This is a genomic window from Faecalibacterium sp. Marseille-P9312 (assembly GCF_902497445.1).
GTDB classification, from domain to species: domain Bacteria; phylum Bacillota; class Clostridia; order Oscillospirales; family Ruminococcaceae; genus Faecalibacterium; species Faecalibacterium longum.
The window spans coordinates 115,343-202,799 of sequence record NZ_CABVEW010000005.1; the positions used below are offsets into that span (position 1 = coordinate 115,343).

General features: G+C 60.3%; 85 protein-coding genes, 1 tRNA gene, 1 other RNA gene, 1 pseudogene and 1 riboswitch (1 of these 89 only partly in view). Of the genes and pseudogenes, 36 read left to right on the plus strand and 52 right to left on the minus strand.

Translation table 11 applies throughout. The features are described from left to right. From F3G95_RS05285 to F3G95_RS05305, 5 genes are all read left to right on the plus strand, one after another. On the plus strand, positions 1-685 hold the final stretch of the coding sequence (locus F3G95_RS05285) for a peptidase domain-containing ABC transporter (RefSeq protein ID WP_149794120.1). 1,655 nt of this gene lie to the left of the window's left edge; the window shows 685 of its 2,340 coding nt (coding positions 1,656-2,340); its start codon lies off the left edge, out of view; its stop codon occupies positions 683-685. 114 nt (positions 686-799) lie between these two features. Next, a complete protein-coding gene (locus F3G95_RS05290; protein ID WP_149794121.1) occupies positions 800-1,228 on the plus strand; it encodes a hypothetical protein in 429 nt (142 codons plus the stop codon). 294 nt (positions 1,229-1,522) lie between these two features. After that, a complete protein-coding gene (locus F3G95_RS05295) occupies positions 1,523-1,978 on the plus strand; it encodes a hypothetical protein (RefSeq protein WP_149794122.1) in 456 nt (151 codons plus the stop codon). 1 nt (position 1,979) lies between these two features. Further along, positions 1,980-3,092 (plus strand): HlyD family efflux transporter periplasmic adaptor subunit, encoded by a 1,113-nt coding sequence (locus F3G95_RS05300; RefSeq protein WP_149794123.1) that lies wholly within the window; start codon positions 1,980-1,982, stop codon positions 3,090-3,092. Positions 3,093-3,126: 34 nt separating this feature from the next. Further along, positions 3,127-4,602 carry an Ig-like domain-containing protein gene (locus tag F3G95_RS05305; protein WP_149794124.1) on the plus strand — a complete coding sequence of 492 codons (1,476 nt, stop codon included), beginning with the start codon at positions 3,127-3,129 and terminating at the stop codon, positions 4,600-4,602. 65 nt (positions 4,603-4,667) lie between these two features. Here F3G95_RS05305 and glmS read toward each other — a convergent pair whose 3' ends face one another. From glmS to F3G95_RS05430, 25 genes are all read right to left on the minus strand, one after another. Continuing rightward, positions 4,668-6,500 carry a glutamine--fructose-6-phosphate transaminase (isomerizing) gene (gene glmS, locus F3G95_RS05310; RefSeq protein WP_188117515.1) on the minus strand — a complete coding sequence of 611 codons (1,833 nt, stop codon included), beginning with the start codon at positions 6,498-6,500 and terminating at the stop codon, positions 4,668-4,670. Positions 6,501-6,894: 394 nt separating this feature from the next. Then, positions 6,895-7,452 carry a hypothetical protein gene (locus F3G95_RS05315; RefSeq protein WP_149794125.1) on the minus strand — a complete coding sequence of 186 codons (558 nt, stop codon included), beginning with the start codon at positions 7,450-7,452 and terminating at the stop codon, positions 6,895-6,897. Next, the gene (locus F3G95_RS05320; protein ID WP_149794194.1) at positions 7,449-8,318 is read right to left on the minus strand and encodes a DUF5685 family protein; all 870 of its coding nucleotides are present in this window, start codon (positions 8,316-8,318) and stop codon (positions 7,449-7,451) included. Before F3G95_RS05320 ends, F3G95_RS05315 begins: the two co-directional genes overlap by 4 nt. Positions 8,319-8,495: 177 nt before the next feature. Then, entirely contained in the window at positions 8,496-9,713 is a 1,218-nt protein-coding gene (locus F3G95_RS05325) for a class I SAM-dependent RNA methyltransferase (protein ID WP_149794126.1), read from the minus strand. Positions 9,714-9,811: 98 nt separating this feature from the next. Beyond that, complete coding sequence (locus F3G95_RS05330; RefSeq protein WP_149794127.1) at positions 9,812-10,348, minus strand: S1 RNA-binding domain-containing protein; 537 nt, start codon at positions 10,346-10,348, stop codon at positions 9,812-9,814. 63 nt (positions 10,349-10,411) lie between these two features. After that, the gene (locus F3G95_RS05335) at positions 10,412-10,720 is read right to left on the minus strand and encodes a septum formation initiator family protein (protein ID WP_015564276.1); all 309 of its coding nucleotides are present in this window, start codon (positions 10,718-10,720) and stop codon (positions 10,412-10,414) included. Between the two features lie 49 nt (positions 10,721-10,769). After that, positions 10,770-11,228 carry a hypothetical protein gene (locus tag F3G95_RS05340; protein ID WP_149794128.1) on the minus strand — a complete coding sequence of 153 codons (459 nt, stop codon included), beginning with the start codon at positions 11,226-11,228 and terminating at the stop codon, positions 10,770-10,772. Then, positions 11,228-11,512 (minus strand): YabP/YqfC family sporulation protein, encoded by a 285-nt coding sequence (locus F3G95_RS05345; RefSeq protein WP_015564274.1) that lies wholly within the window; start codon positions 11,510-11,512, stop codon positions 11,228-11,230. Before F3G95_RS05345 ends, F3G95_RS05340 begins: the two co-directional genes overlap by 1 nt. Positions 11,513-11,570: 58 nt before the next feature. Further along, the gene (locus tag F3G95_RS05350; RefSeq protein WP_015564273.1) at positions 11,571-11,858 is read right to left on the minus strand and encodes an RNA-binding S4 domain-containing protein; all 288 of its coding nucleotides are present in this window, start codon (positions 11,856-11,858) and stop codon (positions 11,571-11,573) included. A 151-nt stretch (positions 11,859-12,009) separates the two neighbouring features. After that, positions 12,010-12,279 (minus strand): HU family DNA-binding protein, encoded by a 270-nt coding sequence (locus tag F3G95_RS05355; RefSeq protein WP_015564272.1) that lies wholly within the window; start codon positions 12,277-12,279, stop codon positions 12,010-12,012. Between the two features lie 68 nt (positions 12,280-12,347). After that, on the minus strand, positions 12,348-13,037 hold the full coding sequence (locus F3G95_RS05360) for a MazG family protein (protein WP_149794129.1): 690 nt from the start codon (positions 13,035-13,037) through the stop codon (positions 12,348-12,350). A gap of 179 nt (positions 13,038-13,216) precedes the next feature. Beyond that, positions 13,217-13,666 carry a zinc ribbon domain-containing protein gene (locus F3G95_RS05365; RefSeq protein WP_149794130.1) on the minus strand — a complete coding sequence of 150 codons (450 nt, stop codon included), beginning with the start codon at positions 13,664-13,666 and terminating at the stop codon, positions 13,217-13,219. A gap of 369 nt (positions 13,667-14,035) precedes the next feature. Next, the gene (locus F3G95_RS05370; RefSeq protein WP_149794131.1) at positions 14,036-14,971 is read right to left on the minus strand and encodes a nucleoside kinase; all 936 of its coding nucleotides are present in this window, start codon (positions 14,969-14,971) and stop codon (positions 14,036-14,038) included. Further along, complete coding sequence (hemZ, locus tag F3G95_RS05375) at positions 14,937-16,406, minus strand: coproporphyrinogen dehydrogenase HemZ (protein WP_149794132.1); 1,470 nt, start codon at positions 16,404-16,406, stop codon at positions 14,937-14,939. Before hemZ ends, F3G95_RS05370 begins: the two co-directional genes overlap by 35 nt. Positions 16,407-16,422: 16 nt before the next feature. Continuing rightward, the gene (locus F3G95_RS05380; RefSeq protein WP_149794133.1) at positions 16,423-17,028 is read right to left on the minus strand and encodes an MBL fold metallo-hydrolase; all 606 of its coding nucleotides are present in this window, start codon (positions 17,026-17,028) and stop codon (positions 16,423-16,425) included. A gap of 3 nt (positions 17,029-17,031) precedes the next feature. Beyond that, complete coding sequence (dtd, locus tag F3G95_RS05385; RefSeq protein ID WP_149794134.1) at positions 17,032-17,496, minus strand: D-aminoacyl-tRNA deacylase; 465 nt, start codon at positions 17,494-17,496, stop codon at positions 17,032-17,034. Position 17,497: 1 nt separating this feature from the next. Next, on the minus strand, positions 17,498-19,852 hold the full coding sequence (locus F3G95_RS05390) for a bifunctional (p)ppGpp synthetase/guanosine-3',5'-bis(diphosphate) 3'-pyrophosphohydrolase (RefSeq protein WP_149794135.1): 2,355 nt from the start codon (positions 19,850-19,852) through the stop codon (positions 17,498-17,500). Positions 19,853-19,854: 2 nt separating this feature from the next. Continuing rightward, a complete protein-coding gene (gene recJ / locus F3G95_RS05395) occupies positions 19,855-21,984 on the minus strand; it encodes a single-stranded-DNA-specific exonuclease RecJ (RefSeq protein WP_149794136.1) in 2,130 nt (709 codons plus the stop codon). Then, the gene (locus F3G95_RS05400; RefSeq protein WP_149794137.1) at positions 21,981-23,294 is read right to left on the minus strand and encodes a 5-bromo-4-chloroindolyl phosphate hydrolysis family protein; all 1,314 of its coding nucleotides are present in this window, start codon (positions 23,292-23,294) and stop codon (positions 21,981-21,983) included. Before F3G95_RS05400 ends, recJ begins: the two co-directional genes overlap by 4 nt. 8 nt (positions 23,295-23,302) lie before the next feature. After that, positions 23,303-24,898 (minus strand): FAD-dependent oxidoreductase, encoded by a 1,596-nt coding sequence (locus F3G95_RS05405; RefSeq protein WP_149794138.1) that lies wholly within the window; start codon positions 24,896-24,898, stop codon positions 23,303-23,305. Positions 24,899-24,902: 4 nt separating this feature from the next. Further along, the gene (locus tag F3G95_RS05410; RefSeq protein ID WP_149794139.1) at positions 24,903-26,195 is read right to left on the minus strand and encodes a CdaR family protein; all 1,293 of its coding nucleotides are present in this window, start codon (positions 26,193-26,195) and stop codon (positions 24,903-24,905) included. Beyond that, positions 26,192-27,091: a diadenylate cyclase CdaA gene (gene cdaA / locus F3G95_RS05415; protein WP_149794140.1), complete on the minus strand. Its 900-nt coding sequence runs from the start codon at positions 27,089-27,091 to the stop codon at positions 26,192-26,194. The genes F3G95_RS05410 and cdaA overlap by 4 nt, the downstream gene beginning before the upstream one ends. 17 nt (positions 27,092-27,108) lie before the next feature. Continuing rightward, positions 27,109-28,272, minus strand: coding sequence for a 2-C-methyl-D-erythritol 2,4-cyclodiphosphate synthase (ispF, locus tag F3G95_RS05420; protein ID WP_149794141.1), 1,164 nt, complete (start codon positions 28,270-28,272; stop codon positions 27,109-27,111). Positions 28,273-28,453: 181 nt separating this feature from the next. Continuing rightward, complete coding sequence (locus F3G95_RS05425; protein ID WP_149794195.1) at positions 28,454-30,136, minus strand: phospho-sugar mutase; 1,683 nt, start codon at positions 30,134-30,136, stop codon at positions 28,454-28,456. A 73-nt stretch (positions 30,137-30,209) separates the two neighbouring features. Further along, positions 30,210-30,602: a hypothetical protein gene (locus tag F3G95_RS05430; protein WP_149794142.1), complete on the minus strand. Its 393-nt coding sequence runs from the start codon at positions 30,600-30,602 to the stop codon at positions 30,210-30,212. A 258-nt stretch (positions 30,603-30,860) separates the two neighbouring features. Here F3G95_RS05430 and F3G95_RS05435 point away from each other — a divergent pair, with 258 nt between their 5' ends. Then, positions 30,861-32,405, plus strand: a complete 1,545-nt coding sequence (locus tag F3G95_RS05435; protein WP_149794196.1) for a YifB family Mg chelatase-like AAA ATPase — start codon at positions 30,861-30,863, stop codon at positions 32,403-32,405. 53 nt (positions 32,406-32,458) lie between these two features. Here F3G95_RS05435 and F3G95_RS05440 read toward each other — a convergent pair whose 3' ends face one another. From F3G95_RS05440 to F3G95_RS05490, 11 genes are all read right to left on the minus strand, one after another. Further along, positions 32,459-33,901 (minus strand): TrkH family potassium uptake protein, encoded by a 1,443-nt coding sequence (locus F3G95_RS05440; RefSeq protein ID WP_149794143.1) that lies wholly within the window; start codon positions 33,899-33,901, stop codon positions 32,459-32,461. A 15-nt stretch (positions 33,902-33,916) separates the two neighbouring features. Then, the gene (gene trkA, locus F3G95_RS05445; protein ID WP_243130275.1) at positions 33,917-35,275 is read right to left on the minus strand and encodes a Trk system potassium transporter TrkA; all 1,359 of its coding nucleotides are present in this window, start codon (positions 35,273-35,275) and stop codon (positions 33,917-33,919) included. A 184-nt stretch (positions 35,276-35,459) separates the two neighbouring features. Continuing rightward, positions 35,460-36,779 carry a thymidine phosphorylase gene (locus F3G95_RS05450; protein ID WP_149794145.1) on the minus strand — a complete coding sequence of 440 codons (1,320 nt, stop codon included), beginning with the start codon at positions 36,777-36,779 and terminating at the stop codon, positions 35,460-35,462. 199 nt (positions 36,780-36,978) lie between these two features. After that, a complete protein-coding gene (locus F3G95_RS05455; protein ID WP_149794146.1) occupies positions 36,979-37,896 on the minus strand; it encodes an ABC transporter permease in 918 nt (305 codons plus the stop codon). A 1-nt stretch (position 37,897) separates the two neighbouring features. Further along, the gene (locus tag F3G95_RS05460) at positions 37,898-39,064 is read right to left on the minus strand and encodes an ABC transporter permease (protein ID WP_149794147.1); all 1,167 of its coding nucleotides are present in this window, start codon (positions 39,062-39,064) and stop codon (positions 37,898-37,900) included. Then, positions 39,065-40,579: an ABC transporter ATP-binding protein gene (locus tag F3G95_RS05465; RefSeq protein ID WP_149794197.1), complete on the minus strand. Its 1,515-nt coding sequence runs from the start codon at positions 40,577-40,579 to the stop codon at positions 39,065-39,067. 248 nt (positions 40,580-40,827) lie between these two features. Then, a complete protein-coding gene (locus F3G95_RS05470; RefSeq protein ID WP_149794148.1) occupies positions 40,828-42,000 on the minus strand; it encodes a BMP family ABC transporter substrate-binding protein in 1,173 nt (390 codons plus the stop codon). Positions 42,001-42,212: 212 nt separating this feature from the next. Further along, complete coding sequence (locus F3G95_RS05475) at positions 42,213-42,749, minus strand: cytidine deaminase (protein WP_347562903.1); 537 nt, start codon at positions 42,747-42,749, stop codon at positions 42,213-42,215. Positions 42,750-42,839: 90 nt separating this feature from the next. After that, positions 42,840-43,559 carry a purine-nucleoside phosphorylase gene (gene deoD / locus F3G95_RS05480; protein ID WP_149794150.1) on the minus strand — a complete coding sequence of 240 codons (720 nt, stop codon included), beginning with the start codon at positions 43,557-43,559 and terminating at the stop codon, positions 42,840-42,842. 24 nt (positions 43,560-43,583) lie between these two features. Next, positions 43,584-45,476, minus strand: a complete 1,893-nt coding sequence (locus tag F3G95_RS05485; protein WP_243130276.1) for a M23 family metallopeptidase — start codon at positions 45,474-45,476, stop codon at positions 43,584-43,586. A 192-nt stretch (positions 45,477-45,668) separates the two neighbouring features. After that, positions 45,669-46,580 (minus strand): RluA family pseudouridine synthase, encoded by a 912-nt coding sequence (locus tag F3G95_RS05490; RefSeq protein ID WP_149794152.1) that lies wholly within the window; start codon positions 46,578-46,580, stop codon positions 45,669-45,671. 99 nt (positions 46,581-46,679) lie between these two features. Here F3G95_RS05490 and rnpB point away from each other — a divergent pair. From rnpB to F3G95_RS14045, 4 genes are all read left to right on the plus strand, one after another. Then, an RNA gene (rnpB, locus tag F3G95_RS05495) (RNase P RNA component class A) lies at positions 46,680-47,017 on the plus strand. A 167-nt stretch (positions 47,018-47,184) separates the two neighbouring features. Next, positions 47,185-49,110 carry an NAD(+) synthase gene (locus F3G95_RS05500; RefSeq protein WP_149794153.1) on the plus strand — a complete coding sequence of 642 codons (1,926 nt, stop codon included), beginning with the start codon at positions 47,185-47,187 and terminating at the stop codon, positions 49,108-49,110. Positions 49,111-49,116: 6 nt separating this feature from the next. After that, the gene (locus F3G95_RS05505; RefSeq protein ID WP_149794154.1) at positions 49,117-49,473 is read left to right on the plus strand and encodes a NusG domain II-containing protein; all 357 of its coding nucleotides are present in this window, start codon (positions 49,117-49,119) and stop codon (positions 49,471-49,473) included. A 30-nt stretch (positions 49,474-49,503) separates the two neighbouring features. Further along, on the plus strand, positions 49,504-51,237 hold the full coding sequence (locus tag F3G95_RS14045) for an LCP family protein (protein ID WP_149794155.1): 1,734 nt from the start codon (positions 49,504-49,506) through the stop codon (positions 51,235-51,237). Between the two features lie 54 nt (positions 51,238-51,291). Here the strand turns inward: F3G95_RS14045 and F3G95_RS05515 are convergent, their stop codons facing one another. Beyond that, positions 51,292-52,470: a phosphopentomutase gene (locus F3G95_RS05515; RefSeq protein WP_149794156.1), complete on the minus strand. Its 1,179-nt coding sequence runs from the start codon at positions 52,468-52,470 to the stop codon at positions 51,292-51,294. 317 nt (positions 52,471-52,787) lie between these two features. Here F3G95_RS05515 and pyk point away from each other — a divergent pair, with 317 nt between their 5' ends. After that, the gene (pyk, locus tag F3G95_RS05520; protein WP_149794157.1) at positions 52,788-54,542 is read left to right on the plus strand and encodes a pyruvate kinase; all 1,755 of its coding nucleotides are present in this window, start codon (positions 52,788-52,790) and stop codon (positions 54,540-54,542) included. 16 nt (positions 54,543-54,558) lie between these two features. Continuing rightward, a complete protein-coding gene (locus F3G95_RS05525; RefSeq protein ID WP_149794158.1) occupies positions 54,559-55,011 on the plus strand; it encodes an S-ribosylhomocysteine lyase in 453 nt (150 codons plus the stop codon). A 47-nt stretch (positions 55,012-55,058) separates the two neighbouring features. Here F3G95_RS05525 and F3G95_RS05530 read toward each other — a convergent pair whose 3' ends face one another. Continuing rightward, the gene (locus F3G95_RS05530; RefSeq protein ID WP_243130278.1) at positions 55,059-55,295 is read right to left on the minus strand and encodes a hypothetical protein; all 237 of its coding nucleotides are present in this window, start codon (positions 55,293-55,295) and stop codon (positions 55,059-55,061) included. 237 nt (positions 55,296-55,532) lie between these two features. Continuing rightward, positions 55,533-56,084 carry a hypothetical protein gene (locus tag F3G95_RS05535; protein ID WP_149794159.1) on the minus strand — a complete coding sequence of 184 codons (552 nt, stop codon included), beginning with the start codon at positions 56,082-56,084 and terminating at the stop codon, positions 55,533-55,535. A 471-nt stretch (positions 56,085-56,555) separates the two neighbouring features. On the opposite strand from F3G95_RS05535, the gene F3G95_RS05540 reads away from it, so the two are divergent. Genes F3G95_RS05540 through F3G95_RS05550 form a run of 3 tightly spaced genes read left to right on the plus strand, consistent with a single transcriptional unit; the run spans position 56,556 to position 58,622 of the window. Then, positions 56,556-57,143 (plus strand): 5-formyltetrahydrofolate cyclo-ligase, encoded by a 588-nt coding sequence (locus F3G95_RS05540; RefSeq protein WP_149794160.1) that lies wholly within the window; start codon positions 56,556-56,558, stop codon positions 57,141-57,143. Then, positions 57,118-57,750 carry a cyclodeaminase/cyclohydrolase family protein gene (locus F3G95_RS05545; protein ID WP_149794161.1) on the plus strand — a complete coding sequence of 211 codons (633 nt, stop codon included), beginning with the start codon at positions 57,118-57,120 and terminating at the stop codon, positions 57,748-57,750. Before F3G95_RS05540 ends, F3G95_RS05545 begins: the two co-directional genes overlap by 26 nt. 20 nt (positions 57,751-57,770) lie before the next feature. Continuing rightward, a complete protein-coding gene (locus F3G95_RS05550) occupies positions 57,771-58,622 on the plus strand; it encodes a bifunctional 5,10-methylenetetrahydrofolate dehydrogenase/5,10-methenyltetrahydrofolate cyclohydrolase (protein WP_149794162.1) in 852 nt (283 codons plus the stop codon). A gap of 303 nt (positions 58,623-58,925) precedes the next feature. On the opposite strand, the gene F3G95_RS05560 is transcribed toward F3G95_RS05550, so the two are convergent. The 5 genes from F3G95_RS05560 to F3G95_RS05580 form a co-directional block, all read right to left on the minus strand. Beyond that, on the minus strand, positions 58,926-59,699 hold the full coding sequence (locus tag F3G95_RS05560) for an amino acid ABC transporter permease (protein WP_149794164.1): 774 nt from the start codon (positions 59,697-59,699) through the stop codon (positions 58,926-58,928). Position 59,700: 1 nt separating this feature from the next. Then, positions 59,701-60,441, minus strand: a complete 741-nt coding sequence (locus F3G95_RS05565; protein ID WP_149794165.1) for an amino acid ABC transporter permease — start codon at positions 60,439-60,441, stop codon at positions 59,701-59,703. Positions 60,442-60,489: 48 nt separating this feature from the next. Continuing rightward, positions 60,490-61,392 carry a transporter substrate-binding domain-containing protein gene (locus F3G95_RS05570; protein WP_149794166.1) on the minus strand — a complete coding sequence of 301 codons (903 nt, stop codon included), beginning with the start codon at positions 61,390-61,392 and terminating at the stop codon, positions 60,490-60,492. Positions 61,393-61,525: 133 nt separating this feature from the next. Further along, the gene (locus F3G95_RS05575; RefSeq protein ID WP_149794167.1) at positions 61,526-62,251 is read right to left on the minus strand and encodes an amino acid ABC transporter ATP-binding protein; all 726 of its coding nucleotides are present in this window, start codon (positions 62,249-62,251) and stop codon (positions 61,526-61,528) included. Positions 62,252-62,520: 269 nt separating this feature from the next. Further along, positions 62,521-63,468 (minus strand): phospho-N-acetylmuramoyl-pentapeptide-transferase, encoded by a 948-nt coding sequence (locus F3G95_RS05580; RefSeq protein ID WP_149794168.1) that lies wholly within the window; start codon positions 63,466-63,468, stop codon positions 62,521-62,523. A 144-nt stretch (positions 63,469-63,612) separates the two neighbouring features. Between F3G95_RS05580 and F3G95_RS05585 the strand changes: the two genes are divergently transcribed. Beyond that, on the plus strand, positions 63,613-65,031 hold the full coding sequence (locus F3G95_RS05585) for an MATE family efflux transporter (RefSeq protein WP_149794169.1): 1,419 nt from the start codon (positions 63,613-63,615) through the stop codon (positions 65,029-65,031). 49 nt (positions 65,032-65,080) lie between these two features. Here F3G95_RS05585 and F3G95_RS05590 read toward each other — a convergent pair whose 3' ends face one another. Then, the gene (locus F3G95_RS05590) at positions 65,081-65,680 is read right to left on the minus strand and encodes an ECF transporter S component (protein ID WP_149794170.1); all 600 of its coding nucleotides are present in this window, start codon (positions 65,678-65,680) and stop codon (positions 65,081-65,083) included. A gap of 142 nt (positions 65,681-65,822) precedes the next feature. Continuing rightward, positions 65,823-65,943, minus strand: a riboswitch (FMN riboswitch). A gap of 139 nt (positions 65,944-66,082) precedes the next feature. Here F3G95_RS05590 and F3G95_RS05595 point away from each other — a divergent pair. Next, a complete protein-coding gene (locus tag F3G95_RS05595; protein WP_149794171.1) occupies positions 66,083-67,168 on the plus strand; it encodes a mechanosensitive ion channel family protein in 1,086 nt (361 codons plus the stop codon). A gap of 37 nt (positions 67,169-67,205) precedes the next feature. Here the strand turns inward: F3G95_RS05595 and F3G95_RS05600 are convergent, their stop codons facing one another. The 5 genes from F3G95_RS05600 to F3G95_RS05610 form a co-directional block, all read right to left on the minus strand. Continuing rightward, complete coding sequence (locus tag F3G95_RS05600) at positions 67,206-67,841, minus strand: ZIP family metal transporter (RefSeq protein WP_188117519.1); 636 nt, start codon at positions 67,839-67,841, stop codon at positions 67,206-67,208. Positions 67,842-68,096: 255 nt separating this feature from the next. Then, on the minus strand, positions 68,097-68,270 hold the full coding sequence (locus F3G95_RS13750) for a hypothetical protein (protein ID WP_188117516.1): 174 nt from the start codon (positions 68,268-68,270) through the stop codon (positions 68,097-68,099). Between the two features lie 19 nt (positions 68,271-68,289). Further along, complete coding sequence (locus F3G95_RS13755) at positions 68,290-68,430, minus strand: hypothetical protein (protein WP_188117517.1); 141 nt, start codon at positions 68,428-68,430, stop codon at positions 68,290-68,292. A 54-nt stretch (positions 68,431-68,484) separates the two neighbouring features. Continuing rightward, positions 68,485-68,679: a DUF3873 family protein gene (locus F3G95_RS05605; protein ID WP_149794173.1), complete on the minus strand. Its 195-nt coding sequence runs from the start codon at positions 68,677-68,679 to the stop codon at positions 68,485-68,487. A gap of 138 nt (positions 68,680-68,817) precedes the next feature. Next, positions 68,818-71,223 carry a YfhO family protein gene (locus tag F3G95_RS05610; RefSeq protein ID WP_149794174.1) on the minus strand — a complete coding sequence of 802 codons (2,406 nt, stop codon included), beginning with the start codon at positions 71,221-71,223 and terminating at the stop codon, positions 68,818-68,820. 170 nt (positions 71,224-71,393) lie between these two features. Here F3G95_RS05610 and yfbR point away from each other — a divergent pair, with 170 nt between their 5' ends. Beyond that, complete coding sequence (yfbR, locus tag F3G95_RS05615; protein WP_149794175.1) at positions 71,394-71,987, plus strand: 5'-deoxynucleotidase; 594 nt, start codon at positions 71,394-71,396, stop codon at positions 71,985-71,987. On the opposite strand, the gene dusB is transcribed toward yfbR, so the two are convergent. Next, positions 71,988-73,007, minus strand: coding sequence for a tRNA dihydrouridine synthase DusB (gene dusB, locus F3G95_RS05620; protein WP_149794176.1), 1,020 nt, complete (start codon positions 73,005-73,007; stop codon positions 71,988-71,990). Positions 73,008-73,503: 496 nt separating this feature from the next. Here dusB and F3G95_RS05625 point away from each other — a divergent pair, with 496 nt between their 5' ends. After that, positions 73,504-74,655 (plus strand): aldo/keto reductase, encoded by a 1,152-nt coding sequence (locus F3G95_RS05625; RefSeq protein ID WP_149794177.1) that lies wholly within the window; start codon positions 73,504-73,506, stop codon positions 74,653-74,655. A gap of 57 nt (positions 74,656-74,712) precedes the next feature. On the opposite strand, the gene F3G95_RS05630 is transcribed toward F3G95_RS05625, so the two are convergent. After that, on the minus strand, positions 74,713-76,098 hold the full coding sequence (locus tag F3G95_RS05630) for a potassium transporter TrkG (RefSeq protein ID WP_149794178.1): 1,386 nt from the start codon (positions 76,096-76,098) through the stop codon (positions 74,713-74,715). A gap of 414 nt (positions 76,099-76,512) precedes the next feature. Here F3G95_RS05630 and F3G95_RS05635 point away from each other — a divergent pair. The 17 genes and pseudogenes from F3G95_RS05635 to F3G95_RS05715 form a co-directional block, all read left to right on the plus strand. After that, positions 76,513-76,586: transfer RNA gene (locus tag F3G95_RS05635), tRNA-Arg, on the plus strand. Between the two features lie 397 nt (positions 76,587-76,983). After that, positions 76,984-77,244 (plus strand): hypothetical protein, encoded by a 261-nt coding sequence (locus F3G95_RS05640; protein ID WP_097770934.1) that lies wholly within the window; start codon positions 76,984-76,986, stop codon positions 77,242-77,244. Then, a complete protein-coding gene (locus F3G95_RS05645) occupies positions 77,241-77,495 on the plus strand; it encodes a hypothetical protein (RefSeq protein ID WP_005924919.1) in 255 nt (84 codons plus the stop codon). Before F3G95_RS05640 ends, F3G95_RS05645 begins: the two co-directional genes overlap by 4 nt. Beyond that, a complete protein-coding gene (locus tag F3G95_RS05650; RefSeq protein WP_149794179.1) occupies positions 77,458-78,354 on the plus strand; it encodes a DUF6017 domain-containing protein in 897 nt (298 codons plus the stop codon). Before F3G95_RS05645 ends, F3G95_RS05650 begins: the two co-directional genes overlap by 38 nt. Beyond that, a complete protein-coding gene (locus F3G95_RS05655; protein ID WP_149794180.1) occupies positions 78,354-79,187 on the plus strand; it encodes a ParA family protein in 834 nt (277 codons plus the stop codon). Before F3G95_RS05650 ends, F3G95_RS05655 begins: the two co-directional genes overlap by 1 nt. After that, on the plus strand, positions 79,144-80,076 hold the full coding sequence (locus F3G95_RS05660; RefSeq protein WP_149794181.1) for a ParB/RepB/Spo0J family partition protein: 933 nt from the start codon (positions 79,144-79,146) through the stop codon (positions 80,074-80,076). Before F3G95_RS05655 ends, F3G95_RS05660 begins: the two co-directional genes overlap by 44 nt. Positions 80,077-80,142: 66 nt before the next feature. Continuing rightward, positions 80,143-80,613 carry a hypothetical protein gene (locus F3G95_RS05665; protein WP_005924908.1) on the plus strand — a complete coding sequence of 157 codons (471 nt, stop codon included), beginning with the start codon at positions 80,143-80,145 and terminating at the stop codon, positions 80,611-80,613. A gap of 10 nt (positions 80,614-80,623) precedes the next feature. Next, positions 80,624-80,863: a hypothetical protein gene (locus F3G95_RS05670; protein ID WP_149794182.1), complete on the plus strand. Its 240-nt coding sequence runs from the start codon at positions 80,624-80,626 to the stop codon at positions 80,861-80,863. 41 nt (positions 80,864-80,904) lie between these two features. Further along, positions 80,905-81,105 (plus strand): hypothetical protein, encoded by a 201-nt coding sequence (locus F3G95_RS05675; protein WP_149794183.1) that lies wholly within the window; start codon positions 80,905-80,907, stop codon positions 81,103-81,105. Beyond that, on the plus strand, positions 81,029-81,475 hold the full coding sequence (locus F3G95_RS05680) for a DUF3846 domain-containing protein (RefSeq protein WP_149794184.1): 447 nt from the start codon (positions 81,029-81,031) through the stop codon (positions 81,473-81,475). Before F3G95_RS05675 ends, F3G95_RS05680 begins: the two co-directional genes overlap by 77 nt. 29 nt (positions 81,476-81,504) lie before the next feature. Then, positions 81,505-81,963 (plus strand): PcfB family protein, encoded by a 459-nt coding sequence (locus tag F3G95_RS05685; RefSeq protein WP_149794185.1) that lies wholly within the window; start codon positions 81,505-81,507, stop codon positions 81,961-81,963. Next, positions 81,960-83,741, plus strand: a complete 1,782-nt coding sequence (locus F3G95_RS05690; protein WP_149794186.1) for a VirD4-like conjugal transfer protein, CD1115 family — start codon at positions 81,960-81,962, stop codon at positions 83,739-83,741. The genes F3G95_RS05685 and F3G95_RS05690 overlap by 4 nt, the downstream gene beginning before the upstream one ends. A gap of 136 nt (positions 83,742-83,877) precedes the next feature. Beyond that, complete coding sequence (locus tag F3G95_RS05695; RefSeq protein WP_015565186.1) at positions 83,878-84,093, plus strand: Maff2 family mobile element protein; 216 nt, start codon at positions 83,878-83,880, stop codon at positions 84,091-84,093. A gap of 134 nt (positions 84,094-84,227) precedes the next feature. Then, positions 84,228-84,443 carry a Maff2 family mobile element protein gene (locus F3G95_RS05700; RefSeq protein WP_015565185.1) on the plus strand — a complete coding sequence of 72 codons (216 nt, stop codon included), beginning with the start codon at positions 84,228-84,230 and terminating at the stop codon, positions 84,441-84,443. Between the two features lie 228 nt (positions 84,444-84,671). Continuing rightward, positions 84,672-85,538, plus strand: coding sequence for a VirB6/TrbL-like conjugal transfer protein, CD1112 family (locus F3G95_RS05705; RefSeq protein WP_044959875.1), 867 nt, complete (start codon positions 84,672-84,674; stop codon positions 85,536-85,538). 12 nt (positions 85,539-85,550) lie between these two features. Beyond that, a complete protein-coding gene (locus F3G95_RS05710; RefSeq protein ID WP_044960449.1) occupies positions 85,551-85,913 on the plus strand; it encodes a PrgI family protein in 363 nt (120 codons plus the stop codon). After that, a pseudogene (locus F3G95_RS05715) lies at positions 85,888-87,324 on the plus strand (conjugal transfer protein TraE); the annotation flags it as partial. The gene F3G95_RS05710 and the pseudogene F3G95_RS05715, both read left to right, overlap by 26 nt. Positions 87,325-87,457: the final 133 nt, after the last annotated feature.

An 87,457-nucleotide genomic window follows, 5' to 3' on the forward strand; every position in this document is an offset into this window, starting at 1 on the left:
CACCAAGCTCCTGCTCAAGTATTATGAGCCGGAAAGCGGTACCATCAGCGTAGGCGGCGTCGAGCTGGACGAGTACAGCAATGCCTCCGTCCGCCGTGCCATCGCTTACGTCCCCCAGAACGTCGAGCTGTTCAGCAAGACCATCTACGACAACATCCGCATTTCCCGACCGGAAGCCAGCCTCGATGAGGTCAAGGCCGCTGCCAAGAAGGCAGATGCTCACGAGTTCATCCGCAAGCTGCCGCTGCAGTACAACACCTATCTGGAGGAAGCCGGCAACGGCCTCTCGGGCGGTGAGAAGCAGCGCCTTGCACTGGCCCGGGCCTTCCTGAAGGATGCGAACCTCTATATCCTGGACGAATCCACCAGCAGTCTGGACTTTGGCACAGAGAATACCATCTTTGATATGATCTACAACCAGCTTGCAGACCGCTCGATGCTGATCGTCGCCCACCGCCTCTCCACCATCCGTGATTGTGACCTCATTCTGGTCATGGACCACGGCGAGATCGTAGAGCGCGGCACCCACGAAGAGCTGCTGGAAAAGCAGGGCAAGTACTACGAGCTCTGGAGCCTGCAGCAGGGCATCTTCCGCGATAAGAAGCGCGGGGAGAAGCCCGCAGCCCCTGTCTCTGCCGCCAAGGTGGTGGAGGACGAGGACGATGGCGAGTCCATCACCTACTAATTCGTTGCAGCCGCGTGCGCACGCGGTTACATAAATGGCTTTTTTTCCGGATGCGCATCTGGGATTTGGGCCGACTAAATTTGTTTTTCATTCATTTGAAGGGAGTAATTCATTATGATGATGCCTGCAAACTTTACTGCTGTTAACTCTGAGGTCGTCTACGGCGGCGCTGACCTGTTCACCATCCTGGCTGACACCACCGCTCCTATCTGGAACGCTGCTAACGTCAAGAAGTTCAACACCAACCTGATCACCCTGATCAGCAACTCCTTCTTCCAGAAGACCGTTTCCAACACCCTGGGTGTGATGTTCGGCGGCAACTGGGGCAAGGACAACGATCATATCTTCGGCGAGGAGGGCTCTCTGAACCAGAACGTCTTCGGCCTGTGGGACGAGGATCACAAGAATCGTACCGACGACATGACCTTCGGCAACAAGGTCATGCAGGTCCTGGGCATGGCTGCTGTCGGCTACACCCTGGGCACCACCGATGCCAAGGTCGGCTTCAACGATGGCGTTTACGGCATCAACGGCAAGCTGTAATCAGTAACCCCTAGAATCTGAAGTGTATTTCGTCCGGCGGCTCTCGGGCCGCCGGATGATAATGCCTCGTAATGGTATGCCCGGAGGCAGATGCCTCCGGGCATACCTTATTTTTTTATAAAATTTACAGTTTGGCTCTTTATTCCGCACCGCCAAACCGTTATAATAAATTGATGCCTATATTCATCATGGGATGGGTAATAGGTGATAACAAAACATGAAGCTACCCTCTAACTTCACGTTTTGTTATTGCCTATTACAAGCAATGAAACCAAGAACAGGTGGTATAAAATCATGAGAGAGATCCAGACCGCAGAAAACAAGACCCTCAAGCTGACCAATGTGGTCAGCCGCCGCATCCAGCCCGAAGAGTTCAACAATATGCAGATCGTGCTGACCCAGATGCACAACTTTATCAAGAGCAACGGCGCACAGCCCCTCGGCCCCCTCGTGCAGTGCATCAAGCTGCCCTCCGGCCCCAACCCCCAGCCCGAAGTCTATATGATGCAGCAGGCCACCCAGCTCATCCCCCGCATGGAGGCCGGCTACTCCATGGACGCTGTGCTCCGCGTGCGCAACTGCCTGTACGCCCACTACGTCGGCCCCATGAGCCAGAGCGGCCTCGCCTCCCAGAAGCTGAACATCATGGCGTTTGAGCACGAGCTCGAGCTGACCGGCACCGTCTACACCATCTTCGTCAATCAGGATGATGACGAGGGCGTTGTGGATACCTTTATGGAGACGAAGTAATATGACGACGACCATCCGCGACATCAACGAGCTGCAGGACCGCCGCATCATGATGGAGAAAAAGCTGCCGCCTTTCGGCTACGCGCTCATTCTCCTGACGGCTGCCCTCATCCTCTTCCTCGTGGTGTGGAGCACCAAAAACTACCGCACCTACGTCAGCCAGTCCAGCGGCTCGGTGCAGGCCGCCAACAAGACCTACATCATGTCCAGCTACTCCGGCTCCATCACCGAGCTGAACATCGCCGAGGGTTCCTACGTCAACGAGGGCGACCTCATCGCTCACATCAAGAGCACCGACCTCGACATGCAGCAGGACAGCATCCAGAGCCAGCTGGACATCTACAAAAAGCAGAAGAGCCAGTACGAAAAGCTGGTCAAGTCCATTCAGGATGACAAGAACTACTTCAGCGAGACGGACATTGACGACCAGCCCTACTACTACCAGTACGAGACCTACAAGAGTCAGGTTGCCCAGAAGGCCTTCGACGCATCGCCCTATCAGGCCGCAGGCTACTCCGACGAGCAGATCAAGGCCCTGATGGAGCAGAACCAGAGCGAGGTGGAGGCCCTGTATTACTCCACTTTGCAGTCCATCTCCGCCAGCCTGACCAGCGTGCAGAGCAACATCGACAATCTGCAGAGCCAGATGGACGCCCTGAACACCGGCGCCAACGACTACTACATCTATGCCCCCACCTCCGGCGTCATCCACATGGACACGCCCTATAAGGTGGGCATGGTGCTCAGCGCCGGCACCCCGCTGGCCACCGTCGCCAGCGAGAACAGCGACCTCGAGGTGGTGGCTTACGTCACCCTCAACGACCGACCGCTGCTCCATGTGGGCGACCCCTGCAAGATCGCCATCACCGGCCTGTCGGAGTATTCCTACGGCACCCTGACCGGCACCGTGACCTCCATCGACAGCGATGTGACCGCCAGCTCCTCCGGCTCCTACTACAAAATGACCATCACCCCGGACAGCACCTACGTCATCAGCAACAGCGGCGACAAGGTCGATCTGTCCAACGGTATGAGCGTCACCGCCCGCGTGGAGTACGACAAGCTGACCTATTTCGAATACGCGATGGAAGCTCTGGGCGTTCTGTTCCGCTAAGCGCTCACATCAACGCCCAAAGAGGTACGAAAGAATGAAACTGAACCTGAAAATGCTGGCCGTGAGCGCCGCTCTGCTGGGCCTGCTGGCCGCCGGCGCTGCGCTTCCGGCCTCTGCAGCCAGCCCCCTGAACGCGGCCGCTGCCCTCTCTCTGCCCTGGTCCGCTGCGGCTGTGGAGAGCGTCGAGACCGGCACTTACGCCTCCACCATGACGGTGGGGACGCAGCAGCAGCTCTCGCCGGTCATTCTGCCCGCCAAGGCCGCACGCAAAGCCACGGTAACTTTTATGTCCAACGACAGCACCATCGTGAACGTGACGTCTGAGGGCGTGGCGCAGGCGGTGGGCGTCGGCACGGCGCAGGTCATCGCCAGCGCAGACGGCGTGAGCTGCGTCTACACCATCACCACCGAGCTGGATGAATCCATGATCGTCAAGGAGATGGACATCACGCTGGCCTCCGGCACCATCGCTGTCGGCGAGACCACTTCCCTGTCGCTGGGCGTACTGCCTTCCAGCGCGTCGAATTACGCCAACGTGAGCCTCAGCTCCTCCGATCCCGCTGTGGCTACCGTCAACAACTTCGGCAAAGTCACCGGTGTCGCCCCCGGCACCGCCACCATCACCGCCACCTGCGGCGATGTGAGCGCATCGGCCACTGTCAAGGTCGTCAACAGCGGCGTAGACCGTCAGTCCATCGACCTGAACACGAGCTATGTCGTCCTCAAACCGGGCGCCAGCCGCACCATCACCGGCAAAGTGACCCCGTCTTCTGCCTCCCAGTCCCTCACCTTCAAGTCCAATGACACCAAGGTGGCCACTGTGAGCGCCAAGGGCGTCATCACTGCCGTGGGTACGGGCGCGACCTCCATCGTCGTCTCCAACGGCACGGCGTCCGCCTCGGTGACGGTCATCGTCAACCGGAATGCTTCCAGCTCCGGAAACGGCGGCGGCAGCACCGACGACAGCAACGGTGAGGTCATCACCGACCCCGTCGTGGAGGCCATCGAGGCCGACGGCACCGACGAAGTGACCTTCGCACAGCGCGAGCTCCCCACCATCACCGGCGAGATGCTGAATGCCCTCCGTCTGAACGGCAAGACCCTCGTGGTCGAGGCCGATAACTACACCATCCGCATCGCGGGCCGCGATGTAAAAAACACCTCCGCGCAGGTGAGCACAGCCCTGAGCTTTGCCCCCTCTGAGTATGGTGTCACCTTCACCCTCAACGGCGGCGAGGCTCTGCCGGGCGTCGTTCAGGTCGAGATGACCGGCGACAACGCCGCCTACACCCGCGTCTATCTGCACAATGCCCTCAAGGGCAAGTGGCAGTTCCTCAACAGCTACAAGGACCATGTCCTCGAGGCGGACACGGCGGGCGAATACCTGCTGACCACCCAGAATCTCCGCTTCGTCCATGTGGACATGACCTTCTTCATCGCGGGCCTTGTGGTCATCGTGGGCATCATCATCGCCTACATCGTCATCAAGAAACGCTATTGGTTCTGGTAACTCTCTGGATCTCAGATAAAAAGGAAAGCCTCCCTGGCTGGGGAGGCTTTCCTTTTTTGTTCTATTTACTCCACCGTCACGCTCTTGGCCAGATTGCGGGGCTTATCGACGTCACAGCCGCGCAGGACGGCCATATAGTAGGCGAACAGCTGCAGCGGCACGATGAGCTGCAGGGGCATCAGCAGCTCGTCGTAGTCGTCCAAGCGCACCACATAGTCCGCCACGCCCTCCGGGACGACAACGTCCTTCGTCGTGAAGAGGATGACCCGCGCACCGCGGCTCTTGGTCTCTTTCGCGTTGGAGATGGTCTTCTCGTACACCTGCTTCTGGGTGGCCAGCGCGATGACCGGCACACCGTCGGTGATGAGGCTGATGGTGCCGTGCTTGAGCTCACCGGCAGCGTAGGCGTCCGAGTGGACGTAGCTGATCTCCTTGAGCTTCAGGCTGCCTTCCAGCGAGAGGGCGTAGTCGAAGCCGCGCCCGATGAAGAAGCAGCTCTGGGTGTTGACGAAGCGGCTGGCGAGGTACTTTATCTGCTCACAGTCGGCCAGACGGGGCTGGATGACCTCACCGGCGCGGAGCAGCTCGGCGGTCAGGCGGCGGGTCTCTGCCTCACTCAGACGGCCTCTGGCGTAGGCCAGACGGAACGCGAAGAGGTAGAGAGTGCAGAGCTGCACCATATAGGCTTTGGTGGACGCTACGGCGATCTCCGGGCCGGCGTAGGTGTAGAGGACGTAGTCCGCTGCGCGGGCGATGGAGCTGCCCACCACATTGACGACAGCCAGCACCGGCACACCCCGGCACTTGGCGAGGCGGAGGGCGGCCAGTGTGTCGCTGGTCTCGCCCGACTGGCTGATGATGATGACGAGGTCGTCGGGGTCGAGGATGGGGTCACGATAGCGGAACTCGCTGGCGATGTCCACCTCGGCAGGGACCCGGGCCAGCCGCTCGATGGCAGTCTTGCCCACCATACCGGCGTGCATGGCCGTGCCGCAGGCCACAAGGTGGATGTTCTTGATGCTGCGCAGCTTCTCATCGCTCAGCTCCGGGATGCGGAGGTCGGGCATACCGTCCTCCACGCGGGGGCTGACGGTGGCCGTGATGGCGGCAGGCTGCTCATGGATCTCTTTCAGCATGAAGTGGGGGTAGCCGCCCTTCTCAGCGGCTTCTTCGTCCCAGTCGGCGGTCAGCACTTCCCGCTCCACCGGCTTGCCGAAGGCGTCGTAGAACCGGATGCCGTCGGCCTTGACCACCGCCATGTCGCCCTCCTCGAGGACGCTGTAGCGGCGGGTGTACTTGAGCAGGGCCGGAATATCGGAGGCCACGAAGTTCTCACCCTCGCCCCAGCCCACGATGAGGGGGCTCTCCTTCTTGACGGCGTAGATGGTGTCCGGCTCATCCCGGAACAGCACACCCAGCGCATAGCTGCCCCGTACCATCGCCAGCGCCTCCCGCAGGGCTGCCAGCGGGCTCTGCTTGGGCTGGGCGCAGCAGAAGTAGTCGATGAGCTTGACCAGCACCTCGGTGTCCGTCTCGCTCTCAAAGGTGACGCCCTTGGCCAGCAGGTCGGCCTTCAAAGGGCCGTAGTTCTCGATGATGCCGTTGTGGACGATGCTCACGCGGGGGGTGGAGTGGGGATGGCTGTTGACGTCGCTGGGTTCGCCGTGGGTGGCCCAGCGGGTGTGTCCGATGCCGCAGAAGCTCTCGGGCAGGTTTTCTGCCTCCAGCTTGCGGCGGAGCACTTCCAGCCGCCCCTTGCTCTTGACGACGTGGATGCCGCCTTCCAGCGCCAGCGCGACGCCGGCGGAGTCATAGCCGCGGTATTCCAGCTTTTCCAGACCGTTCAGCAGCACTTCCTGGGCGCTGCGCTTACCCGAATAACCTACGATGCCACACATACAAAACACCTCCATGCCGACAGCCCGGCGCGAACGCACACGGCAGCTGTCAGCCTCTTATGATCAGTCTATGTTCTTGTATGGCTTTCTTTGAAAGGGTTCTGTTGCGGTATTGCTGCCGTTTTTTGCCCTTCTCTGCGGCTGGTATAAGCCCCGGGAGCTTTTGCTCCCGTTTCAACCGGAGGAACACCCGCCGAAACTTTCGATGATCCCTCTCCTCGTCACCCTCACGGCTGTCACCCGCGTGGCCCGGCGCTTTTTCGTCAACTGAAGTGGTCTATCCCCTTTTTCTGCTCTTTCCGCTGCTTTCCTGAAAACAAAAACAGCTCCTTTCGGAGCTGTCAGAAGCCGACGGAAAAGGTCAGCGGTATTGTATCACAAAGTCCCACGTCCGTCAATGGACGCCCAGCATTTTGTGGAGCCTCGGCTGCCAGACCACTTTATAGAGCATCAGCATATTGTGGAGCGCCCGGTCATAGAGCAGAAAGGCTGCATTGCCCATGGCCAGCGTCACCAGCGAGACGGCCAGCGCCGTAGTGCGCAGCTCTTCGGCGATGCTGCCCGCCGGGACCAGCAGCAGCACCAGCCCGTACATCGCCAGGATCCCGCCGTTGCAGAGCAGCAGCTTGCAGACAGCCCGCAGCAGGGCCGGGCGTATCCGCTCGAAATAAGGCTTTGCCAACGGATAGTACCCCAGCAGGAACACAAAGGTGAGGGCCACTTCCTTGTCCGGCACGAAGAGCAGACTCAACAGGCTCACCGCGCCATAGGCCGTCAGAGCCATGGTCTTCCCGCACTCCACGCAGACTGTGGCGATGAGGAAGCTGGCCACCGCCGGAGCGATGAACATCGCAATGGGAAACACAGCCCCCAGCAGCATCAGGGCCACGCTGAGCGCTGCGGCCATGCCACAGTAGGCCATGGCCCAGCTTTTACTTTTGCGTCCCTTCATGGCAGCTCCCATTGTACCGGCTGGCTCTCAGCGTCCAGCGGCTCGATGGCGTGGCGGAGGCCCAAGATCATGATGTTGTCCAGCAGGGGGCGGTTCAGCTTGACGTCCAGCATCCCGTAGGCGCGGACGAGGTCGTTGACCGCAGCGAGGGCCTGCCGCCGGGCGTTTTCCCGGGCGGCGTTCCTGTCGTTGATGCCGTTGAGGAGGAAGACGTTGTAGCGGCCCTTATCTTTGTCCCGGGAAAAGCTCTCCGCTTTGTCCAGCAGATAAGCGGCCCGGCCGATGCAGCTGCCGATGTAGTGCATACTTTTGCGCTGATTGGGGTCGTCGGTGGCCAGCACCGAGTAGAGCGCACCGTAGAGGTTGCCCTTCGGCTCTGCGGCCAGCAGATAGTTCTTGGCGTTCAGGGTCATCTGGACATTGGCCTGGTCCCGCTCCTGCACGAAGATGCGCTCCAGTGCCGGGTTCTCGGCGGCAGCCTTCCGGTAGGCTTGCCGCAGCAGGACGGTGTCCACCACCCGCCGTACCTTTTTATAGAAGGGCAGGTCGGCCCACTGGGCATCCTGGATGCGGTGCCAGCTCAGCAGGACTTCCACCTGTGCAGCCAGCCGGATGCCCTGAGTCTGACACATCATCTGCCGCCAGACCAGCGTACCCGGCTCCCGCATCCGCTTACAGGTGGCCGGACGTCCTGCCAGACTGTCGGCCAGCACTGCGAACAGGACGCCGTTGTAGCGCAGACCATAGCAGGAATACAGCCCATAGGTGGTGTAGAGCTGGCGGCGGACGCCGCGCTGATACCACTGATAGGTGTTGTAATCCCGGATGGTCAGCTCCGGCAGATAGGGCCGCATACGTCCCTTCATTCTGTTCATTCCTTTCGCGGGCCGCGCCGGGCGCAGCCTTTCTTGCAGGGGAAGACCGCTTCCCCACAGCTATAGACTAGTATAATCTATTTTTCGTCAGCGTTCAACCGTTCTTTTGTAAATTTAATTAGAAAAGACCGCACTGGAATCGATTTCAGTGCGGTCTTTGGGTGCATCTTATTTCTTTTCGAAACGGCTCGTGTGGCCGGGCTGGGTGCGCTTGCCGTCAAAGCCGCTCTTGGGCATGGGCTTTGCGGGGCGGTTCTCGAACTTGGGGGCGTTGTAGTACATATACAGCTGGCAGGGGATCATGCCGTTGTACATCTTGCGGCGCTTGTTGGCCCGCTTGCCGTAGTGGTGCTCAAAGTCCATATCGGCAGTGATGGCATAGACACCGGCGCAGGGGTGGGCCTCCATCTGCTGGCCGAGGGTGCGGGCCAGCTTGGCGGCACCCTCGATGGTGCTCATGCGCTCGCCGTACGGGGGGTTGGTCAGGACGATGGCCTCGCTCCTGGCGGCGAAATCGGCCACGTCGGCCACCTCGAAGTGGCAGCGCTTCTCCACGCCGGCCAGCTTGGCGTTGGCGTTGGCCAGAGCCACAGCGGCGGGGTCGATGTCGTAGCCGAAGGCCTCAAAGCCCACGTCCAGCTTGGAGTCGGCCAGAGCCTTTTGGCGCTGCTCGGCCCAGATGGCGGCAGGCACGAAGCTGTAGCGCTCGGCGGCAAAGCGGCGCTTGAGGCCGGGGGCGATGTTCATGGCCTTCTGAGCGGCCTCGATGAGGAGGGTGCCGCTGCCGCAGAAGGGGTCTTCCACGAGGCTGTCGCGGCGGACGCGGCCCAGATCGGCGATGGTAGCGGCCAGTGTCTCACGGATGGGGGCCTCCATGGAATTGCGTCGGTAGCCGCGCTTGTGCAGGCCGTCGCCGGTGGTGTCCAGCATGATCTCGCAGACGTTCTTGCGGAGCATGAAGCGGATCTTATACTCCGCGCCGGTCTCGGGCAGGCTGGTGGTGCGGTGGCCCTGCATCAGGCGCTTGACCACGGCCTTCTTGATGATGCTCTGGCAGGCCGGCACGCTGGACAGCTGGCTGTTCAGCGAAGAGCCGGTGACCGGGAAGGCCGCGTCGGCGGGCAGCAGCTCTTCCCAGTGGATGGAGTAGACGCCGTCGAACAGCTCGTCGAAGGTGGTGGCTGTGTAGGTGTTCAGGAGCAGCATCACGCGCTCCACGGTGCGGAGGTTGAGGTTGGCGGCGGCGATCATATCCGCGCCGCCCCTGAAGGTCAGACGGCCGTCGCTGACCCGGATGTCCTCGGCGCCGATGCGGCGCAGCTCAAAGTTGGCCGTGGACTCGCACCCGAAAAAGCAGGGGGCGATGAGTTCAAATTTTGCAGGCATTCTGGTTTCCTTTCCTGTCGGGTGCGGCGTGCCGCACCAAAAAACAGGCCCGCCCCGCTGGGGGCAGGCCCAAAGCTTCTTCGTCTTGTGCGGACGGCTCAGCGGCTGCCGCGGCGTCCCCGGGGTGCGTAGCCGCCGCCCCGGCGGTTGTTGGTCTCGTGGTCGAGGTCGGCCATCTTCTCTTCGCTCTGGCTCTTGAAGCGGCTCATCATGTCCTCAAAGCTCAGGTTGTCGCTCTTGGCCGGGGCCTTGGGCTGCCAGACGCGGGGCGCTGCGTCCCGTGCCGGGCCGCGTCCGCCCTGGGGACGTCCGCCCTGACCGTTGCGGCGGAAGCCGCCTTCCCGCGGGCCGTTGTTGTTGGGGCGGGGGCCGCGGCCTTCACGCGGAGCGCGGGGTTCCGGCGGCAGCAGCCGCTTGATGGACAGCGCGATCTTGCCGTCCGGTGCCACGTTGATGACCTGCACCTTCACGGTGTCGCCGTCATGCAGCACGGCTGCAATGTCCTGCACATACTCGTTGGACACCTCAGAAATGTGGACCATGCCCACGCGGCCCTCCGGCAGCGCAACGAATGCGCCAAACGGTTTTACGCCGGTGACACGGCCTTCAAAAATATTCCCTACCTCAATCGCCAAAACTCAATACTCCTTGTTGACTAATGTGTTTCCCGCCGGCCGCAAGCCGCTCGGGGCGCGGCATCAGTTGCCCGTCACATCCACAAAGATGCGCTCGTTGGCCGCCGCATAATTGTAAGAGTCCCGCGCGACCCACTCGGTCACGTCGTCCGAGTCGCCGCTGAGGATGCGCTGCATCTCCTCGTTTTGGGTCTTCTGCTGGTCGATCTGCTCCTGCAGGGTGTCCAGCTCCGCTTTCTTGGAGCTGAGCGCCACCTGATTTGCGATGTACGCCGCCAGCATACTCAGCAAAAGCAGAAGGAAGAGCAGTTTCAGCACAGCGCCCACGACGGACGCCTTTCTCTTCCGCTTTTTCCGGCTCGGATTTGCCATAACACAGTGCCTCCCGTTTTCGGACAGCAGGCCCGATGCGCCTGTACTCTCACTTTGATACGTTTGAATTATACAACATACGCCGTGGTGTTGGCAAGCTCTTTTTCTGTTTTTTTGCAAGTCTTTTTTCGTTCCGCCGTACTTTGGCGGCGGCGCGGGCGGCTTTCCACGGGGCGATGCACCGGGCGGCGAGCCGCACCGGCCCCAGCAGCAGTTTCCCCGCAAAGGCTTCGGCAGCGGCGAACAGAGGCCGCAGCGCTGCCTGCACCGCCCCGGCGGCGCAGAACGCCGCCAGCGCCATATAGCCCCGCAGCTGCCCGGCCTGACTCTGGGAGACGGCATAGCTCTGCAAAGCCATCAGCACGGCTCCCACAAAAAGCATATCCGGCAGGAACGCAGCCCTGCCCCGGGTGGGCAGAACGGCCCGCGCCGCGCCCAGCACACCGCCCAGCACCGCGCAGGCCGCCATCTCCTGCGCCACCGCCCCGGGCGAAAGCGCCGGGCCCATCACCGGACGAGACGGCGCAGAAAGCCGCCCGGCGTATGCTCTGCGGTGTATTCCAGCGTGTCCACCCGGCCTGTAAGCTTGACTTCGCCCTTGTCGAGGTCGAGGCTGGTGACGCTCAGCTCGGCCCCGGTGAGTTCCAGCGTCCCTTTCGAGGTGAGCATCGCCGCCCCCTCGGCGTCGCAGCGGATGACCCGCCGCACACCGGTGACGGTCAGCTTGTTCCGCCCCTCCAGGATGAGGTCATGAGGCAGAGCCTGCTCCGGCTTTGCGTCCTGTTGTTTCATGCCATTCCCCTCCCCTTTTCTGCCATCTTATGCAGGGCGGGGCGGGGTCATGCCGGATTTACTCGGCCTTCGGGGCGTCGTGGGCGGCTGCCAGCACGTTGTCCTGCTCGATGATCTCGTACATCTCGCGGGCCACGTCCTTGGTGCGGGGCTCCACGTCGGAGAGGACCTTCACCTTGATGGGCCGGTTGCCGAAGGTGACCTCGATGATGTCGCCGGCCTTGACGGCCTGGCTGGCCTTGGCGGTCTTGCCGTTGATGAGGATGCGGCCCGCGTCGGCCACCTCGTTTGCCACCGTGCGGCGCTTGATGAGCCGCGAAACTTTCAGATATTTGTCTAAACGCATTTCTAAACTCCTTGTATCAACCTCTCAGTCTCGCTGTCGCTCGACAGCTCCCCTATTAGGGGAGGTGGCACGCCGTAGGCGTGACGGAGAGGTTGTTCCTCTATTAAAAAAGCCGCCGGGCCTAAAGGTTCCGGCGGCGATGGGTTTTCTCTTACAGGGTGTCCTTCAGAGCCTTGCCCGGCTTGAACACGATGCTCTTGGAAGCAGCGATGGTGATGGGCTCGCGGGTGCGGGGGTTGATGCCCTGACGCTCAGCGCGCTCACGAACCTCGAAGGTGCCGAAGCCGGAGATGGAGATCTTCTCACCCTCGGCCATAGCCTTGCCCAGTGCCTCGAATGCAGCGTTGACAGCCATCTCGGCGCTCTTCTTGCTCATCTCAGTGTTTGCCGCAACCTGTGCGATCAGATCGGTCTTGGTCATAATAAAAGCCTCCACAATATTCTCAACATTTTCTATTCGAGCAGACGGTCTGACCGTCTGGTACCCGTTTACGTTTCGTCCGCTTCCAGCCTCTGGGTGAAGCGCTTTGCCGCGAAGGTCAGAGCCTCTTCGGCATCCACACCGGCCAGACGCATGGCATCGGCGGCGGCCAGCAGCAGCTCACCGGCGTTCTCTGCCGTCTGCTGTGCGTCCCACGCGGCCTTGGCGTTGTCCAGAGTCCTGGCCGCACCGGCGGCATCCTCCGGCCCGCAGCCGAACCGCGCGGCCCGCTTCTGGAGCTTCTGGGCGCGCATTAGGGCGGGCAGGGTGGCCGGGACGGTGTCCAGCTCATCGGCCAGGGTCGTGCGGCCCTTTTCCTTATTTTTGAGCGCATCCCAGCTGTTTATACCAGCATTTTCCGCCGCAGAGGAAGCAAAGATGTTCGGGTGGCGGAAGACCAGCTTCTCGCACACCTCGCGGCAGACCTTTTCCATGTCGAAACGGCCCCGCTCCTCCTCGATGACGGTGTGGAACACCACCTGCATCAGGACGTCGCCCAGCTCTTCCTGCATCATGACAGGGTCGTCGGCGTCGATGGCTTCCAGCGCCTCGCACGTTTCTTCCAGAAAGTTTTTCCGGATGGAAGCGTGGGTCTGGACTTTGTCCCACGGACAGCCGTTCTCCCCGTCTCTCAGGATGCGGATGATCTCCACGAGGTCTTCCGCCGTATAGTGTTCCCGCGGCGTCCAGTCCTGCATGGGGCGTCTCCTTTCCGCATTCCAAAAATATCTGCGAACAGATTCAAATTGTACCGCAGAATCCGCCGAAATGCAAGGGTACAAGCGCATTTTCCGGCTTTTTGCGTCAAAATTTTCATTTCATTCACAACAAAAGGCGGCATCCCCCGGGGGACACCGCCCTGCGTGGGCTTTTTCGCTTACAGCTGTGCGCCGCACTTGTTGCAGAACAGCGCGTCGTCCGAGACGGGCGCGCCGCACTGGGGGCAGGTCTTGGCCTCGTCGTCCTCGGGCTTTGCCTCGGCGGGCTCTGCGGCTGCGTCAGCCGTCACGTCGGCGGCGGCCTCTTCCGTATCCTCGAAAGTCGTCTCAATGACGGTATCCGGCTCGAGAGAGGCTTTCAGGTCGGAGAGCTCCTGCTCGATGTTGGCGATCATCTCGATGTATTTGTCCACAAGGGGCTGGTTCTCCTCGTTGCCCTTGGCCAGACTATACACCAGAGCGCCCAGCTGGCGCTGCGCCTTGTACAGCTTGCTCTGCGCGTTCACGATCTTTGCCTGGGTGCGGCCCTTTTCGGCCAGATCCAGCGCGGCATTCCTGCCTTTCTCGGCATACTCGAGGCCCATTTCCTTGATCTTATTGAAGTCCATAAAAGACACCTCACTTGTCTATGCCCGGGGTGGGCAGCACTCCTCTGCGTTTTCTGCTCAGGCTGTCCCTGTGCCGCCGGAGATTATTTTCATTATAGCGCACTCCCGGGGGGAATGCAACGAATCCCACCCAAGTTTTACAGAATCGTGCGGATTTGGAAACAGTTTTTTCGCAATTTGCACACGTTCCGCGTTCTGATGTCGTTTAGAAGCTGTTTTCGTAAGCAGGGTGCGCCGAACGGCGAGGATTTTTGCCCGCAGACAAGGCGATTTTCCGCAGCAATCCTGACGGATTGCAAGGGAAAGCAACGCAGTATGCGGGCAAAAAGACCGTTTCGGGCGGTGTGCAATGCTTAGGAAAACGGCTTCTCAAATTTCGCCTGCGTAGAACTCGCGCAGCATACTGTCGGCGGGCAGAAGCTCCAGCTCCACCGGAGCCACATGCTCGAAGCGGCGGGCCGTCTCGTCCCAGAGCTCCGCGTTGTGGCCTTCCAGCGTGAAGCGCTGGCTCACCGGGCGCAGGAGCTTTGCGATGAGGCCCAGCTCGTAGGTGAAGGAAGTGTCCAGCAAAAAGTCTGCCGTAGTCTTGAAGCCCTTGATATACCGGGTCTCGCCGTCGAGGACCCGGTCCCACATGGCGAGGGTCTTGGCGGGGCTGCGGCCCCGGGCGGCGGCATCCCGCAGGGTGCGGCGGCAGAGGCGGATGTCCTGGGTGTTGATGACACGGCGGCCATCAATGCAGTATTCCTCCCGCAGGCCGGCGTAGATGCGGTAGACGTCGTCGCCCTTCACGAGGCCCGTCAGCTCAGGGTTCAGGGCATGGATGCCCTCCACGATGCAGACGCCGCCCTTGAGGTCCAGCGTCTCCGTCTCGGAGGAGCGGGACTCGGTGGTGAAGTCGTAGATGGGCAGCACGGTCTTGCCGGTGGTGCTCAAATCGCTGAGGCACTGGCGGATGAGGGACATATCCAGTGTGTCAGGGTTCTCGTAGTCCAGCGTACCGTCGGGCAGGCGGGGGTAATACTGAGCGCCCTTGAAGAAGTTATCCAGACTGATGACATGGGCCGGGGTGCCGGAGGCTTCCAGAGCCTCCGCCACCTTATGAGCCGAAGTCGTCTTGCCGCTGGCCGACGGGCCGGTGAGCATGACGATCTTGGCGCGGGAGTCCCTGATCTTCTGGGCAGCATAGGCCACCCGCTGGCGGTAGCTCTTCTCGCTCATCTCCGCCAGCGCCGCCGGGCTCTGGGCGGCGACGTTGTACAGGTCTATCTCAACCAGACGTTTCGGTACCCAAATCGTGATCATAAAAAACCGCCACTCCTTTTTTCCGTTCCAGCACTTCGTCGAAACGCTGGATGTATTCTGTCGGATACTTGAAATTAAAGATGCGCTGCATCCGCTTGCCGCCGTCGGCCACCAGCTTGGTGCTGCCGCCTGCGCCGGCCGAGAGGATGGTCTGGACTTCTTCCATGATATAGATATTATAATACCCCTCGTGGCCCGGCTTGCACCAGCCCACGTTTTCCAGGTTTTGGAGGGTATTTTTCTGACGATAGAGGTAGTAGGGCCGATAGCCCGCCTCGGCCAGCAGATGGCACTTTTCCAGCATGGCGGCCACGTCGGCGTAGTCGTTCTCCTTCTGGTCCTCGATGACGATGCGGGAGGCCCGCTTGAGGGTCAGGGTGTGGACGGTGATGTTCTCAGGGTCGAGGGCGATGGCCTGACGCAGGCTCTTCTCGAACCCTTCCACCGTGTCGCCGGGCAGGCCAGCGATGAGGTCCATGTTGATGTCGTCGTGGCCTGCGGCCCGGGCCTCGGCATAGCAGTCGAGGATGTCCTGAGCCGAGTGCTTGCGGCCAATGTTCGCCAATACTTCATCCGAAAAGGTCTGCGGATTGATGGAGATGCGGGTCGCGCCGTATTCTCGGATGACGGCCAGCTTTTCGGCGTCGGTGCAGTCGGGGCGTCCGGCTTCCACCGTGTATTCCACGATGGTGGAAAGGTCGAAGCAGTCCCGCACCGTCCCCATGAGCTGGCGCAGCTGCGCTGCCGAGAGGCTGGTGGGGGTGCCGCCGCCGATGTAGATGCTGCAGAGCCTCAGCCCGGCCTTGTCGGCCTCGTCCCGGATGGCCTCGACCTCTTTGCACAGGCAGTCCACATAGGGCTGCACCAGCTTGCGGTCACGGTCGAGGTTGCAGCTGACGAAGCTGCAATAGCTGCACCGGGAGGGGCAGAACGGGATGCCGATATAGAGGCTGTAGGTCTTGGGCGCACCGCCCACTTTCAGGATAGGCTCCTGCAAGTCCGCGATGGCCTTGGCCATGCCGTATTTTTCGGGCGAGCAGTCGAAGCGCTTGAGGAAGAAATCGTCGATCTCCTCTTCCGTCCAGCCTGCGGCCCGCTTGTCGTGGACGAGGCGCACCGGGCGGACGCCGGTCATCTTGCCCCAGGGCGGGCGGATGCCCGTCCAGCTGCGCAGCAGGTCATAGGTCAGGCTGGCCAGCGCAAATTCCGGCGTCTCGCCGCCCTCTTCCACGGGAACGGGCAGAGGTGCTTCGGCGGTCTGGCTCTTGCCGCCCTGCCGCACCATGGCCCAGAGCTTGTCAGGCCGCTTCTCGGCCCAGACGCAGTCTGCGCCGTCCTCGGGCGGGGTGAGGGTGAGCGGGGCCATTGGGTAGAACAGGCGGACGAGGTGCTCCACCTCGTAGCCCGAGCCGAGGCCCGTGATATAGATATTCATGTGAAATCCCGCCTTTTTATGCGTTTCTCAGCGCATTTTTGATATAGAAGTTGGTGGCGGCCTCCTGCCCGAAGGTGGAGAAATCGCCGTGGCCGGGCAGCACCTGCGCCTCGGCCGGGACGGGCAGGGCCGCAAACTTGCGCAGGCTCTCGTCCATCTTCCGGCTGTCGCCGCCCTCGAGGTCGGTGCGGCCGATGCTGCCCTGAAAGACCGTGTCGCCCACGAAGAGATAGTTTTCGCACAGCAGCACCACGCTGCCCTCAGTGTGACCGGGGGTGTGCCAGACAGTGAAGCGCAGCTCGTCGAGGGGGATGACCTCGCCCTCTTCGTAGCCGCTGTCCGAACCCTTGAGGGGCAGCAGCTGGGTCCCCCGACAGTCGGCGGGCTCACAGTAGAGCTTTGCGCCCCACTCGCGGCTCAGGACCCCCGCACTGCCCACATGGTCGTAGTGGCCGTGGGTGCAGAGGATGAGGCTCAGCTTGCCGCCGTGCTCCTTTAAGATCTTATCGTACTCCTGCACCTCGGCGGCGGGGTCGATGACCACCGCGTTGCCTGCGTCCGAGATGAGCAGGAAGCTGTTGGTGTAAAACGGCGCAGGGCCGACCAGATGAAATGCCTTCATGGTTTATTTTTCTCCTTTATGCCACTCGTCGGTGTCGATGACGATGGTGCAGGGGCCTTCGTTGACCAGCGACACCTGCATATCCGCGCCGAACTCGCCGTGCTGGACATCCTTGAGGCCCTGCTTGTTCATCTCGGCGAGGAACAGCTCGTAGGCGTCCACAGCCAGCGGCGGTCTTGCCGCCTTGATGAAGCTGGGACGGAAGCCCTTCTTCGTGTCGCCGTAGAGGGTGAACTGACTCACCACCAGTGCAGAGTACCCGAGGTCCTTTGCGCTGAGGTTCAGCTTGTCGTTTTCGTCCTTGAAAATGCGCAGGCCCGCGCATTTTTCAGCCAGCTTCGGCACGATGTCGAGGGTATCGGTGTCCTTGACGCCCAGCAGGATGACGAGGCCGGGACCGATGGGGCGCGGCTCGCCGCCGTTGACCCGGACGCTGGCCGAGGATACGGCCTGAATGACTGCACGCATATTAGCTCCTTGTTACCTTGAGCACATCCTTGACTTTGGACAGACGGGCCACGACCCGGTTGAGGTGCTCTGTATTGTTGATGCCGATGGTCAGGCTGATGACGGCACAGTTGTTCTCCACCTGACGGGCGTTCATGGCGTAGATGGGGACGCGGATGTCAGCCAGCGCGGCCAGCACATCGGACAGCAGCTCGTTGCGGTTGAGGGCGATGATCTCCAGACCGGCCTTGTAGCTGTCCTTGACGCTGTCGGCCCAGTACGCCTTGACCCAGCGGGGGGCGTTGGAGGGGTCTTTCATGCTGGACACCGCGTTGGCGCAGCTCTGCTTGTGGATGGAGACACCGAAGCCCCGGGTGATGAAGCCCACGATGGGGTCGCCGGGCAGGGGCGAGCAGCACTTTGCAAACTTGATGGGGGTGTTGTCGAAGCCCTCCACCACCACGCCGTCGGTGGCGTGGACGCGGCTCAAATCGACCTTCGGCAGATCCTCCACCGACTTGTTCTCAGCAGCCTCGGCGGCCTTGAGCTTCTGCCACTCCTCTTTGAGCTTGGGCAGGCAGTTGGCGATGGTCATGCCGCCGTAGCCGATGGCAGCGTAAATTTCCTCCGCGTTGTTCTGGCGCAGACGACGGCTGCAGCTGCCCACGAACTCGTCCAGCTGGTCGTCGGGGATGAAGATCATCTCCCGGCGCAGCTCTTTGGCCAGCGCGTCGCGGCCCTGCTGGATGTTCTCTTCGCGGCGCATCTTCTTGAACCAGTTGCGTATCTTGCTCTTGGCCTCGCTGGTGCGCACGATCTTGAGCCAGTCGCGGCTGGGGCCTTTGTCCGCCGGGCCGAGGATGACTTCAATGATCTCGCCCGTCGCCACGACATGGTCGATGGGGACGATGCGGTTGTTGACCTTACAGCCCACCATCCGGTTGCCGACGGCAGAGTGGATGGCGTAGGCAAAGTCGATGCAGTTGGCGCCCGCAGGCAGGTTGATGACGTCGCCCTTCGGGGTGAAAGCAAAGACCTCCTCCGGCAGCAGGTCGCTCTTCAAATCGTGGAGCAGGTTGCCGGAATCCTCGCTGACGCGCTGGTTTTCCAGCAGCTGGCTGACCCAGGCCAGCCGCTCGTCCAGCTTATCGTGGCCCTCGAGGCCCTCCTTATACTTCCAGTGGGCGGCAACGCCGTACTCGGCCTGCTCGTCCATGGTGCGGGTGCGTATCTGCACCTCAAAGGGGATGCCCTCGTGGCCGATGACGGTGGTGTGGAGGCTCTGGTAGCCGTTGGGCTTGGGGGTGGAGATATAGTCCTTGAAGCGGTTGGGCAGCGGGTGGTACATATCGTGGATGAGGCCCAGGGTGCTGTAGCACTCAGCCAGGGTGTCCAGGATGATGCGCACCGCGTAGATGTCGTAAATTTCATCGAAGGACTTGTTCTGCATGATGGTCTTGCGGTAGATGCCGTAGATGCTCTTGACTCTCCGCTTGATGGTCGCGCCCTCGATGCCGCTCTCCTCGAGGCGGCTCTTGATGACGCCCGACACGCTGGCCAGGAACTCGTCGCCCGCGCGCTCGCTGAGCATCTTGTTGATCTCCTCGTAGCCCACGGGGTCGAGGTAGTGGAGGCTGCGGTCTTCCAGCTCCTCCTTGACGTTCAGGATGCCCAGACGGTTGGCGATGGGGGCGTAGACCTCCATGGTCTCCCGGGCCTTGTCGCGGCGCTTCTGCTCCGGCCATGCGTCGCCGGTGCGCATATTGTGCAGGCGGTCACAGAGCTTGATGATCATGACGCGGACGTCACGGCTCATGGCCAGCAGCATCTTGCGCAGGTTCTCGGCCTGCAGCTCTTCGATATTGGAAAATTGGATCTTGGTCAGCTTGGTGACGCCGTCCACCAGCGCAGCCACCTCTTCGCCGAAAGCGGCGGTCAGGTCGGTCAGCGTGGTGGGGGTGTCCTCCACCACGTCGTGGAGCAGGGCGGCGGCGATGCTCTCGCTGTCCATGCCGAGGTCCAGCACGAGGCGGGCCACGGCCAGCGGGTGGCAGATATAGGGCTCACCGCTGCGGCGGCAGACCCCCTTGTGGGCGTCGTTGGCCAGATCGTAAGCCTTTTCTATCATGGCCATATTGTAGGCTTTGCCGCTGGCTTTGATGGCCTCCACCAGCTTCTCCCAGGTCACGATCTCGGGCCGCACCTCCGAGGGAAGGGTCCCCTCAGGGGCGTTGGCCGGCAGGGCCGTTGCGGCCACGGTAGCCATCTCCGTCACCGGCACGGGCTGGTGGAGATGGGTCTTTGCAGAATAGCTGTCCTCTTTCGCCGCAGCCGGTGCTGCGGGCGAGGGGGCGACAGGTTTCTTTCCCTCAGGCATCTTTATCGTTCCTCCAGACATTTCAGGATGGGCGCATCGGCAAGGTTCTTCTTGCCGGTGGCAGGCACGAGTTCCCAGAACTTTGCCCCGCCCCGGTCAGCCGCTGTGATGAGGCCGACCTGTTCCAGCGCGGAGACGGCCACCAGCGTCCGGCCGGTGTTCTCCTCGCCGAGTTTTGCAAACAGGGGCTGCAGGTCTTCGGCGTGCCAGCGCCGCGCCTGCAGCTCCCGATAAACGGTGATGATATGGCTGCGCTCCGGGGCGATGCTCTCCTTCTGCTCCGGTGTCAGGGGCGTACCCCGGCGCAGCGCCTGCACCAGCGCGGCCTGCTCTGCAGCTGTGTTGCCGAGGCCCGCCGGGTGCAGCTCGATGATGCGGCCCGACAGCTGTGCGCCCCGGGGCGAATCGTAGACCGAAAGGCTGATGGCTGCGTCCACGACGTCGCCCGTCGAGTAAGGCACCTGTTCCGGGTGCATCCCGAACCAGACGGCATAGATGCTGGAACTGCCCTGCCGCAGACGCAGGCGGCAGTGCTTGCCCTCCGAGACGGCGTAGACGCCCTCCACGACGGCCCTTTCCAGCACGAAGACCGGGCTGGGGTTGTCGGCACCGTAGGGTGCCAGCTGGTCGAGGCGGCGGACGCTCTCCACCGTCAGGCGGTCGAGGTGGACGGACAGATCACACTCCAGCGGCGGGGTGCGCAGCACGGGACACTCCCGGGCCGCCCAGTCGTTGAGCCGCTGGCGGAGCGTCTGCAGATCCTCTTCCCGCACCGAGAGGCCCGCTGCCATGGCGTGGCCGCCGAAGCGGAGCAGGATGTCGGCGCAGGAGGCGATGCACTCGTGCAGGTTGAAGCCCTGCACGCTGCGGCCGCTGCCCTTGCCCTCGCCGTGCTCATCTACCGACACCACGATGACCGGGCGTCCGGTCTTTTCCACAAGGCGGGAGGCCACGATGCCGATGACGCCGGGGTGCCAGTCTCTGCCCCAGAGCAGGATGACCCGGTCTTCGAGGCGTTCCGGCTCAGCGTCCAGCAGCTCCTGCGCGGCTTTGACGATCTCCATCTCCGTCTCCTGCCGCTGGATGTTGATGTCGCTCAGCTTATGAGCCAGTTCGACCGCCCGGTCTTCGTCCTCACAGAGCACCAGCTGCAAAGCGGTGACAGCGCTGTCCATCCGGCCCGCCGCATTGATGCGGGGCGCGATGGCATAGCTGATGTTCTCTGCCGTCACCGGCTTGCCTGCAAGGCCCACTTCTTCCAAAAGGGCGCAGAAGCCGGGTCTGTCCGTATTTTGCAGCTGGCGCAGACCTGCTTTGACGATGGTGCGGTTCTCCCCTGTCAGGGGCATGACGTCGGCCACGGTGCCAACAGCGGCGAGGTCGCCGCAGTATTCCAGCATCTCTTCCGGCGGGCAGCCATCCAGCGCGGCGCAGAGCTTGAAGGCCACGCCCGCGCCGCACAGGCCCTTGAAGGGGCTGTGGTCGTCGGCACGGCGGGGGTCCACGATGGCCACTGCCTGGGGCAGGGTGTCGTGGGGCAGATGGTGGTCTGTGATGATGAGGTCGATGCCGAGGCTGGCCGCGAATGCGGCTTCCTCTACGGCAGAGATGCCGTTGTCCACCGTGACGATGAGGCGGCAGCCCTTATCGTAGATCGACTGGATGGCGTTCTTCGAGAGGCCGTAGCCGTCGCCCTCCCGGCTGGGCAGCATACACTTGACGGCGGCGCCCATCCCTTTCAGGTGCTGATAGAGCAGGGCCGTGGCGGTCACACCGTCCACGTCGTAGTCGCCGAAGACGACGATCGTCTCCCCCTCGTCGATGGCCCGCAGGATGCGCTCACAGGCTTTGTCCATGTCGGTCAGGAGCATGGGGTCGCTCAGCTCTTCTTCGCCCGCCAGAAGGGTCAGCGCCTCGGCGGGGTCGGTGATGCCCCGGGCAGCGAGGATGCCGGCCAGCAGGCCGGCTTCTTTCTGCTGGGCCGCGAGGACAGAGCGGTACTTTTCCTCGCTCCACTCTTCGTCCATGTTCTGGTATTCCAGCTCTTCGGTGTTCTGCTGGGCGATGGCCGCTGTCAGCTCTTTCAGGGCGGCGCGGTCAACGGTCTTGGTGTTCCAGGCCCGGTAGGTCATCGCAATCCCTCCCCGGCCAGACCATCGTTCGCCAGCATCCCCTGCAGCGCAGCGATCTCGCTGGAAACGTCCAGCGCCACGTCCGACAAAAGCTTATCGTAGAGGTTATCATAAGCCTGATTCAGGGTGTGCAGGATGCCCGCAATATCCCGGCGGATGGCCTCCGCGTTCTCGCCCTGCTGGCTCTGCACGTCGTTGTAGGTGTGCAGGAGCTTGAGGGTGGTGGGGATATAGTATTCCGCAAAGCGGCGGGCCTTGGGCAGGCTCTCGGGGTGGGCTTCCAGCCAGGCACAGATGGACTCGGTGGTCTTCTGCATATGCTGCAGCTCCTCCACAGCCCGCTCATCCTCCATGAGTTCCTGCTCCTTCTCGAGCACCTGCGCAAAGCGGCGGGTCGTCTCGAGGTTCAGGGGGACTTCTCCGGCCTGTTCCGGCGCTTTTTCCGGTTCGGGCTGGGGCTGATTTTCCTGTGCGGCGCGGTAGTCCTCCGCCGTCAGGTAGAGCTTGTCGTTTTTCTCGTCCAGCCAGGCACTGAGCCAGCCCTTGTGGATGAATTTCCGCAGCATCTTGAGAGCCTTGGTCTTCTTTTTATGCGTCAGGTCGGCCAGCATGGAGAGGGACAGGCCCTTGTGCCAGTCGAAGCCCTCGGCGGTATCGGCGTAGAGCTCCAGGGTCTTGGCGGCCTTCATACGGGACGCGCCCGCCGCGGTCAGCCAGCCGAACACAGCGGTCACAGCGGCAGAGCACCACCCCGTCACCGCGATCGCACCCAGTGCGAGATCGCCGATGGCACTGAGGAACGTATCCGCGGTTTCGACGATCACGCCGCCGGACGTGAACGCCCCCGCCGTGCCGAAGCAGGCGATGGCCGTGATGCCGAAGAGGACGGCGAATGTGATGCCGGTCGCCAGCATGGCGACGCCTGCGCCGTGGCGCTTTTTCGCGCTGGTGCGGATATTCTCGATGGCCGTCGGTTCCGGCTTCTTCGCAAAGAAATTGCGCGCCCAGTCGGTCATCCCGCTGGCGCTGGCGCTGCTTCTGGCCTCCTCGGCCCGCTTCTGGTACTCCTGTTTTCCGGCCTGAAAGGCCCGGCCAGCCTCCGAGATGCCATAACCGGCGGCGTTCACTGCGGCGCGGCCCACATCCCACACACGGTCGCCGATCTCCTCGCCCCGGCCCTCAAAGCCGTGGCGGAAGGAGTCGGACATGGTGTCGCCCAGCTCGCGGAGCTGGCGTTCCAGCTCCTGCTGCACCTTACGGCCTTCGCCGTCCTTCGCCGTGCGGTCAAAATCGTCTTCACGATCAGTCATTCAACTTCTCACCCTTCTGCCGGGCTGTACCGGCTGATGATGGCGCGGGCCACCCGCAGGCCATCGACGGCGGCACTCATGATGCCGCCCGCATATCCGGCACCCTCGCCGCAGGGATACAATCCTGCCAGCTGGGCGCATTCAAAATTTTCTTCCCGTTTCAGCCGCACCGGGCTGCTGGTACGGGTCTCGAGGCCGGTCAGAATGGCCTCGGGGGCGGTGTAACCCGCAATTTTCCGCTCGTAAGCCCGCAGACCGGCCCGCAGGGTGTCGGCCAGTTCGGTCGGCAGCAGTGCGCCGAGGTCCGCAGCGACGACGCCCCGGTCATAGGTGGGCTGGACGCGGCCAATGTTCAGCCGGCCCCTGCCCTCCAAAAAGCTCTGGATGTTCTCCGCCGGGGCGGCATACTCCCCGCCGGGACGGCCTGCCGCATAGGCCCGGGCTTCCAGCTCCCGCTGGAAGGCGATGGCCTTCCGGGGGTCGTTGCCGAAGTCTTCGCCGCCCACGCTGACCACCACGGCCGCGTTGGCATTCCTGCCGCTGCGGGCGTGGTAGCTCATGCCGTTGGTCACGACACGGCCCTTTTCGCTGGCCGAAGCCACCACCTGGCCGCCCGGACACATACAGAACGTATAAACGCACCGTTTTTCAACGTGCTGCGAAAGCTGATATTCGCCGCGCGGCAGGGCCGGATGGCCCGCCGCCTCGTGGTAGAGGCTCTTTTCGATTTCTGATTGGAGATGCTCTGCCCGGAAGCCGACGCTGAAGGGCTTGCACTCCAGCACGAGACCGCTGTCCATCAGCATCCCGAAGGTGTCGCGGGCCGAGTGGCCCACCGCGAACACCAGCGCCTCACAGGGGAACGCACCGTCCGTGGTCCGGATGCCGACGAGCCGGCCGTCCCGCCGCTCGAAGCCGGTGAGGGCTGTGTTGAAGTGGACCTCGCCGCCCAGCGACTCGATCTCTTTTCGGATCGAAGTGATGACGCCCCGCAGCAGGTCGGTGCCGACATGAGGCTTCTGCTGCCAGGCGATCTCCTTCGGCGCGCCGTGCTCGAGGAACACTTCGGTCACGAAGCCGCAGAGCTCGTCGCCGATGCGGGTGGTGAGCTTACCGTCCGAGAAGGTGCCGGCGCCGCCCTCGCCGAACTGGATGTTGGCGTTTTCGTCCAGCTCACCGGTGGCGGAGAAATGCTCCACGGCCTTGACGCGCTCGTCCAGCGCCGGGCCGCGTTCCAGCACGATGGGCCGATAGCCCTGACGGGCCAGCAGCAGCGCCGCAAAGAGGCCCGCCGGGCCGAGGCCGCAGACCACAGGCCGGTGCGTCAGCGGCAGAGTGCCGTTCTGCACCGAGAGATCGGTCTTGCCCCGGACGGTGACGCTGCGGGAAGCACCCGCACAGGTGGCCTCTTCCCCCTCCTCTTTCAGGGTCACGGCCACGGTGTACACCAGCTTGGGCTGGCCGTGGCGGGCGTCCACCGAGAGCCGGGCGATGCCCAGATGGCTCACCTTTCCCCGGGGGATGCGGGCGAGGCGGAGGGCTTTTTCGTAGGCCTGCGGCTCCCCGGCGGAGAGGGGCAGGCGAATATCATGGATCAGGATCATATACTCAGTTACTTTCTATCTTGCACTGCACCACATAGCTGCCCAGCGCAAAAATTTTGTCGTTGGCCGGCACATAGAGGCGGCAGGCGATGTTCTGCTGGCCGATGGCGACATAGAAGTCGTCGGCGTCGATCTCAATGACCACCTGTTCCGGATTCAGTGCTTCCAGAGAACCGGCCGGGCCGCAGAGGGTGACGTTCATCAGCCGCTCCGTCTCCACGGTCAGGGTGTAGGTGGAGGGCAGGTTGATGACCTGCACACAGCTGGCGGGCAGGTTCATGGTCTTGGTCTCCAGACGGGAGCTGTCGAAGCTCACCGTGATGCTGGAGATGTTGTCCAGCAGGCGGATGCCGCTGGGCAGTTCGATGGGCATTTCGTACACCTTATCCAGTGCAAAGGTGGAAAGGTCGATGGTACCCACCGACAGGGTGGACAGACGGTCGATCTGGAACTCCGGGCCGGCCACATTGAGGGTCTTCTTGCTCAGGGAGTAGACCAGCACCGAGGGGTCAAAGTCGCGGGGCGCGTTGATAAAGCTGACTTCCACCGGCAGGGTGGCCAGCTTATACACCTGCAGCGTGACCTCGACGCTGTCCGTTTCCAGAGTAGTATACTCAAATTTCACCTCTCCGCCGCTGCGGGTGTAAAAACGCAGGCCGGTGTCCAGAGTGACGGGGCTGGTCAGCTCGCCGTTGTAGGTCACCTCGGCGGTGCAGGTCTCCACCTTGCTCAGCTCGGTGCTGGGTCCGGAGAGAGTCACCGTCTCCTTCGAGATGTCGGTGCCGTAGAGGATATAGCCGTCTGCTATCTTCAGGTAATTCGTCGTCACCTGGATGGGCAGGGTCTTTTCTTCCACCACATCGAACACCACGTCCACGGTGTTGTCGCCGTCGATGGAGACGGACACCCCGGTGAGCAGGGTGCTCTGGCTCCGCACCTGAAGGCGCAGGCTCTTTTCGCCGCTGTCGCGGACGCTGGACCAGTCGGGGTAGACGACAAAGTCGTTGGCCGACAGGCTGCCGATGGTGTAGCCGTCGCCGGAAAGCTTCAGGTTGACCGTTTTTTCCTCCGCATTGACGATGCTCAGGCCCCGGGAAGTGTAGGCAGCCGAATCATAGGTAAAGTCCACCGGAACATTATAGATGGTGGTGGTGGTGCCGGGCTGCACGACGATGGTGACAGCCATCCACGCGATGACTGCACCCAGCAAAGAAAGCAGGAGCCGAATGCGGCGGTCGTTCAGCAGATTGCGCTTGGGGGGTACGGCAGGCTTGCCGTTGTTCTGCTCAGTGCTCATTGCTGCTCATCCTCCTCCTTGTTGTTCACCCAGTTCAGCAGGCGCTTGCCCCGGGCCTTCCAGCCCTCGGCAGCGCTCTTCTCGCTGGCGGTCTCCTTGGGTATCATCTCATCCACCAGCCGGGTGTAAAGGGTCTGACGGTCAAAGTGGCGCATGAGCACACCGTTTTTCGCCATCGAGATGATGCCCGTCTCCTCGCTGACCACGATGGCGATGGCGTCGGAGTTCTCGGCGATGCCGAGGCAGGCGCGGTGGCGGGTCCCCATGTCCTTGCCCAGGTCCAGGTTGTTGGAAAGGGGCAGCACACAGCCTGCGGCCTTGATGCGGCCATCCTCGATGATGGCTGCGCCGTCGTGGAGGGGGGTACCCTCGTAGAAGATGGTACCCAGCACCTCGAGGTTGACTGCACTGTTCACGGGCGTGCCGGTGCGAACGATCTCAGAAAGGTTGGTGTTCCGTTCCAGCACGATGAGCGCGCCGGTCTTGGTCTCCGAAAAGCGCTCTGCCGCGTCGCAGATGGCGATGATGGCGCTGCGCCACGCGCCCTTGAGGCTGGTGTCGTTGTAGCGGTTTTTATTGAAGAAGCGATAGGCCCACTGGTCGGTCTGGCCCATCCGCTCCAGCGCACGCCGTATCTCGGGCTGGAACAGCACCACCAGCGTCAGCAGACCGACTTGCAGCAGCGAGTTGAGCAGCCAGGTGACGGTGCGCATATTCAGGATGTTCGCCACCAGATAGACCGCCATCACGATGAGCGCGCCCTTGGCCAGCTGGCCGGCGCGGGTGCGGTTGACGAAGCCCAGCAGCTGGTAGATGAGGAACGCGATGATGAGGATGTCCAGCAGGTCTACCAACTTGAAGGTCTGGAAGTTTGCTACGATAGAGTTCAGAGTCATGGGTCACATTCTCCCGTTCACACTGCTTCGATGAGGGCGACGGCATGGGCCGCGATGCCCAGCCCCTCGCCGGTAAAGCCCAGATGCTCCTCGGTGGTGGCTTTGACGCTCACGGCGTCCACCGGCATCCCGAAAGCCTCGGCCAGCTTTGCCCGCATGGCCGGGATGTGGGGGGCCAGCTTCGGGCGCTGGCAGAGGATGGTGGCGTCGATGTTCTCGATGCGCCAGCCGTGCCCGGTCATGATTTCTGCCACACGGCGGGCCAGCATGAGACTGTCGGCCCCGGCGTACTCTTCCGCCGTATCGGGGAAGTGCTGGCCGATGTCGCCCAGCGCCGCTGCGCCCAGCACGGCGTCCATGACCGCGTGGGCCAGCACGTCGGCGTCCGAGTGGCCCAGCAGGCCCTTCTCATACGGCACTTCCACGCCGCCCAGGATGAGCTTGCGGCCCTCCACCAGACGGTGGACGTCGTAACCATGACCAATGCGCATTTTCTTTCCTCCGTTCCCGGCCCGGGGCAGGTCCTCCCGGGTGGTGATCTTGATGTTTGCGTAGTCGCCCTGGACCAGCTCCACCGGACGGCCCGTCAGCTCAAACAGGCTGCAGTCGTCGGTGACGAGGCGGGCGCTGGCCTCGTCCAGTTCATCCAGCGCCGCCAGATAGGCGGCCCGGTCGAAGCACTGGGGCGTCTGCACCGCATAAAGGGTGCTGCGGTCGGGGGTGTTCTCCACCATGCAGCCTTCCGGCACAGTCTTGCCGTCGCCGCCCTTCGCCTGCTTGATGGTGTCCTTCACCGGCACTGCCGGGGCGGCGGCACCGCAGCGGGCAGCGGCCGCTATCGTGTCGGCGATAACGCTCTGGCTCACGAAGGGCCGGGCCGCGTCGTGGACGGCCACCAGTCTGCCGTGGGCAGCGGCCACGCCGCTGCGGGCGCTCTCGGCGCGGGTCGAGCCGCCCTTCACCAGCCGCACCGGCTTTTTGCAGCGGGCAGCAGCCCGCTGGGCATTCTCACCAGACGCGCCGGTCACGATCACCAGCTCGTCCACCTCCGGACACTCGTCAAAGGCCCGGACGCTCCGCTCCAGGACGGTCTCACCGCCCAGATCGAAGCTCAGTTTATCAAATCCCATCCGGGTGGAAGAACCAGCCGCCACCAGGACTGCCGTCACACGATGTTCCAATTTCTTACACCTGCCCCATTTTATTCCTGCCCTGCGCCGCACTGCACAGAGCGTATTATTATTCATTGAATATTATAGCGTATCCACCCACAAACTGCAACTGCCCCCGCCCATCAAAAATGCCCCCGTGCAGCACTTTTGGCGCTGTACGGGGGCATAAATTTTTTATGAAATTTCTGCGTTATGCGAGGATGGGCTCGATGGCAGCGGCCAGAGCATCCTTCTGAGCCTGAGCCTCGGCCAGGTCTTTGCCCAGAGTGGTGAAGTAGGTCTTGATCTTCGGCTCAGTGCCGGAGGGACGGACGACCACGGTAGCGCCGTTGTCCAGAGTGTAGATGAGGACGTTTGCGGCGGGCAGGCCGGTCTCTTCGGGCTTCTTGTAGTCGGTGACCTTGACCACCTTGTGGCCGGCCAGCTCGGTGAGGGGCTCGTCACGCAGCTTCTGCATGATGGAAGCCATCTTCTCCATGCCGGTCAGGCCGGGGAACTCGAAGCTGTCCACCTTGTTCAGGTAGCGGCCATATTCCTTGTAGATCTCTTCCAGACGCTCCTTGATGGAGGAACCGATGCTGCGGTAGTAAGCGGCCATCTCGCAGATGAGCATGGAGCCGATGACAGCATCCTTGTCACGGACATAGGGGCCGGCCAGATAACCGTAGCTCTCCTCGAAGCCGAAGATGAAGCGGTCCACTTCACCGGCAGCTTCCAGATTTGCGATCTGGTCGCCGATCCACTTGAAGCCGGTCAGCACGCTGCGCATCTCCACGCCGTAGTGGGCGGCGATGGCATCGGCCAGCGGGGTGGAGACGATGGACTTGACGGCGACGGGGTCCTTGGGCATGGTACCCTTCTCGATGCGGCCAGCGCAGATGTAATCCAGCAGCAGAGCGCCCATCTCGTTGCCGGAGACCAGCTCATAGCTGCCGTCCGGACACTTCATGGCGATACCCACGCGGTCGGCGTCGGGGTCGGTGGCCAGCATCAGGTCGGCGCCGGTCTTGGTGGCGAGGTCGAGGCCCAGCTTCAGAGCCTCGAAGATCTCGGGGTTGGGGTAGGAGCAGGTGGTGAAGTAGCCGTTGGGGTACTCCTGCTCCGGCACGACGGTGATGTCGGTGACGCCCATATCGTTCAGAACGTGGGTGACCGGCACCAGACCGGAACCGTTCAGCGGGCTGTAGACCAGCTTCAGGCCGGCGGTCTTGCACAGGCCCGGGCGCACCTGACGTGCCTCGATGGCGGCGTAGAGGGCATTCTTGCAGTCGTCGCCCACAAAGCGGATGAGGCCCTGCTCGACGCCTTCGGCAAAGGAGATGTACTTTGCGCCGGTCAGGACATCGGTCTTCTGGATCTCGTCGTAGACGATGGCTGCGGCGTCATCGGTCATCTGGCAGCCGTCGGGGCCGTAGGCCTTGTAGCCGTTGTACTTGGCGGGGTTATGAGAAGCGGTGACCATGATGCCCGCATTGCACTCATAGTAACGGGTGGCAAAGCTCAGGGCCGGGACAGGCATCAGCGCATCATAAATGCGCACCTTGATGCCGTTTGCGGCCAGAACGCCGGCGGCAGTCTTGGCAAAGACGTCGCTCTTCAGGCGGCTGTCGTAGCTGATGGCCACGGTCTGATTGCCGCCCTGGGTCTTGACCCAGTTTGCCAGGCCCTGGGTGGCCTGACGCACGACGTAGATGTTCATGCGGTTGGTTCCAGCGCCCAGCACGCCGCGCAGGCCGGCGGTGCCGAATTTCAGTGCAACGGCAAAGCGGTCCTTGATCTCGTCGTCGTTTCCCTCGATCCTGGCCAGCTCCGGCTTCAGATCTGCGTCCTCCAGATCCGCTGCCAGCCAGCGCTTATACTCATCCTGATACATATTGCACACCTTACCTTTATAATTTTTGACCATAATGGACAAATTCATCCAAGTCTACTTATAATATAAGCTTTTATACGCTTTGTGTCAATTCAGGATTATGTACCAAGTTTGCCCCCTCAAAACCAGCAAATGCCACAAATCGTGCAGGCTTTCCGCTCTCCTGCCGCCCATTTGCAGCCGTGCAGGGCCAGTACACCTGCCCTGCGTCGTCCAGTACATCCAGCCAGTGGCCCAGCCCTACTCCATTTTCGCACAGATACCGCATCAGGGACATCAGCCGCCCGAAGTCGCCCACCGGGCAGATGACCTGCTCCGTGACACACTCTTCTCCCTGCTGCCGCCGCACTGCCAGTACAACCCCCTCTTCCTCTACGCTTGCGCTGTAGTACAGCGTGTGTGCAAGCTGAAAGCCTTCGATCCTGGAATAGGGCCTGGTGTAACAGCAGTACTCTTTCGCAACCATAAGATTCTTCCTCCAATCGCAGATCGCCCGCGTTTCGTTGACATCTCACATGCCCTCTAATATAATAGATTCAAACAGAAAATTGTGTCGAACTTGGGCATCTGCGCCCTGTCTTTCCCATTTCTTAGTCAGTTCTTAGTCAACCATTTCATTCCTTTCGTCTGTTATCTCGGAATAAATTTCGAAGCACCGCAAAAAATTTTGTCACCCCCTTTTATGGATGGTTTCTGCCGCCCCATCGGGCAGAAAGGAGCGCCCATGTACGCAGTCCTCAAGAGCTTCGGCCTCAAGGGCCTCAACGGCTTTCCCGTGGAAGTCGAGGCCGACATCTCGGGCGGGATGCCCGCCCTCTCCATCGTCGGCCTGCCGGACTCCGCCGTCCGGGAGAGCGGCGACCGCGTCCACGCAGCCCTGAAAAATCTGGGCTTCAAGTGGCCTGACCGCCGCATCACCATCAACCTCGCTCCCGCCGACGTCCGCAAGACCGGCCCGGTGTATGACCTGCCCCTGCTGCTGGCGGTGCTGGCCGCTTCCGGGCAGCTGGAGCCGCCGCCGAAGGACACGGCCTTTCTGGGGGAGCTGGCACTGGACGGCAGTCTCCGCCCGGTGTCCGGCGTCCTGCCCATGGCGCTGGAAGCTGCTGCCGGCGGTGTGCGGGCGCTCTATGTCCCTGCCGAGAACGCTGCCGAAGCCGCTGAGGCCTGCGGCAGCGAAATGCAGGTATATCCTGCCGCAACGGCCCGTCAGGTCGTAGATGCACTGCGGGGCATCCAGCCCATCCTGCCTACGATGCCTGTCCCCTTCAACCCTGCCGATGCGTGGAACCACGTTCCCGATTTCGCTGACGTCTGCGGCCAGCCGCTGGCCCGCCGGGCGATGGTCATCGCGGCTGCGGGCGGACACAACGTCCTGCTCGTCGGTGCGCCCGGCACCGGCAAATCCATGCTGGCCCGCCGCCTGCCCGGCATCCTGCCGCCCCTGACCCGGGAAGAAGCTGTGGAGACGACGAAAATTTACTCCATCGCCGGGCAGATGCCCGCAGGCCGGGGTCTCGTGACGGCACGGCCTTTCCGCAGCCCCCACCACTCGGCCAGTTCGGCTGCGCTGGCGGGCGGCGGGGCGCAGTTCCGCCCCGGCGAGTGCAGTCTGGCCAACTGCGGCGTCCTCTTCCTCGACGAACTGCCCGAGTTCTCCCGCGAGAGCCTCGAAGTGCTGCGCCAGCCCCTCGAGGACGGCTGCATCACGGTCAGCCGGGCCGCCGGAAGCGCCACTTATCCCAGCCGCTTCCAGCTCGTCGCCGCCATGAACCCCTGCAAATGCGGCTACTACGGCCACCCTACCCGGGCCTGCACCTGTTCGCCCAGCGCGGTGCGGCAGTACCGCAGCCGGGTGTCCGGCCCGCTGCTGGACCGCATCGACCTCTGCGTCGAGATGGACCCGGTGGCCTTCGATGAACTGCATGGCGCTGCCCCTTCCGAGAGCAGCGCCGAGCTGCGGAAACAGGTCCTTGCTGCCCGGGCCATCCAGGCCCAACGGTACGCTGCTCCCGGCTACGAGGATGTGCGCTGCAACGCCCAGCTCACCGCCGGGCAGGTGCGGCGCATCTGCCGGATGACCCCCGCCGCTGAGCAGCTCCTGCGGGCCTCCTACGAGACGCTGGGCCTTTCGGCCCGCGCCCACGACCGCATCCTCCGGGTGGCCCGCACCATTGCCGACCTCTCCGGCAAGCGCCTCCTCGACGAGGATTCACTGCTCGAGGCTCTGCAATACCGTGCGCAGGAAAAGGTCGATCTGACGTTCTGATACAGACAAAAATCCCCCGGCTGGACCGGGGGATTTTTTGCGTTATAAAACTTTTAGAATCTTCTCCACGCATCGGGCAGGAAGAGCACCAGCATCGGGAAAATTTCCAGACGACCGGCCAGCATATCGAAGATGAGTACCAGCTTTGCAAAGTTGGAGTAGGCCCCGAAGTTCATCATGGGGCCCACCTGATTGAGGCCGGGGCCGATGTTGTTCAGGGTGGCGGCGATGGAGGTGAAGTTCGTCACCATGTCAAAGCCGTCCAGACTGACAAGCATGAAACTCGCCGCAAAGATGAAGATGTAGGCCGCCAGAAAGACGTTGGTGGTGCGGATGGTCTCATGATTGACCAGCTTGCCGTCCATCCGGACGGGGGCCACCACCTGCGGGTGGAGGGCCTGCTTCAGCTCCTTGCCCAGCGTCTTGCCCAGCAGGAGGAAGCGGCTGACTTTGATGCCGCCGCCGGTGCTGCCCGCACAGGCGCCCACGAACATCAGCAGCACCAGCACCTCTTTTGCCAGCGTGGGCCAGAGGTCGAAATCACAGCTGGAAAAGCCGGTGGTGGTAATGATGGAGCCGACCTGGAAGGCCGCATGGCGCAGCGCCTCGCCGAAGGTGCCATAGAGGCTGCGGATGTTCACCGTAATGACGGCCACCGCCGCCAGAATGATGGCAAAATAGGCGCGGACTTCCTCGCTGGACGCTGCGCGGCGGAACCGGCGCAGCAGCAGCAGGAAATACGCGTTGAAGTTGACGCCGAAGAGGATCATAAAGATGGTCACGACCCACTGGATGTAGGGCGAGAAGCTGGCAAAGCTGTCGTTCTTGAAGCCGAAGCCACCAGTACCCGCCGTGCCAAAGGCCGTGAGCAGAGAGTCGAACACATTCATTCCGCCCGCCAGCAGGAAGCAGAACTCCACCACCGTGAGCGCGAAATAGATGCCGTACAGGATCTTGGCCGTAGACTGCACCTTCGGCACCAGCTTGTCCACCTGCGGGCCGGGGCTTTCCGCCTTCATCAGGTTGACGTGGGAGCCGCCGGTCAGGGGCAGCAGGGAGAGCAGGAACACCAGAACGCCCATGCCGCCGATCCAATGGGTGAAGCTGCGCCAGAACAGGATGCCGTTGGGCAGGCCCTCCACACCGGGCAGGATGCTGGCACCGGTAGTGGTAAAGCCCGAAACGGTCTCAAACATGGCGTCCACGGGATTCGGGATGCAGCCGGTGAGGACGAACGGCACTGCGCCCATGATACTGATGGTGATCCAGCTCAGGGCGGTGGCCGCAAAGCCCTCCCGCATATAGAACACCTTGCTGCGGGGCTTGATGGCCTGCAGAGCAAAACCCAGCGCCGCACTGATGGCCGCCGTCAGCAGGAACACGCCCATGACGGCCCACTCGGCGTAGATGAGGCTCGTCACCGCCGGGAGCAGCAGCAGCGCGCCCTCTATCATCAGGATGTAGCCCAGCAGACGAAAGACGATCGCATAATTCATACGTCCTGTCCCCCGTTACTCTTCCACGATGTCCCGCAGGTCATGCAGGCCGTGTTCCAGCGTGACGACGATGACGTTGTCGCCCACCTGGATCTGGTCGCCGCCGCGGGGGATGAGGATATGGTCGCCGCGGGTGATGCAGCAGAGCAGCAGATTCTTTTTCAGATGCAGCTGGCTCAGCGGCACGCCGGTGGCCCGGCTCTCCTCATGGACCGTGAATTCCAGCGCTTCCACACGGTCGTCGAGGATGCGGTAAAGGGTCTTGATGTTGTTGCCGGCCTCGTTCTGCAGGGCGCGGACGTACTGCACGATGTAGTCGCAGGTCATGTACTTGGGGTAGACGATACTGCCCAGATCGAGCCCGGCCAGAATATCGTCGAACTCGAGGCGGTTGATCTTCGTGACCAGCTTGCCCTTGGAGTGCTTTTTCGCAAACAGGGTCAGCAGCACGTTTTCTTCGTCGATGTTGGTCAGCGCCACGAAGGCTTCGGTGGATTCCAGACCTTCCGAGAGCAGGAAGTCGCGGTTGGAGCCGTCCTCGTTCAGTATCTGTGCCTCAGGCAGGGACTCGGCCAGAACATTGCAGCGGGCCGGATCCCGCTCGACGATGCGGACGCGGACGTGATTTTCCAGCAGCTCCTGGCTCAGGTAATAGGCGATGGCGCCGCCGCCCACGATAAGGGCGTTGCGCACCGGCCGCACCGGCAGATTGATACGCTGGAAGAACTCGTGGGCCTTCTCCTGCGTGGCGAGGAAGGTGACCTGATCGCCGTTCTGCAGCACAAAGTTACCGTTGGGGATGATGACCCCGCCGTCACGCTCCACCGCGCAGACCAGAATGTCGCTCTTGAGGCGGGTGGGGATCTCGTGGATAGCCACGCCGTCCAGCCCCTGCCGCTCGGTCAGCGCAAACTTGATGAGCCGCACGCGTCCGCCCGCGAAGGTATCGATCTTGCTTGCGCCCGGGAAGCGCAGCAGATGGGAGATTTCCTTGGCCGCTGCCATTTCGGGGTTGATGATGGCCGAGATGCCGATCTGCTTCTTGATAAAGTCCAGCTCATGGCTGTAAGACGGGTTGCGCACGCGGGCGATGGCGTGGCAGTGGCCCGCCTTTTTGGCGAACATGCAGCACAGCAGGTTCAGCTCGTCCGAGCCGGTGACTGCGATGAACACGTCCGCTTCCTCCACGCCCGCCTCGGACAGGGTGGTGATGGACGAGCCGTTGCCGAAAATGCTCATCACATCGTAGGACTCCCCGATATGCTCCACACGGGCCTTGTTCGTATCGATAACGGTCACGTTGTGACCCTCTTCACTGAGCTGCCGCGCCAGCGCTGTGCCGACCTTGCCGCCGCCCACCAAAACGATCTTCATAGAATAACCCTTTCTCTTCTCCTGCGCCGTCTGGGCGCTATTGAATAGATTATACCACATCTCAGGCAAAACATCTACAAAATCAGCCCTTCTGCCGGCTTTATCCATCACAAAGCGCAGTTTGGGCGGAAAAACGGCCCCGGAACACACAGATCCCGGGGCCGTTCTCAGCGATTCAGGTATTTCAGTACCGCTCTACGCCGTCCTTGGTGACGAGGGCGTAGACCAGCGGGGCTTCCTCGGGCTTTTCGGAGCCGTAGACGAGGCCGCTGCGGTACTCGGCGGCGGCAGCGTCGAACTTATCCGCCGCGCCGTAGAAGGTGGCGAGGCTCTCGCCCTTGTGGACGTAGTCGCCGCGCTTCTTGTGGAGGGTGATGCCGGCGGCGAAGTCCAGCGGGTCGCCCTTCTTCTGACGGCCTGCGCCCAGCAGAACGCTGGCAGAGCCGATCTTCTCGGCGTCGTTGGCGACGATGTAGCCGTCCTCTTCGGCCAGCAGCTCATAGCTGGCGGCGGGCTTCTCGAAGAGGCTGTAGTCATCCAGAACGCGGGTATCGCCGCCCTGAGCCGCAAACATCTCCTTGCACTTTGCATAGGCAGAGCCGTCCGCGATGACTGCTTCGGCCATGGCGCGGCACTCGGCGGGGGACCCCTGATCGGCCAGCACCAGCATATTCGCAGCCAGCTGCAGGCAGACCTCGGTCAAGTCGGCGGGGCCGCGGCCCTTGAGCACGTCCATGCTCTCCATGACCTCAAGGCTGTTGCCGATGTTGTGGCCCAGCGGGGTGTCCATGTCGGTGATCATCGCAGCGACGCGGCGGCCATGATGGGTGCCGATGGAGACCATCAGCTTGGCCAGCTCGATGCTCTGATCCACGGTCTTCATGAACGCACCGGTGCCGGTGGTGACGTCCAGCAGGATGGCGTCCGAGCCGGAGGCCAGCTTCTTGGACATGATGCTGGACGCGATGAGGGGGATGCAGCTGACAGTCGCGGTGACATCGCGGAGGGCGTACATCTTCTTATCTGCCACGGCGATGCCCTCGCTCTGGCCAATGACCGACAGGCCAATCTTATTCACCTGTGCAAAGAACTCCTCCTGCGAGAGGGCGGTCTTTGTGCCGGGGACGCTCTCCATCTTGTCGATGGTGCCGCCGGTGTGGCCGAGGCCGCGGCCGCTCATCTTGGCGATTTTGACGCCGCAGGCCGCGACGATGGGCGCGATGACCAGCGTGGTCTTGTCGCCCACGCCGCCGGTGGAGTGCTTGTCCACCTTGATGCCCGGAATGGGCGAAAGGTCCACCATGACGCCGCTGTGGGCCATGACATCGGTCAGCTCAGCAGTCTCCTCGTCGGTCATGCCGCGCAGATAAACTGCCATCATCCAGGCCGCCATCTGGTAATCGGCCACCTCGCCGCTGACGAAGCCGTTGACGATGGCTTCCAGCTCCTCGCGGCTGTGGGTGCCGCCGTCCCGCTTCTTGGCGATCAAATCGTAAATGCGCATAAGGTCACGCTCCTAAATAATATTCTCCGCCGACGGCCCGGGCCGCGCTGCCTCGCCTCCGGCAATAGTATGACATTGTAATTCAAGTATAGCAAATTTTCCCGCAAAAGCAAGCGCTGTTTTGTGGAATCTGTTGAAAAAGAAGCAAAAAGGGCGCAGCCGCCCGGATAAGCAGCTGCGCCCGGAAAATACGCTCGAATCAGCGGGAACCCTTGTCGTAGGGGATGCCCTCGGCCTTGGGGGCCATGCTGTTCTTGGAGGTAAAGGCCAGAATGACCATGGATGCCACGAAGGGCATCATGTTGTAGATGTTGCTGGACCAGTGGAGCTGTGCGAGGAAGGTGGAGTCGGCGATGTTGGCCAGACTCTTGAACACGGCAAAGAACATGGCTGCGCCGCAGATGTTGAAGGGCTTCCACTGACCGAAGATCATAACGGCCATGGCAAGGAAGCCTGCACCGGCCACGCCGACCTCGAAGTTCCAGGTCTGGACGGGAGGCACGATATAGGCCAGACCGCCGATCGCACCCAGAGCGCCCGAGATGACGACACCGGCATAGCGCATCTTGTAGACGTTGATGCCCACAGAGTCCGCAGCCTGAGGATGCTCGCCGCAGGCGCGCAGACGCAGGCCGAAGCGGGTCTTGTACAGCACGATGTAGCTGATGATGAGCAGTGCGATGCCCAGCGGGACAAAGATGCTCAGCTCCAGGCCGCCGATGCTGAACAGGAAGGGCTTGTTGGAGTAGTTCAGCTTGGCGCTGCCACTGTCGCTGAAGTTCTTGGAGATGACCACAGCCACCGCCGTTGCCAGCAGGTTCAGGGCCGTGCCGCCGATGGTCTGGTCCGCTTTCAGATTGATGGACGCGAAGGCCAGCAGCAGGCTGTAGACCATGCCGGCGATAGCAGCCACCAGCACAGCGATGATCACGGTGGCGAAAGCCGGCAGGCTCGCGGGCAGCATGGTGAGGGTGAGGACACCCGCCACACCGCCGATGACCATGATGCCTTCCAGTGCGATGTTGATGATGCCGGAGTGCTCACTGAACATACCGCCCAGAGCGACCAGCATCAGCACGATGCCATACAGCAGAGTATACTTGATGAGAAGCAGCATATCACTTGCCCTCCTTCTTGGTTTCGGTCTTAGCAGGGGCAGGCTCTGCATTCACGTTGGTCTTGTCCGCATTCTTGAACAGCATGGAGTGGATCTTGCCACGGAACAGCATGGAGAATGCGCACAGATAGATGATGATACCGCTGATCAGGTCGGAGATCTCGGTGGGGTAATACTTGGTGGACAGGAAAGAGCCGCCGACCGAGATGTGGGAGATGAAGATCGCGGAGAAGATGGTGCCGATGGGGTTGGAGCTTGCCAGCAAGGCCACAGAGATACCGTTGAAGCCCATGGCCGGCAGGCTGGTGGAGTTCAGCGGGTTCCACTGAGAGACGTTGGACAGGTAGTAGAGGCCGGCGCCGAAGCCTGCCAGAGCGCCTGCAATGGCCATGGAGAGGATGATGTTCTTCTTCTCGTTGATGCCGGCGTAGCGGGCGGCGCTCTTGTTCAGGCCGACGGCCTTCAGCTCATAGCCAAAGGTGGTCTTGTTCAGGATGACCCAGATCAGAATGGCGACTGCCGCAGCGAGGAAGATCGCAATGGTGGTGCTGTTGGTCTGGAACATCTTGTTCAGGCCGAAGTCCGGGATGATGGACTGGGCGAACTCAGCGTTCTTGCTCAGGTTCAGGGTACGGGTGTTGCGCACGTCGTACATGGGGCCGGTGCCGTTCTGGTAGATAAGCTCATTGACCAGATACAAACCGATCCAGTTGAACATGATAGAGGTGATGACCTCGTTGATGTTGAAGTAAGCCTTGAAGAAGCCGGGGATAGCGCCCCAGATGCCGCCGAGGATGGTGGCGACGATCAGGCAGACATACCAGGGCATCTTGAGCATGATGGCACAGTAGAGTGCGCCGTAAGCGCCCAGCGTGTACTGACCGGCAGCACCGATGTTGAACAGGCCGGTCTTGAAGGCGAAGGCCACGGACAGACCGGTCATGATGAGGGGTGCTGCGTTGGCCAGCTCCTTGCCGACGCCGTAGGGGGCGTCATGGAAGCCGCCCTTAATGATGCGGACAAAGCCGTCGCCCCATGCGTGGGCCGGGTTGATGGCCAGCAGCACGAGGAAGCCCACAGCCATGCCGATGACGATGCACAGCAGCGCGGCCAGCACACTGGTGATGGAGCTGTTGAGGTTGCTGTGGGAAAGTTTTTTCTTGTTCATTTATTTGCTCTCCTTTCCCTGCTTGCGTGCGCCGGCCATGTAGAGGCCCAGCTCCTGCACAGTGGTGGTCTTGGGGTCGAACTCGCCCACGATCTCGCCCTCGTACATGACGAGGATGCGGTCGGACAGGTTCATGACCTCATCCAGCTCGAGGCTGACCAGCAGGACAGCTTTGCCCTTGTCGCGCTGGGCGACGATCTGGCGGTGGATGTATTCGATTGCGCCGACATCCAGGCCGCGGGTGGGCTGAACAGCCACCAGCAGCTTGGGGTCTTTGTCGATCTCGCGGGCGATGATGGCCTTCTGCTGGTTGCCGCCGGACATGCTGCGCACGATGGTGGAGCTGCCCTGACCGCTGCGGACGTCGTACTGAGCGATGAGCTTATCGGAGTACTCGCGGACTTTATCGGACTGGATGAAGCCGCCCTTCTGGAACTCGGGCTGCCAGTAGCGCTGGAGCACCATGTTGTTCTCGAGGCTGTAATCCAGCACCAGACCGTGCTTGTGGCGGTCTTCGGGGATGTGGCTCATGCCGTCCTTCGAGCGCTGGCGGATGCTCTCGCGGGTGATATCCTTGCCGTCCAGCGTGATCTTGCCGCCCGACAGTTTTTCGAGGCCGGTGAGGCCATAGACGAGCTCGGTCTGGCCGTTGCCCTCGATGCCCGCCAGACAGACGATCTCGCCTGCGTGGACCTGGAAGGTGACGTCCTTGACGGAGTCCTTCTTGCGCTGGTCGTTGTGGATGGTGACGCCCTCCACGTCCAGCACGACATCGCCCGGGTGAGCGGGCTTTTTATCGACCTGAAGCTGGACGTCACGGCCGACCATCATGCGGGAAAGCTCTTCCTTGGTGGTGTCCTTGATGTCCACGGTACCCATATACTTGCCCTTGCGCAGGACGGTGCAGCGGTCGGCGACCGCCATGATCTCGTTGAGCTTGTGGGTAATAAAGAGGATGGACTTGCCCTCCTTCTTGAACCCGCGCATGATCTCCATCAGCTCGTCGATCTCCTGCGGGGTCAGCACAGCGGTAGGCTCGTCGAAGATGAGGATCTCATTGTCGCGGTAGAGCATCTTCAAGATCTCCACGCGCTGCTGCATACCGACCGAAATATCACTGATGAGCGCATCGGGGTCAACACGCAGGCCGTACTTCTCGCTCAGGGCCACGACCTTCTTGCGGGCCTCGGCCTTCTGCAAAAAGCCCAGCTTGTTGGGCTCCACGCCCAGAATGATGTTGTCCAGCACGCTGAAGCACTCCACCAGCTTGAAGTGCTGGTGGACCATACCGATGCCCAGTGCATTTGCATCGTTGGGGTTGCGGATGGCGACCTCCTTGCCGTTTTTGAGGATCTTACCCTCCTCCGGCTGATACAGACCGAACAGCACGCTCATCAGGGTGCTTTTGCCTGCGCCGTTCTCGCCCAACAGGGCATGGACCTCACCTTTGCGCAGCTGCAGGGTAATGTCGTCGTTTGCCTTGATGCCCGGGAACTCCTTGGTGATATGGAGCATCTCGATCACAAAATCCTCTGCCAATCTGCTCACTCTCCTTTCGTGTCCAAACGACACTTATACTATTGTAATGCCCATTATACCGTATTTTTGCTGTTTTGCACACTTCTTTTTGAAAATTTAGTGTTTTGCCATATCATAAGTATCACTTTTGTGCATTTTGACGAACATTCCTTCATCGTCTTGAAAAAAGCATACAAAAAAGGCGGGACGCCCTTTGCAAAGCGTCCCGCCCGGGAAGTTTCTGATTACTGGATGTAGTTGACGGTGGTGAACTCGCTGACGGTGGGCTTGGTGCTGTCGTCAGAGCTGTTGTCCACAGCGATCTCGCCGCTCTTGATCTTCTCCTTCAGTGCCTCGTACTCGTCGGTGGTGAAGGTCTCGAAGTTCCAGCTGTCAGCATCGGTGGGCAGGCCGACGTAGTCGCCGTCCTCCAGACCGAAGTTGCCGTTGGAAGCAGCGATGTCGCTCCAATCGCCTGCCTCGATGTCGGACAGAGCGGTGTTGACAGCCTCGGTCAGGCCCTTCATTGCAGAGGTGATGAAGGGGTTGTAAGCGAAGGAGCCGTCTGCCACGCCGTTGACACCGATGTAGTTCTGGTCAACGTCAACGCCGACGACATAGCCGTTGCTCTTCAGAGCAGCCTCAACAGCGGAGGTGTAGATGCCGCCGCCGCAGGCGAAGACGACCTGGGTGCCGTTGGAGTACCAGCCCTCCATACGGGAGGTGATGTTTGCATCGCCGTAGAACTGGCCGCCGTAGAAGTAGTTAATGTCGATGTTGGTGCCCAGCTCCTGAGCAGCAGCGTCAGCGCCCTGCACGTAGCCGTAGCCGTAACGGATGACAGCGGGGACAGCCATGCCGCCGAGGAAGCCCAGCTTGGTCTTGCCGTCCTTAACGACAGCGTAGCCAGCCAGATAACCTGCCTGCTCCTCCTTGAAGGTGATGCAGTAGCAGTTTGCGGGGATGGCGTCGGTGCCGATGTCGCCCTGGGTGACATCGATAGCGATGAACTTGACATCGGGGTACTGGTCAGCAGCCCATGCCAGAGAAGCGCCGTACAGGTAGCCGACGCAGACGATGACGTCAGCGCCATCGTTGACAGCCTGGCGGATCATGGTCTCGCGGTCCTCATCGGAAGCGTCAGCCTCGGGGATGTAGTACTGGCAGTCATCGCCCATGTAGCCGGAAACAGCGGTCCAGCAGGCCTGGTTGAAGCTCTCATCGTCGATGGTGCCGGTGTCGCAGGTCAGAGCGACCTTCACGATCTTCTCGCCGCCCTCAGCGGTGGAAGCGGCTGCGCTGGTGGAGGCAGCTGCAGAGGAAGCAGTGGAAGAGGAAGAACCGCCGCAGGCAGTCAGAGCAGCGGCAGCAGCAGCGGCGCCAGCCACTGCCAGGAAGTTACGACGAGAAATCATCATAATGAAAACTCTCCTTTTATTTTAATATAATCGCGTTTTGTTGACGAAATGTGCGCACTTGCACATTTACTGGCTCAAGTATAGCGGGAAGAAGGGACAGATGCAAGCCTTTTCCGATTACAAAACATTTACAAATATTTTATCAAAATTGTATAAAAACCATACTTATCCCGGAAAATCCGCTCCACCCGGTATTTTTCGCGCAGCTGTGTTCAATCTTCCACGGCCTTGTTGCCCGCCACGTTGGAGGGGCCGAAGCCGAAGGGCAGCAGCTCGTCCATGCTGCGCTCGATGAAATCGTCCGGGCTTTTTGCCATGATGACATTCAGCTCCGGGCCGCCGAACTCGAACAGCGCCTGACGGCAGACGCCGCAGGGCGAGGTGATCTGCTTGTTGACTTCGCCCCGGCGCGCACCCACCACGGCGATGTCGGTGAACCTGGTCACGCCCTCGGCCACAGCCTTGAACAGGGCCGTCCGCTCGGCGCAGCTGGTGGGGGTAAAGGCGGCGTTCTCCACATTGCAGCCGGTGAAGATGCGGCCATCCTCGGCGCGCAGGGCAGCGCCCACCATAAAGTCGCTGTAAGGCACGTAAGCCCTCTCCCTGGCCGCAAGGGCCATCCGGATGAGCTCCTGCTTTTCTTCCAGAGTCAGTTTTGTCATAGTCGGTTCTCCTTTTTGCAATTTGCAGATATGGCGTTCTTCGTCCTGCGGGACGAAGCTGTTTTTGTTGATCCAAGTATAAATCATTCTTTTAAGGAGTGCAAGCAAAGCCGCCGTCTCTGCGTCGAAAAAGAGGGCCGCTGCAACCACAGCGGCCCTCTTTGATCCAAAAAGCTCTTAGTACTCCGCGCCCAGTGCGACCTTCATCATATCGGTGAAGCTCTTCTGGCGCTGCTCTGCGGTGGTGATCTCCGGGGAGACGAAGCTGTCGGAGATGGTCAGCAGGCAGGCAGCGTTCTTGCCCAGCGCCTCGGCGTTGGCGAACAGAGCAAAGCTCTCCATCTCCACGCAGAGGCAGCCGCGCTCGTCGCGCAGCAGCTCCCAGTAGGTGGGCTTTGCGTCGGAAGGCTGACGGTAGAAAACGTCGGAGGAGTGGATGTTGCCCTCGATGAGCTTGATGCCCTGCTTCTTGGCGGAGGCGCGCAGCTTATCATTCAGCTCCTCGCTGGGGAAGGTGATGTCGTGGTCGTTGCCGCTCTGGACGCGGGCATAGTTGGACTCACTGACCGCACCGGTAGCCAGCACGGTGTCGAACAGCTTGGCGTCGGCAGTGTAGCTGCCGGCAGAGCCGATGCGGATGATGTTGTCCACATCGTAGAACTTGAACAGCTCATAGGAGTAGATGCCGATGGAAGGCATCCCCATGCCGCTGCCCATCACGCTGATGGGACGGCCCTCGTAGGTGCCGGTAAAGCCCAGCATCCCGCGGACGCCCGTCACCTGACGGACATCCTTCAGGAAGGTGTCAGCAATGAACTTTGCGCGCAGGGGGTCGCCCGGCATCAGGACAGTCTTTGCGAAATCGCCCTTTTCGGCGCTGATGTGAGGAGTAGCCATAAGAATTATCTCCTTTTTATAAAATTATTTCTTCCCCGGGAATACGTTCTGCGGGGGAATGTACGAACCCTTGAGACGTATCTCAAAGTGGCAGTGGTTGCCGGTGGAACGGCCCGTGCTGCCCAGATAGCCGATGAGCTGGCCCTGCTTGACGGTCTGGCCCGCACTGACGGTCAGGGACAGGCAGTGCGCATACACGGTGCTGTATCCGCCGCCGTGGTTGATGATGACCGAGTAGCCATAGCCCGTACCTGCACCGGCCTTGTTGTAGCCCGCCTTGGTGACGGTACCGCCTGCGGAGGCGTAGATGGGCGTACCGGCCGGGGCGCAGATGTCCACGCCCCTGTGGCGTCCGCCGTACCAGCGCGAGCAGTAGCGGTAGTTCGGCACAGGCCAGATGAACTGACCGCTGCCGGTGATGTACTTGGTGCTGGAAGTCACCTTCTTGGTGCCTTCGACCACCTTCTTGTTCACCGGCTCCTTGACGACCTCGGTGGAAAGCACGCTCTGGTCCACAAGGATATTGTTGGTGTCGTAGACGTTCTGGAGAGTCACACGGCGCAGACCGTTCTCGCCCTCCTGGAGCACCTTGGTGGTTCCCTTCGTATATTCGTTGGATCTTGTCGTCTCCGTGGAGAATGCGATCTCTTCCTCACGGGTCTCGATGCGGGTGATGCGCACCTCAAGGCCAGCCTCTTCTTTGGTGATGACGAGGTGGTCGCCCTCAAGGATGCTGGACGTCTCGCTCAGCGGCTCACCCTTGAACGCCGGGTTGAGGGCGCACAGCTCACGGAAGGTCAGGTCATTGTTATGTGCAATGGACCAGAGGGTGTCGCCCGCCTTGACGGTGTAGACCTTCTGAGCCTGTTTCACGCCCACCAGCTCCTGCCGGACGGTCTCAAAATCCTGCAAGCCTTCCTTGAAGTAGAGGCCGTCTTCCAGCGTGACCTGCTTGTTGAAGCCCACGCTCACATTGGGGTCGTCCCCTTCTTCCTCGTAGGGGTCGAGCATGGCGGCGAGGTAATCCCGCAGCGCTTTGCCGTCGCTGCACACCGCCGTCAACTCGCCGTCCAGATAAAGAGCCGTGCCTTCGCTGATCTGGTCGCCGGCGCTCTGGATGATGGCGTTTGCCATCTCGTTTTCGTCCATCATGTGGTGGGCAATGGCGAGGGTGTAGCTCGGCTCGATGGTCCACTCGGTCTTGTCGGTGCCGGCGTAGCTGATACGCTCCATCACGTCCTCACGGGCCGTGTTGAAGACGTCCTCATTCGCCACATAGCCCACGGTTTCGCCGTTGACCCGGACGGCCAGTGCATAAGGCTGGTGGATGACATATTGGAACACTGCTGCGCCCAGCGCCAGTGCGCAGATGGGCAGGGCATACATCGCCATGCGGGGCAGCAGACTGAGGTTGCGGCGGACGCCGTTTTTGAAGTAGTGGACGCTGGCCTCAAATGCTGCACCGAAGCCCTGCTCCCTGCGGATGCGGTGGGCATGGATGAGAAGGGACACGATGCCCTTTGCAAACAGCACGATGGGGCCAAACAGGTCTTTGGCCACCTGTGCCGCGCCGGGGAACGCCGTCTCCGCCAGAGCCTTTGCAAAGCGGCGGATGCCTCCAGCAGCCCAGAGAGCGGCGTACTTGACGGCACGTCCCACCCGCACGGCAGCATACTCCGCGCCAAAGCCCAGTGCGTAGAGCACTGCGCCAACGCGCAATACCAGCTTCGACGAGCGCAGCTTCCGGGAGGCATTGTCCAGCCGGTGTCTGCGGCGGCGATACCGCCGGTGGCGGCGCAGCAGATGGACGCACTGGAGCTGCGCCCAAAGCGAGCGCAGCTTTGCGCGGAAGCCGGTGTGCCGCGGCGCACCGGCTGGCTCGTCCTGCCGCGTTTCAGTTGTTTTATCTTCCAGCAAAAAGGATGCTCCTTCCTGTATCTTCAGGAGATTCTGATTTGTCTCTTTTCTCTGTTATCGACACGCTGCCGCATCAGGACAGCTTTTTTGACAAGAATAACTCTATTTATTATACACCCTGCCGGCGCCGAAACAAGCATTGACACAAAATTTGGGCTTAGCTTTCACTTACTTTTCACGAAATACACAAATTTAGACAAAAAGCTTTGTCATATCCTCCGGCAGCGGGCTTTCCACCGTCACCGGCCTCAGGGTCGTCTCGTCCACCGGCACTTCGATGCGGATGCCGTCCGGCATCCGCTCGCAGCGCGGCACCCAGAACGTCTGTTTTGCGCAGTGGAGCGCCTGCCGCCCGATGCGCGCCCGGCTCCCGCCGTAGAGGTCATCTCCGGCCAGCGGGTGGCCGATGGATGCAAAATGTACCCGTATCTGGTGGGTCCGGCCCGTCACCGGGACGCAGGCCGCAAGGCTCAGGCCGTTTTCGGCTTTCAATATGGTATATTCCGTCCGGCTGGGTTTGCCGTCGGGGGTGACGCACCGCCCGATGATGCTCTCCCCCTGCCGCCCGATGGGGGCGTCGATGACGCCCGGCCCGAGGGGAAGTTCTCCTTCTGCAACGGCGTAGTAGAGCTTCTCCACCCGCTGAGCCAGCAGCGGGGCGGCGTAGCCATTCTGAGCCGCCAGCACGAGGCCGCTGGTGTCCTTGTCGATGCGGTTCACCGGGCGGAAAACGGGGCTTCTGCCCTGACGCAGCGCCCAGGCGGCATAGCCGTTCGCCAGCGTATCCAGCGGGTAATTCAGGGTAGGATGCACCGCGAGATGGGGCGGCTTTTCCACCACGAGGGCAAAAGCATCCTCGTAGACCACATCCACCGGGATGTCGTCCTGCGGCGCAACGCTCTCCCCCTCCGGCGGCAGTTCAAAGGAGATGACCTGCCCGGCCTCCACCCGGCGGTTGGCCAGGATGGGGGCGCCGTCGGCAAAAAAGCCGCTGCCCCGGAATTTCACGGCCCGGGACAGGTCGGTGGAGACACTGCACCTGCGCAGAAAACCGCGCAGCAGCATCCCGTCCGCCTCGGGCGGGACTTTGAAATAAAGCTTCATCTTCCCACCTCCAGCGCGGGCAACATATAAGATAAGTATAGCAAAATTCTCTTTCTCTTGCAAATCTTGTTTTTTTATGGTATCATGAGGAGCGGAAAACGAGTGGAACATACGGCGGCGGGGCGGCTTTGACCGCTCTGAGGAAAGTCCGGGCCTCACAGAGCACGGTAACTGCTAACGGCAGCCGAGGGTGACCTCAGGGAAAGTGCAACAGAAAGGAAACCGCCGCAGCAATGCGGTAAGGATGAAAGGGCGAGGTAAGAGCTCACCAGCGCATGGGTGACTATGCGGCTTTGTAAACCCTACCGGAAGCAACGCCTATATGGGACGTACAGCGCTGCTCGCGTGTCCCGAAGGCGGCACGAACCTGTCAGCAATGGCAGGTCTAGACAGATCGTCGTTTAATACAGAACCCGGCTTACGGTCTATCTCGTTTTCCATCTTTTGTTTCAGCGCTGTCTGCGGTGTGCAGGCAGCGTTTTTTCGTTTCTTTAACCACACTGTCACTTTTCGTTTGGGCCGGTTTGTGGTATACTGAACAAAACCCCACAGAGCATGCCTCCGCCGGGGCCTTAATTCAACAGACAGGATGTGAAATCCTCCGATGAAAGATGGTTTTTTGAAAGCAGCTGCCCTCTCGCCCTCGCTGCGGGTGGCCGACTGCAATTATAACGCTTCCCAAATCGTATCTCAGTTACAAGACGCTGCGGCCCGCGGTGTCAGGCTGGCGGTGTTCCCCGAGTTCTGTCTCACCGGCTACACCTGCGGCGATCTGTTCTTGCAGCGCACGTTGCAGCAGGGCGCGCTGGACGCTCTGCAGACCGTGCTGGACGCCAGCCGGGAGCTGGACGTCGTGGCCCTCGTGGGCCTGCCGCTGCTGGTGCGGGGCAAGCTGTACAACTGCGCCGCCGTCCTCTGCGGCGGGCGTCTGCTGGGCCTTGTCCCCAAGACCTACCTGCCCAACTACGGCGAGTTCTACGAAAAGCGCCAGTTCACCCCGGGCAGCACTGAGGTGGAGACGGTAACAGTCTGCGGGCAGGAGGTACCTTTCGGTACATCCCTGCTCTTCCGCTGCCGCCAGATGCCCAGCTTCGTTCTGGGCGTGGAGATCTGCGAAGACCTGTGGAGCGCTCTGCCCCCCTCCACCTTCCACGCGCTGGCCGGTGCCACTGTCATTGCGAACCTTTCGGCCAGCGATGAGACGGTCGGCAAGGCCGAGTACCGCCGGGCGCTGGTGTCGAACCAGTCCGCCCGCCTGCTCTGCGGCTACCTGTACGCTTCTGCCGGCCACGGCGAGAGCACCCAGGACATGGTCTTCGCCGGCCACGACCTCATCGCCGAGAACGGCACCCTCCTCGCCGAGACGTCTCCCTTCGAGGGCGGCTGGGCTGAGACGGAGCTGGACTGCCAGCGGATGGAGTCGGAGCGGGCGCGCAACACCAGCTTCGAGCCCAGCGCTGAGGGGTATCTGACCGTCGATTTCGACCTTGCCCTCACCGAGACCAAGCTCTCCCGCTGGGTAGACCCCACGCCCTTCATCCCCCACGACGAGCGCCGCCGGGCCGAGCGCTGTGAGCTGATCTTGAAAATGCAGGCCGACGGCCTCGCCAAGCGCCTCGAGCACGCCCACGCCAAGACGGCGGTCATCGGCATCTCGGGCGGTCTGGACAGCTGCCTCGCTCTGCTGGTGGCCGTCCGTGCCATGAAGCAGCTGGGCCGCCCCACCAGCGATGTGCTGGCCGTGACCATGCCCTGCTTCGGCACCACCCACCGCACCCGCAGCAATGCGGAGATCTTATGCGACGAGCTGGCCGTCAGCTTTACCGAGATCGACATCGCCAACACCGTCCACAGCCACTTCAGGGACATCGGTCAGGACGAGAGCGTGCTGGACGTCACCTTCGAGAACGGACAGGCTCGTGTGCGCACCCTCGAGCTGATGGACACCGCCAATCGCACCGGCGGCCTCGTCGTCGGCACCGGCGACCTCTCCGAGCTGGCGCTGGGCTGGGCCACCTACAACGGCGACCACATGAGCATGTACGGCGTCAACGCCGGTGTCCCCAAGACGCTGGTGCGCCACCTCGTCCAGTATGAGGCCGACATTGCCGCCTCCGCCGAGCTGCGCCGGGTGCTGCTGGACATCCTCGACACCCCCGTCTCCCCGGAGCTGCTGCCTGCCAAGGACGGCGAGATCTCTCAGAAGACGGAAGACCTCGTGGGTCCCTATGAGCTGCACGACTTCTACCTTTACTATGTTCTCCGCTTCGGCTTCGGCCCGTCGAAGATATTCCGGCTGGCGAAAGCGGCCTTCGCAGGCCGGGCCGAGTACCCGGACGAAGTGCTTTACAAGTGGCTGCGCAACTTCTACTGGCGGTTCTTCTCCCCGCAGTTCAAACGCAGCTGCCTGCCCGACGGCCCCAAGGTGGGCAGCGTCACCCTCTCGCCCCGGGGCGACTGGCGGATGCCCAGCGACGCAGCCGCTGCGCTCTGGCTGGCCGAGCTGGAGCAGATCCCGCTCAAAGGATAATTTTCTATGAAACAACACAAAAAACTGCTGATGGATCTGGTCTTTGCTGCCGTCATTCTGGCCGCAGCCGCCGTGCTGCTGCTGGTGCGGAAAGCAAACCAGACCGGTGCGCCGCTCTGCGCAGAGCTCATCTATGGCGACAGCAACACCAAGCTCACCTTTCCTCTCGAAAAAGACGCCGATTACGATGTGGACACCGGCTATCTCACCGTCCACATCAAGATCCAGGACGGCGCGGCCCGCTTTGTGGACTCGCCCTGCCCTGACCACATCTGCGAGTCCTTCGGCTGGCTCAGCGAGGAAGACCAGACGGCCACCTGCCTGCCCGCCCGGGCTGTGCTGAGCATCATCCCCACCACATGACGGCATACACATCCAAAGGAGTGAACGCCTATGTTTGACGAAAACGAGCATATCCATCCCCAGAATAACGACGAAGGCCCCCGGCACATCCACCGGGGCATCAAGCGCAGCGAACCCGACGAAGTGGAGGTAGACAGCGCCGATTTCTTCTCGCCGGAGCCTCCCCGCCCCAAAGCGCCGCCGAAACCGGCACCGACGCCTCCGTCTGAGCCGCCCCGCAGACAGTGGGAGCCGCTGCACCCCAGCGAGCCCGCTCCCGCTGACGACAAACTTCCGAAAGGAGGAATGGTCTTGCTGGTACTGCAGGCCATCCTGAGCCTTGCCGCGCTGGTGCAGCTCTGGCGCACCCAGATGCTGCCGGTGCTCTACCTCGTTATCATCACCGCGCTTCTGGTGCTGCTCTGGCTGCTGGTGCGCAAGTGCCTCGCCTCCCGCAGCGGTGCCGTCGTGGCCCGGGTGCTGTCCGTCCTGCTCTGCGCCGCGCTGGCCGTGGGCTGTGTCTGGGCGCAGCAGGGTCTGACCGCACTGGACAGCATGACTTCCGGCCTGCTCACCGGCGCAGAGGCGAATAAGATCACGAAAGAGCCCTTCGTCGTCTACCTCAGCGGTGTGGACAACCGCGGCGAGCTGACCGAAAAGGCCCGCAGCGACGTGAACATCCTCGCCGTGGTCAACCCCACCACCAAGCAGGCGGCCCTCATCAACACCCCCCGCGACTACTATGTTGACCTCGCAGGCACCGACAGCAAGGACAAGCTGACCCACGCCGGCCTCTACGGCGTCGAGACCAGCATGGCCACGCTGGGCAACCTCTACGGCGTGGATGTGGAGCACTACCTCCGCATCAACTTTGCGGGCTTCATCAACATCATCGACGCCATCGGCGGCGTGGACGTCTACTCCGACCAGGCCTTCACCTCGGTGGGCAGCCCCGGCTACTACGACCCCACCACCTTCGCCGAGGGCTGGAACCATCTGGACGGCAAGTCCGCTCTGGCTTTTGCCCGTGAGCGCCACGCCTTCAAGACCGGCGACATCCAGCGCGGCATCAACCAGATGAAAGTCATCGACGCGGTGGCCAACAAGCTCAAGTCCCCCGCCCTGCTCATGGGCTTCTCCAAGCTGATGGACGCCGCCGCCGACTGCTTCGTCACCAGCCTCTCGCAGGAACAGATCTCTGCGCTGGTCCGGATGCAGCTGGGCGACCTTGCCAACTGGGACATCCAGAGCTACACCGTCACCGGCTCGGGCGCGAAGAGCAGCAAGTGCTACTCCGCCAAGGGCCAGAGCCTCTACGTCATGAAGCCGGATGAGAACTCGGTCAACGAAGCCAAGGCCCTTGTCGCCGCGGTTCTGGGCGGCGAGGACAAGCTCACCAGCACCAGCCAGACCCCCGAGAAGACTGATGTCTTCACGCCGACCGCCGACCCCAACGCCGGTGCATCCATCCCGGAGGAATCTCCCGACAGCGTGATCGCAGAAGAGCCCGCCGAGAGCGAAGCCCCGGCGGAAGAGGCCCCCGCTGACAGCCAGCCCGCCGAGGGCGACGCCTCCGGTGAGCCCAGCGCTTCCACCGAGGCCCCCGCCGACAGCAGCGAAGAAGCCCCGGCAGGCTCCACCGAGTCGCCGTCCTTCTCCATGCCGACCCAGGAGCAGGTGGAGCAGGCGGCTTCCTCCCTGCATCAGGCCGCTTCCACCGTGCTGGACGCCCTGTTCGGCTCCGGCAGCGGCGACGCTTCCAGCGCTGAAAATGATGCAGCGTAAATAGAATTGCAAAAGAAAAAGGACTGCGTGAGCAGTCCTTTTTCTTTTGCCTGTTTAAGCTAAAATGTCGCCCAGCACGCTCTGGCCGTCCAGCGTGGAGGCATCCACGCCCAGATAGTCGCAGATGGTGTGTGCGATGGTGCCGAAGCAGAGCTTCGTGCCGAGGTCAACGCCCGGTTTGACGCCCTTGCCGCAGATGAGATACGGCACATACTCGCGGGTGTGGTCGGTGGTCTTGGTGTAGGAGGGGTCGCAGCCGTGGTCGGCCGTGACCATCAGGATGTCGCCCTCCCGCATCCCGGGGATGAAGTCGGCCACGAACTTGTCGAACTCGGTGGCGGCGGCGGCGTAGCCTGCCACGTCGCGACGGTGGCCGTAGAGCATATCGAAATCGACGAGGTTCACGAAGGCCAGACCCTCAAAGTCGCGGGTCTGCAAAGCCTTGGTGAAGGCGATGCCGTTGGTGTTGCCGGTGGTCTTGATCTTTTCCGTCACGCCCTCGCCGTCGAAGATGTCGAAAATTTTGCCCACGGCGATGACGTCCCTGCCCGCGTCCTTGAGCAGATCAAGCATGGTCTTGCGGGGCGGCTTGAGGCTCAGGTCGTGGCGGTTGGTGGTGCGGTAGAAGGTATCAGCGGTATGGCCGAGGAAGGGGCGGGCGATGACGCGGCCCACGCCGTACTCGCCCTTCAGCATCTCGCGGGCGATCTCGCAATAGCGGTACAGCTCATGCACCGGCACAAGCTCCTCGTTGGCGGCGACCTGAAACACGCTGTCGGCGCTGGTGTAGACGATGAGGGCATCCTCCTTCATGGCCTGCTCGCCGTAGTCCTTCAGCACCTGCGTGCCGGAGTAGGGCTTGTTGCAGAGGACTTTGTGGCCGGTCTTCTCCTCGAACTCGTGGATGAGGCTGTCCGGGAAGCCATCCGGGAAGGTGGGCAGCGGCTTGGGGCTGACGACACCTGCGATCTCCCAGTGGCCGATGGTGGTATCCTTGCCCATGCTCTGCTCCTGCAGGCGGGCAAAGGAGCCGATGGGGGCGGCATCCTTTTCACCGGCGGTCACACCGTCGATGTTGAACAGTCCGAGTTTTTTCAGGTTGGGGCAGTTGAAGTTGGGGTGGTTGGCGATGGCGCCGAGGGTGTTGGTCCCCTCATCGCCAAAGGCGGCGGCATCCGGCTCTGCGCCGATGCCGAAGCTGTCCAGAACGATCAGAAAAACGCGCTTTTCCATTACGCTTTCACTCCGTTTCTATCATTTTGCGCTCACCTGCGTCCCTTCGGGGCAGAAGTGAGACTTTTGCTTAGCCCTATTATAGGCGATGGACGCACTTTTCGCAAGCGTTTTATCGCTCCGGCATCTATCACGAAAATTTAAGGTTTTCTTTGCCGAATTTTTTCTTGCTCTCTTGTACACAAGCGGTTATAATATAGAATGGTAAGGTTTTCAAACACCCCTGACCGGGCCGATGTCCGGCCAGCGGCCGCAGGGCATATCTGGCACCTGTGCGCCCATCATAGAGGAAAAAAGAGACTGTTAGAGGTATATTTATGAGAAAAACGAAGATCATCTGCACCCTTGGCCCTTCTACCGATAAGGACGGCGTCCTGCGCGAGCTGGTCGCCAACGGCATGAACGTGGCCCGCTTCAACTTTTCCCACGGCTCCTATGAGGAGCACAAGGGCCGTCTGGACATGCTGAAGGCTGTCCGCGCTGAGCTGAACAAGCCCGTTGCTGCCCTGCTGGACACCAAAGGCCCCGAGATCCGCCTGAAGGAGTTCAAGAACGGCGTTGAGATGCTGGAAGCCGGCCAGACCTTCACCCTGACCACCCGCGAGGTGGAGGGCACCAAGGAGATCTGCTCCATCACCTACAAGGACCTGCCCCAGGACGTCCACGAGGGCGGCACCATCATGCTGGACGACGGCCTCATCAAGCTGGCCATCAAGAGCGTCACGGACACCGACATCGTCTGCGAAGTGCTCAACAGCGGCAAGATCAAGACCAAGAAGGGCGTCAATGTCCCCGGCGTCCACCTGTCCATGCCCTACCTGAGCCAGCGCGACCGGGATGACATCATCTTCGGTGTCCAGCAGGGCTTCGACTTCATCGCTGCTTCCTTCGTGCGCACCGCACAGGACGTCTACGACATCCGCAACCTGCTGAACGAGTACGACTCCAACATCCGCATCATCGCCAAGATCGAGAACCGCGAGGGCGTCAATAACATCGACAGCATCCTGTCCGCTGCCGACGCCGTCATGGTCGCCCGCGGCGACCTGGGCGTCGAGATCGACTTCACCGAGCTGCCCGGCATCCAGAAGAGCGTCATCGACCGCTCCTTCTCCTTCGGCAAGCCCATCGTCACTGCCACCCAGATGCTGGACAGCATGATCGTCAACCCCCGCCCCACCCGCGCCGAGATCTCCGACGTGGCAAACGCCATCTACGACGGCACTTCCGCTATCATGCTCTCCGGCGAGACCGCTGCGGGCGCATACCCTGTTGAGGCCCTCAAGACCATGTCCGCCATTGCAGAGCGCACTGAGAACGAGGTCCACTACCGCGACAACCGCCTGACCGATACCACCGGCCAGATCAGCGTCAGCGACGCTACCGCACACGCTGCCTGCCTGACCGCAAAGGACGTCAACGCCTCTGCCATCGTCACCGTGTCCGAGTCCGGCAACACTGCCCGCCTGCTGAGCAAGTACCGCCCCTCTCAGCCCATCATCGCCTGCGTCATGGACGAGCAGGTCCAGCGCCAGCTGTCCGTCTCCTGGGGCATCACCCCGCTCATGATGGACCTCGCCACCAGCACCGATGAGCTCATCGAGAAGTCCACCGCTCTGGCAAAGGAGCACGGCTACCTGCACGACGGTGAGCTGGCTGTCGTGACCGCCGGCGTCCCCGTGGGCGTCTCCGGCACCACCAACATGATCAAGATCCACATGATCGGCAACTGCCTGGCTACCGGCGTCGGCGTCGGCCCCGAGGGCGCTGCTCTGGCCAACGCCACCGGCAAGGCCTGCGTCTGCCGCACCATCGAGGAGATCCGCGCAAAGTTCAAGCCCGGCATGGTCCTGGTCGTTCCCTCCACCTCCAACGAGATGCTGAGCTACGTCCGTGACGCCGCCGCTCTGGTGGTCGAGGAAGCCGGCCTGAACAGCCACGCCGCCATCGCCGGCAAGGCCCTGCTCAAGCCCACCATCGTGGGTGCCGTCGGCGCTACCGCCCACATCCGCGACGGTCTGATGGTCGCTGTGGACTGCGCACACGGCAGCGTCCAGCGCCTGCAGGCCTGATCCCGGGAGGCACAGCATGGAGCGCATTGCAAGTTTCTGTGTAGACCACACCAAGCTCGACCGCGGTATGTACCTGAGCCGTCAGGACGGCGATGTTCTGACCTGGGACATCCGGATGAAGAAGCCGAACCACGGCGATTATCTCTCCACCGGCGCAGCCCACACGCTGGAGCACCTCTTCGCCACCTACGCCCGCAACAGCCAGTATAAGGACGGCGTCATCTACGTCGGCCCCATGGGCTGCCGCACCGGCTTTTACCTGCTGACCCGGGGCCTGACCCCCGCCGAGGCGCTGGGCCTGACGGTGGAGTCCTTCCGCTTCATGGCTGCGTTCGAGGGCGATGTCCCCGGCGCAAGCGAGGTGGAGTGCGGCAACTACCGCGACATGGATCTGCCCGCCGCAAAGGCTGAGGCTGCCGCCATGCTGCCCCTGCTCGAGGCACTGACCGCCGACGAGCTGCACTATTAAGCTATAACACGAAAAGAGGCTGTTGCACTGCAACAGCCTCTTTTTATTCATACTTCCCCGATGACCGGGAGCAGGTCTTCGAGCTTATTGAAATAATTGACGATGGTGACCACATTGTTGACGATGGAGCTGCCTGCCGAGAAGATACGGGCCACATAGTTCAGCACCCGGCCAATATCCTGAAACGTCTGCCATGCCGTGGTCTCGCCGCCGCAGAGCAGCACCATTTCGTCGTCCCCGATGGATGTATACTGGGCGGGCATCTGCATCTGATGATTCCTCATAGTATCCTTTCCTTTCCGCTGGTGAGAAGTTTTTTGTTCCTCGTTCAGAGTCAGCGCCCTCGGGGCCTGTCCTCCATTCCATCCTACCAGATACGAAAGGCAAAGGATGTCAGAGTGTGGAAAGACAGCAAAAACACAAGGGCCCGGGGTGTTTCCACTCCGGGCCCTTGTGCCATTTTTATTTCGAGGAATAGATAATATCGTTTTATCGCTGGGCTTGTGTCAGCTCAGGTGCGATCAACCTGCAGCCTTGACCTGAGCCTTGCAGGTGACAACGACCATGACGTAATCGGTATCGCCAACCTTGAACGCCTTCATGCTCAGCTCGAACTTGTTGCCAGCCTCGATTTGATTGCCGCTCTTGTCGCCGACCTTGACATCGGTGCTGTTGATAGCCTTAGTGGTGTTGATTTTACCGTCCGTGCCGATCAGCGCCTTAGCGATGTTCTGAGCCTTAACAGTCTTATTCACATCCTTGGTCGCAAAGTAGGCAATCCAGATATAGGAGTCGCCGAGCTTGTTATCCTTGGTCAGCTCATTCTTGACGGCAGCCTTCAGAGCGGCATCCTCCTTGAGAGCGTCCTTATTGTCCTGCTTAGCAACCTTGACTGCCTTGTTTGCCAGATCATCATCGACTGCCTTGACGGTAGCCTTGTCGTTAGCGGCCTTCAGCATACCCTCCAGCTCGTCAGCCACCCGACGAGAAGAGATGCTTGCACAGCCGGTCAGCATGGACACTGCCATAACACCAGCGAGGACGACGGCCAGAAGTTTCTTTGCCATTTTCATGATTTTTGCCTCCATAAATAAAGATAAATTATACAGGCAGGCTAGCATTTTTCGACTGTCGGCCTGTGGGCCAATTATACCCCCCCCCCTGTCAGTCTGTCAATAGGTTTTTCTCACTTTCGTCACATTTACAAAATACAGTCTCACCAACCGTGCATTTTCCACAAAATAACAGGATTTGAGGGGCTGAAGGCAAAAAAATACAGCCCCGGGGCCGCTTTTGGGGCGGCAGCCCGGGGCTGCAAGGTGCAGTATTTTTTTCCGTCTCCCGCCGGGGGGCAGGGGGCTTTACTGGTACAGGGGGAAAGCTACCGATACGGTTTGATTCGTTTCTTTTCGGTTGGATGAAGATATTTCACCCATCCTGCCAAAGCCTTGCTTTTTCTGCGCCCAGCGCTTATTATTATAACAAAAATCCGTCCCGGTTTTTGTGCAGATTTGCCCACCGGGTGCAGAAAGGAGCGCCTTGCCATGACCATCACGGAGCAAAAAGCCGCACAGCGCAAAGCGGGCATTGCGGCCCGCCGGGCGTTGTCGGACACCGAGCGCACCTGTTCCAACGCCGCTCTCTGCGCCCGCATCATGGCTCTGGACTGCTTCAAAAAGGCAGAAAACATCCTGCTCTACGCGGCCTTCGGCGGCGAAGCCGACCTCTCGGCGCTGGCTGTGGAAGCGGCCCGGCAGGGCAAAACGCCGGCATACCCCGTCTGCGGCGAGGGCTTTTCGCTGACAGCCGCCGTGCCGGGGCCGGACGGCTGGGAAGTGGGTGCCTACGGCATCCGCACGCCCATTCTGAGCCGGTCTGCAGTTTTGCCACCGGACAAGCTCGACCTCGTGCTGGTCCCCTGCACGGCTTTTGATGCAGTCTGCCGCCGGGTGGGGATGGGGAAAGGCTATTACGACCGCTATCTCCCCCGCTGCACCCGGGCTGTGAAGCTGGGCGTGGCCTTTGAGGCCCAGCGGGTAGACGCGGCGGCAGTGGACGCCCATGACGAAAAACTGGACGGATTCGTGACAGAGGGAGGACTTTACTTTGGATTTGACACAACTGAGCTGTGAGGACTTTCTGAGCCAGCTTGCCAGCAAAGCCCCCGCCCCGGGCGGCGGCGGCGCAGCGGCCCTCGTGGGCGCGGCAGGCGTCGCGCTGGGCAATATGGTGGGGAATCTCACCACCGGCAAAAAGAAATACGCCGCTGTGGAAGAAGAGATCCTGGCGCTGAATGCCCGTGCGGAAACCCTGCGCAAACGGCTGGAAGCCCTCGTGCAGGCGGACGCCGACGCATTCACGCCTCTGGCGGCGGCCTACGGCCTGCCCAGAGAGACGCCCGAACAGCAGGCCCGCAAGGCCGCTGTGCTGGCCGAGGCGCTGGACGGGGCCTGCGCCGTGCCGCTGGACATCATGGATGCCTGCTGTGAGGGCATCCGCCTTGCGGCCGATTACGCCGAAAAGGGCAGTGTGCTGGCTCTCTCAGACGCAGGCTGTGCGGCGCTGTTCTGCAAGGCCGCACTTCAGGCGTCGGCGCTGAATGTCGCCATCAACACAAAGCTCATGACCGACCGCGCCCATGCCGCCGCGCTGGACGAAAAAGCGGCCCGGATGCTGGCAGAATATCTGCCGCTGGCCGACGAAGTCTACCAGTCCGTGGCAAGCCGCCTACGGGCCTGATGCAGAGAAAGGGAACGTATATGTCTACCATTTTGAAGGGTGCGCCCGTCGTGGCCGCCATGAACGAAGCAAATGCCGCCCGCTGCGCCGCACTGCGGGAAAAGGGCGTTGTCCCCACGCTGGCCGTCGTGCGGGTGGGCGAACGCCCCGATGACCTCTCCTACGAGAAAGGCGTCATGGCCCGCTGTGCGAAAGTGGGCGTCGAGGTGAAGCAGTTCCTTCTGCCCGCCGACGCTTCGCAGGAAGAGCTGCTGCGCGTCATTGCCGGCATCAACGCAGACGCCGCCATCCACGGCTGTCTGCTCTTCCGCCCCCTGCCCAAACAGTTTGATGACAGGACCATCCGCGCCGCACTCTCGCCCGAAAAGGACATTGACGGCATCACCGACGGCTCGCTGGCCGGCGTCTTCACCAACACTGCCGTCGGCTACCCGCCCTGCACGGCGCAGGCCTGTCTTGAGATCCTGAAATTCTACAACATCCCCCTCTCCGGCAAGCGGGCCGTCGTCGTGGGCCGCAGCCTCGTGGTGGGCAAGCCCGCAGCCATGATGCTGGACCGGGAAAACGCCACCGTCACCCTCTGCAACTCCCGCACCCAGAGCCTGCCCGATGTCTGCCGTGAGGCCGATGTTGTGGTGGTGGCTATGGGCAAGATGGGCTTTATCGGCGCAGAGCATCTGCGGGCCGGTCAGGTCGTCGTGGATGTGGGCATCCATGTCAACGAGGAAGGCAGACTCTGCGGTGACGTCCGCTTTGGCGAGGCAGAGCCGGTGGTGGAGGCCATCACCCCCGTCCCCGGCGGCGTCGGCACCGTGACGACTTCCGTGCTCGTGAGCCATGTGGTGGAGGCGGCAGAGAAAGCTGCATCATAATAACCTCTCCGTCACGCCTGCGGCGTGCCACTGCCCGGGTTGCGGCTCCCAGCGTCTGCTTCGGCCCTTGGTGCGGGCCTCGCATCCTGCTGGCCGCGGCCCCAACAGCTCCTCCCTGTTTCCGCCGCTGGCGGCGGTCGTCGCCGTTGCCCCCAAAGGGAGAGGCTTTGGCATATTGGAAAGCTTCTATTTTTATCTCTATACACCAAAAGCGCCCGGCGGATACCCGCCGGGCGCTTTTGGCATTGACAGAACAATGACAGGAGAATAATTGGGAATTGGGAAATTGGAATAGGTCTTAGTTTATGCGGCCTTTGCCGGGGCAAAGACCAGAGCCTTCTTGCGGCGGTTCTGCATTGCGCGCACCACACAGCTCAGGGTGAAGTTGATGATGAAGTAGATGACACAGGCCGTGCCGAACAGCACCATGACGTCGGAGACGTTCACCGTGCCGAGACCGTTGTAAGTACCGGCGGCGCTCAGCAGCTGGCGGATGCGGGCCATCAGCTCGATGGTGGCCACGTTTGCCAGATAGGAGGAGTCCTTGATGGTGGTGATGACCTGGCTGAGCAGGGTCGGCACGATGTTGCGGTAGGCCTGCGGCAGGACGATGTAGAGCAGCACCTCAGCGGTGTTGAAGCCCTGTGCATAGCCGGCCTCGAACTGGCCCTTGGACACGCCGTTCAGGCCGCCGCGGACGATTTCGGCGATGACGGAGGAGTTGAAGAGGATGAGGGCCAGAGCGGCCTTGAACAGAAGCTTCATCTCCACGCTGGTCAGGCCGAACATCTTGCGGGCGAAGAAGCCCGGGCAGGGGCAGAACACCACGCAGATGAAGATCCAGAGCAGGTAGGGCGTGTTGCGGAACAGCTCGATGTAGGCGGTAGCAAACCAGCCGAGGATGCGGGCCGGACCCTTTTTACAGTAGGTGCGGGCCAGCGCCAGCAGAGAGCCCACGATGAGGCCCATGATGACACCCAGCACCGAGATGATGCAGGTGAAGGCCACGCCGCGCAGCAGGTAGAGCATGACGCCTTCTCTTGTCAGGATGGAAAGGCTTGCAGCAAGCGTCTTCATATCAGGCAGCCTCCTTCAGCTCTACTTTCTTGGCAGCGGTCTTGAGACTCGTGTTCACGCGGCCCTTGCGCTCCTTGAGGGAAGCTTCCCAGCGGGCTGCCAGCGTGGACAGCGGGAAGCAGACCACGAAGAAGATGAGGCCGCAGACGATATAAGCGGGGGCGTATGCGCCGCCGGTGGAAGCACCGGTGACGAAGCTGTAGGTCACGCTGATGAGGTCAGCGCCGCCCACGATGTAGAGGCAGGAGGTGTTCTTGAAGAGGTTGACCACCTGGTTGACCATCGGAGGGAGCATCACGGGGATGCTCTGGGGCAGGATGATATAGCCCATCCGCTGCAGATAGTTGAAGCCCTGCGCCTGTGCGGCCTCGAACTGGCCCTTCGGCACAGACTCGATGGCGGCGCGGACGACCTCGCCCATGTAAGCGCCGGTGTAAACGCCCAGTGCAATGATGCCGGTGCGGATGACGCCGAGGCTCACGCCTGCAAATGCCAGCGCATAATACAGGAAGCACAGCTGCAGCAGCAGCGGGGTGTTCTGGACGAACTCGACATAAATGCGGGCGATGATGCGCAGCAGCTTACTGCCGCTGGTGGACATCAGGCCCAGCGCAGCGCCGATGATGAAGGCCAGCACCAGTGCGCAGACGGCGGTCTGCAGCGTGTTGCCCAGACCCAGCAGAAAACTCTCACGATGCGTCCAGACGGTGGACCAGGACTCTAACGAAAACAAGCCAGACATGGCAAACTCCCCTTTCCCTGTACTCTCTTGGTTCTGAAAAGTCTGGGCTTAATCCAGACCGTTGTCTTTGATGAGCTGCTCGATGGTGCCATCTGCCAGCCAGCCCTTGACGAGGTCGTCGCACAGGGTGGAGAAGTCGCTGCCCTTCTTGGTGGCGACGCCATACTCCTGCGGGCTGAACTCAGCGTCAATGTAGCTGCGGCCCTCGGTCTTGTAGATGGCGAGGATGGACTTATCGACGCAGAAGCCCTGCACTTCGCCTGCGCTCAGTGCGGTGCTGATGGCGGGATAGTCGTCGTACTGACGGAAGGAGACGCCATCCTTCCAGGTGTCGGCGTTGAAGGTATCGGCGTCGAAGTTTGCGCCGTCCAGCACGCCCTCGTCGATCATGGCCTTGACCAGAGCACGAGCGGAGGTGGAGCCGGAGGAGACGCCCACGACCTTGTCCTTCAGGTCAGCCAGACCCTTGATGCCGGTGGAGTCCTCCACCAGAACGGAAACGTAGTCGGTATAGTAGGGGGTGGAGAAGTCCCAGGTCTTCTTGCGCTCTTCGGTGATGGTGAAGGTAGCCAGAACGGCGTCGATGTCGCCGGAGTCCAGCAGCTCTCCGCGGGTGGCGGCGGTGACCGTGGTGAACTCAACGTCCACGCCGAGGTGCTCTGCGATCATCTCTGCGAGGCTGTCCTCGAGGCCCTTGTACTCGCCGGTGAGGGTATCCTGAAAGCTGAAGCCCTGAACTGCGTTCTTGACGCCTACCTTCAGGACACCGCGGTCCACGATGGCCTGGGTGTCAGCGCCCAGTGCTGCGGTGGAAGCGGCTGCGCTGCCGGCGGCAGAAGATGCCGTGGAGGCTGCGGTGGAGCTTGCAGAGCCGCCGCAGGCGGTCAGGGCAGCAGCAGCGCCCACCAAACCAGTGACTTTCAGGAAATCACGACGCGAGATCTTTTTCATAATAAACCACTCCTCTTTGTTTTTTCGGCCCGAGCGGCTTTCCCTGTCCGCTCCGAAAACGGCCTGTTATCAACAACGGCGTCTCACCACAACTTGTGAGCCCCTGCCGTGTCAACCTTTGTTGTTCGTCCTCTCAGCGGACGATCTTGCTCAGGAACTGCCGGACGCGCTCGTTCTTGGGGTTGGTGAAGAAGTGCTCCGGCGTGCCTTCCTCAATGATCTGGCCGTCCGCCATAAAGACGATGCGGTCGGCCACATTTCGTGCAAAGCCCATCTCGTGGGTGACGACCACCATCGTGATGTTCTTCTCGTGTGCCAGCTTTACCATGACATCCAGCACTTCCTGGATGGTCTCAGGGTCGAGGGCCGAAGTCGGCTCGTCGAACAGGATGATCTTGGTCTGTGCGCAGAGGGCGCGTGCAATGGCGATGCGCTGCTGCTGGCCGCCGGACAGCTGCGGAGGGTAGACATCCGCTTTGTCCCGGAGGCCGACGACCTCAAGATAATGATATGCCAGCTCTTCGGCCTCTGCCCTGGTCTTGTGATGGAGCTTCATGGGTGCCAGCGTCAGGTTTTTGAGCACCGTCATGTGGGGGTAGAGGTTGAACTGCTGGAAGACCATGCTCATGTTGTCGCGGACGATCCTGGTCTTGTTCTTGTTGGTCAGCTCCTGACCGTCGATGTAGACGTGGCCGCTGGTCGGCTCTTCCAGAAAGTTCATGCAGCGGACGGTGGTAGATTTGCCGCTGCCGGACGGTCCGATAATGACCAGCTTTTCGCCCTCGGCGACCTCGAGGTTCACGTCTTTGAGGACGTGCAGGTCTCCGAAGTACTTGTCAACGTGTTCGAGTTTGATCACTGTGATCCCCGCCTTTCCCTATCCTGTTCTGTCGTCCGTGCTCCAGCGCCACGGACAGCGCATCCTGTGCGGCTTTCCCGAACCGCACACAAAAACGAAAAAACAAAAAAGGCGCAAAGTGGATCCATCCACTTAAGCGCCTTTGCTTTCGTTGGTTAAAGTATAGTCTTTTTCCGCTTGACTTTCAATCCATAAAGTGCAACAAAAATCAGAGCGGGTCAATCTGCATTTTGGAAAGCTGCACAAACATCGTACTTAAAATCCGTAAATCAGCGGGTCATCAGCAGGAGCAGCGCCGATGCGACGGCCTGCAGGATGAGCCAGCGGGCCACCACCTGCTCGTCGCTCCAGCCCATGCGCTTGCGCACATGGTCGTGCAGCGGGGTGAGGGTGTTCTTGAGGATGCTGATGTGGAGGAAGCGCTTGAAGCTGATCTTCAGGATGCCGAGGCTGCCGTCCACGATGAACACCAGCGCCGCCAGCAGGAAGGCGAACGGGTGGCCGCTCTTGAGGGCCAGGATGGCGAGGAAGAAGCCCATGGCGCGGCTGCCGGCGTCGCCCATCAGGAGGCTGGAAGGCTTTGCGTTGGACCACAGGTAGGCCAGCAGTGCACCGATAAAGACGATGGCAGCGGTGGAGTAGTCCCCCAGCTCCTCGCCGTAAGCCAGCAGGAAGGTGCCGATGCTCACCACCGCGAGGCTGGCGGACAGGCCGTCCACGCCGTCGGTGCAGTTGACCACGTTGATGCTGGCCCAGATGAGGATGACGATGAGCAGCAGGTAGAGCGGATAGGCAATGGTGAAAGTAGTGCTCAGGAAGTTGACGCTCGTGCCGTTGAAGTTCAGGTAGGTAACACCTGCCACCACGGCAATGACGAAGTCGATGAGGCCCTTCTTGTACTCGTTCCACGCCGTCTCGGAGGCGTCGTCAAAGTAGCCCGACAGCATGGAGGCGATGAGCAGAACGGTATAAATAAGGTACTCTACCTTAAAAGGCACCACCGCCAGCGTCACCAGCGCGATGCAGAGCACGAAGATGAGTCCGGAGCCCCGGGCCTTGCCCTTGGAGAGCTCGCCGTTGACGGCGAAGGCACGGCCATGGTCGTGGGGGAGCTTGTCGTGGAAGACCGAGTCCATCAGGGCGGTCAGGGCAAACGCCAGCAGGAACGCCAGCGCGTCCACGGTCTGCTGGCCGGTAGCTGAAATAAGCTGCAGCATATTTTGAACCTCTTTCAATGATATTCTTCTTACTCCGAGAGTGTATCACGCCAGAGCCAAAAAATCAATCGCCCGGTTTGACAATTTTCCTCCCCGTGCCTATAATAGTAAGACCGCTTATCAACACAGAAAACAGGAGACGACATGACACTTTCTTTGGAGCAGCTCTCGGCCCGGATGCGGCAGGGCGAGGACATCCCGCTGTCCGACACGGCCCGCATCGCGCTGGCGCTGAGCATCCCTTCCATTCTGGAGCAGCTGGTGGTCACGGCGATGGAGTACATCGACGCCGCCATGGTGGGCCACATCGGCGCAGAGGCCACCGCCGCCATCGGCATCGTCAGCTCGAGCACCTGGCTGCTCCACGGCATCCTTGTGGGACTGTACACTGCGTTTTCCATCCAGATCGCCCAGTACCTCGGGGCCGACCGCCAGCAGGACGCCCGGGGTGTGCTGCGGCAGTCCATGCTCTTCAATCTCATCCTGGGTCTGGGCGCTGCGGCTTTCGGCGTCGGCATCAGCCGTTTCCTGCCCGGGTGGCTGGGGGCGGACATCTCGCTCCAGGCCAGTTCCAGCGCCTACTTCGCCATCTGGTCGGCGGCCCTCCCCTTCACGATGGCCATGGGAATGTATAGCGCCATGCTCCGGGCCACCGGCGACGCCCTGACCCCCGGCCTCATCAGCGTGCTGGTCTGCGCACTGGACGTGGTGTTCAACTTCTTCCTCATCAACCCCACCCGGCAGATCCTGCTCTTCGGCCAGAGCGTCACCGTCTGGGGTGCCGGCCTCGAAGTCCCGGGTGCGGCACTTGGCACAGCGCTTTCCACGACCATCGGCGGTCTGCTGGCGCTGGGCGTCCTGCTGCTGCGGGACGGCCCGCTTTGCATCCGAAAGCCCGGCAGCTGGCGCATCACCTCCGCCTGCCTGCGCAACCTCTGGCGGGTGGGTACACCGCTGGCCGCTGAGCGTGCGGCCCTCTCGTCGGCGCAGGTGCTGCTCGTCCGTATCGTCTCGGGCCTCGGCACGGTGGCCATCGCGGCCAACAGCCTCGGCGTCAGCGCCGAGGGCCTCTGCTACATGGCAGGCTACGGCATTCAGGACGCCTCCATCGCCCTCATCGGGCAGGCCGTCGGCGCCCACCGCCGGGATATGGCGAAGCGGTTCGCCTGGCTCTGCACGGCAATGGGCATCGGCATCATGGCACTGTCCGGCGTGGGGCTCTGGCTCTTCGCCCCGGCCCTTATGGGTATCTTCACGGCAGATGCCGCCGTCATCGCGCTGGGTGCGCAGGTCCTCCGCATCGAGGCTTTTGCAGAGCCGATGTTCGGGGCCAGCATCGTAGCAAGCGGCGCGATGCAGGGCGCAGGCGACAGCACAGGCTGCTTCCTGCTGAACCTGTTCAGCATGTGGGGCGTCCGGCTCACCCTCGCCTTCCTGCTGGCTCCCCGGCTGGGCCTCGTGGGCGTCTGGGCCGCCATGTGCATCGAGCTCTGCATCCGGGGCGCGCTGTTCCTCATTCGGCTTGCAAGGGGCAAGTGGCTCGATAAAGGAGCGTTACAATAAACAAAATGGGCATGTGCCGGCGGCACATGCCCATTTTGTTGATTCAAATTTACTTCCGGCCATGCAGGATGGGAGACAGGGGCTTATAGATGACCATGCAGAGCACGGCGTCCAGCAGACCCTTGACCAGCGTGAAGGGCAGGTTGAAGATAACGAGGCACTTCATGAGGCTGTCGGCAGAGGGCAGGATGGCCTGATACATGCCGAGGATGGCTTCCAGCGGCATATGGTAGAACTCCACATAGGCCGGGTAGGTGATGAAGTAGTTGGAGGGCACACTGAAGACAGCCATGGCGGCGGCACCCGCTACCGCGCCGAGGATGGCGGTCTTGCGGCTCTTATGATGCTTGTAGATGAAGCCCGCCACAGCGGAGAAGACAGCGCCCAGCATAAAGTTGCACAGCTCGCCGACACAGGCAGTGCTGGTACCCTTGACGACGATGTGGAGCAGGTTCTTCATGAAGCTGATGGCCACGCCGTACACCGGGCCGAGGGCGAACGCGCCCAGCAGGGCGGGCAGGTCGGAGAAGTCCATCTTGACGAAGGACGGGATGAGCATCGGGACGGGGAACTCGATGAACATCAGGATGAACGCCACTGCGCTGAGCATGGCGGCAACGGTCAGGTTGTGGGTCGTATCTTTTCTCATAATTTTCCTCCCGGGGCGGCTGCCCCATTCAAATAAAGACTGGAAAGCCCTTTTCTCGCTCGCCGGAACCGGGAAGACAAATGAAAACGCGCCCTGCCATAGCTTACACTATAACAGGGCGCGCACAAACAAATCAAATTGTCTGCCGTTTCTTGCATCCGGACTATACCGTTGGCCCCGGAGTCTCACCGGGTCAGCACTCTTTGGGAGTGGTCGCGGGCTGTACCGCCAGTGGGGAATCGCACCCCGCCCTGAAACGAACTTTCTTCGCAGAGTATAACGCGGCAGGTTTGTCTTGTCAAGCCCTTTTATGCATTTTTTTAACAAGCCTCTCCCGATTTGCACCGCTGGCTGTAATATGATATACTGATTTTATTATTCGTCAGGAAGGTATCTGTTTCTATGCTTTTCACCATCAACGATCTCGGCTTTTCCATCGCCGGACTGCTGCTGGAAGGCTGGCTGGCCTTTGCAGCCCGGTGCGTCTGTGCGCTGGCCCTGCTGTTCATCGGCTGGGTCGTCAGCCGCTGGCTGCAAAAAAGCCTCTTCCCCCGCCTGCTGAAGCGCAGCTGGCACTTTGCCTTTACGCACCCCCTGCTGGAAAGCTTCGCCCGCCCGACGGCCCGCATCGCGTGGTACACCGGCATGTATCTGGCCCTGCGCAGCCTGCCCTGGGCCATCCCCGGCCTTGCGGCCCTGCTGCTCAAAGCCTATCGGATGATGCTGGTCTTCCTCATCGGCACCGGCTTCTACCACGCTTCCGGCATCGCGGCTCTGCTGCTGGCCTCGTCCAGCGAAGAAGTCCGCACCAACCGCACCCTGCTCACCCTGCTGGATAAAGTCTACAAAGTAGCCGTCGTCGTGCTCTGCGGCGCGACCATCGCACAGGAGAGCGGCCTGCCCGTGGGCAGCGTCGTGGCCAGTGCCGGTCTTATCGGCCTTACGATCTCTCTGGCCGCACAGGATATGGCCAAGAATTTCTTCAGCGGCGTGGTCATCCTGCTGGACAAGCCCTTCTCCATCGGTGACTGGATCACCGTCGGCGATGTGGAGGGCGAAGTGGTGGACATCAACTTCCGCTCCACGAAAGTCCGGGCCGTGGATAACTCCATCTACATCCTCACCAACAGCACCGTCAGCAGTGCCACCATCAACAACGCTACCCTCCGCAACAAGCGGCTCTACCGCTTCACGCTGGGCGTTACCTACGACACCACCCGACCCCAGCTGGAAAAGCTGATGGCCGACCTCGACGCCATGCTCAAGGCCAGCCCCGACACCTACGAGGACACCGCCTTTGTCCGGATGACCGGCTTCGGCGACTCGAGCATCAACCTGATGGTCTCTGCCTATCTGCGCACCGCCGACCTCGGCGTGTTTTTGCGGATGCAGAACGATCTGAACCTCAACATCATGGACGTGATGAAGGCCGACGGCGTGGATTTCGCATTCCCCTCCACGACAGTCTACCTCGCAAAAGAGAACTGACAGCAAAAAAGCCGATGCAGCTGCATCGGCTTTTTTGCTACAGCGCAATATCCAGCGCCATCATGAGGGCGAACCCCAGCACCACGCTGATGACGCCCGCCGGTTCGTCCTGCTCCACGGCTTCCGGTATCATCTCCTGAGCCGTCACGCAGACCATACACCCGGCGGCGGCGCTCATGAGCCACGGCAGAGCCGCGCTCACCCAGCCTGCGAGAGCCAGCGCCAGCAATGCTCCCAGCGGCTCCACGAGGCCCGACGCCGCACCGGCGCAGAAGGCTTTCCGCCGCCCCTGCCCGGCCTGCGCCAGCGGCAGGCTCACCGCCGCGCCTTCCGGGATATTCTGCAGGCCGATGCCCAGCGCAAGGGCCAGCGCCCCGCTGACGGCCTCCGGCTCACCCTGCAGAGCCAGCGCCGCCGCAAGTCCCACCACCATGCCCTCGGGCAGATTGTGGAGGGTCACGGCCAGCACCACCCGGCCCATCCGGCCATGCTCTTTTGACCCGGTGTGCATCAGCCGGCCGGCAGCCTCTTCCAGCCGTAGTAGACCCACAGCCCCAAGCACCAGCCCCGCCGCCGGGGCCAGCCAAACCGGCAGTATCCCGGCCTCCGCCCGCTCGATGGCGGGCAGCAGCAGGCTCCACACGCTGGCGGCCAGCATGATGCCTGCCGCCATGCCGCAGAGCATCCGCCGGGTGCGGGGCTCGTCGGCCCGACGCACCAGAAAGACGCCCGCCGCTCCCAGCGCCGTACAGAGCGCCGGCAGCAACAGGATGACCGCCGCAAACAGATAGATGTTCACATTGCATTCCCCCTTCCCACCGATGTATGCGAAGGGAGGGGGAAATGTGAAGAGAAAAAGCTCTCCTCATTCCGGCAGCTCATGCAGGGTAAATTCGTTTTTTGTTGTTTCCACCCTCAGCGCCCCCTTTTACCGCTTGACGTGGTAGACCTCGAGATAGACGCTCTTGCGCGTCTCATCCAGCGTTTCCTTCAAATCACGGCAGAAATCCTCATCGTCCAGCAGCGCCACCACCTCGGGCGCATAGCGGGTGCCTCTCTGGACGTAGAATTCGCCCAGCAGTGTATCCACCGGCTTTGCCATCGTGTAGCAGCGGCCGATATTAGAGGATGGCGTTGTTCTCCTTCATGTAGTCGAAGCACTTGATGGCGTTGGACTGGATGGTCTCCAGCAGCTCCTTCGCTTTCATATCCGGGGAGAATTTAGGATGGGAGAGGGTGCAGCCCGTCCGTTTCTGACGCACAAAAAGACTGCCGTGCATCGTCTTTCTGCACGGCAGTCTTGTCAAATCGGATCTTCAGTTGCGGTAGCAGCGGTCCTGGCCTACCAGCCAGTCCTCGCACAGGCGCTCGGCCTCTTCCCGGCTGCGGCTCACGCAGCGGAACAGCTGCCCTTTCAGCGAGCAGTAAGAATAGCGAACTTTCGGCACCCCATTTGCATCCCGGAATGATTCCCATCGTTCCTGTCCCGGCATCAAATAGCTTTGTTCCATAGCTTTCGCGCTTCCTTTCCGGCTGCTCCGGCAGCACAACGTGTTTATTTTATCACGTTTTGGCCGGGAGGGCTATTCGCTCTTTCCACAAAAAGCGCTCTGCATTTTATGGGAGAATGTGCATTGACAAACCGCGATTCAACAGCGTTTCTTTTTCTTCCAGACAAAATACCCGGCGTATAGGACGAATACCGCCAGCGCTGCCAGCGAGACTTTGCTGGCCAGGGAATAACCGTCAGCCTGATAGACGAAGTCGATGGTGTTCTCCCCCGCCGGAGCCAGAACGGCCATCAGCCCCTCGTCCACCCGGATGACCTCCGTCTCTTTGCCGTTGACGCAGGCCGTGAATCCATCGTCGTACGGTACGGAGAAGAAGACGAGGTCGTCTTTTTTCAGCGTGATCTCCGCATGGAAGCCGGAGTTGGTCATCCGGAAGGTGCTGCAGGCCGAGGCGCGGCGGTCGGCGCAGTCAGAGACGTAGGTGTCGTACCACAAATCGTCCAGCTTTGCTTCAGGCAGCTTCTCGAGGTACTTGCCGTAGGTTTCGGCGTCCTCTTCGCTGAGCACCAGCGCCCGCATCAGGAGGTTCGCGCGGGTATTTTTAACGGTCGTCTCGTAGGACTCCTCCGTAATATAGTAGTCGTAGGTAAAGCCCATGGGAACGTAGTTCTCGTTCTCGTAGAGCATGAAGCCGTCTTTGGTGTCGTAGTAGCTCCATCCGTCGTCCGCAGCAGCGAGGAAATCTTCCTGCTTTTCGGGCGTGGTGATGAGGTACTTGACGCTCAGCAGACCCCGCAGGGCGTAGTTGGAGATGTCCGGCTCACTGCGGACATCCCGCTTGACGCCCAGTGCCGGGTAGAAGCTGAGGATGCTGGGCGCGGCCGTGCTGCCGAAGTATTGCAGGCTGCTCTTGTCGAGCCAGAGGCCGAGGTTATCGTGGGTCTTGTAGGTATCCACGCGCCAGTCGCCCTCGGGCAGGTCCTCCTTGAGCTTGATGGCGGAGGTGTACTGCTCCACAAGGTCGCTGTCGGTGTGCCACTGGCCGAACTTGCCGATGCCGATGTGTACCATGCTGAACGCGCAGGCAAAGGCCAGCACCACTGCCGTCATCCGACGGGCAAAGGCCTGGCTCCCCCGCCAGCGGCGGCAGAGCAGGCGGTACAGGATAAGACCGCCGATGCCGAAGCTCAGGACGGCGGCATACTGGCCGGGGTTCTGCAGCACACCCAGCGACCATTCTTTGGTGTCGCCGTCCTGCACCGGCACCAGGGCAAACGCCAGCGTCGCAACCATCAGCCAGCCGATGCCGCGCACTGGGGCGTCCAGCTCGTCGGCAGAGATGTCGGGGCTTTCCAGCGCACTGGCCGTCATGGCGCAGAGGATGAGCACCGGCATATAGTACCACCGGGCGTAGTAGCTGGAATTGAGGGCGTAGAACGCGCTGTTGAGCACCGGCACCAGCGCGAAGATGGCGCAGGTGGCGACGATGCGCTTTTTGCTGTCGCCCTTCCGGGCCCGCCAGTAGGCCATCGCGCCGGCCAGACTGCACAGGGGCAGATAGGCCGACATGCTTGTCCACTTGATGATGCCCTCCGACCAGATGGAGGTGATGTAGGGCGAATCGGGCGGTAAGATCCAGCTCAGCAGGATGGCCAGATACTGCTGCACCTTCGAGTAGGTCAGAAAGCCCCAGCCCGACGACAGGTCGATGGTGCGGGGGTTCTGCAAAATGCTGAGTACCGCCGGCCAGAGCAGGACGAAGCCCAGAGCCGCGCCCAGCAGGCTCTCAAAGGCCAGCCGGACGAAGAGGCGGACATTCATCGGGAAATCTTTCGTCGTCAGCTTGCAGATGAAGTAGATGACGAGGAAGAGGACCTGTCCGATGAAGAAGAAGTAGTTGTTGAGCAGATTGACGCCCACCCAGAACGCGAAGAGGCCGTAGTGCTCTTCCTGCTCGTAGAGCGTTTCGTCCAGCGCCCAGAGCATCCACGGAAAGAGGGCCACCACGTCGATAAAGTGGTTGAAGAAGACATTGTAGATGCTGAAACCCGAGAAGGCATACAGGCAGGCGCCCAGCACCGCGTGATCGGAGCGGCGGACATAGCGGCAGAGGTAGCGGTAAGCGCCGCCGCCCGCCACGGCAAATTTCAGCACCAGCAGCGGCACCATGAGGTAGGGCAGCCAGTTCTGGGGGAAGATGAGGGACAGCCAGAAGAAGGGCGAACCGTACAGGTAGAACGAGTAGGCGTTCATCGCGCCGCTGCCCAGGTCGGTGGCCCAGGAGAAGGTGCTGCGGGCCGCACCGGTCATGCCGTCCGGGTAGCCTGCCCCCTTGATGAAGCCGTTCATGTAGCGGTAGAAGCTGATCTGCTGGCTGTTGAAATCGCCTGCGTAGTGGAAAAATCCGCCGTCGATGATATAGAACGGCAGGAAGAATATCGCCGCCGTCAGCGCACAGAGCAGCATGGTGCGGAGCATCTGGTCCCGCCGCCCCGGCATATTGAGCAGCCGGGCATTTCCGGCCTGATTTTTTGAATCGTCCATTGTCTATCCTCTTTCCCCGCCCGGAGGGGCGGCACAGGCCCATCGCCTGCATCGTTCTCGCGTTCCAGTATAGCACGCGGCTGTGTGGAAAAAAAGAATTTTTGTGTTTTGCTTGACATTCGCCCGCCGGGCGGGTATAACCCTCTCAAAGACACTTCAAGGAGGCCGACATGAAGCTATACCCGTTCAGCGCCCTTCTGGCGCGGATGAAGTACATCACCCGGTGGAGTCTGATGCACTCCACCCGCCCGGAATCCCTCAGCGAGCACACCTGCGACACTGCCCTGCTGGCCCATACCCTCTGCCTCATCGCGCGGCGGTACACCGGCACGCCCTGCCGCCCCAAGACGGTGGCGGTGGCGGCGCTCTATCACGATGCACCAGAGATCATCACCGGCGATATGCCCACGCCGGTCAAGTACAGCAGCCCCGGCCTGCGGGATGCCTATAAGGCGCTGGAGGCCGAGAGCGTGGATTCCATGACCCGCCTGCTGCCGCCGGAGCTGGCCGAGGAGGTCAGCCCCTTCATCACCGGCAGCCTGCTGACCGCCGAGGAAAAGCGGCTCCTGAAAGCCGCTGACCGGCTCTCGGCCCTCGTCAAGTGCATGGAGGAGCAGCGCAGCGGCAACCACGAATTTGACGCCGCGCTTCGTCAGCAGCGGGAAGCACTGGAAGGGATACACTGCCCTGAGGCCGACTGGTTCATGGCGCACTGCCTTCCCTGCTTCACCCAGAACCTCGACGAGCTGACCCGCAGCGAATGATCACGGGAAGGGGACTTCCCGCACGTCGTCCGGGTCCAGCCCGGCCTTGCGCTGCTCTTCGAACACCGCCGCAATAAGCTCGTCAAGGTCTTCCAGACGGGACAGGGTGCAGCAGTAGCGGCGGAGGGCGGCAGCGCCCTTAAGGCCCTTCATATAGTGCATGGTCTGGGCGCGGGCCTGGGGCATGGCGGTGTATTCGCCCTTCTGCTCCACCATCTCTTCCACCTGACGGCGGAGGGCGTTCATCCGGGCCTGCAGATTCGGCTCCTTGGGCGTCGACAGGCCCTCGATGGCGGCGTTCACCCGCTCGAAGAGCCACGGGTCGCCCAGCGCAGCACGGGCGATCATGACGCCGTCGCAGCCGGTGCGCTGCATCATCTCCACGGCGTCTTCCGCCGTGTGGATGTCGCCGTTGCCCAGCACAGGCACCTTCACCGCCGCCTTGACTTTGGCGATGATGTCCGGGTCGATGCCCGGGGTATACATCTGCTCCCGGGTGCGGGCGTGGACGGCGATGAGTTCAGCCCCCGCCTGCTCGCAGGCTTTGGCGCACTCCACCGCCGTGATGTGGTCGGCGTCCCAGCCTTTCCGCATCTTGACCGTCACCGGGCGGGTGGTGTGGGCCTTGACCTGCTCGACGATGCGGCCGCAGAGGTCGGGGTCCAGCATCAGCTTGCTGCCCGCGCCGCCCGAGACGATCTTCGGGGCCGGGCAGCCCATGTTGATGTCCAGAAAGTCGAACTGATATTCTTCTATCGCCGCTGCGGCCTCGCCCATGATCTGGGGCACCTCGCCGAAGATCTGCACGCCGTAGGGTGCGCCGTTGGGTTCGGCTTTGAGCAGGCTGACCGTTTTGTGGTCGTGGTAGACCAGCGCCCGGCTGGACACCATCTCGCTGACCGTAAAGCCTGCGCCGTGCTGGGCCATCAGCCGACGGCAGGGCGCGTCCGTAAAGCCCGCCATCGGGCCAAAAACTGCCCGGTGGGGCAGGGTGATATTTCCGATTTTCAGAGAATCCATCTTATCCCTCGTTTTGCTTGACAATGGCTTGCAAAAGCTCTATACTATAAACAAGAAAGGCACTGCCTGCGAATGGTCAGCGTCCTTCCGGCTTTAGATCAAAAGAAATGACCGCAAGCTTTGGGGGCGTGGCGGTCATTTCTTTTTGCTGTTAAAAATGGTCCAGCTGATCTGAAACGTGATGTAGATCGCTCCGCCAAGAAGCGAGAGCAACAATACGACCTGTTCAAACGTCATGGAACATCCCCCCTTTCGCACCATGCGTCAGGGGATAGCAAAAAGTTCACCTCCCCGGCGCAGGGCCGGAAGGGCGTGACCACCTACATTGCAGACAGTACCTTGCTGCATCGGCAGCACCTATAGAATATCATATTTCCCGCACGAATACAACACCCCGGCTGCCTGCAGGCCGGGGTGTTCGTCTTGTCTACCGCAATTTCTCCTGCTATACTTAGGGCAAAGGAGCGGCGGGCAGACCCCCGCCGGAGAAATGGCTATGGAGTATCGCGATTGGACGAAAAAAGACGGCAGCGGGCGGGACATCTCCACCTCGCTGCTGGGCTACGGGTGTATGCGCTTCCCCACCCTGCCGGATGGCCGCATCGACGAAGTGCGGGCCGAAAAGCTGCTGAACACGGCCCGGGAGGCGGGCGTCAACTACTTTGACACTGCTTTCCCCTACCACGGCGGTGAGAGCGAACCTTTCGTGGGCCGGGTCATTGCCAAGTGGCCTCGGGAGAGCTTCTACCTCGCCACCAAGCTGCCTCTGTGGAGCTGCAAGACCCTCGACGAGGCCAAAGACATCTTCGAGAAGCAGTTCGAGCGGCTGGGCGTGGACTACATCGACTTCTATCTGCTGCATTCCCTGCACAAAGCCCGCTACGATGCGGCCAAAGAGATGGGCATTGTGGACTGGCTCTGGGAGCAGAAGGCCGCCGGGCGCATCCGGAATTTTGGCTTCTCCTGCCACGACAACGCGGCGGGCTTCGAGCACATCCTGCGCGACCAGCCGTGGGACTTCTGCCAGCTGCAGTACAACTACCTCGACACCGATGACCGTGCCGAGGAGATCGCAGGAGACCGGGGCTATGCCCTTACCGAAGAACTGAGTGTTCCCCTCATCATCATGGAGCCCATCAAGGGCGGTACGCTGGCACAGCTGCCGCCGGACGCTGCCGCGCCGCTGAATGCACTGGACGCAGACGCCAGTGCAGCCTCGTGGGCGCTGCGCTGGGTGTCCAGCCACAAAAACGTGAAGGTCGTCCTCTCCGGCATGAGCGCAGAAGACCAGCTGGACGACAACCTCGCCACCTTCGGAGATTTCCACCCCATGACCGACGCCGAGAACGCCGCCATCCGGCAGACTGCCGACGTCCTGCGCAGCCACATCAAAATCGGCTGCACCGGCTGCCGCTACTGTATGCCCTGCCCCATGGGCGTGGACATTCCCGACAATTTCAGCATCTGGAACAAGCTCGGGATGTTCGGCAATAAGGACGCCATCCGCCAGCAGTGGACAGCCTGCTTCCCGGATGCCGAAAAGGCCATTCACTGCGTCCGCTGCGGCAAGTGTGAGGCCGTCTGCCCCCAACATCTGCCGATTCGGGACTCTCTTGCAAAGCTCCAGACGGAACTGGACAATTTATAATGAGTGAAAGCGGGCGCTCCTCTGTCTCTCCGGACAGGTGGAGCGCCCGCTTTTTGCTTAACCTACGTTGATGTGACCCACCGGGAGGACTTTGCGCTTGTTGTCGTCGGGCTTTGCCGTCAGGCTGATCGCCAGCGACACCGGGCCGACACGGCCCATGAACATACAGGCCATATATAGCAGCTTTGCGCCGGTGTTCAGCTGCCCAGTGACACCTACCGACAGGCCCACCGTACCGAACGCCGAGCAGGACTCGAAGATGCAGTCGATGACTGACACCGTCTCTGCGGTGTTGTAGTACACCACGACGGCAGAGCCGAACGCCGCCACCGCGCCGATGACGATGATGGTCAGAGCGCGGTAGACTGTCTTGGACTCGATGTGGTGGCCGCCGATAACGCAGTCGTCGCGGCCCTGTGCCACGCTGCGGATGGTCAGGATGAGCACCGCGAAGGTCGTCACCTTGACACCGCCGCCCGTCGAACCGGGGGCCGCACCGATGAACTGCAGCACACTCATCAGCAGCTTGCTGATGGGGCTGCAGGCCGCGAGGTCGATGGTGTTCATACCCGCAGTACGGGTGGATACCGACTGGAACAGCGCCGCCATGATCTTGCCCGGGACGGACAGGCCGCCCATCGTCCTGGGGTTCGACCACTCGAGCAGGGCCAGCAGCACCGCGCCGCCCACCCAGAAGATGACCGAGAACTGCAGCACGACTTTCGCGTGGAGAGAGAGCCGCCGCTTTTTGCGGTACTCCGCCAGCTCCACCCAGACCATGAAGCCCAGACCACCGGCCATGATCATGAACATGATGACAGCCTGCACATAGTAGTTGTTGACGTACGGCACCAGCGAGGAGTAGGCGCCAAACCGTCCGAAGAGGTCAAAGCCTGCGTTGCAGAAAGCCGAGATGGCCGTGAACACGCTGACCCACACACCCTCTGCGCCGAACTGCGGCACAAATGCGAAGAGCAGCAGCACGATGCCCACGGCCTCGAAAGCCGCCGCCAGCTTGATGACGATCTTCAGCACCTCAGTGGCCTTGGACAGGCCGTCTGCCGAGACGCTCTCGCCCAGCAGCCGCAGGTCGCGGAAGCCCATCCGCCGCCGGGCCGCCAGCGCGAAGAAGCTGGTGAGGGTGACAAGGCCGAGGCCGCCCACCTGAATGAGCATCAGGATGATCACCTGCCCGAACAGCGAAAACTGGCTCCATGTATCCCGCACGACGAGGCCCGTCACGCAGGTGGCACTGGTGGCGGTGAACAGGGCGTCGATGACGCCCAGCCGCCCCGTCCTGCTGGAAATGGGCAGGGTAAGCAGCAGCGTCCCCACCGCGATGACCAGCAGAAAGCTGCTGCAGATGGTCTGCGTCGCACTGCTGCCCGCCAGCCAGCCCTTGTTGGGTCGGCGTGTCCGCTTTTTGGTTTTGTTTTTTCCCATTGCAACCTCCCGGGGCTCCCCCGGCCAGCAGCCAGAGGGGCGAGTCGTTCTGCCGCCCCTGCGCAAAGTTTCCAGGCGCAGGAACCTCTCTTTATAGGATACACCTTTTTTCTCTCCGATTCAACTTGATTTTGTGCGCTGTTTGCGGTATCATATCTGTAATACGTCTCAGTAGCTCAGTTGGATAGAGCGTCCCCCTCCTAAGAATTCGGTCAACCTGATACCTTGGGTGCGGAAGTGATTGCTCTAATCAAAAGCAAGGCTGGGGATCGAGATTTTCCAAACAAATTTTGATGCAACAACTTTACCATCGTCCCGGTTGCAATGCAGTCGGTCACTTCGGTGTGAAAAGCATTCCACACATTTGTTTCCAAGTGCGTTGAATTTCAAAAAATCAACGATAATACATAATATGCCTCAGTAGCTTAGCTGGATAAAGCGCCTCCCTCCTAAGGAGGAGACCGCAGGTTCGAATCCTGTCTGGGGTATCCCTTTAAGAAAATGCGAAGGTCATTTTTCCATGTGAAAGACGATCTTCGCATTTTTCATTTTGAACCTATCACCAAAATTAGCCAGCTAATGCCATTAGCAGAATTTTCGGTTTCAGCTAATAAAATCAGGCTTCCAGCTAATGAAGCCCCATAAAGCACCTTTTGAACTCCGTTTTCCGGCTCTCTGCTAAAATTGGTAGCCGCTTTCCTGTAAATCCATGTAAATACAAAATAATTTGTGTAAATCTATTTTCCACATTCCTACCCAAAACCGTGTAAAACACTTTTCTCCATACATAGCGCGTTCACTCGCTGTTCTCTCGGAACAGAAAGAGGAACGCGCTTTTTTATTTTCGGGCTGAACTTCCCGAATCCATCAAAGGAGGGTTTACCAATGAAAAAAGTTCTGACCGTCACGATGGACGGTATCCGCTACCATGCTTCCCGCCCGGCAGATTGCCGGCACTGCTTCTTCTGGAAGAATCGAAAGAAGGGCTGTGTTCTTGGCAAAGAGAACTGCTACTATCTGATTGAACCGCCCAAAGGCCCCAGCAAGTGCGAAGGGTGCCCCTACAAGCGGGCAAAGCCCTGTGTGCTGATTCCCTGCTACAAAGACCTGATGGCACCGCTGGAGAAACGAGGTGATGCCAAGTGAGCCACAAGCGAAACGAAGCTCTGCGCCATGTTCAGCACTCCATGCACCATGTGATCGCCGCTGGCGAAGGTTCCGACCGTGCCCCGGACAGCTGCAAGCTGTGCCCGTACTATCGACCCGATTTCAAGTTCCGCACCTGCCTGTATGCCCACTGCCCTTATAAGAAGCAGGTCAATGTATTCCGTTCCACACCTGAAAAATGGGATATTCTCTATGCCCGAAAGAAAGCCGACAAGAACCGCAGACCTTGATTACTTCTATGGGCGGTCCAGCGAGCTGTTCTCCTTCTACCGGATTCCCAAGCTGTTGTTTCAGGATAGCCGCTTCCAACCGCTTTCCACAGATGCCAAAACGCTGTACGGTATCCTGCTGGACCGCATGAGCCTGTCAGCCCGGAATGGTTGGTTGGACAAAGCTGGGCGGGTGTTCATCATCTATACTGTGCAGGAGGTGCAGGATTCACTGGGCTGTGCCGATAAAAAGGCCACCAAGCTGCTGCGAGAACTGGAAGAGTACGGCCTGATTGAACGCAAACGGAGGGGGCTGGGCAAGCCCGACCTCATCTATGTAAAGAATTTTTCGTCAGAATCGTCAAAAACGCCCTACTTGAATCGTGATAATGACGATTCTGGAACCGTCCAGAATACGCTTCAAGATCCGGCCAAACTACGATGTAATAAGACTGAGAGAAATAATACAGAGGTAAGCGATACTGATCCTATCTATTCCGATGAAAACGACTGGATGAGCAAACGCGCCCAACTGGAAGAATATTTTTCTCAGTCTTTGGAGGTAGACCTTCTGCTCCGGCTCTGCCCGGACGATGAGGATACCATCTATCAGATCGTAGATTTGCTGGTGGACACCTGTGCCACCAACCGCAAACTGCTGCACATTGCCGGGGACGATAAGCCCGCCGAGGTGGTACGCAGCCGGTTTACGAAGCTGAACGCCGACCATATCCGCTTTGTGCTGAAGTGCCTTGCAGAGAACAGCAGCCCGATCCGAAACATGAAACAATATCTGCTCGCTTCTCTGTATAACGCACCCACCACGATGCAGCTTTCCTACCAGAACCAAACCAACCATGACTTAACGATGCGGAGGTGATGAAAATTTCAAAGAAAGCAACTACGATTGCCATCGTCAACCAGAAAGGCGGCACCGGTAAGACCACCACCTGTGAAAATCTTGGCATCGGGCTGGCGATGGAGGGCAAGAAGGTCCTACTGGTGGACGCTGACCCGCAGGGGTCACTTACCATCAGCATGGGCTGGCAGCAGCCCGATGAACTGCCTACCACCCTTTCCACCCTGATGGCAAAAGCCATGAACAATCAGAGCATTCCGCCCGGTGAAGGCATCCTGCACCATGCAGAGGGCGTTGACCTGATTCCGGCAAACATTGAACTGGCAGGGCTGGAAGTTTCCCTTGTCAACTGCATGAACCGGGAAAAGATGCTGAAACAGGTGCTGGACAGTGCAAAGCACGACTATGATTTCATTCTGCTGGATTGTACCCCTTCCCTTGGGATGCTGACCGTCAATGCACTGGCAGCAGCAGACACCACCTTGATTCCCGTGCAGGCGCAGTATCTGTCTGCAAAGGGTCTGGAACAGCTTTTGCAGACTGTGCAGAAAGTCCGGCGGCAGATCAACCCCAAGCTGAAAATCGAGGGCATCCTGCTGACCATGACCGACAGCCGCACCAACTATGGACAGCAGATCGACAATCTGATTCGGGGTGCTTACGGCAGCAAGATCAAGGTGTTCGACCATACCATTCCACGGTCTGTCCGCGCTGCGGAGATCAGTGCCGTGGGTAAGAGCATTTTCCAGCACGATCCCAAAGGCAAGGTGGCAGAAGCCTATAAATCTCTGACAAGGGAGGTGATGGCGAATGCCGAAAAACAGCTTAAACGTGTCGCTGAAAGGGGCAGATGACATTTTCTCCACCGAGGAATCCCGGCAGGAACAGCAGCGGGAGCAGGTGCAGCAGATTCCCATCGGGGAGCTGTTTCCCTTCAAAAACCACCCCTTTAAGGTCTTGGACGATGAATCCATGCAGCGCACGGTGGAAAGCGTGGAGCAATACGGTGTGCTTTCTCCGCTGATTGCCCGCCCACGCCCGGAAGGTGGCTACGAGATCATCTCCGGGCACCGCCGTCAGCACGCTGCACAGCTTGCTGGACTGGACACCCTGCCGGTCATTGTCCGCAACATGGATGATGATGCCGCCATTTTGCTCATGGTGGACAGCAATCTCCAACGTGAGAACATCTTGCCCAGTGAACGGGCTTTCGCTTACAAGATGAAGCTGGAAGCAATCGAGCGAACTGTTGGACGACCCAAAAATGTGGGACAAGTTGTCCCAGATTATTTCGGGAAACGCAGTACAGAGATTGTTGCTGAAGGAACAGGCGAAAGTTATAAGCAAGTCCAGCGTTTTATCCGCCTGACCAACCTCATCCCGGAACTGCTGGATATGGTAGACGAAAAGAAAATTGCTTTTAATCCCGCTGTGGAGTTGTCCTATCTGGACGAAAGCCAACAGCGGGATTTTTTAGAAGCGATGCAAGACACCCAGAATGCTCCATCCCTTTCCCAAGCGCAACGGCTCAAAAAGCTGGCACAGGAAGGGCACTTCTCGTATGATGTTGCCTTTGCTGTCATGGGAGAAGAAAAAAAGGACGAACTGGACAAAGTGGTCATCAAAAACGACACCCTGCGGAAGTATTTCCCGCGCAGCTTCACCCCGAAACAGATGGAGGACACTATCATCAAGCTGCTGGATCAGTGGCAACGCAAACAGCAGCGGCAGAATGAACGCTAACACACATTTTGAATGTAAGACCCAACCGGGTCTTTCTTTTTTGCAAAAATTAGGAGAAAAAGCACTATGAACACTACTATTGATCTCAAGACCGCAAAGACCATCGAAGCCATGAACCAGAAGATCAACCACATGGACAATGCTGTGACCGACTTCTTCAACAAGATGAGCGATGTGCTGGAGCGGCAGCTCGGCGATGATGAAGTTTACGCCGCCGTGATTGCCCCGGAGATCGAACTGACCATCACCCCGCTGGCGAACGTTCGCAGTTACCTGCCTTGCTTCGATGAAACTGATTCCTGCTACAGCATCAGCGAAGATGTGCCGCTGGCACTCTGCTACGATCCTCGTCAGGTCATTACGCTGGCTGGCAAGCGTTACCTGTCCGGCGCAGTCATCTTTGTACGCTACGACACCGATGGCAATTTTGTTGCACTTACCACCGCCGACCTGTACCTGATCCAGTGTTATCTGGGCGAGAACAGTGTTCCTCTGATGGCTGGCCGCGAGAAGATGGTCTGCATCTGCATTGACTGAGAGGTGCAGTATGGATACTGAAATGACCTGCTATGCGAGTTTCGCAGAAGTCACGGAGGACTTTTACTGTTCCGCCGTTGATGTTTTGAAGATTCTGGTTCTCCGTCTGCACGACTACCATGCTCGTTGCTTCCATTCTCTGCGGGATGCTCTGTACGACTATTTTTCTACCGATGCCGCACCGCATACTCATGCCAATGTTTCCACTAAGCATACCGTCACCGCGTCTAGCGCTCCTCGTCCTCCCTGAGAGGATTCTTCTCACAGTTCAGTCAATGTAGGAGGTTCGCTATGAATTATATTTATTCGTTTATCATTTTTGAAGCTGGTGCCTTTTTCGGCTTCTTTGTGGCAGCTCTGTTGAACGCCGTCCGTGCTGGGCAGGAAATCACTATCAAATTCGAGGAGGAAGATAATGGAGCAGAACGAGAACACTCTGTCGGTGCTGAAAATTGCACCGGGACAGTATCCACAGCAGGTCGAGATCGATAACGACCTGAAAGCCTTGCAGCAGGCGGTGGGCGGCTCCATCGGCGCAAGCTACCCTTTTGAAGATCCGGTCGCCATCGTCTACAACGATGATGGCAAGCTCATGGGTCTGCCGCTGAACCGTGCCCTGTGGGACGAGGACGGGCTGATGTACGATGTTATTGCCGGAACCTTTCTGGTGGTGGGGCTGGGAGAGGAAGATTTTGTGTTGCTCTCTCCGGAGCTGGCTCAGAAGTATGAAGAAGAATTCCATCAACCCGAAGCCTTTCTCCCTCTGGGGCATCGCCTGATGGTCATTCCGGTGCCGGATGAATCGGTTCAGAATGACGCAGAAAAGGCCGTAAACAAGCCCCCGGTGGAACATGACCGCTAAGACGATTTTCTGCACAGGAGGTGGTAACGATGCAGGAAGAAATCGAGCATAAGACGGTCAACCTTGCCATCTCGACCACAAAACTGTCCGCCCGCACCCTGTTGCGCGGGATGCAGTTTCTACTGCGGCAGTACGACAAGCACGCTTCGCAGGGCAAGCAGTCCATGAAGCGGCTGGTGCGGCAGAACCGTGGCGTAACCAATGTGGAGATCCAGAAAACTGGCATCAAGGACTTTGACCGTTATGCCAAGCGGTATCACATCGACTACTCCATCCAGAAAGACCTGTCCTGCAAGCCGCCCCGGTATCTGGTCTACTTCAAGGCACAGGACACGGATGCCTTGAGCGCAGCGTTCAAGGAATATTCGGCATCGGTGCTGGATAAAACCAAGCGTCCTTCCGTGCTGGCAAAGCTGCACGATCTGGCACAGACTATCGCAAATCTGCCGGACAAAGTGCGGCACAAGCAGGAGGAGCGTGGCCTATGAGCAAAAAGAATCTTTCCAAGCTGCTGGCGCTCTATCTGCCCTATGTGGTAATTGGCTTGCTGGCCACCAATCTGGGCGAGGCGTGGCGTCTAGCCGTGGGCAAGGAACTGGGCGACAAAATCGTATCGCTGATGGATACGCTCCCGGCTGCATTTTCAAATCCGCTGCCCAGCCTGCACCCATTTGACTTGTTCATTGGTCTGTGCTGCGGTGCTGGAATGCGGCTGGCGGTGTACCTGAAAGGCAAAAACGCCAAGAAGTACCGCCACGGCATGGAGTACGGCTCTGCCCGGTGGGGCGGCCCCAAAGATATCGAGCCGTTTATGGCTCCGAAGTTTGAGGACAATATCATTCTGACCAAAACAGAACGCCTGATGATGTCCAACCGCCCGCCGGACCCCAAGAATGCCCGAAACAAAAATGTGCTGGTAGTCGGCGGCTCCGGCAGCGGTAAGACAAGGTTCTTTATCAAGCCGAATCTGCTGCAATGTGATTCCAAGAATTTTCCGGTATCATTCGTAGTTACAGATCCGAAAGGTAGTATCGGCGTGGAATGTGGAGAAGCCCTGTTAAAGCACGGCTACAAGCTAAAATTCTTCAACACCATCAACTTTTCCAAGAGTATGCGCTATAACCCCATGGCGTACATCCACAGTGAAAAGGATGTTCTGAAACTCGTGACCGCACTGATGACCAACACCAAAGGTGAAGGTCAGGGCGGCGACCCATTCTGGGACAAAGCGGAACGGCTTCTGCTCGTTTCGCTGATCGCATACCTCCACTACGAAGCCCCTGTCGAGGAGCAAAACTTCGCAACATTGCTGGAAATGCTAAACACTATGCAGGTGTCTGAGGACGATGAAACTTATCAGAATCCGGTAGACCTGTTGTTTGAGGATCTGGGCAAGAAGAAGCCAAAATCCTTTGCCGTGCGGCAGTACAAACTTTACAAGCTAGCTGCCGGCAAAACGGCCAAGTCGATTCTTATTTCCTGCGGTGCCCGGCTCGCACCCTTCGATATTCAGGAAGTCCGGGATGCCACCATGTACGATGAGCTGGAACTGGACAAGCTGGGTGACCGGAAAACGGCGCTGTTCCTTATCATGAGCGATACGGACAGTACATTTAACTTCCTGATCTCCATGATCTACACACAGCTTTTCAATCTGCTCTGTGATAAGGCAGATGACCAATACGGCGGCAAACTGCCAGTCCATGTGCGGTGCCTGATCGATGAGTGTGCTAACATCGGTCAGATTCCGCAGCTGGAAAAGCTGGTGGCTACCATCCGCAGCCGTGAGATCTCGGCGTGTCTGGTCTTGCAGACCCGCAGCCAGCTGAAAGCCATCTACAAAGATAATGCGGATACCATCGTGGGCAACATGGACAGTCAGATATTTTTGGGCGGCAGTGAGCCTACCACCCTGAAAGATCTTGCCGAAGCACTCGGCAAGGAAACCATCGACAGCTACAACAATTCCGATACCCGTGGCAATAGCCCAAGCTATGGCACCAACTATCAAAAACTCGGTCACGAACTTATGAGCCGGGATGAGTTGGCAGTTTTGGATGGCGGCAAGTGCATCCTGCAGCTTCGTGGTGTGCGCCCATTTTTGAGCGACAAGTACGACCTGACCCAGCACCCGAACTACAAGTACACCTCCGATTATGACCCCAAGAACGCCCTCGATATCGAGAAGTTCTTGAATCGAAAAGAAAAAATCCACCCGGATGATACCTTCATCATGGTGGATGCTGATTCACTCCCGCTCGCCTGATAAGACGAGCGGTTATTTTTTATCCATTGACCCAACAGGTACACCGGAAAATCAACCTTCGCCGTGGTTTTTGGCTTTTGCAAACGGATTTCAGGTGTGTGCAGGGTCGCTTTTTCAAAACAAGGGAGATTTTTCTATGGAATTCTTTAACAGCGCAGTGGACGTTCTGAAGACTCTGGTCGTGGCATTGGGTGCCGGTCTGGGCGTGTGGGGTGCCGTCAACCTGATGGAGGGTTACGGCGGCGATAACCCCTCCGCAAAAAGTCAGGGTATGAAGCAGCTGATGGCTGGCGGCGGCGTTGCCCTGATCGGTATCACTCTGGTGCCCCTGCTGTCCGGTCTGTTCGGCTAATTCGCTCTCACATAAACACAGTTTGACCCATAAGTACACTAGCAAATCAACTTCTGCCGCAGCTTACGGTGTTTCAATAAATGGATTTCAGGGGTGTGCAGGGTCGCTTTTTTCAAACCAAAGGAGATTTTACTATGGAATTCTTTAACAGTGCAGTGGACGTTCTGAAGACTCTGGTGGTTGCTCTGGGTGCCGGTCTGGGCGTGTGGGGTGCTGTGAACCTCATGGAAGGTTACGGCGGTGATAACCCTTCTGCCAAGAGTCAGGGCATGAAGCAGCTGATGGCTGGCGGCGGTGTTGCCCTGATTGGTATCACCCTGATCCCCCTGCTGAGCGGTCTGTTCGGCTGATCTTTTCCGGGCGGCGTCTGCCGCCCCGTACATATTTACTTGCAAGTGTTTCCAGCCCCTCCGTGGCAAACGGATTCTTATTATAAAGAGGAAACGCATTGCAAATCGAATATTCACTGTTACCTGAAAGGAAGGCGATTTTTATGCAGATTCTGACTCACCTTATTTTTCTGCTCAACCTGCTCAAGACCCTGATCAACCATTTTTCCTGATGGGTGGTGGCGCTGAGTGGAAACAGTTCTCAAAGCGATCTCTGATTGGATCAAGTCGCTGCTGACAGCGGCAATCATGTCCAATCTTTCCGGCTTGTTTGATGATGTGAACACCCAAGTGGGCGGCATCGCCCAGCAAGTCGGCACCAAACCATCCAGTTTTGAACCGCGCGTTTTTGCTATGATCGAAGCCCTCTCCCGGAATGTGGTGCTACCCATTGCAGGCGTGATCTTGACCTTTATTGCTTGCTATGAATTGATTCAGATGATTACTGAACACAACAATATGGCACAGTTTGAACCTGCATTGATTTTGAAGTGGATTTTCAAAACTGCCATTTCGGTTTGGATGATCTCGAATACGTTTGACATCATCATGGCGGTGTTCGACGTGACGCAGCAGGTCGTGGCAAATTCCAGCGGTATCATCAGCGGCAACACAAGGGTCAACGACATCGGGCTTTCCATGTTACAATCCAGCATGATGCAGATGGACGTCGGCCCCCTGTTCGGGCTGTTTTTACAGTCCTTCTTCATCGGCATCACCATGCGCATCCTGTCCATTGTGATTTTCGTCATCGTCTACGGAAGAATGATTGAAATCTACATGATGGTCAGTCTGGCTCCGGTGCCCATGGCAACATGGGGCAACCACGAGCAATCCCATGTTGGACAGAACTATCTTCGTTCTCTGTTTGCGCTGGGATTTCAGGGCTTCCTGATCCTGATCTGCGTGGCGATCTATGCCGTTCTGCTTCAGAATGTTGCCATATCCGGGGATGCCATCAACTCGATCTGGAGCATCGTGGGGTACACGGTGCTGCTGTGCTTTACGCTGTTCAAGACTGGTTCCGTCGCCCGGAGCATTCTGGGCGCACACTGAGGAGGTGGAATTTTGGCAGCTTATATTTCCGTGCCGCGCGATTTCAGCAAGGTGAAGTCCAAAGTGGCTTTCAATCTGACCGCACGGCAGCTTATCTGTTTTGGTGCAGCGGCAGTCGTAGGGGTGCCGCTGTTCTTTGTCCTACGGGATACCGCAGGCAATTCCGGCGCTACCCTCGGCATGATGGCGGTGATGCTGCCTATGTTCTTTCTGGCCATGTACCAGAAAAACGGTCAGCCCGCTGAAAAGATTCTGCGGTACTACTTTCAGGCGCGTTTTGTTCGCCCGAAGGTGCGTCCGTACCAGACCCGCAATTACTATGCACTGCTTGTGAAGGGAGATGACGCCCATGATTCCGTTTCTGAAAAAGAATAAAGACGGCAAAAAGCCGCCCAAGCCCACAGTGCTCCGCACGGCACAGGAGAGCATCCCGTTCCAGCGGATGTTTGAGGACGGTACCTGCCGTGTCCGTCCCGGCTACTACACCCGCACCATCCAGTATCAGGATATCAACTATCAGTTGGCGCAGCAGGAGGACAAGACCGCCATCTTTGAGGAATGGTGCTCTTTTCTCAACTTTTTCGACAGCTCTATCCACTTTGAACTGTCTTTCGTGAATACCGCCACTGATTCCGCAGACTTCGAGAAGTCCATCCGCATCCCGTACCAGCAGGATGGCTTTGACGATGTGCGCGCCGAGTATTCCCAGATGCTGCGGCAGCAGCTTTCCAAGGGCAACAACGGCTTGACCAAGACAAAATTCCTGACCTATGGTATCGAAGGCGACAGTATGGCGCAGGTCAAACCTCGGTTGGAGCACATCCAGAACGATCTGATGAACAACTTTCACAGGTTGGGCGTTCTGGCAAAGCCGCTGGACGGCACGGAGCGCCTGCGGCTGATGCACGGGATGTTGAACATGGATGGAGCCAACAAGTTCCACTTCAACTGGAAAGACCTTGTGCCCAGCGGTCTGTCCGTAAAGGATGCTATCGCCCCCACTGCGCTGGCGTTTAAGAACAGCCGTACCTTTCAGATGGGCGGCATCTTCGGGGCGGTCAGCTTTCTGAATATCACGGCTTCTGACCTGAGCGACCAGCTTTTGAAGGATTTTCTGGACATGGATTCCAGCCAGATCGTTACCATGCACATCCAGTCCGTTGACCAGAACAAGGCCATCAAAACCATCAAACACACCATCACCGAACTCGACCGCAGCAAGATCGAGGAGCAGAAAAAAGCTGTCCGCGCCGGATACGACATGGACGTGCTGCCGTCTGATTTGGCGACTTACGGCAGGGATGCCAAGGCACTTTTGAAGGAGCTGCAGAGCCAGAATGAGAGAATGTTTTTGGTGACGTTCCTCGTGTTGAACACCGGAAAAACCGAGCAGGAACTGGAAACCAACGTGTTTCAGGCGGTCAGCATTGCGCAGAAGCACAACTGCGAATTATGCCGCCTTGATTTTCAGCAGGAGCAGGGGCTGATGAGCAGCCTGCCACTGGCAGACTGCCAGATTGAGATCCAGCGCGGTCTGACCACCAGCAGCACAGCGATTTTTGTGCCGTTTACCACACAGGAACTGTTCGACAACGGCAAGGAAAGCCTGTATTATGGCTTGAACGCCCTGTCCAACAACCTGATTATGGTTGACCGCAAAAAGCTGAAGAACCCCAACGGTCTGATTTTGGGCACTCCCGGTTCCGGTAAATCCTTCAGCGCAAAGCGTGAGATCTGTAATGCGTTCCTCGTGACGGACGATGATATCATCATCTGTGACCCGGAATGTGAGGTGCGACACGAAGTCGCGTAATGTATTGTGTATAAACACTGCTCTATCCATTTGGAGTAACCCTACTGTGACCTGCACTGGTCAAAAGCCGGCGTTGGGAAGCTCACAGGACAATATGGGAAATCTG

Bases quoted from the DNA above. Each gene is read 5' to 3' on its own strand.
- F3G95_RS05660 (WP_149794181.1), top strand. From the start codon at position 79,144: ATGCCGAAAAACAGCTTAAACGTGTCGCTGAAAGGGGCAGATGACATT.
- glmS (WP_188117515.1), bottom strand. From the start codon at position 6,500: ATGTGTGGCATCGTAGGTTATTCGGGTAAGCGCAGCGCCCAGGAAGTG.
- F3G95_RS05295 (WP_149794122.1), top strand. From the start codon at position 1,523: ATGAGAGAGATCCAGACCGCAGAAAACAAGACCCTCAAGCTGACCAAT.
- F3G95_RS05655 (WP_149794180.1), top strand. From the start codon at position 78,354: ATGAAAATTTCAAAGAAAGCAACTACGATTGCCATCGTCAACCAGAAA.
- F3G95_RS05325 (WP_149794126.1), bottom strand. From the start codon at position 9,713: ATGCCTGCAAAATTTGAACTCATCGCCCCCTGCTTTTTCGGGTGCGAG.
- F3G95_RS05370 (WP_149794131.1), bottom strand. From the start codon at position 14,971: ATGATCACGATTTGGGTACCGAAACGTCTGGTTGAGATAGACCTGTAC.
- F3G95_RS05460 (WP_149794147.1), bottom strand. From the start codon at position 39,064: ATGAACAAGAAAAAACTTTCCCACAGCAACCTCAACAGCTCCATCACC.
- F3G95_RS13750 (WP_188117516.1), bottom strand. From the start codon at position 68,270: ATGGCAAAGCCGGTGGATACACTGCTGGGCGAATTCTACGTCCAGAGA.
- F3G95_RS05320 (WP_149794194.1), bottom strand. From the start codon at position 8,318: ATGAAGGGACGTATGCGGCCCTATCTGCCGGAGCTGACCATCCGGGAT.
- F3G95_RS05435 (WP_149794196.1), top strand. From the start codon at position 30,861: ATGTACGCAGTCCTCAAGAGCTTCGGCCTCAAGGGCCTCAACGGCTTT.
- F3G95_RS05525 (WP_149794158.1), top strand. From the start codon at position 54,559: ATGGAGCGCATTGCAAGTTTCTGTGTAGACCACACCAAGCTCGACCGC.
- hemZ (WP_149794132.1), bottom strand. From the start codon at position 16,406: ATGAATATCTATATCACGGGCCTCGGCTCGGGCTACGAGGTGGAGCAC.
- deoD (WP_149794150.1), bottom strand. From the start codon at position 43,559: ATGGCTACTCCTCACATCAGCGCCGAAAAGGGCGATTTCGCAAAGACT.
- F3G95_RS05405 (WP_149794138.1), bottom strand. From the start codon at position 24,898: ATGATCCTGATCCATGATATTCGCCTGCCCCTCTCCGCCGGGGAGCCG.
- F3G95_RS05665 (WP_005924908.1), top strand. From the start codon at position 80,143: ATGAACACTACTATTGATCTCAAGACCGCAAAGACCATCGAAGCCATG.
- F3G95_RS05400 (WP_149794137.1), bottom strand. From the start codon at position 23,294: ATGACTGATCGTGAAGACGATTTTGACCGCACGGCGAAGGACGGCGAA.
- cdaA (WP_149794140.1), bottom strand. From the start codon at position 27,091: ATGACTCTGAACTCTATCGTAGCAAACTTCCAGACCTTCAAGTTGGTA.
- F3G95_RS05470 (WP_149794148.1), bottom strand. From the start codon at position 42,000: ATGATGATTTCTCGTCGTAACTTCCTGGCAGTGGCTGGCGCCGCTGCT.
- F3G95_RS05585 (WP_149794169.1), top strand. From the start codon at position 63,613: ATGACACTTTCTTTGGAGCAGCTCTCGGCCCGGATGCGGCAGGGCGAG.
- F3G95_RS05355 (WP_015564272.1), bottom strand. From the start codon at position 12,279: ATGACCAAGACCGATCTGATCGCACAGGTTGCGGCAAACACTGAGATG.
- F3G95_RS05560 (WP_149794164.1), bottom strand. From the start codon at position 59,699: ATGAAGACGCTTGCTGCAAGCCTTTCCATCCTGACAAGAGAAGGCGTC.
- F3G95_RS05605 (WP_149794173.1), bottom strand. From the start codon at position 68,679: ATGGAACAAAGCTATTTGATGCCGGGACAGGAACGATGGGAATCATTC.
- F3G95_RS05690 (WP_149794186.1), top strand. From the start codon at position 81,960: ATGAGCAAAAAGAATCTTTCCAAGCTGCTGGCGCTCTATCTGCCCTAT.
- F3G95_RS05345 (WP_015564274.1), bottom strand. From the start codon at position 11,512: ATGAAACAACAGGACGCAAAGCCGGAGCAGGCTCTGCCTCATGACCTC.
- F3G95_RS05685 (WP_149794185.1), top strand. From the start codon at position 81,505: ATGCAGGAAGAAATCGAGCATAAGACGGTCAACCTTGCCATCTCGACC.
- yfbR (WP_149794175.1), top strand. From the start codon at position 71,394: ATGAAGCTATACCCGTTCAGCGCCCTTCTGGCGCGGATGAAGTACATC.
- F3G95_RS05365 (WP_149794130.1), bottom strand. From the start codon at position 13,666: ATGGACTTCAATAAGATCAAGGAAATGGGCCTCGAGTATGCCGAGAAA.
- F3G95_RS05600 (WP_188117519.1), bottom strand. From the start codon at position 67,841: ATGGCGGCAGGCATCATGCTGGCCGCCAGCGTGTGGAGCCTGCTGCTG.
- F3G95_RS05530 (WP_243130278.1), bottom strand. From the start codon at position 55,295: ATGAGGAATCATCAGATGCAGATGCCCGCCCAGTATACATCCATCGGG.
- F3G95_RS05300 (WP_149794123.1), top strand. From the start codon at position 1,980: ATGACGACGACCATCCGCGACATCAACGAGCTGCAGGACCGCCGCATC.
- F3G95_RS05535 (WP_149794159.1), bottom strand. From the start codon at position 56,084: ATGAAAATGGCAAAGAAACTTCTGGCCGTCGTCCTCGCTGGTGTTATG.
- trkA (WP_243130275.1), bottom strand. From the start codon at position 35,275: ATGAAGATCGTTTTGGTGGGCGGCGGCAAGGTCGGCACAGCGCTGGCG.
- F3G95_RS05335 (WP_015564276.1), bottom strand. From the start codon at position 10,720: ATGGCAAATCCGAGCCGGAAAAAGCGGAAGAGAAAGGCGTCCGTCGTG.
- F3G95_RS05595 (WP_149794171.1), top strand. From the start codon at position 66,083: ATGCTTTTCACCATCAACGATCTCGGCTTTTCCATCGCCGGACTGCTG.
- dtd (WP_149794134.1), bottom strand. From the start codon at position 17,496: ATGCGTGCAGTCATTCAGGCCGTATCCTCGGCCAGCGTCCGGGTCAAC.
- F3G95_RS05305 (WP_149794124.1), top strand. From the start codon at position 3,127: ATGAAACTGAACCTGAAAATGCTGGCCGTGAGCGCCGCTCTGCTGGGC.
- F3G95_RS05625 (WP_149794177.1), top strand. From the start codon at position 73,504: ATGGAGTATCGCGATTGGACGAAAAAAGACGGCAGCGGGCGGGACATC.
- F3G95_RS05490 (WP_149794152.1), bottom strand. From the start codon at position 46,580: ATGAAGCTTTATTTCAAAGTCCCGCCCGAGGCGGACGGGATGCTGCTG.
- F3G95_RS05540 (WP_149794160.1), top strand. From the start codon at position 56,556: ATGACCATCACGGAGCAAAAAGCCGCACAGCGCAAAGCGGGCATTGCG.
- F3G95_RS05425 (WP_149794195.1), bottom strand. From the start codon at position 30,136: ATGTATCAGGATGAGTATAAGCGCTGGCTGGCAGCGGATCTGGAGGAC.
- F3G95_RS05465 (WP_149794197.1), bottom strand. From the start codon at position 40,579: ATGCTCCATATCACCAAGGAGTTCCCGGGCATCAAGGCAAACGACGAC.
- F3G95_RS05500 (WP_149794153.1), top strand. From the start codon at position 47,185: ATGAAAGATGGTTTTTTGAAAGCAGCTGCCCTCTCGCCCTCGCTGCGG.
- F3G95_RS05550 (WP_149794162.1), top strand. From the start codon at position 57,771: ATGTCTACCATTTTGAAGGGTGCGCCCGTCGTGGCCGCCATGAACGAA.
- F3G95_RS05450 (WP_149794145.1), bottom strand. From the start codon at position 36,779: ATGCGCATTTACGATTTGATCGCCAAGAAGCGGGACGGCGGCACCCAC.
- F3G95_RS05565 (WP_149794165.1), bottom strand. From the start codon at position 60,441: ATGTCTGGCTTGTTTTCGTTAGAGTCCTGGTCCACCGTCTGGACGCAT.
- F3G95_RS05350 (WP_015564273.1), bottom strand. From the start codon at position 11,858: ATGCGTTTAGACAAATATCTGAAAGTTTCGCGGCTCATCAAGCGCCGC.
- F3G95_RS05290 (WP_149794121.1), top strand. From the start codon at position 800: ATGATGATGCCTGCAAACTTTACTGCTGTTAACTCTGAGGTCGTCTAC.
- F3G95_RS05430 (WP_149794142.1), bottom strand. From the start codon at position 30,602: ATGGTTGCGAAAGAGTACTGCTGTTACACCAGGCCCTATTCCAGGATC.
- F3G95_RS05680 (WP_149794184.1), top strand. From the start codon at position 81,029: ATGGAGCAGAACGAGAACACTCTGTCGGTGCTGAAAATTGCACCGGGA.
- F3G95_RS05695 (WP_015565186.1), top strand. From the start codon at position 83,878: ATGGAATTCTTTAACAGCGCAGTGGACGTTCTGAAGACTCTGGTCGTG.
- F3G95_RS05675 (WP_149794183.1), top strand. From the start codon at position 80,905: ATGAATTATATTTATTCGTTTATCATTTTTGAAGCTGGTGCCTTTTTC.
- dusB (WP_149794176.1), bottom strand. From the start codon at position 73,007: ATGGATTCTCTGAAAATCGGAAATATCACCCTGCCCCACCGGGCAGTT.
- F3G95_RS05670 (WP_149794182.1), top strand. From the start codon at position 80,624: ATGGATACTGAAATGACCTGCTATGCGAGTTTCGCAGAAGTCACGGAG.
- F3G95_RS05700 (WP_015565185.1), top strand. From the start codon at position 84,228: ATGGAATTCTTTAACAGTGCAGTGGACGTTCTGAAGACTCTGGTGGTT.
- F3G95_RS05505 (WP_149794154.1), top strand. From the start codon at position 49,117: ATGAAACAACACAAAAAACTGCTGATGGATCTGGTCTTTGCTGCCGTC.
- F3G95_RS05380 (WP_149794133.1), bottom strand. From the start codon at position 17,028: ATGAAGGCATTTCATCTGGTCGGCCCTGCGCCGTTTTACACCAACAGC.
- F3G95_RS14045 (WP_149794155.1), top strand. From the start codon at position 49,504: ATGTTTGACGAAAACGAGCATATCCATCCCCAGAATAACGACGAAGGC.
- F3G95_RS05340 (WP_149794128.1), bottom strand. From the start codon at position 11,228: ATGGGCCCGGCGCTTTCGCCCGGGGCGGTGGCGCAGGAGATGGCGGCC.
- F3G95_RS05475 (WP_347562903.1), bottom strand. From the start codon at position 42,749: ATGATTTATACTTGGATCAACAAAAACAGCTTCGTCCCGCAGGACGAA.
- F3G95_RS05360 (WP_149794129.1), bottom strand. From the start codon at position 13,037: ATGCAGGACTGGACGCCGCGGGAACACTATACGGCGGAAGACCTCGTG.
- F3G95_RS05410 (WP_149794139.1), bottom strand. From the start codon at position 26,195: ATGAGCACTGAGCAGAACAACGGCAAGCCTGCCGTACCCCCCAAGCGC.
- F3G95_RS05650 (WP_149794179.1), top strand. From the start codon at position 77,458: ATGCCCGAAAGAAAGCCGACAAGAACCGCAGACCTTGATTACTTCTAT.
- F3G95_RS05580 (WP_149794168.1), bottom strand. From the start codon at position 63,468: ATGCTGCAGCTTATTTCAGCTACCGGCCAGCAGACCGTGGACGCGCTG.
- F3G95_RS05515 (WP_149794156.1), bottom strand. From the start codon at position 52,470: ATGGAAAAGCGCGTTTTTCTGATCGTTCTGGACAGCTTCGGCATCGGC.
- F3G95_RS05640 (WP_097770934.1), top strand. From the start codon at position 76,984: ATGAAAAAAGTTCTGACCGTCACGATGGACGGTATCCGCTACCATGCT.
- F3G95_RS05590 (WP_149794170.1), bottom strand. From the start codon at position 65,680: ATGAGAAAAGATACGACCCACAACCTGACCGTTGCCGCCATGCTCAGC.
- F3G95_RS05455 (WP_149794146.1), bottom strand. From the start codon at position 37,896: ATGCTGCTTCTCATCAAGTATACTCTGCTGTATGGCATCGTGCTGATG.
- F3G95_RS05610 (WP_149794174.1), bottom strand. From the start codon at position 71,223: ATGGACGATTCAAAAAATCAGGCCGGAAATGCCCGGCTGCTCAATATG.
- F3G95_RS05630 (WP_149794178.1), bottom strand. From the start codon at position 76,098: ATGGGAAAAAACAAAACCAAAAAGCGGACACGCCGACCCAACAAGGGC.
- recJ (WP_149794136.1), bottom strand. From the start codon at position 21,984: ATGACCTACCGGGCCTGGAACACCAAGACCGTTGACCGCGCCGCCCTG.
- F3G95_RS05390 (WP_149794135.1), bottom strand. From the start codon at position 19,852: ATGCCTGAGGGAAAGAAACCTGTCGCCCCCTCGCCCGCAGCACCGGCT.
- F3G95_RS05315 (WP_149794125.1), bottom strand. From the start codon at position 7,452: ATGAAGGGACGCAAAAGTAAAAGCTGGGCCATGGCCTACTGTGGCATG.
- F3G95_RS05440 (WP_149794143.1), bottom strand. From the start codon at position 33,901: ATGAATTATGCGATCGTCTTTCGTCTGCTGGGCTACATCCTGATGATA.
- pyk (WP_149794157.1), top strand. From the start codon at position 52,788: ATGAGAAAAACGAAGATCATCTGCACCCTTGGCCCTTCTACCGATAAG.
- F3G95_RS05570 (WP_149794166.1), bottom strand. From the start codon at position 61,392: ATGAAAAAGATCTCGCGTCGTGATTTCCTGAAAGTCACTGGTTTGGTG.